This window comes from Bradyrhizobium sp. USDA 4516, assembly GCF_054055915.1.
The window spans coordinates 168633-280765 of record NZ_JBSRXT010000001.1 but is presented as its reverse complement, the minus strand read 5'-3'; the positions used below and the strand labels follow the sequence as shown (position 1 = coordinate 280765).

101 protein-coding genes, 1 other RNA gene and 3 pseudogenes (2 of these 105 cut by a window edge) are annotated in these 112133 nt (G+C 65.4%); 70 read left to right on the top strand and 35 right to left on the bottom strand.

Going from position 1 to position 112133, the window contains the following annotated elements; translation table 11 throughout:
• From ftsL to recN, 18 genes and pseudogenes are all read left to right on the top strand, one after another.
• On the top strand, positions 1-75 hold the final stretch of the coding sequence (gene ftsL, locus ACVI1L_RS01325; protein WP_057014992.1) for a cell division protein FtsL. 375 nt of this gene lie to the left of the window's left edge; the window shows 75 of its 450 coding nt (coding positions 376-450); the start codon falls outside the window, past its left edge; it ends in the stop codon at positions 73-75.
• An 11-nt stretch (positions 76-86) separates the two neighbouring features.
• Positions 87-1844, top strand: a complete 1758-nt coding sequence (locus ACVI1L_RS01320) for a peptidoglycan D,D-transpeptidase FtsI family protein (protein WP_050385389.1) — start codon at positions 87-89, stop codon at positions 1842-1844.
• A gap of 49 nt (positions 1845-1893) precedes the next feature.
• Complete coding sequence (locus tag ACVI1L_RS01315; RefSeq protein WP_456782087.1) at positions 1894-3351, top strand: UDP-N-acetylmuramoyl-L-alanyl-D-glutamate--2,6-diaminopimelate ligase; 1458 nt, start codon at positions 1894-1896, stop codon at positions 3349-3351.
• Positions 3348-4781 (top strand): UDP-N-acetylmuramoylalanyl-D-glutamyl-2,6-diaminopimelate--D-alanyl-D-alanine ligase, encoded by a 1434-nt coding sequence (locus ACVI1L_RS01310; protein WP_456782086.1) that lies wholly within the window; start codon positions 3348-3350, stop codon positions 4779-4781. Before ACVI1L_RS01315 ends, ACVI1L_RS01310 begins: the two co-directional genes overlap by 4 nt.
• Positions 4782-4791: 10 nt before the next feature.
• Positions 4792-5898: a phospho-N-acetylmuramoyl-pentapeptide-transferase gene (gene mraY, locus ACVI1L_RS01305; protein WP_016846578.1), complete on the top strand. Its 1107-nt coding sequence runs from the start codon at positions 4792-4794 to the stop codon at positions 5896-5898.
• Between the two features lie 109 nt (positions 5899-6007).
• Positions 6008-7408: a UDP-N-acetylmuramoyl-L-alanine--D-glutamate ligase gene (murD, locus tag ACVI1L_RS01300; RefSeq protein ID WP_168858446.1), complete on the top strand. Its 1401-nt coding sequence runs from the start codon at positions 6008-6010 to the stop codon at positions 7406-7408.
• 247 nt (positions 7409-7655) lie between these two features.
• Positions 7656-8807: a putative lipid II flippase FtsW gene (gene ftsW, locus ACVI1L_RS01295; RefSeq protein ID WP_028342184.1), complete on the top strand. Its 1152-nt coding sequence runs from the start codon at positions 7656-7658 to the stop codon at positions 8805-8807.
• Positions 8808-8842: 35 nt separating this feature from the next.
• On the top strand, positions 8843-9943 hold the full coding sequence (murG, locus tag ACVI1L_RS01290; protein WP_456782085.1) for an undecaprenyldiphospho-muramoylpentapeptide beta-N-acetylglucosaminyltransferase: 1101 nt from the start codon (positions 8843-8845) through the stop codon (positions 9941-9943).
• A 120-nt stretch (positions 9944-10063) separates the two neighbouring features.
• The gene (murC, locus tag ACVI1L_RS01285; RefSeq protein ID WP_456782084.1) at positions 10064-11467 is read left to right on the top strand and encodes a UDP-N-acetylmuramate--L-alanine ligase; all 1404 of its coding nucleotides are present in this window, start codon (positions 10064-10066) and stop codon (positions 11465-11467) included.
• 2 nt (positions 11468-11469) lie between these two features.
• Positions 11470-12390, top strand: coding sequence for a UDP-N-acetylmuramate dehydrogenase (gene murB, locus ACVI1L_RS01280; protein WP_057015103.1), 921 nt, complete (start codon positions 11470-11472; stop codon positions 12388-12390).
• Positions 12391-12497: 107 nt separating this feature from the next.
• The gene (locus ACVI1L_RS01275; RefSeq protein ID WP_057015000.1) at positions 12498-13484 is read left to right on the top strand and encodes a D-alanine--D-alanine ligase family protein; all 987 of its coding nucleotides are present in this window, start codon (positions 12498-12500) and stop codon (positions 13482-13484) included.
• Between the two features lie 98 nt (positions 13485-13582).
• Positions 13583-13877, top strand: a pseudogene (locus ACVI1L_RS01270) (D-alanine--D-alanine ligase); the annotation flags it as partial.
• Positions 13817-14827: a cell division protein FtsQ/DivIB gene (locus ACVI1L_RS01265; protein ID WP_456782083.1), complete on the top strand. Its 1011-nt coding sequence runs from the start codon at positions 13817-13819 to the stop codon at positions 14825-14827. The pseudogene ACVI1L_RS01270 and the gene ACVI1L_RS01265, both read left to right, overlap by 61 nt.
• A complete protein-coding gene (gene ftsA / locus ACVI1L_RS01260) occupies positions 14824-16140 on the top strand; it encodes a cell division protein FtsA (RefSeq protein WP_028332543.1) in 1317 nt (438 codons plus the stop codon). Before ACVI1L_RS01265 ends, ftsA begins: the two co-directional genes overlap by 4 nt.
• An 89-nt stretch (positions 16141-16229) precedes the next feature.
• On the top strand, positions 16230-18020 hold the full coding sequence (gene ftsZ / locus ACVI1L_RS01255) for a cell division protein FtsZ (protein WP_057015002.1): 1791 nt from the start codon (positions 16230-16232) through the stop codon (positions 18018-18020).
• A gap of 349 nt (positions 18021-18369) precedes the next feature.
• Complete coding sequence (gene lpxC, locus ACVI1L_RS01250; RefSeq protein WP_168858441.1) at positions 18370-19332, top strand: UDP-3-O-acyl-N-acetylglucosamine deacetylase; 963 nt, start codon at positions 18370-18372, stop codon at positions 19330-19332.
• Positions 19333-19590: 258 nt separating this feature from the next.
• Positions 19591-20499: an outer membrane protein assembly factor BamD gene (locus ACVI1L_RS01245; protein WP_456782082.1), complete on the top strand. Its 909-nt coding sequence runs from the start codon at positions 19591-19593 to the stop codon at positions 20497-20499.
• A gap of 13 nt (positions 20500-20512) precedes the next feature.
• Positions 20513-22186 carry a DNA repair protein RecN gene (recN, locus tag ACVI1L_RS01240; RefSeq protein ID WP_168858440.1) on the top strand — a complete coding sequence of 558 codons (1674 nt, stop codon included), beginning with the start codon at positions 20513-20515 and terminating at the stop codon, positions 22184-22186.
• Positions 22187-22281: 95 nt separating this feature from the next.
• Here recN and ACVI1L_RS01235 read toward each other — a convergent pair whose 3' ends face one another.
• Positions 22282-22569: a GIY-YIG nuclease family protein gene (locus ACVI1L_RS01235; RefSeq protein WP_057015104.1), complete on the bottom strand. Its 288-nt coding sequence runs from the start codon at positions 22567-22569 to the stop codon at positions 22282-22284.
• Positions 22570-22693: 124 nt separating this feature from the next.
• Here ACVI1L_RS01235 and ligA point away from each other — a divergent pair, with 124 nt between their 5' ends.
• A complete protein-coding gene (gene ligA / locus ACVI1L_RS01230) occupies positions 22694-24844 on the top strand; it encodes an NAD-dependent DNA ligase LigA (protein ID WP_456782081.1) in 2151 nt (716 codons plus the stop codon).
• Positions 24845-24938: 94 nt separating this feature from the next.
• On the opposite strand, the gene ACVI1L_RS01225 is transcribed toward ligA, so the two are convergent.
• Together ACVI1L_RS01225 and ACVI1L_RS01220 are read right to left on the bottom strand one after the other, a co-directional pair.
• Positions 24939-26216, bottom strand: a complete 1278-nt coding sequence (locus ACVI1L_RS01225; RefSeq protein WP_456782080.1) for a multidrug effflux MFS transporter — start codon at positions 26214-26216, stop codon at positions 24939-24941.
• A gap of 303 nt (positions 26217-26519) precedes the next feature.
• On the bottom strand, positions 26520-28349 hold the full coding sequence (locus tag ACVI1L_RS01220) for an aminopeptidase P family protein (RefSeq protein ID WP_253625840.1): 1830 nt from the start codon (positions 28347-28349) through the stop codon (positions 26520-26522).
• 190 nt (positions 28350-28539) lie between these two features.
• On the opposite strand from ACVI1L_RS01220, the gene ACVI1L_RS01215 reads away from it, so the two are divergent.
• Positions 28540-28725: a hypothetical protein gene (locus tag ACVI1L_RS01215; protein ID WP_057015008.1), complete on the top strand. Its 186-nt coding sequence runs from the start codon at positions 28540-28542 to the stop codon at positions 28723-28725.
• A gap of 18 nt (positions 28726-28743) precedes the next feature.
• Here the strand turns inward: ACVI1L_RS01215 and ACVI1L_RS01210 are convergent, their stop codons facing one another.
• Complete coding sequence (locus ACVI1L_RS01210; RefSeq protein WP_456782079.1) at positions 28744-29280, bottom strand: hypothetical protein; 537 nt, start codon at positions 29278-29280, stop codon at positions 28744-28746.
• Positions 29247-30131: a 50S ribosomal protein L11 methyltransferase gene (locus tag ACVI1L_RS01205; protein ID WP_456782078.1), complete on the bottom strand. Its 885-nt coding sequence runs from the start codon at positions 30129-30131 to the stop codon at positions 29247-29249. Before ACVI1L_RS01205 ends, ACVI1L_RS01210 begins: the two co-directional genes overlap by 34 nt.
• Before the next feature lie 170 nt (positions 30132-30301).
• On the opposite strand from ACVI1L_RS01205, the gene ACVI1L_RS01200 reads away from it, so the two are divergent.
• Positions 30302-30466: a Flp family type IVb pilin gene (locus ACVI1L_RS01200; protein ID WP_016841571.1), complete on the top strand. Its 165-nt coding sequence runs from the start codon at positions 30302-30304 to the stop codon at positions 30464-30466.
• A gap of 263 nt (positions 30467-30729) precedes the next feature.
• Here ACVI1L_RS01200 and ACVI1L_RS01195 read toward each other — a convergent pair whose 3' ends face one another.
• Positions 30730-32331, bottom strand: a complete 1602-nt coding sequence (locus ACVI1L_RS01195) for a phytoene desaturase family protein (RefSeq protein ID WP_456782077.1) — start codon at positions 32329-32331, stop codon at positions 30730-30732.
• A gap of 179 nt (positions 32332-32510) precedes the next feature.
• Here ACVI1L_RS01195 and ACVI1L_RS01190 point away from each other — a divergent pair, with 179 nt between their 5' ends.
• Complete coding sequence (locus tag ACVI1L_RS01190; protein ID WP_456782076.1) at positions 32511-34775, top strand: spermidine synthase; 2265 nt, start codon at positions 32511-32513, stop codon at positions 34773-34775.
• Between the two features lie 46 nt (positions 34776-34821).
• Here ACVI1L_RS01190 and ACVI1L_RS01185 read toward each other — a convergent pair whose 3' ends face one another.
• Positions 34822-35409, bottom strand: coding sequence for a TetR/AcrR family transcriptional regulator (locus tag ACVI1L_RS01185; RefSeq protein ID WP_141341106.1), 588 nt, complete (start codon positions 35407-35409; stop codon positions 34822-34824).
• Between the two features lie 135 nt (positions 35410-35544).
• On the opposite strand from ACVI1L_RS01185, the gene ACVI1L_RS01180 reads away from it, so the two are divergent.
• The gene (locus tag ACVI1L_RS01180; protein ID WP_456782075.1) at positions 35545-36102 is read left to right on the top strand and encodes a DUF308 domain-containing protein; all 558 of its coding nucleotides are present in this window, start codon (positions 35545-35547) and stop codon (positions 36100-36102) included.
• Positions 36103-36199: 97 nt separating this feature from the next.
• Here the strand turns inward: ACVI1L_RS01180 and ACVI1L_RS01175 are convergent, their stop codons facing one another.
• Together ACVI1L_RS01175 and ACVI1L_RS01170 are read right to left on the bottom strand one after the other, a co-directional pair.
• Positions 36200-37048, bottom strand: coding sequence for an alpha/beta fold hydrolase (locus tag ACVI1L_RS01175; protein ID WP_456782074.1), 849 nt, complete (start codon positions 37046-37048; stop codon positions 36200-36202).
• 317 nt (positions 37049-37365) lie between these two features.
• A complete protein-coding gene (locus tag ACVI1L_RS01170) occupies positions 37366-38160 on the bottom strand; it encodes a L,D-transpeptidase (protein WP_076824155.1) in 795 nt (264 codons plus the stop codon).
• A gap of 300 nt (positions 38161-38460) precedes the next feature.
• Here ACVI1L_RS01170 and ACVI1L_RS01165 point away from each other — a divergent pair, with 300 nt between their 5' ends.
• Positions 38461-38790 (top strand): hypothetical protein, encoded by a 330-nt coding sequence (locus ACVI1L_RS01165; protein WP_018273009.1) that lies wholly within the window; start codon positions 38461-38463, stop codon positions 38788-38790.
• Positions 38791-39058: 268 nt separating this feature from the next.
• Here the strand turns inward: ACVI1L_RS01165 and ACVI1L_RS01160 are convergent, their stop codons facing one another.
• The 5 genes from ACVI1L_RS01160 to ACVI1L_RS01140 form a co-directional block, all read right to left on the bottom strand.
• The gene (locus tag ACVI1L_RS01160) at positions 39059-39820 is read right to left on the bottom strand and encodes an ABC transporter permease (protein ID WP_028342160.1); all 762 of its coding nucleotides are present in this window, start codon (positions 39818-39820) and stop codon (positions 39059-39061) included.
• Positions 39817-40740, bottom strand: coding sequence for an ABC transporter ATP-binding protein (locus ACVI1L_RS01155; RefSeq protein ID WP_018273008.1), 924 nt, complete (start codon positions 40738-40740; stop codon positions 39817-39819). The genes ACVI1L_RS01160 and ACVI1L_RS01155 overlap by 4 nt, the downstream gene beginning before the upstream one ends.
• A 442-nt stretch (positions 40741-41182) precedes the next feature.
• Positions 41183-41875, bottom strand: a complete 693-nt coding sequence (locus ACVI1L_RS01150; protein ID WP_076824165.1) for an OmpA family protein — start codon at positions 41873-41875, stop codon at positions 41183-41185.
• Complete coding sequence (locus tag ACVI1L_RS01145; RefSeq protein ID WP_057015016.1) at positions 41872-42285, bottom strand: hypothetical protein; 414 nt, start codon at positions 42283-42285, stop codon at positions 41872-41874. Before ACVI1L_RS01145 ends, ACVI1L_RS01150 begins: the two co-directional genes overlap by 4 nt.
• A gap of 90 nt (positions 42286-42375) precedes the next feature.
• On the bottom strand, positions 42376-44967 hold the full coding sequence (locus tag ACVI1L_RS01140; protein ID WP_456782073.1) for an ATP-dependent helicase: 2592 nt from the start codon (positions 44965-44967) through the stop codon (positions 42376-42378).
• A gap of 293 nt (positions 44968-45260) precedes the next feature.
• On the opposite strand from ACVI1L_RS01140, the gene ACVI1L_RS01135 reads away from it, so the two are divergent.
• Positions 45261-45434, top strand: a complete 174-nt coding sequence (locus ACVI1L_RS01135) for a DUF1328 domain-containing protein (protein ID WP_016846258.1) — start codon at positions 45261-45263, stop codon at positions 45432-45434.
• Positions 45435-45476: 42 nt separating this feature from the next.
• On the opposite strand, the gene ACVI1L_RS01130 is transcribed toward ACVI1L_RS01135, so the two are convergent.
• Complete coding sequence (locus ACVI1L_RS01130) at positions 45477-45965, bottom strand: thioesterase family protein (protein ID WP_456785496.1); 489 nt, start codon at positions 45963-45965, stop codon at positions 45477-45479.
• A gap of 160 nt (positions 45966-46125) precedes the next feature.
• On the opposite strand from ACVI1L_RS01130, the pseudogene ACVI1L_RS01125 reads away from it, so the two are divergent.
• The 3 genes and pseudogenes from ACVI1L_RS01125 to ACVI1L_RS01115 all read left to right on the top strand — a co-directional run bounded on the left by ACVI1L_RS01125 (position 46126) and on the right by ACVI1L_RS01115 (position 49684).
• Positions 46126-47551: pseudogene (locus ACVI1L_RS01125) on the top strand (FAD-binding oxidoreductase).
• A 124-nt stretch (positions 47552-47675) separates the two neighbouring features.
• Complete coding sequence (locus ACVI1L_RS01120) at positions 47676-49055, top strand: Spy/CpxP family protein refolding chaperone (protein ID WP_456782072.1); 1380 nt, start codon at positions 47676-47678, stop codon at positions 49053-49055.
• Between the two features lie 236 nt (positions 49056-49291).
• Positions 49292-49684, top strand: coding sequence for a hypothetical protein (locus ACVI1L_RS01115; RefSeq protein ID WP_456782071.1), 393 nt, complete (start codon positions 49292-49294; stop codon positions 49682-49684).
• 310 nt (positions 49685-49994) lie between these two features.
• Here ACVI1L_RS01115 and ACVI1L_RS01110 read toward each other — a convergent pair whose 3' ends face one another.
• The 3 genes from ACVI1L_RS01110 to ACVI1L_RS01100 form a co-directional block, all read right to left on the bottom strand.
• Positions 49995-51683 (bottom strand): SulP family inorganic anion transporter, encoded by a 1689-nt coding sequence (locus ACVI1L_RS01110; protein ID WP_456782070.1) that lies wholly within the window; start codon positions 51681-51683, stop codon positions 49995-49997.
• A 91-nt stretch (positions 51684-51774) separates the two neighbouring features.
• Positions 51775-52506 (bottom strand): cytochrome c biogenesis CcdA family protein, encoded by a 732-nt coding sequence (locus tag ACVI1L_RS01105; protein WP_456782069.1) that lies wholly within the window; start codon positions 52504-52506, stop codon positions 51775-51777.
• Between the two features lie 438 nt (positions 52507-52944).
• Positions 52945-53685, bottom strand: a complete 741-nt coding sequence (locus ACVI1L_RS01100) for a FadR/GntR family transcriptional regulator (protein WP_233475729.1) — start codon at positions 53683-53685, stop codon at positions 52945-52947.
• A gap of 159 nt (positions 53686-53844) precedes the next feature.
• Here ACVI1L_RS01100 and ACVI1L_RS01095 point away from each other — a divergent pair, with 159 nt between their 5' ends.
• From ACVI1L_RS01095 to ACVI1L_RS01040, 12 genes and pseudogenes are all read left to right on the top strand, one after another.
• The gene (locus ACVI1L_RS01095; RefSeq protein WP_168858425.1) at positions 53845-54876 is read left to right on the top strand and encodes a TRAP transporter substrate-binding protein; all 1032 of its coding nucleotides are present in this window, start codon (positions 53845-53847) and stop codon (positions 54874-54876) included.
• A gap of 9 nt (positions 54877-54885) precedes the next feature.
• Positions 54886-56742 (top strand): TRAP transporter large permease, encoded by a 1857-nt coding sequence (locus ACVI1L_RS01090; RefSeq protein WP_456782068.1) that lies wholly within the window; start codon positions 54886-54888, stop codon positions 56740-56742.
• A gap of 12 nt (positions 56743-56754) precedes the next feature.
• On the top strand, positions 56755-57738 hold the full coding sequence (locus ACVI1L_RS01085) for an NAD(P)-dependent oxidoreductase (RefSeq protein WP_456782067.1): 984 nt from the start codon (positions 56755-56757) through the stop codon (positions 57736-57738).
• Positions 57739-57899: 161 nt separating this feature from the next.
• A complete protein-coding gene (locus ACVI1L_RS01080) occupies positions 57900-59096 on the top strand; it encodes an ABC transporter substrate-binding protein (RefSeq protein ID WP_253625852.1) in 1197 nt (398 codons plus the stop codon).
• Between the two features lie 19 nt (positions 59097-59115).
• On the top strand, positions 59116-59973 hold the full coding sequence (locus tag ACVI1L_RS01075; RefSeq protein ID WP_038383339.1) for a branched-chain amino acid ABC transporter permease: 858 nt from the start codon (positions 59116-59118) through the stop codon (positions 59971-59973).
• On the top strand, positions 59973-61772 hold the full coding sequence (locus ACVI1L_RS01070) for a branched-chain amino acid ABC transporter ATP-binding protein/permease (protein WP_456782066.1): 1800 nt from the start codon (positions 59973-59975) through the stop codon (positions 61770-61772). The genes ACVI1L_RS01075 and ACVI1L_RS01070 overlap by 1 nt, the downstream gene beginning before the upstream one ends.
• Positions 61753-62499 (top strand): ABC transporter ATP-binding protein, encoded by a 747-nt coding sequence (locus ACVI1L_RS01065; protein WP_456782065.1) that lies wholly within the window; start codon positions 61753-61755, stop codon positions 62497-62499. Before ACVI1L_RS01070 ends, ACVI1L_RS01065 begins: the two co-directional genes overlap by 20 nt.
• A gap of 223 nt (positions 62500-62722) precedes the next feature.
• Positions 62723-64006 (top strand): annotated as a pseudogene (locus tag ACVI1L_RS01060) (adenylate/guanylate cyclase domain-containing protein); the annotation flags it as partial.
• Positions 64007-64289: 283 nt separating this feature from the next.
• Positions 64290-65963 carry an ATP-binding protein gene (locus ACVI1L_RS01055; RefSeq protein ID WP_456785681.1) on the top strand — a complete coding sequence of 558 codons (1674 nt, stop codon included), beginning with the start codon at positions 64290-64292 and terminating at the stop codon, positions 65961-65963.
• Positions 65964-66004: 41 nt separating this feature from the next.
• Complete coding sequence (locus tag ACVI1L_RS01050) at positions 66005-66646, top strand: hypothetical protein (RefSeq protein WP_456782064.1); 642 nt, start codon at positions 66005-66007, stop codon at positions 66644-66646.
• Positions 66606-67244: a hypothetical protein gene (locus ACVI1L_RS01045; RefSeq protein ID WP_057015031.1), complete on the top strand. Its 639-nt coding sequence runs from the start codon at positions 66606-66608 to the stop codon at positions 67242-67244. Before ACVI1L_RS01050 ends, ACVI1L_RS01045 begins: the two co-directional genes overlap by 41 nt.
• 170 nt (positions 67245-67414) lie before the next feature.
• Positions 67415-68707 carry an MFS transporter gene (locus tag ACVI1L_RS01040; RefSeq protein WP_253625857.1) on the top strand — a complete coding sequence of 431 codons (1293 nt, stop codon included), beginning with the start codon at positions 67415-67417 and terminating at the stop codon, positions 68705-68707.
• A gap of 4 nt (positions 68708-68711) precedes the next feature.
• Here ACVI1L_RS01040 and ACVI1L_RS01035 read toward each other — a convergent pair whose 3' ends face one another.
• Positions 68712-69323 (bottom strand): TetR/AcrR family transcriptional regulator, encoded by a 612-nt coding sequence (locus ACVI1L_RS01035; protein WP_057015033.1) that lies wholly within the window; start codon positions 69321-69323, stop codon positions 68712-68714.
• A gap of 157 nt (positions 69324-69480) precedes the next feature.
• Here ACVI1L_RS01035 and ACVI1L_RS01030 point away from each other — a divergent pair, with 157 nt between their 5' ends.
• Together ACVI1L_RS01030 and ACVI1L_RS01025 are read left to right on the top strand one after the other, a co-directional pair.
• A complete protein-coding gene (locus ACVI1L_RS01030; RefSeq protein WP_225643645.1) occupies positions 69481-70713 on the top strand; it encodes a cytochrome P450 in 1233 nt (410 codons plus the stop codon).
• A gap of 200 nt (positions 70714-70913) precedes the next feature.
• Positions 70914-74633 carry an AsmA family protein gene (locus ACVI1L_RS01025; RefSeq protein ID WP_456782063.1) on the top strand — a complete coding sequence of 1240 codons (3720 nt, stop codon included), beginning with the start codon at positions 70914-70916 and terminating at the stop codon, positions 74631-74633.
• Positions 74634-74697: 64 nt separating this feature from the next.
• On the opposite strand, the gene ACVI1L_RS01020 is transcribed toward ACVI1L_RS01025, so the two are convergent.
• The 6 genes from ACVI1L_RS01020 to ssrA form a co-directional block, all read right to left on the bottom strand.
• The gene (locus ACVI1L_RS01020; RefSeq protein ID WP_456782062.1) at positions 74698-75051 is read right to left on the bottom strand and encodes a VOC family protein; all 354 of its coding nucleotides are present in this window, start codon (positions 75049-75051) and stop codon (positions 74698-74700) included.
• A gap of 55 nt (positions 75052-75106) precedes the next feature.
• Positions 75107-75382: a ribbon-helix-helix domain-containing protein gene (locus tag ACVI1L_RS01015; protein WP_024580116.1), complete on the bottom strand. Its 276-nt coding sequence runs from the start codon at positions 75380-75382 to the stop codon at positions 75107-75109.
• Complete coding sequence (locus ACVI1L_RS01010; RefSeq protein WP_016841076.1) at positions 75379-75567, bottom strand: DUF4169 family protein; 189 nt, start codon at positions 75565-75567, stop codon at positions 75379-75381. The genes ACVI1L_RS01015 and ACVI1L_RS01010 overlap by 4 nt, the downstream gene beginning before the upstream one ends.
• 274 nt (positions 75568-75841) lie before the next feature.
• Complete coding sequence (gene fumC, locus ACVI1L_RS01005) at positions 75842-77260, bottom strand: class II fumarate hydratase (protein ID WP_456782061.1); 1419 nt, start codon at positions 77258-77260, stop codon at positions 75842-75844.
• 166 nt (positions 77261-77426) lie between these two features.
• Complete coding sequence (locus ACVI1L_RS01000; protein ID WP_057015035.1) at positions 77427-77948, bottom strand: SspB family protein; 522 nt, start codon at positions 77946-77948, stop codon at positions 77427-77429.
• A gap of 148 nt (positions 77949-78096) precedes the next feature.
• Positions 78097-78452, bottom strand: a transfer-messenger RNA (tmRNA) gene (ssrA, locus tag ACVI1L_RS00995).
• A 101-nt stretch (positions 78453-78553) separates the two neighbouring features.
• Here ssrA and ACVI1L_RS00990 point away from each other — a divergent pair.
• The 12 genes from ACVI1L_RS00990 to ACVI1L_RS00935 all read left to right on the top strand — a co-directional run bounded on the left by ACVI1L_RS00990 (position 78554) and on the right by ACVI1L_RS00935 (position 89149).
• Complete coding sequence (locus tag ACVI1L_RS00990) at positions 78554-79165, top strand: chromate transporter (protein WP_310880652.1); 612 nt, start codon at positions 78554-78556, stop codon at positions 79163-79165.
• Positions 79162-79695, top strand: coding sequence for a chromate transporter (locus tag ACVI1L_RS00985; protein WP_076824254.1), 534 nt, complete (start codon positions 79162-79164; stop codon positions 79693-79695). Before ACVI1L_RS00990 ends, ACVI1L_RS00985 begins: the two co-directional genes overlap by 4 nt.
• A 93-nt stretch (positions 79696-79788) precedes the next feature.
• On the top strand, positions 79789-80289 hold the full coding sequence (locus ACVI1L_RS00980) for a tripartite tricarboxylate transporter TctB family protein (RefSeq protein ID WP_456782060.1): 501 nt from the start codon (positions 79789-79791) through the stop codon (positions 80287-80289).
• A gap of 7 nt (positions 80290-80296) precedes the next feature.
• Positions 80297-81811: a tripartite tricarboxylate transporter permease gene (locus ACVI1L_RS00975; RefSeq protein ID WP_018272999.1), complete on the top strand. Its 1515-nt coding sequence runs from the start codon at positions 80297-80299 to the stop codon at positions 81809-81811.
• 132 nt (positions 81812-81943) lie between these two features.
• Complete coding sequence (locus tag ACVI1L_RS00970; RefSeq protein ID WP_057015039.1) at positions 81944-82924, top strand: tripartite tricarboxylate transporter substrate binding protein BugD; 981 nt, start codon at positions 81944-81946, stop codon at positions 82922-82924.
• 174 nt (positions 82925-83098) lie between these two features.
• Positions 83099-83893: a thymidylate synthase gene (locus tag ACVI1L_RS00965; protein ID WP_028332488.1), complete on the top strand. Its 795-nt coding sequence runs from the start codon at positions 83099-83101 to the stop codon at positions 83891-83893.
• 20 nt (positions 83894-83913) lie between these two features.
• Complete coding sequence (locus tag ACVI1L_RS00960; RefSeq protein ID WP_076824256.1) at positions 83914-84399, top strand: GNAT family N-acetyltransferase; 486 nt, start codon at positions 83914-83916, stop codon at positions 84397-84399.
• Positions 84399-84911: a dihydrofolate reductase gene (locus ACVI1L_RS00955; protein ID WP_076824257.1), complete on the top strand. Its 513-nt coding sequence runs from the start codon at positions 84399-84401 to the stop codon at positions 84909-84911. The genes ACVI1L_RS00960 and ACVI1L_RS00955 overlap by 1 nt, the downstream gene beginning before the upstream one ends.
• Positions 84912-85055: 144 nt before the next feature.
• Positions 85056-86195 (top strand): FtsH protease activity modulator HflK, encoded by a 1140-nt coding sequence (hflK, locus tag ACVI1L_RS00950; RefSeq protein WP_028342342.1) that lies wholly within the window; start codon positions 85056-85058, stop codon positions 86193-86195.
• A complete protein-coding gene (hflC, locus tag ACVI1L_RS00945) occupies positions 86192-87091 on the top strand; it encodes a protease modulator HflC (protein WP_168857169.1) in 900 nt (299 codons plus the stop codon). Before hflK ends, hflC begins: the two co-directional genes overlap by 4 nt.
• 94 nt (positions 87092-87185) lie before the next feature.
• Entirely contained in the window at positions 87186-87386 is a 201-nt protein-coding gene (locus tag ACVI1L_RS00940; RefSeq protein ID WP_028332483.1) for a DUF2065 domain-containing protein, read from the top strand.
• A gap of 266 nt (positions 87387-87652) precedes the next feature.
• A complete protein-coding gene (locus ACVI1L_RS00935) occupies positions 87653-89149 on the top strand; it encodes a Do family serine endopeptidase (protein ID WP_253589639.1) in 1497 nt (498 codons plus the stop codon).
• 97 nt (positions 89150-89246) lie between these two features.
• Here the strand turns inward: ACVI1L_RS00935 and serB are convergent, their stop codons facing one another.
• Positions 89247-90152 carry a phosphoserine phosphatase SerB gene (gene serB, locus ACVI1L_RS00930; RefSeq protein ID WP_168857167.1) on the bottom strand — a complete coding sequence of 302 codons (906 nt, stop codon included), beginning with the start codon at positions 90150-90152 and terminating at the stop codon, positions 89247-89249.
• Between serB and miaA the strand changes: the two genes are divergently transcribed.
• The 8 genes from miaA (at position 90151) to ilvC (ending at position 98369) form a co-directional block, all read left to right on the top strand.
• Positions 90151-91080 carry a tRNA (adenosine(37)-N6)-dimethylallyltransferase MiaA gene (gene miaA, locus ACVI1L_RS00925; protein WP_316393871.1) on the top strand — a complete coding sequence of 310 codons (930 nt, stop codon included), beginning with the start codon at positions 90151-90153 and terminating at the stop codon, positions 91078-91080. The genes serB and miaA overlap by 2 nt on opposite strands.
• Before the next feature lie 359 nt (positions 91081-91439).
• The gene (locus tag ACVI1L_RS00920) at positions 91440-93215 is read left to right on the top strand and encodes an acetolactate synthase 3 large subunit (protein WP_168857166.1); all 1776 of its coding nucleotides are present in this window, start codon (positions 91440-91442) and stop codon (positions 93213-93215) included.
• 207 nt (positions 93216-93422) lie between these two features.
• Positions 93423-94409 (top strand): threonine dehydratase, encoded by a 987-nt coding sequence (locus ACVI1L_RS00915; protein WP_456782059.1) that lies wholly within the window; start codon positions 93423-93425, stop codon positions 94407-94409.
• Positions 94410-94430: 21 nt separating this feature from the next.
• Positions 94431-94973, top strand: a complete 543-nt coding sequence (gene ilvN / locus ACVI1L_RS00910; protein WP_016841057.1) for an acetolactate synthase small subunit — start codon at positions 94431-94433, stop codon at positions 94971-94973.
• Between the two features lie 3 nt (positions 94974-94976).
• Positions 94977-95672 (top strand): class I SAM-dependent methyltransferase, encoded by a 696-nt coding sequence (locus ACVI1L_RS00905; protein WP_028332477.1) that lies wholly within the window; start codon positions 94977-94979, stop codon positions 95670-95672.
• Positions 95673-95707: 35 nt separating this feature from the next.
• Positions 95708-96583 carry an EamA family transporter gene (locus ACVI1L_RS00900; protein WP_057015046.1) on the top strand — a complete coding sequence of 292 codons (876 nt, stop codon included), beginning with the start codon at positions 95708-95710 and terminating at the stop codon, positions 96581-96583.
• 7 nt (positions 96584-96590) lie between these two features.
• Positions 96591-97199, top strand: coding sequence for a LysE family translocator (locus ACVI1L_RS00895; RefSeq protein ID WP_057015047.1), 609 nt, complete (start codon positions 96591-96593; stop codon positions 97197-97199).
• Positions 97200-97349: 150 nt separating this feature from the next.
• Positions 97350-98369 carry a ketol-acid reductoisomerase gene (ilvC, locus tag ACVI1L_RS00890; protein ID WP_018272993.1) on the top strand — a complete coding sequence of 340 codons (1020 nt, stop codon included), beginning with the start codon at positions 97350-97352 and terminating at the stop codon, positions 98367-98369.
• A 157-nt stretch (positions 98370-98526) separates the two neighbouring features.
• Here ilvC and ACVI1L_RS00885 read toward each other — a convergent pair whose 3' ends face one another.
• Positions 98527-99633, bottom strand: coding sequence for a DUF2336 domain-containing protein (locus tag ACVI1L_RS00885; protein ID WP_253625866.1), 1107 nt, complete (start codon positions 99631-99633; stop codon positions 98527-98529).
• A gap of 193 nt (positions 99634-99826) precedes the next feature.
• Positions 99827-100846 (bottom strand): adenylate/guanylate cyclase domain-containing protein, encoded by a 1020-nt coding sequence (locus tag ACVI1L_RS00880; protein ID WP_168857164.1) that lies wholly within the window; start codon positions 100844-100846, stop codon positions 99827-99829.
• 171 nt (positions 100847-101017) lie between these two features.
• Between ACVI1L_RS00880 and ACVI1L_RS00875 the strand changes: the two genes are divergently transcribed.
• Both ACVI1L_RS00875 and ACVI1L_RS00870 read left to right on the top strand, forming a co-directional pair.
• Positions 101018-101383, top strand: a complete 366-nt coding sequence (locus tag ACVI1L_RS00875) for a lysozyme inhibitor LprI family protein (protein WP_456782058.1) — start codon at positions 101018-101020, stop codon at positions 101381-101383.
• A gap of 28 nt (positions 101384-101411) precedes the next feature.
• Positions 101412-101645: a hypothetical protein gene (locus ACVI1L_RS00870; protein ID WP_456782057.1), complete on the top strand. Its 234-nt coding sequence runs from the start codon at positions 101412-101414 to the stop codon at positions 101643-101645.
• A gap of 12 nt (positions 101646-101657) precedes the next feature.
• Here the strand turns inward: ACVI1L_RS00870 and ACVI1L_RS00865 are convergent, their stop codons facing one another.
• Complete coding sequence (locus tag ACVI1L_RS00865) at positions 101658-102284, bottom strand: hypothetical protein (RefSeq protein WP_456782056.1); 627 nt, start codon at positions 102282-102284, stop codon at positions 101658-101660.
• 107 nt (positions 102285-102391) lie between these two features.
• Between ACVI1L_RS00865 and ACVI1L_RS00860 the strand changes: the two genes are divergently transcribed.
• Both ACVI1L_RS00860 and ACVI1L_RS00855 read left to right on the top strand, forming a co-directional pair.
• Positions 102392-103099, top strand: a complete 708-nt coding sequence (locus ACVI1L_RS00860) for a TetR/AcrR family transcriptional regulator (RefSeq protein ID WP_456782055.1) — start codon at positions 102392-102394, stop codon at positions 103097-103099.
• 171 nt (positions 103100-103270) lie between these two features.
• On the top strand, positions 103271-104983 hold the full coding sequence (locus tag ACVI1L_RS00855; protein ID WP_456782054.1) for a sulfatase-like hydrolase/transferase: 1713 nt from the start codon (positions 103271-103273) through the stop codon (positions 104981-104983).
• Positions 104984-105082: 99 nt separating this feature from the next.
• Here ACVI1L_RS00855 and ACVI1L_RS00850 read toward each other — a convergent pair whose 3' ends face one another.
• The 3 genes from ACVI1L_RS00850 to ACVI1L_RS00840 form a co-directional block, all read right to left on the bottom strand.
• Positions 105083-106642, bottom strand: a complete 1560-nt coding sequence (locus ACVI1L_RS00850; protein ID WP_456782053.1) for a glycine betaine ABC transporter substrate-binding protein — start codon at positions 106640-106642, stop codon at positions 105083-105085.
• Positions 106639-107427 carry an ATP-binding cassette domain-containing protein gene (locus ACVI1L_RS00845; RefSeq protein WP_168857158.1) on the bottom strand — a complete coding sequence of 263 codons (789 nt, stop codon included), beginning with the start codon at positions 107425-107427 and terminating at the stop codon, positions 106639-106641. The genes ACVI1L_RS00850 and ACVI1L_RS00845 overlap by 4 nt, the downstream gene beginning before the upstream one ends.
• Before the next feature lie 147 nt (positions 107428-107574).
• The gene (locus ACVI1L_RS00840; protein WP_016844293.1) at positions 107575-107790 is read right to left on the bottom strand and encodes a hypothetical protein; all 216 of its coding nucleotides are present in this window, start codon (positions 107788-107790) and stop codon (positions 107575-107577) included.
• 230 nt (positions 107791-108020) lie between these two features.
• Between ACVI1L_RS00840 and ACVI1L_RS00835 the strand changes: the two genes are divergently transcribed.
• From ACVI1L_RS00835 to ACVI1L_RS00820, 4 genes are all read left to right on the top strand, one after another.
• A complete protein-coding gene (locus ACVI1L_RS00835) occupies positions 108021-108857 on the top strand; it encodes a metal-dependent phosphohydrolase (protein ID WP_456782052.1) in 837 nt (278 codons plus the stop codon).
• Between the two features lie 151 nt (positions 108858-109008).
• Positions 109009-109680: a hypothetical protein gene (locus ACVI1L_RS00830; RefSeq protein WP_456782051.1), complete on the top strand. Its 672-nt coding sequence runs from the start codon at positions 109009-109011 to the stop codon at positions 109678-109680.
• Positions 109681-109719: 39 nt separating this feature from the next.
• The gene (locus ACVI1L_RS00825) at positions 109720-109992 is read left to right on the top strand and encodes a DUF3551 domain-containing protein (protein WP_057015057.1); all 273 of its coding nucleotides are present in this window, start codon (positions 109720-109722) and stop codon (positions 109990-109992) included.
• Positions 109993-110107: 115 nt separating this feature from the next.
• Positions 110108-110380 (top strand): DUF3551 domain-containing protein, encoded by a 273-nt coding sequence (locus ACVI1L_RS00820; RefSeq protein WP_016844297.1) that lies wholly within the window; start codon positions 110108-110110, stop codon positions 110378-110380.
• A gap of 24 nt (positions 110381-110404) precedes the next feature.
• Here the strand turns inward: ACVI1L_RS00820 and ACVI1L_RS00815 are convergent, their stop codons facing one another.
• The 3 genes in view from ACVI1L_RS00815 to ACVI1L_RS00805 are tightly spaced (at most 23 nt apart) and all read right to left on the bottom strand, a layout consistent with a single transcriptional unit that may run on beyond the window.
• On the bottom strand, positions 110405-111604 hold the full coding sequence (locus ACVI1L_RS00815; RefSeq protein WP_456782050.1) for an FAD-dependent monooxygenase: 1200 nt from the start codon (positions 111602-111604) through the stop codon (positions 110405-110407).
• Positions 111605-111614: 10 nt separating this feature from the next.
• Entirely contained in the window at positions 111615-112010 is a 396-nt protein-coding gene (locus ACVI1L_RS00810; protein ID WP_456782049.1) for a hypothetical protein, read from the bottom strand.
• A 23-nt stretch (positions 112011-112033) separates the two neighbouring features.
• Positions 112034-112133, bottom strand: the 3' portion of a protein-coding gene (locus tag ACVI1L_RS00805; RefSeq protein WP_456782048.1) for a hypothetical protein. It continues 95 nt past the right edge of the window; 100 of the gene's 195 nt are visible here — the last part of the coding sequence; the start codon falls outside the window, past its right edge; its stop codon occupies positions 112034-112036.

Below are 112133 nucleotides of genomic sequence, written 5' to 3'. Positions count from 1 at the left end.
GCGGCGACCGACCAGCCGGCCGCCGACCAGCCCGCGCTCGACGACTCCGGGCAGGGCGGGGGAGACCAGCAATGACGGGACCAGCCATGACCGATCCGGCACCCGCCAACACGCCGGCCGTGAAACCCGCCGAGCCCTGGAACCAGCGACTGATCCGCACGCTGCTGTATGGCAGCAATGTCGACCGCGCCGCCAAGGCGCGCGCGCGTGTCGGTCTTGCGATCCTCGCTTTCGCCGCGGTCTATTGCGTGCTGGCGGGGAGGCTGGTGCTGTTCGCCGTCGGCGCCGACAGCCACGGCGCGCGCCGCACCGCCTCGCAAGACGCCATCGCGACCGCGCGGCCCGACATCACCGACCGCAACGGCGAAATCCTCGCCACCGACGTCAAGGCGCCGAGCCTGTTCGCCGAACCGCGCCGCCTGATCGACAAGGACGAGGCGATCGAGCTTTTGACCGGAGCCCTGCCCGATCTCGACACCAGCGAGGTGCGCGACCGCCTGTCGTCGCGCAAGGGCTTCGTCTGGCTGAAGCGCGAGATCACGCCGAAGCAGCAGAGCGACATCCATCGCCTCGGCCTTCCCGGCGTCGGCTTCCTGCGCGAGAACAAGCGCGTCTATCCGACCGGCAACGAGGTCGCCCACCTGATCGGCCTGGTCAACATCGACAACCAGGGCATCGCCGGCATGGAGAAGTGGCTGGACAGCAACGGTCTGGCCGATCTGCATCGCGCGGGCTTCGCCACCGACCGGCTGCAGAAGCCGGTGGAGCTGTCGGTCGACCTGCGCGTCGAGCACGCGCTGCGCGACGAGCTGCTCAAGGCGAAAGAGAAGTTCAAGGCCAAGGCCGCTTCCGGCCTCGTCTCCAACGTCCGCACCGGCGAGATCGTGGCGATGGTGTCGCTGCCGGATTTCGATCCGAACAATCCGAAGGAGGCGCACGATCCCGATCGCATCAACCGCCTGACCACCGGCGTCTACGAGATGGGCTCGACCTTCAAGGCGTTCACGCTGGCGATGGCGCTGGATAGCGGCCGGTTCGACCTCAACTCGATGTGGGATGCGCGTGGCCCGCTGCACTACGGCAAGTTTGCGATCCATGACGATCACAACATGGGCCGCATGATCAACATGAAGGAGGTGTTCTACTATTCCTCCAACATCGGCGCCGGGCGCATTGCGCTGGCGATGGGTGTCGACGCGCACAAGGCGTTCCTGCGCAAGATGGGCCAGCTCGAGCGGCTGCGCACCGAATTGCCGGAGAGCGCCTCGCCGATCGTGCCGAAGAAGTGGGGCGAATTGAACACCGTCACCATCTCGTTCGGTCACGGCATCGCGGTGGCGCCGCTGCAGGCGGTGATGGGCATCGACGCGCTGGTCAATGGCGGCTACCTGATCCCGCCGACCTTCCTGAAGCGCACCGAGCAGGAGGCGATGGCGCTCGCCAAGCGCGTCATCAAGCCTGAGACCTCGGACAAGATGCGCTATCTGATGCGGCTCAATGCCGAGATCGGCACCGCGAAGAAGGCCGACGTCAAGGGCTACTATATCGGCGGCAAGACCGGCACCGCGGAAAAGGTGATCAACGGCCGCTACGCCAAGAAGCGCGTGCTCAACGCCTTCACCGCGATCCTGCCCGCCGACAATCCGAAATACCAGCTCCTGATCATGCTCGACGAGCCGCAGCCCCTGAAGGAAACCTACGGGTTCATCACCTCGGGCTGGAATGCGGTGCCGACCGGCGGCAATGTGATCGCCCGAATTGCGCCGCTTTTGGGCGTTGAACCGCGATTCGACCTGCCGCCGTCCGACCGCCTTATTCTTGCGGCATCCAGAACAACCCAGTAAGGCGTATACTCACGCGGCGCCAGAACGGCGCCGGCCAGACTGGAAGATCATGAGACTTCGCGACCTCTTCAGCGATGATGCGACGATCGATCCGAGTGCCTCCTCGCTCATTGTCGGAGGGCTTGCGGTCGACAGCCGCGCGGTGAAGCCGGGCGACCTGTTCTTCGCGCTGGCCGGCAGCAGGACCGACGGTGCGCGCTTCGTCGATGCGGCGATTGCCGCCGGCGCGGTCGCGGTCGCCAGCGACCATCCGCCGCAAGGTCACGCGCGCGCCCCCTTCGTCATCACGCCGAATCCGCGCCGCGCGCTGGCGCTCGCCGCGGCCAAATTCTTTTCCCGCCAGCCGGCGACGATCGCGGCGGTGACCGGCACCAGCGGCAAGACCTCGGTCGCAGCGTTCACGCGCCAGATCTGGCAGCGGCTCGGTCATTCCTCCGCCAGCATCGGCACCATCGGCCTCGTCTCGGACAAGCGCACGGTCTACGGCTCGCTGACCACGCCGGATCCGATCGCGCTGCATCGCCAGCTCGACGAGATCGCGAGCGACGGCGTCACGCATCTGGCGTTCGAGGCGTCCTCGCACGGCCTGGATCAGTATCGTCTCGACGGCGTGCGCATCGCAGCCGGCGGCTTCACCAATCTGTCGCGCGACCACATGGATTATCATCCCGACGTCGCGCATTATCTCAATGCAAAACTCCGGCTGTTCCGCGATCTGGTCGCGCCAGGCGGCGCCGCGGTGGTCTCGGCCGATCATGATTGCTCAGGGCAGGTGATCGATGCGGCGCGCGCGCGCGGCCTGCGCATCATCGCGATCGGGCGCAACGCCGATGCAGGCGATGGCATCAGGCTCACCGATGCTGTCATCGAAGGCTTTGCACAGAAGCTCCTGATCGAGCACCGCGGACGCAAGCACGCGATCCGGCTGCCGCTGGTCGGCGAATTCCAGATCGAGAATGCGCTGGTCGCGGCCGGGCTTGCGATCGGCACCGGCAGCGCCGCCGACGACGTGTTCGGCTGCCTCGAACATCTCGAAGGCGCCAAGGGCCGGCTGGAATTCGTCGGCGAGCACAATGGCGCGCCGATCTTCGTCGATTACGCCCACAAGCCCGACGCACTCGCCAAGGCGCTGCAGGCGCTGCGGCCCTATGCCAGGCGCAAGCTGGTCGTGATCTTCGGCGCCGGCGGCGACCGCGACGCCGGCAAGCGTCCGATCATGGGCGCGATCGCGGCCGAGAATGCCGATCAGGTCATCGTCACCGACGACAATCCGCGCAGCGAGAAGCCGGAGGCGATCCGCGCCGAGATCATGGCGACGGCGAAGGGCGCGCGCGAGATCGGCGACCGCGCCGCGGCGATCCGCGCCGGCATTGCCGGCCTCGCGCCGGGCGATGCGCTGGTGGTGGCCGGCAAGGGCCACGAGGTCGGGCAGATCGTCGGCAACACGACGCTGCCGTTCAGCGATCATGAAGCGGTCGCCAGTGCATTGGCTGCGGAGGGCGCATGAGCACGATGTTGTGGACCTCGGATGCGATGGCGACGGCGATGCGCGCCGCCACGCAAGGCGCGCTGCCGGACGGCGTCAGCGGTCTCTCGATCGACAGCCGCACCATCGCGCCCGGCGAGGCGTATTTCGCGATCAAGGGCGACGTCCATGACGGCCATGCCTTTGTCGAGGCGGCGCTGAAGGCCGGCGCCGGGCTCGCGGTGGTCGAGACCGCGCAACGGGCAAAGTTTCCCGCTGATGCGCCGCTGCTGGTGGTCGACGACGTGCTCGCCGGTCTTGTCGAGCTCGCGCATGCCTCGCGCGCGCGGCTCAACGCGCAGATCGTCGCGGTAACCGGCTCGGTCGGCAAGACCTCGACCAAAGAGGCGCTGCGCCGCGTGCTGTCGGCGCAGGGCGAGACCCATGCGTCGGTGGCGTCGTTCAACAATCACTGGGGCGTGCCGCTGTCGCTGGCGCGCTGCCCGGCCAGCACGCGCTTTGCGGTGTTCGAGATCGGCATGAACCATACCGGCGAGATCACGCCGCTGGTGAAGATGGTGCGCCCGCACGTCGCAATCATCACCACGATCGAGCCGGTGCATCTGGAATTCTTCGCCGGCATCGAGGCGATCGCCGACGCCAAGGCGGAGATCTTCGCAGGGCTCGAGCCCGATGGCGCGGTCGTGCTCAACCGCGACAACGGGCAATTCGCGCGGCTGCAAAAGCAGGCCAAGCAGGCCGGCATCTCGCGCATCGTCTCGTTCGGCGTCGACAAGCGTGCCGAGGCGCGGCTGCTCGACCTGTCGCTGCACGCGACCTGCTCGGCGGTGCATGCGGATATTCTGGATCACGACATCACCTACAAGATCGGCATGCCCGGCCGGCACATGGCGATGAACTCGCTCGCGGTGCTTGCCGGCGCCTCGCTACTCGGCGCCGATATCACGCGCGCGGCGCTGTCGCTGTCGCAGCTCGAGGCGCCGACCGGCCGCGGCCTCCGCCGCACCCTCGAGGTCGGCCATGGCGAGGCGATGCTGATCGACGAGAGCTACAACGCCAACCCGGCTTCGATGGGCGCCGCGCTCAACGTGCTCGGTCAGGCCCAGACCGGGCCGCATGGCCGGCGCATCGCCGTGCTCGGCGACATGCTCGAGCTCGGGCCGACCGGGCCCGAACTGCACCGCGGCCTCAACGAGGCCGTGACCGCCAACCGCATCGACCTCGTATATTGTTGTGGTCCGTTGATGCGGAATCTGTGGGATGCCCTTTCCACCGGCAAGCGGGGAGGCTATGCCGAGAGCTCGGCGGCGCTCGAAGCGCAGGCGGTCGCCGCGGTCCGTGCCGGTGACGTGATCATGGTGAAGGGCTCGCTGGGATCGAAGATGAAGCTGATTGTCAGCGCGCTGGAAAAACGCTTCCCCGACAAGGCCGCGCACGAAGAAGCGGTATAGGACTCCTCGAATGTTCTACTGGTTGATCGAACTGTCCAACACCGTTCCGGGGTTTGGGGCGTTCCGCAGCGCTTTGAACGTGTTCCGCTACATCACCTTCCGCACCGGCGGCGCGATGGTGACCGGCGCATTGTTCGTGTTCCTGTTCGGGCCCTGGATCATCGATCATCTGCGGCTGCGGCAGGGCAAGGGCCAGCCGATCCGCACCGATGGTCCGCAGTCGCATCTGATCTCCAAGAAGGGCACGCCCACCATGGGCGGGTTGATGATCCTGTCCGGGCTCGTGGTGTCGACGCTGCTCTGGGCCAACCCGCTCAATCCCTATGTCTGGATCGTGCTGGCGGTGACGCTCGGCTTCGGCTTCGTCGGCTTCTATGACGATTATTTGAAGGTCACAAAGCAGTCGCACAGCGGCTTCGCCGGCAAGCTGCGGCTGCTGATCGAGGCCGCGATCGGGCTTGCCGCCACCTACGCGCTGGTCCGGCTCGGGCGCGACGTGTCGTCGACCTCGCTCGTGATTCCGTTCTTCAAGGACCTCGTGATCAATTTCGGCTGGTTCTTCGTGATCTTCGGCGCCTTCGTGATGGTCGGCGCCGGCAATGCGGTGAATCTCACCGACGGTCTCGACGGTCTTGCCATCGTGCCCGTGATGATTGCCGCCGCAAGCTTCGGCATGATCTCGTACCTGACCGGCAACGCGGTGTTCTCGGATTACCTGCAGATCAATTACGTCGCCGGCACCGGCGAACTGGCAGTGCTGTGCGGCGCGGTGCTCGGCGCAGGCCTCGGCTTCCTCTGGTTCAACGCGCCGCCGGCCTCGATCTTCATGGGCGACACCGGTTCGCTGGCGCTCGGCGGCATGCTTGGCGCGACGGCGGTTGCGGTGAAGCACGAGATCGTGCTCGCCGTGATCGGCGGCCTGTTCGTGCTGGAGGCGGTCTCGGTCATCGTCCAGGTCACCTCGTTCAAGCTCACCGGCAAGCGCGTGTTCCGGATGGCGCCGCTGCACCATCATTTCGAGCAGAAGGGCTGGACCGAGCCACAGATCGTGATCCGGTTCTGGATCATCTCGGTGATGCTGGCGCTCGCCGGCCTGTCGACGCTGAAGCTGCGCTGATGGCTTCGCATCCCATTGACTGTCATTCCGGGGCTCGCGCAGCGAGAACCCGGAATCTCGAGATTCCGGATAACCGCTGCGCGGTTTCCGGAATGACAGGGAGATAGACATGATCCCGGTCACCTCCTTCTCCGGCAAGACGGTCGCGGTGTTCGGGCTCGGCGGCTCCGGGCTCGCGAGCTGCCAGGCGCTGAAGGCCGGTGGCGCCGAGGTGATCGCCGCCGACGACAATGCCGACAACGTCGCCAGGGCGGCGCAGGCCGGCTTCACCACCGCCGATCTGCGCACCGTGTCGTGGGCGAATTTCGCCGCGCTGATCCTGACCCCCGGCGCGCCGCTGACCCATCCGGCGCCGCACTGGAGCGTGCTGAAGGCGCGCGAGGCGGGGTGCGAGGTGATCGGCGATGTCGAACTGTTCTGCCGCGAGCGGCGCCGTCATGCGCCGAACGCGCCGTTCGTCGCCATCACAGGCACCAACGGCAAATCGACCACCACGGCGCTGATCGCGCATCTGATTGATGTCGCCGGCTACGACACCCAGATGGGCGGCAATATCGGCACCGCGATCCTGTCGCTCGAGCCGCCGCGCATGGGCCGCGTCCATGTGATCGAGATGTCGTCCTACCAGATCGACCTCGCACCGTCGCTCGATCCGTCGGTCGGCATCCTGATCAACATCAGCGAGGATCACATCGACCGCCACGGCACGCTCGAGCATTACGCCGCGGTCAAGGAGCGGCTGGTCGCCGGCGTGCAGGCCGGCGGCACCGCGATAACAGGCGTCGACGACATCTGGTGCCGCAACATCGCCGACCGGCTCGATCGCGCCGGCAAGCGCGTGGTGCGCATCTCGGTGAAGAACCCGCTGCCCGACGGCCTCTATGTCGAGCACGAGACCATCGTGCGTGCCTCGGGCGCGGCGCGCAGCGAGATCGCGCGGTTAGGCGGCATAGGCTCGCTGCGCGGCCTGCACAATGCGCAGAACGCCGCCTGCGCCTCGGCCTGCGCGCTGGCGATGGGTATCGCGACCGACGTGTTGCAGAACGGCCTGCGCAGCTTCCCGGGTCTCGCGCATCGCATGGAGCAGGTCGGCCGCCGCGGCAACGTGCTGTTCGTCAACGACTCCAAGGGCACCAATGCGGATGCGGCCGCGCATGCGCTGTCGTCGTTTGCCGACATCTACTGGATCGCCGGCGGCAAGCCGAAGGCCGGCGGCATCACCACCCTGACCGAATATTTCCCGCGCATCCGCAAGGCCTATCTGATCGGCGAGGCGGCGGCCGAATTCTCCGGCACGCTCGGCGAGCGCGTCCCGCACGACATGTCCGGCACGCTCGACGTCGCGATCGCCAGCGCCGCGCGCGATGCCGAGGCGTCGGGGCTCGCGGAAGCCGTCGTGCTGCTGTCGCCGGCCTGCGCCTCGTTCGACCAGTACCGCAATTTCGAAATCCGCGGCGCCGCCTTCCGCGACATCGTGCAGGCGCTGCCCGGCGTCAAGCCGGTGGTGTGACGATCACGTAGGGCGGATTGGCACAGCGTAATCCGCCGTTCGGTGCCGGGCGATGACACTGAGATGAAGTACGCAGTGACGGTGCGTCGTATCGCGCGAGAACCATCCTCATTGTCGTTCTGGCTTTCGCCAGGACGACGTCGGATGGGGGCTCATTCACCTCCCTCAAAAGTTACCCATCCCGTTAACCCCTTGGAAACCATCCTGCGCCACGAATGGACGTTATCTCTGCCATCTGGGGACGCCCATGCTCGCCCGTGACCAACGCACCCCGTTCTCGGACTGGTGGTGGACCGTCGACAAGCTGCTGCTTGTGGCGATCGCCGCGTTGATGCTGGCCGGCGTCATCCTGTCGCTGGCGGCGAGCCCGCCGGTGGCGACCCGGATCGGGCTCGATCCGTTCCACTTCTTCAACCGCCACGTCATGTTCCTGGTGCCGTCGCTGATGGTGCTGATCGGCGTCTCGTTCATGACGCCGCGGCAGATCCGGCGCACCGCGCTGATCGTGTTCGCGGTCTCGATCGCGCTGATCGTGCTGACGCTGCTGATCGGACCCGAGGTCAAGGGCTCGCGGCGCTGGATCACGCTGCTCGGCGTCAACATCCAGGCCTCCGAAGCCGCAAAACCCTCTTTCGTCATCGTCGCGGCCTGGCTGTTTGCGGAATCGACCAAGCGGCCGGAGATGCCGGCGACCTCGATGGCGCTGGTGCTGTTGCTGACGCTGGTCACGCTGCTGGTGATGGAGCCCGACTTCGGTCAGACCATGCTGATCCTCACCGTGTGGGGCGCGCTGTTCTTCATCGCGGGCATGCGGATGATCTGGGTGTTCGGGCTCGCCGGCGCGGCGGGCGCGGGCCTGTTCGGCGCCTATCTCCTGGTGCCGCACGTCGCCGGCCGCATCAAGCGCTTCATGAATCCCGCCTCCGGCGACACCTTCCAGGTCGACACCGCGATGGAGGCGTTCTGGAATGGCGGCTGGTTCGGCCTGGGGCCGGGCGAGGGCATCGCCAAGCGCAGCCTGCCGGACAGCCACACCGACTTCGTGTTCGCGGTCGCGGCGGAGGAGTTCGGCATCATCCTCTGCCTGATGCTGGTCGCGCTGTTCGGTTTCATCGTGATCCGTACGCTGACCCGCGCCTATGCCACCGAGGACATGTTCTCGCGCTTCGCAGCCTCGGGGCTTGCGATCCTGTTCGGCGTGCAGGCGACCATCAACATGGCGGTCAATCTGCAACTGATCCCGGCCAAGGGCATGACGCTGCCGTTCATCTCCTATGGCGGCTCCTCGTTCGTGTCGCTTGCCTATGGCGTCGGCATGATGCTGGCGCTGACGCGGCAGCGGCCGCGCACCGAGATCGAATCGATGGAAGGCGCCAGCGCTCAGCGCGCCTACGCGTAGGTGACTGTGACGGTCGTGTCGGTTATCTGGAAACCATGGACAATGCGCCCCTGATTCTGCTGGCGGCCGGTGGCACCGGCGGCCATTTGTTCCCGGCCGAAGCGCTCGCCGTGGAATTGATCAGGCGCGGCCTGCGGGTCCGGCTCGCCACCGACGGCCGCGCGTTGCGCTATTCCGGCCTGTTCGGCAGGGAGAGCATCGACCTCGTGCCGAGCGCAACCGTGCGCAGCCGCAACCCGATCTCGCTGGCGCGGACCGCGCTGATGCTCGGCTATGGCACGCTGGTCGCTGCCAATCTGGTGCGGCGGCTGAAGCCCGCGGCCGTGGTCGGCTTCGGCGGCTACCCGACCTTGCCACCGCTGATGGCGGCGCGGCTGCTCGGCGTTCCCGGCATCATCCATGACGCCAATGCGGTGCTCGGCCGCGCCAACCGTTTCCTGTCCGGCCGCGTCAACGCGATCGCGACCTCGCTGCCCGGCGTGCTCGATCGCGATCCCGCGCTGGCCGGCAAGGCCACCACGGTCGGCACACCGATGCGGCCGGCGATCCTTGCGGCCGCTGCGGTGAAATACACGCCGCCCGAGGCGAACGGGCCGCTGCGCCTGCTCGTCGTCGGCGGCAGCCAGGGCGCGCGGGTGATGAGCGATATCGTGCCGCCGGCGATCGAGCAGCTCGCGCCCGCGCTGTGGAGCCGCCTGATCATCACCCAGCAGGTGCGCGAAGAAGACATGGATCGGGTGCGCGCCGTCTACGACCGGCTCAAGATCAACGCCGAGCTCGCGCCGTTCTTCGCCGACCTGCCGGCGCGCCTCGCCTCGAGCCAGCTCGTGATCTCGCGCTCCGGCGCCGGCACGGTGGCCGAACTCGCCGCGATCGGCCGGCCCTCGATCCTGGTGCCGCTGCCCGGCGCGATCGATCAGGACCAGTTTGCCAATGCCGGCGTGCTGTCGCAGGCGAGCGGCGCGCTGCGCATGGCGCAGAGCGACTTCACGTCCGAGCGGCTGGCCGCTGACATTTCGGCCTTCGCCGCCGAGCCCGCGAAACTGACCACGATGGCGGAAGCCGCGCGTGGCGTCGGCCGGCTCGATGCCGCCGAGCGGCTGGCCGATCTGGTTGCGAAAGTGGCCGGAATTTAGGCCGCTTTCGAGGAATTTCGGCCGTGGGACGCCATGGCCGGGCTTGTCCCGGCCATATCAGTCTTTCATAAGTCGGAGAATTGCCGGGGTGAGTCCGGAGACGATGAAGGTGTTAGCATCATGAGACTGCCGCGCGAGATCGGACCCATTCACTTCGTCGGGATCGGCGGCATCGGCATGAGCGGCATCGCCGAAGTGCTGATCAATCTCGGCTACACCGTGCAGGGTTCCGATGCTTCGGACAATTACAACCTCGACCGCTTGCGCAAGAAGGGCGCCAAGGTCTCAGTCGGCCACGCCGCCGAGAATGTCGATGGCGCCGATGTCGTCGTGGTCTCGACCGCGATCAAGCGCGACAATCCCGAGCTGATGGCGGCGCGCGCGCGGCGCATTCCGGTGGTGCGGCGCGCCGAGATGCTGGCGGAGCTGATGCGGCTGAAGAGCTGCGTCGCGATCGCCGGCACCCATGGCAAGACCACCACGACCACGATGGTGGCGACCCTGCTCGACGCCGGCGGGCTCGATCCGACCGTGATCAATGGCGGCATCATCAACGCCTATGGCTCCAACGCGCGGCTCGGTGCCGGCGACTGGATGGTGGTCGAAGCCGACGAGAGCGACGGCACCTTCCTGAAGCTGCCGTCCGATGTCGTCATCGTCACCAATATCGACCCCGAGCATCTCGATCACTTCAAGACCTTCGAGGTGATCCAGGACGCGTTCCGCAATTTCGTCGAGAACGTCCCGTTCTACGGCTTTGCCGTGATGTGCACCGATCACCCCGTGGTGCAAACTCTTGTCGGCAAGATCGAAGACCGCCGCATCATCACCTACGGCCAGAACCCGCAGGCCGATGCGCAGCTCAAGGATCTGACGCCGATGGGGGGCGGCTCGAAATTCTCGGTCGCGATCCGCGATCGCAAGTCTGGCGCGGTCCACGAGATCGCCGATATCATGCTGCCGATGCCGGGGCGCCACAACGCATCGAATGCGACGGCCGCGATCGCGGTCGCGCACGAGCTTGGCGTGTCCGACGACGTCATCCGCCAGGCCATGGCCGGCTTCGGCGGCGTCAAGCGGCGCTTCACCAAGACCGGCGAGACCAACGGCATCACCGTGATCGACGATTACGGTCATCATCCGGTCGAGATCGCCGCGGTGCTGAAGGCGGCGCGGGAATCCGTCAACGGCAAGATCGTCGCCGTGGTGCAGCCGCATCGCTACACCCGCCTGCAATCGCTGTTCGAGGAATTCTGCACCTGCTTCAACGACGCCGATGCGGTCGTGGTCGCCGAGGTCTATCCGGCCGGCGAGGCGCCGATCGCCGGCGTCGACCGTGATCATTTCGCCGCCGGCCTGCGCGCCCACGGCCATCGCAATGTGGTGCCGCTGCCGAACGCGGGCGAGCTCGCGAAGATCGTGCACGGCCTTGCCAAGCCCGGCGACCTCGTCGTCTGCCTCGGCGCCGGCAACATCACGCAATGGGCCTACGCGCTGCCCGGCGAATTGAAGGCGTTGGGGTGATCGTGACCTTCCCCGACATCACGCCCGACCTGAAAGCCGCGATGCCGGAGCTGCGCGGGCGGCTGCTGGCGAACCAGTCGCTGGCCGAGTTGACCTGGTTTCGCGTCGGCGGCCCGGCACAGGTGTTGTTCACGCCGGCAGATGAAGATGACCTCGCATATTTCCTGAAGCGCCTGCCGCAGGAATTGCCGGTCTATGTCGTCGGCGTCGGCTCCAATCTGATCGTGCGCGATGGCGGCATGCCCGGCGTCGTGATCCGGCTCGCGCCGCGCGCGTTCGGAGAGACCAGCGCGGCCGGCGATGTCGTCACCGCCGGCGCTGCGGCGCTCGACAAGCGCGTCGCCGAGACGGCTGCGTCAGCTGACATCGGCGGCATGGAATTCTTCTTCGGCATTCCCGGCACGGTCGGCGGCGCGCTGCGCATGAATGCCGGCGCCAACGGCGGCGAGACCAAGGACGTGCTGATCGAGGCCACCGGCATCGGCCGCGACGGAACGAAGCATACGTTCGACAATGCCGACATGAAGTTCGTCTACCGCAACAGCGGCGCCGATCCGTCGATCGTGTTCACCTCGGCGCGCTTCCGCGGCACGATCACCGATGCTGAGGCGATCCGCGCCCGCATGAACGAGGTGCAGAGCCATCGCGAGACCGCGCAGCCGATCCGCGAGAAGACCGGCGGCTCGACCTTCAAGAATCCGCCCGGCAACAGCGCCTGGAAGCTGATCGATGCCGCCGGCTGTCGCGGCCTCAAAATAGGCGGCGCGCAGGTGTCAGAGATGCACTGCAATTTCCTGATCAACACCGGCAACGCTACCGGGCACGACATCGAGACGCTCGGCGAGACGGTGCGTGAACGGGTCAAGCAAAGCAGCGGAATTGAGCTACACTGGGAAATCAAGCGGATCGGGAATTCATCGTAGTCGTCATTCCGGGGCGATGCGCAGCATCGAACCCGGAATCTCGAGAGTCCGGTCTGGTGCTTCGGACCATCCCGGAATGACGGAAGCAGCGAAGACAGGCAAAGAAGATGCAGGTGACCATTCTGTTCGGCGGCACCAACAAGGAGCGTCTGGTCTCGGTGGCGAGCACGCAGGCGCTGCACCGCGCGCTGCCCGACGCGGATCTCTGGTTCTGGGACGTCGACGACACCGTGCACGCGGTGACGTCGGAAAAACTGCTCGGCCACACGCGTCCGTTCGAGGTCGACTTCAAACCCGACGGTCGCGGCATCGCACTCGACCAGGCGCTCGACAAGGCGAGCGCCGAGCAGCGTGTGCTGGTGTTCGGTTTGCACGGCGGCCGCGCCGAGAATGGCGAGTTGCAGGCGATGTGCGAGATGCGCGGCGTCGCGTTCACCGGCTCCGGCTCGGCATCGTCGCATCTGGCGTTCGACAAGCCGTCGGCCAAGCGCTTCGCCGCGATCGCGGGCCTCAACGCGCCGCAGGGCATCAATGTCGAACAGATCGATGACGCCTTTGCGAAACACGGCAAGCTGATCGCAAAACCGGCCAAGGACGGATCGAGCTACGGGCTGATCTTCGTCAACGCGAAGCAGGATCTCGTCGCGGTCCGCAATGCCGCGAAGCATGAAGAGTATCTGATCGAGCCGTTCGTATCGGGCGTGGAGGCGACCTGCGGCGTGCTCGAGCAGTCCGACGGCTCCGTGTTCGCGCTGCCGCCGATCGAGATCGTGCCGGGGGAGGGAACCTTCGACTACACAGCCAAATACCTTTTGAAGTCGACCCAGGAGATTTGTCCTGGCCGCTTCGCGCCCGAGGTCAGCGCCGCGATCATGGACCATGCGCTGCGGGCGCACCGCGCGCTGTCCTGCACCGGCTACTCGCGCAGCGATTTCATCGTCTCGGCCAATGGCCCGGTCTATCTCGAGACCAACACTCTGCCGGGGCTCACCGCGGCATCACTGTACCCTAAGGCCTTGAAAGCACAGGGTATCGCCTTTTCCGACTTCCTCACCGACCAGATCGAGCTGGCCCGCCGCCGCGTCCGAAGTTAATGCCCGGCCGGGGGGAACCCGCCCTGGTCGGCCGGATGGAACCCGGGCGCTGTTGCTAAAATGCTAACGAGTTCGCGGCAAAGTACTCACAGCGTTGATCAAAACACGCTCCAGGCCGAAGTCATTTACCCTTTGTTTACCAGGAAGCCCGAAGGTTAACGCTGGCGGCGCATGTAGCGCTTGGCTGCCGGGGCGTGAGCTGTCGCGGATTACCGCTTCGAGGATCGCAACCAGGGAACAGGGGGCCACTCTAATCCCACCGGTCTAGCCGAGACGTGATTTGTGCCGGGACCCGCGGGGTTTGCGGGCGCAACATGTGACGAGCTCGTGCAATGGATGGTGCAGGACGCCTCACCCGATCGCTACGATCGCTGGGGCCTCAAGCTGACCTGAAAGCAGCCGCTATCGGAGCGGCGGTGCTGCTGCGCGAGTATGTCGGCGCCCATCTCGCACCCCGCAGGCGGCGTCCCGCCAAGCGGCCGCAAGTCATCATCGATCGCGAGCCGCCGAACCGCTACATCCTGATGGTCGAACGCTATCTGCCGCGCCGCATCGGGCTGGTCGCGACGCTCGCGATCCTGTTCGGCAGCCTGGGCCTTGGCATCGTCAAGGGTGGTCATGTCGAGGAATTCACCACCGCGCTCAGCGATGCCCGCAACGCGCTTGCCAATACCGCCGGCTTCCGCATCACCACCGTCGGCATCAACGGCCGCAAGCAGCTAAGCCAGGACGAGGTGCTCGCGATCGGCGGCGTCAACGGCCGCTCCTCGCTGCTGTTCCTCGACGCCGACACCGTGCGCGCCAAGCTGAAGGCCAATCCCTGGATCGCGGATGCCACGATCCTGAAGCTCTATCCGGGCCGGCTGCAGATCGACATCGTCGAGCGCACCGCCTTCGCGCTGTGGCAGCAGAACGGCCGCCTGTCGGTGATCGCTTCCGACGGCGCGGTGCTCGAGCCCTACGTCTCGCGCCGCTTCCTCAATCTGCCGCTCGTGGTCGGCAAGGGCGCCGACGTCAGGGCCCACGACTTCCTAGCGCTGCTCGACCGTTATCCGCAGGTCCGTTCGGTGACCAAGGCCGCGATCTTCGTCGGCGAGCGGCGCTGGAACCTGCGCCTCAAGGACGGTCTCGACGTCCGCCTGCCGGAGAACGACGTCGGCAACGCGCTCGCTGCGCTCTCCAGGCTCGACAAGGACGAGAAGCTGTTCTCGCGCGACATTGTCGCCGTCGACATGCGCCTGCCCGATCGGCTGATCGTGCAATTGTCGGAGGACGCCGGCAAGGCGCGCGACGAACTGTTCAAGGACAAGAAGTCCAAGAAGAAGGCCGGTGACTCCGCATGACCGGCCTTGATCGCAACCTGACCCCGAAGACCCGCCCGATGCAGAAGCGCACCGCGATGGTGGCTTCGCTCGATGTCGGCTCCAGCAAGATCGCCTGCATGATCGCGCGGCTGAGGCCATCGCCGCCGAACGAGGCGCTGCGCGGACGCACCCATGCGGTCGAATTGATCGGCTACAGCCAGATTCAGTCGCGCGGCGTCAAGGCCGGCTCCGTGGTCGATCTCGCCGAATGCGAGAAGGCGGTACGCCACGCGGTGGCGCTGGCCGAGCGCATGGCCAAGGTCCGTGTCGAATCCGTCCTGCTGTCGGTCTCCGGCGGCCGGCAGCACGGCCAGCTGGTCGAGGCCGCGGCCGATATCCGCGGCGGCTCGGTGACCTCGGACGATATCAGCCGCGTCACGTCCGCCGGCATGCGCCACGCCGCCGGCGCGGGCCGCACCGTGCTGCACGCGCTGCCGGTCGGCTACGCACTCGACGGCGTCAAGGGCATCCGCGATCCCCGCGGCATGGTGGCGCGCCAGTTCGGCGTCGACATGAACGTGGTGACGTCGGACGCGACGGTTGCCAAGAACCTGATGCTGGTGGTCGAGCGCTGCCATCTCAACGTCGAAGCCATGGCGTCGAGCCCCTATGTCGCGGGCCTCTCGGTGCTGACCGATGACGAGGCCGATCTCGGCGCTGCCGTCGTCGAGATGGGCGCGGGATCGACCACGATCGCGACATACTCCGGCGGACGTCTCGTGCACGCATCCGGATTTGCGCTGGGCGGACAACACATCACGATGGACCTTGCGCGCGGCATCGGCGCGTGCATTGCGGATGCCGAGCGAATCAAGACTTTATACGGCACGGTGCTGACCGGCGGTTCGGACTCGCGCGAGCTGATGTCCGTTCCCACTGCAGGCGATGATCGGGAGACACCGCAAATCGTGTCCCGCGCCACGATTGCGAACATTGTCCGGCATCGCGCCGAGGAGATTTTCGAAATGGTCCGTGACCGGCTCGCGGATTCCCCCTTTGCGGCAGAGCCGAGGGCGCGCGTCGTGCTGAGCGGCGGCGCCTCGCAGCTCACCGGCACCGTCGAGCTTGCCACCCGCATCCTGAACCGTCAGGTCCGCATCGGCCGTCCGCTCGGCTTCGGCCGGCTGCCGAACGAGGCGAAGGGCGCCTCATTCTCGGTGCCGACGGGCCTCCTGGTCTATCCGCAATACGCACATCTTGAACATGTCGAACCGCGGCGCACGCGGCAGCTCAGGACAGGGACAGACGGTTACTTCGGAAAGGTCGGACGATGGCTTCGCGAGGGCTTCTGATGACCGCACCCCGGCTCACTGCATTTTCACCAGCTCCGGCGGCCAGCGGCCGGGACGAACCAACGCGCGCATAATCGAGAGAGGCAACCATGGCACTCAATCTGACACCCCCTGACATCAGCGAGCTGAAACCGCGGATCACCGTCTTCGGCGTCGGCGGCGCGGGTGGTAATGCCGTCAACAACATGATCACCGCCGGGTTGCAGGGCGTCGACTTCGTCGTCGCCAACACCGACGCGCAGGCGCTGACCATGTCGAAGGCGCAGCGCATCGTGCAGATGGGCACCCAGGTCACCCAGGGCCTCGGCGCCGGTTCGCAGCCCGACGTCGGCGCTGCGGCCGCGCAGGAGGTGATGGACGAGCTGCGCGATCACCTCACCGGCGCCAACATGGTGTTCGTCACCGCCGGCATGGGCGGCGGCACAGGCACCGGTGCTGCACCCGTGATCGCCAAGGCCGCGCGCGAGATGGGAATCCTCACCGTCGGCGTGGTGACCAAGCCGTTCCACTTCGAAGGTCAGCGCCGGATGCGCACCGCCGAGCACGGCATCGCCGAGCTGCACAAGGTGGTCGACACGCTGCTGATCATTCCGAACCAGAACCTGTTCCGGGTCGCCAACGAGAAGACCACCTTCGCCGACGCCTTCGCGATGGCCGACCAGGTGCTGTACTCGGGCGTCGCCTGCATCACCGACCTGATGGTCAAGGAAGGTCTGATCAACCTAGACTTCGCCGACGTGCGCGCCGTGATGCGCGAAATGGGCAAGGCGATGATGGGCACCGGCGAAGCCACCGGCGAGAAGCGCGCGCTGACCGCCGCGGAAGCCGCGATCGCCAACCCGCTGATCGACGACAGCTCGATGAAGGGCGCCCGCGGCCTCTTGATCTCGATCACGGGCGGCAAGGACCTGACCCTGTTCGAGGTCGACGAAGCTGCCACCCGCATCCGCGAAGAAGTCGACGCCGACGCCAACATCATCGTCGGCGCCACCTTCGACGAATCGCTCGACGGCGTCATTCGCGTCTCGGTGGTCGCAACTGGTATCGAGCAGGCCGCGATCGCCTCCCGAGCCCAGGCTCCCGCCGCGCAGCAGTCGGGCGGTTCGCCGGAAAGCCGGCTGGCCGATCTGACCGCCCGCTTGCGTGCCGACAATCAGCGCATGGCCGAGCGTGCCCAGAAGCTGGAACCGCCGACCGGCGTGACGGTCGCCCCGATTGCGGCTCCGGCCGGCCAGCAGCAGCGTCCGGCCGTCGAGCGCGCCGCGCTCGCGGCGATCGCCGCCGCGGTTGCTCCCGACAGCGCGCCGGCCGCCCAGGCGCCGATGCAGCCGGCCTCCTACGGTGACGTCACCGTGCGGCCGATTGCCCAGAAGCCCTCGCTGTTCCCGGACCACGAGGCCGCCCGGGCCGAGCAGCATGAGCCGATGCCGCCCGAGACCTTCATCCCGCAGGCGGCGGAACGGTCGCCGGTCCGTGCTCCGCGGATGCCGAAGTTCGAGGATCTGCCGATGCCGGCGCAGGCCGAAATCCGCCAGGCCAGCGGTGACGGCGAACCGGAACACCCGCAGAAGACCCGCCTGTCGCTGCTGCAGCGGTTGGCCAATGTCGGCCTCGGCCGCCGCGACGAGGAGACCGAGCCGCCGATCGCGGCCCGTTCCTCCGGTCCGGCCATGCCGACGATGCCGCCACTGCCCGAGCGCAAGCCGGCCCGCAGCGTCGCCCAGCAGATTTCGGCGAACGAATCGCCGGTATCCGAATATGCAAAGCGCCCTGCGCCGCAGGGTCTGGACGCTCATGGCCGCCAGGCACCTGTTGCCCCAGCGCCACAGGGCGACGACCATCTTGATATCCCGGCCTTCCTGCGCCGGCAGGCAAACTGAAGTTTGTTACAATCTTGGCCACGAAGAAGGCCTCGGCGGGGAACCGCCGGGGCCTTTTCCTTGTCGCGGGCAGGCGATCGCGCCGGATGAACAAGCAACTGATTTTAAATGATTAATTATTCTTTCGGTGGTCAGATGGCGCATCGCCGAGGACCGCTTTCGCTGCCGTAGTTTGGTTTACCTTGGGCGTGAATGCGGCGGAGATGGGGTAACAATCGGTAAAGAAGCGTGAGTTGGCGCGGTTTAGGGCCGTGACTATGGTCTGCCGTGACTTGGGGAGCTCAAGCGAGTCGGCCTTGGGGAAATTGGCCACTTGAATTGAGTGAAGTCGGGTAGTGGGCATTATCGAATGAAGTTCAGCCGTCAAACAACGCTTCGGTCGCAAGCCACCGTGACTGGCGTAGGCGTTCATTCCGGTCTTCCTGTCAGTCTCACCATGGGACCTGCACCTGTTGATGCGGGTTTTATTTTTGTCCGCACCGGTCTCGACGGTTCCGACCGTGAAGTCGTGGCCACCGCCGATGCGGTGATCGCGACCGAGTTCGCGACGGTGCTGGGTGACCGCGAAGGGCCGCTGGTTTCCACCGCCGAGCACGTGCTCGCGGCGCTGCGCGGCATGGGCGTCGACAACGCCACCATCGAAGTCGACGGCGCCGAAGTTCCGATCATGGACGGCAGCGCTGCGGCGTTCGTCGCGGCCATCGATCAGGCCGGCATTGTGACCCAGCCCGGCGTCCGCCGCTTCATCCAGGTTTTGAAGCCGGTGCAGGTCAAGATCGGCGAATCGGTTGGCGAGCTGCGTCCGTTCGCCGGCGGGTTCCGCACCGAAGTCGAGATCGATTTCACCAACCAGGTGATTGGTCGCCAGACCTTCACCTTCGATCTGTCGCCGGAAGGTTTCCGCCGCGAGGTCGCACGGGCCCGCACGTTCGGCTGCATGAGCGACGTGGCGCGGCTGTGGGGCGCAGGCTTCGCGCTCGGCGCGTCTTTCGACAACACCGTGGTGTTCGACGAGGCCCGTCTGCTCAACGCCGAGGGCCTGCGCTACGCCGACGAATGCGCCCGCCACAAGGTGCTCGACGTGATCGGCGATCTGGCGCTGGCCGGCCTGCCGCTGCTCGGCAGCTACCGTTCGGTACGGGGCGGCCACAAGCTCAACAACGCGGTGCTGAAGGCGCTGCTCGCCGACCGCAGCGCTTGGCGGGTGGTCGAATCGGAGACGGCTCGGCGGCCGGCCCGTGGCCATGTCGAAGCCGGCGCAGGTACCGTGGGCGGCCTCGTTGCGCCGGCCTATGGCCCGGACGTGTCCTGATCGCCCAAGTCCTGATCGCCTGGCCGGTCGGGCCCAATTTCCGTAATAGCCACAGCAGGCTGTGAGCTTCGCCGGGTCGCCTTATTCCCGGCGGAATGGCTCCGTATTCGGTTGGTCCACGGTCATTTTTCGGCTAAGCAGGCCTGCGGTTGCGGGTAACGGCAGTCAAGGCACTGGAAATATTGCATCCATGACCGCGGTTCATGGGTGGAGTGGGGTCGCCGTTAACCGCATCAAAGGCGTCAGGTTCTAAAATCCATGTCGGCAATGCGTATGGCGCTCGAATCACGCAATTCTTCTGACATCTCCGGCCTGACCAAGGCCGCGCGCACGCTGCGTTTTGCGGCGGGGCTGATCGTGCTGGCCATGCCGCTCAGCGGCTGCGGCACCGGCGCGCTGTGGGACAAGTTCATGGCCAAGGACGACACGTTCGTCGATGAGCCCGCGGACAAGCTCTACAATGAGGGCTTGTACATGATGAACGAGAAGAAGGACCTGAAGGCCGCCTCGAAGAAGTTCGAGGAAGTCGACCGTCAGCATCCCTATTCCGACTGGGCGCGCAAGTCGCTCTTGATGTCGGCCTATTCGTTCTACCAGGCGGGCGACTACGACAGCTGCATTGGCTCTGCCACCCGCTACGTCACGCTGCATCCCGGCAGCCCGGACGCGTCCTACGCCCAGTACCTGATCGCGGCATCGCATTTCGACCAGATCCCGGACATCTCGCGCGACCAGAGCCGCACCGAGAAGGCGATCGCGGCGCTCGAAGAGGTGGTCCGCAAATATCCGACCTCGGAATACGCCACCCAGGCCAAGTCCAAGATCCAGGCTGCGCGAGACCAGCTCGCCGGCAAGGAAATGGCGGTCGGGCGCTATTACATGGGCAAGCGCGACTTCACCGCCGCGATCAACCGCTTCAAGACCGTGGTCACGCAGTACCAGACCACGCGCCACGTCGAGGAGGCGCTGTACCGCCTCACCGAGGCCTACATGGCGATCGGCATCGCCGGCGAGGCGCAGACCGCGGCCGCGGTGCTGGGCCACAATTTTCCAGACAGCCGCTGGTACAAGGACGCATATAATCTAGTAAAGTCCGGCGGTCTCGAGCCGAGCGAGAATCAGGGATCCTGGATCAGCAGGACCTTCAAGAAGATAGGTCTCGGCTAGGAATTGTCCTCGCATGCTGGCGCGTCTGTCGATCCGTGACATCGTCCTGATCGAACGGCTCGATATCGAATTTTCCCGTGGCCTCGCGGTGCTGACCGGCGAAACCGGCGCAGGCAAATCCATCCTGCTCGATGCTTTTGCGCTGGCGCTCGGCGGCCGCGGCGATGCCGGACTGGTGCGCCACGGCGCCGAACAGGGGCAGGTCACCGCCATGTTCGACGTCCCGAAGGGGCATCCGGCGGCCGGGATCCTGGCCGAGAACGGCCTCGACGACACCGGTGAGATGATCCTGCGCCGCGTGCAGCTCGCCGATGGCCGCACCCGCGCCTTCATCAACGATCAGGCGATCAGTGTGCAGACCCTGAAGGCGGTCGGTGCCGCGCTGGTCGAGATCCACGGTCAGCATGACGAGCGCGCGCTGGTCGACGCCTCCACCCATCGCCAGCTGCTCGACGCCTTCGCCGGACACGAGAAGGACGTCGCGGCGCTGGAAGCGCTGTGGGATATCAGGCGGACCGCCAATGCCGATCTCGACGAGCATCGCGCCGGCATGGAGCGCGCCGCGCGCGAGGCGGACTATCTGCGCCATGCCTCGCAGGAATTGAAGACGCTGGCGCCGAAGGAAGGCGAGGAGACCGAGCTCGCGGGTCGCCGCACCACCATGATGCAGGGCGAGAAGATCGCAACCGATCTGCGCGAGGCGCAGGAGGCGATCGGCGGCTCGCATTCGCCGGTGGTGTCGCTGTCGGCCGCGGTACGGCGGCTGGAGCGGCGCGCCGCCAATGCGCCCGCGCTGATCGAGCCCGCGGTCAAGGCGATCGATATTGCGATCAACGCGCTGGAAGAGGCCGACCAGCATCTCAACGCCGCGCTGGCGGCGACCGATTTCGATCCGGCCGAGCTGGAGCGCATCGAGGAGCGGCTGTTCGCGCTGCGCGCGGCCTCGCGTAAATATTCGACGCCGGTCGATCTGCTGGCCGCGCTGGCGGCGCAATATGCCGGCGACGTCGCGCTGATCGATGCCGGCGCCGACCAGCTGAAGAAGCTGGAAGCGGCCGCCGGTGAAGCCGACAAGCGCTATGCGGCAGCTGCCGCCAAACTGTCGGCGGCGCGCACCAAGGCCGCCGAGAAGCTCAACAAGGCCGTCAACGCCGAGCTTGCGCCGCTCAAGCTCGAGCGCGCGAAGTTCATGACCCAGGTCGACAGCAACGCGGCCGCGCCGGGGCCGCAGGGCATCGACCGTGTCGAGTTCTGGGTGCAGACCAATCCGGGCACCAAGCCGGGGCCGATGATGAAGGTCGCCTCCGGCGGCGAACTGTCGCGCTTCCTGCTGGCGCTGAAGGTCGTGCTGGCCGATCGCGGCTCGGCGCCGACCTTGGTGTTCGACGAAATCGACACCGGCGTCGGCGGCGCGGTGGCCGATGCGATCGGCTCGCGGCTGGCGCGCCTTGCCGGCAAGGTGCAGGTGATGGCGGTGACGCACGCGCCGCAGGTCGCGGCCCGCGCCAGCCAGCATCTCCTGATCTCCAAGGATGCGCTCGACAAGGGCAAGCGGGTCGCCACCCGCGTCAACGCGCTCGCCGCCGACCACCGCCGCGAGGAGATCGCGCGCATGCTGGCCGGCGCCGAGATCACCGCGGAGGCGAGGGCGGCCGCGGAACGGCTGCTCCGGGCGGCGACAGCGTAATCTCTCCCCTCGTCATTCCGGGGCGATGCGAAGCATCGAACCCGCAATCTCGAGATTCCGGGTTCATCGCTGCGCGATGCCCCGGAATGACCACCTCAGGTACAGATCGACTCGTACAAGTCATTCCACTGCGGATTGCTCGCTTCGATCAATTGCGTCTTCCACGCTCGCTTCCACTTCTTGAGCTCCTTCTCGCGTGATATCGCGGAGATCGGGTCGTCGTAGATTTCGAACCAAACCAGCTGCGTGATGTTGTATTTGGACGTGAAGCCTGGGACGGCCTTCATTCGATGTTCGTAGACCCGCCGCACGAGATCGTTGGTGATCCCAACATAGATTGCTCCGTCTCGTCGACTTGCTAGAATGTACACGTAGTACGACATGAGCCCCATTTCCCACACAGTCATTCCGGGGCGATGCGAAGCATCGAACCCGGAATCTCGAGATTCCGGGTTCGGTCCTGACGGACCGCCCCGGAATGACGAAAAACTATAGCGCGCCCGTCGCATGGCTAAAGCAGCAAAAAAGAAAGAACTCTCCGACGTCGACAAGCTCACCAAGGCCCAGGCCAAGGTCGAGTTGATGCGCCTTGCGCTCGAGCTCGAAGGTCACGACAAGCGCTACTATCAGGACGATGCGCCGAGCGTCACCGACGCCGAATACGACGCGCTGCGGCAGCGCTACAATGCGATCGAGAAGCGCTTCCCTGAATTCGTCACCGCGGAATCGCCGTCGCAGAAGGTCGGCGCCGCGCCGTCGGGGCGCTTCCGGAAGGTTCGTCATTCGCTGCCGATGCTGTCGCTCGACAACGCGTTCGCGGAAGCCGACGTGGTCGATTTCGTCGGGCGCATCACGCGCTTCCTCAAGCTGCCGGATGACAAGATCGATTTCTCGGCCGAGCCGAAGATCGACGGGCTCTCGATGTCGCTGCGCTACGAGGGCGGCGAACTCGTCACCGCGGCAACCCGCGGCGACGGCGCCGAGGGCGAGGACGTCACCGCCAACATCCGCACGCTCGAGGACGTGCCGCAGAAGCTGAAGGGCCGCAACGTGCCCGACATTTGCGAGGTGCGCGGCGAGGTCTATATGACCAAGAAGGCGTTCCTCGCGCTCAACGAGCGGCAGAAGGCGGCCGGCGACACCATCTTCGCCAATCCGCGCAATTCGGCGGCCGGCTCGCTGCGGCAGAAGGATCCCACAATCACTGCCTCGCGGCCGCTCGGCTTCTTCGCCTATGCCTGGGGCGAGATGAGCGCGCTGCCGGAGGATACCCAGACCGGCATGATCCACTGGTTCGAGCGGTGCGGCTTCAAGACCAATCCGCTGACCAAGCTGTGCCACTCGGTCGAGGAGCTGATCGCCTTCCATCGCAAGATCGAGGAGCAGCGCGCCGAGCTCGACTACGACATCGACGGCGTCGTCTACAAGGTCGATCGCATCGACTGGCAGGAGCGGCTCGGCTTCGTGTCGCGCACGCCGCGCTGGGCGATCGCGCACAAATTCCCGGCCGAGCGCGCCATGACGGTTTTGCGCGACATCGAGATCCAGGTCGGGCGCACCGGCTCATTCACGCCGGTCGGCAAGCTCGAGCCGGTCGGTGTCGGCGGCGTGATCGTGCAGAACGTCACGCTGCACAATGAGGACTACATCAAGGGCATCGGCAACAAGGGCGAGGTGCTGCGCGAGGGGCGCGACATCAGGATCGGCGACACCGTGGTGATCCAGCGCGCCGGCGACGTGATCCCGCAGGTCGTCGACGTCGTGATCGACAAGCGGCCGAAGAGCGCGAAGGAATTCCACTTCCCAAAGAAGTGCCCGTGCCCGCTGCACACCGACGTGGTGCGCGAGGAGACTGCGGCCGGCGAGGAGGGCTCGCGCGCCCGCTGCACCGGCGAGTTCGCCTGTCCGTTCCAGAAGGTCGAACACCTCATTCTGTTCGTGTCGCGCCGCGCCTTCGACATCGACGGTCTCGGCGTGAAGCAGTTGCAATATTTCTTCGACGAGGGATGGGTCAAGGAGCCGGCTGATATCTTCACGCTGCAAAAGCGCAACGCGAAGCTGAAGCTCGAGGACATCGAAGGCTACGGCGAGACCTCGGTGCGCAATCTGTTCGCCGCGATCGACAGCCGGCGCAGGATTGGCCTGGAACGCTTCATCTACGCGCTCGGCATGCGCCATGTCGGCGAGACCACCGCGCTGGCACTGGCGCGCGGCTATGGCTCCTGGGACGCGTTCCACGATGCCTGCCTCAAGGTCGCCAAGGGCGACGAGGAAGCGATGGCGGAGATGGATGCGCTCGACCAGATCGGCGACACCGTGATCAAGAGCATCGCCGACTATTTCGGCGAGAGCCACAATCGCGGCATCGTCGAGCGGCTGACCGGAGAGCTCGACGAGATCATCGACGCCGAGAAGCCGAAGAGCAATTCGGCGGTCGCCGGCAAGACCGTGGTGTTCACCGGATCGCTCGAAAAGATGACGCGCGACGAGGCCAAGGCGACCGCCGAACGGCTGGGCGCCAAGGCGGCCGGTTCGGTGTCGAAGAAGACCGACTACGTCGTCGCGGGGCCGGGCGCCGGCTCGAAGCTTGCCGAAGCGCAGAAGCACGGCGTCCAGGTGCTGACCGAGGACGAGTGGCTGAAGCTGATCGGGGAGTAGGATGTCCGTAATTCCGGGGCGCCTCGAAGAGGCGAACCCGGAATCTGGGGATTCCGGGTTCGATGCTGCGCATCGCCCCGGAATGACGAACTGCTCACATCATCCCCTGCTCATCCTCCTCGGCCTGCGCGATCAGCTCCTCGCTCACCACCACCTTCCGCCGCGGCACGACGAAGATCATGGTGCAGGCGCAGGCGATCGAGATCGCGAAGATCGCCGCGGTCAGCGGCAGCGTCGTGGTGGAGTGGCCGCCGAGATAGGCGCCGAATTGCGAGATCAGCGAGCCGATGCCCTGCTGCAGGAACCCCATGGCGCCCGAGGCGGTGCCGGCGGCTTCGGGCCGGATGCTGATGGCGCCGGCGGCGGAATTGGCCATCACGAAGGCGTTGGCGATCATCACGATCATCTGGGTGCCGAACAGCCAGAGCGGGGCCTGGTTTACTCCGGTAAAACTCCAGACCAGGTTCAACAGGCTGCCGCCGACCTGCAGCGCGAGGCCGAACCAGATCAATTTCTCCAGCGAGTGCCGCGGCGCGAAGCGCACGCACAAGAGATTGCCGACGAAGTAGCCGAACCCCGTCATCGCGAACCACGCGCCATACTCGGCACTGGTCCGGCCCATCTGGGTCACCACGATGTAAGGGCCGCCGCCGGCGAAGGCGAAGATGATCTGCGACGCCAATACCTGGCACAATAGATAGCCGACGAAGGCGCGGCTCGTCATCAGCTTGCCGAGGTCGCCGCGAAAGCTGGAGCTGTCGGCGCGGTCGCGGCGGGTTTCCGGCAGCGCCAGCGCGATGAAGATCGTGGTGATCAGCGACGCCGCGGTGATGAGATAGAGGATCGCGCGCCAGCCGAAGGCGGTCTCCAGCAGGCCGCCGGTCAGCGGGCTCACCATCTGCGCGATCATCAATGCGGCGACGACGAGGCTGATCATGGCGCCGACCCGCTCGCGCGGATAGAGATCGCGGATGATGGCACGGCTGATCACCATGCCGCTGGCGCCGCCGAGCGCCTGGAAGAAGCGCGCCGCAATCAGTTGCGGCAGGGTTTCGGCGAACACCGAGCCGACGCCGGCCACGACCATCAGTCCGAGGCCCGCGAGCAGCACCGGCCGGCGGCCGAACCTGTCGGACAGCGGCCCCATGATCAGCTGTGAAAGCGCGATGCCGACCATGTAGAGCGACACCGTCATCTGCGCGATAGAGATGTCGCGGCCGAATGTGGTCGCCAGCACCGGCAGCGCCGGCACCAGCATGTAGAGCGAGATCGGCGCCACGCCCGTCATCACGACGAGCATCAGCAGCATGACCTTCGATGTCGCGATGTTGTCTTTGGCCGCGCCGGGCGGCTTGCCCATCACGCCGTGCATTCAGGTCCGATCCAGCATTGTGGAAAGACTGTAGCGTGCCCGTCCGCGCGGAATACGGGCGTTTCGACATACGCCCATGCGATTTCAGGAGACGCGGTGACGATGTTTCGTCTCGCGCAATAAACCCAATGTCGTCAGCTGCGAATTCCGCGGTCGTCCTCCGCGAAAGCAGGGGACCCAGTATTCCAGAGGCAGGCGTATTTGAATTGATAGGCCGCGGCGTACTGGATCCTCCGCTTTCGCGGGGGATGACACAGAGCATTGGGGGGACGACGTCGAGCGTGCGGATGCCTGGGCGCGCCGCTACTTCAGCGCCGCCGTTGCCTCGTCCAGCCACAGCTTGGTGGCGTTGTCGTCGAGATGCGGCCGCACCACATGCGCGACGCGGGCGTGGTAGTCGTTGAGCCAGCTTAACTCGTCCGGGCTCAGCATGCTGACCTCGATCAGGCGGCGATCGATCGGCGCCAGCGTCAGCGTCTCGAATGCATTGATCGGCTTCTCGGCGCCGGCAATGTCGGTGCCGATCACGAGCTCGAGGTTCTCGATCCTTATGCCGTAGGCGTCGGTCTTGTAGTAGCCGGGCTCGTTGGACAGGATCATGCCGCGCCTCAGCGGCGTGGTGCCGAGCTTGGAAATCCGCGCCGGCCCTTCATGGACGCTGAGATAGCTGCCGACGCCGTGACCGGTGCCGTGCTCGAAATCGATCCCGGCCTGCCAGAGATATTGCCGCGCCAGCGTGTCGAGCTGCGCGCCGGTGGTGCCGTCGGGGAAGATCGCGCGGGCGATCGCGATATGGCCGCGCAGCACGCGGGTGAAGCGGTCGCGCATCTCGTCGGTCGGCTTGCCGATCGCGATGGTGCGGGTGACGTCGGTGGTGCCGTCCTCATATTGTGCGCCGGAATCGATCAGCAGGAGATCGCCGGGCTCGATGCGGCGGTTGCTTTTGCGCGTCACGCGGTAGTGCACGATGGCGCCGTTCGGCCCGGTGCCGGCGATGGTCGGGAAGGAGACGTCCTTCAGCGCGCCGGTCTGGCGGCGGAACGTCTCCAGCGCCTCGACGGTGTCGATCTCGGTGAGGCTGCCGGAGGGCGCCTCGCGATCGATCCAGGCGAGGAAACGCACCAGCGCCACCGCGTCGCGCTGATGCGCCGTGCGCGTGCCCTCGATCTCGGTGATGTTCTTGACCGCCTTCAAGAGGCTGACCGGATCGCTGCCGCGCACCGGCTTGCCGCCGGCACCCGCGATCAGGCGGCTCAGGGCGTCGGCTGCGGTCGCGCTGTCGAGCGCGATCGAGGCGCCGCGCTTGGCGAGCTCGGTGAGTTTTGCCGCCAGCGCCGCGGGCTGCTCGACATCGGCCGATTGCTCGAGATGGTCGCGTGTCGAGTTGGACAGCTTGCGCTGATCGATGAACACCAGCGGCCGGCCTTCCTTCGGTACCAGCGCATAGGACAGCGGCAGCGGCGTATGCGAGACGTCGGCGCCGCGGATGTTGAAGGTCCAGGCGACCGCGTGGCTGTCGGACAGCACCAGCGCGTCGACGCCGAGCTTGTTGATCTCGAGGCGGATGCGCTTGAGCTTCTCGGCTTCGATCTCCCCGGAAAACTGCGCGCCGTGGATCGTGACCGGACCGAGCGGCGGTGCCGGCCGCTCGTGCCAGATCGCATCGAGCGGATTGCTGTCGACGGCGACCAGTTCCGCGCCGGCCTTGGCGCAGGCCGCTGCCAGTCGTTCGGCTGCCGCAGAAGTGTGCAGCCAGGGGTCAAATCCTAGGCGGTCGCCGGCCGCCAGATGCCGGGTCAGCCAGTGCTCCGGCGGTGGATCGACCAGCGGCTCGACCTGCCAGGCCTTGCGGTCGACCTGCTTGCCGGCCTGCAGCGTGTAGCGGCCGTCGACAAACAGGGCGGCCTCCTTGCTCAGCACGATCGCGAGCCCGGCCGATCCAGTGAAGCCGGTCAGCCAGGCGAGCCGCTCCTCGGAGGCTGCGACATATTCATTCTGCTGCTGGTCTGCGCGCGGAACCACGAATCCGGTCAGCTTGCGCCGCGCCAGCTCCTCGCGCAGCGCGCTCAAGCGGGCAGTCAGCGCCACGCCGCCTTCGGGCTCTTCGAACGTCTGGAAATGGGCTTCGAACATCGCCGTCGCACTCTCTTCGGATGAAGCATGACCTTCGCGCGAGCGCGGTCAAGCATGACCATATTTTTGGCATAACTTATGCTTGAATATGGCATAGTGGAATTGGCCGGACGATGTCCACTGCACGTCAACGGTCAAGCGTACGGGGAGTGTCCAGGAGTGTCTCAACTCAACGGTGAGGAGATGCACGATGCCTGCATTCACGTTTGAGAAGATCTCGCCGCCGGTCCGCCGCGGCCCGATCGCGCCGGTCGAACAGAAGCAGCGCGGCGTCATCGTCCAGATGCTGGACCGCCTTGTCGAGGCGCGCGCCAAGCGTGCGGCCGGTCAGGGCAAGGTCGAGACCAACCGTAGCGATTCGCCAGCGCCCGAATAAACAACCCGCGGATCGCGGCTACCGTTCCAGGTCGGACGCCTTCGCCAAGGTCACATTGACGACCTTGCCGTCCTCGAGCTCGCGCACGATCCGCTCATCGGGGCCGACGATGCCGAGATCGAATTCGCGCTCGGGCGTCACCAGCGTCATGCGCTGGCCGGCGATCACGACGACGGTCATGTCGAGCGTCTCGCCGGAGATCGCCCATTCCCTGAGCTCGTTGCAAAACGGCTCTTTGCGCCAGGCGTCGGGGAAGCCCGGATCGCATCTGACCTCAAGACCATCTTCCGACGTGGTCAGGACGAGCTTCGACCTGGAAGGCTTCCAGTGCTCCTCCAGCAGCTCGTTCGCCAGCCAGACGCAGCTGAACGAGCGGCATTCCGCCGGCCGGCCCGGATAGGTCCGGCAGCCGCGCCCCGGCTTGCAATGCGGGCACCACGTGTTGGCGGGCTTGGCCAGTTCCTCGATCGCCATCACCTTGCAGCAGAGCGTGCAGTCGCCGCACTGTCTGCCGGTCGCGGTCACTTCACGGAGCGCAGCAGCAGGCTGCTCCAACCCTCGATCTTCAGATGCCGCAGCGGCACCAGCCCGCGGGCGCGGTAGGCGGCGATGACCGCCGGCGCCTGATGCGTCAGCAGGCCGGAGAGAATGACCTGCGCCGACGAGGCGAGGTGGCGCGCCATCGGGCCGGCCAGCTGCCGCAGCGGATTGGCGAGGATGTTCGCGAGCACCAGGTCGAACGGACCGTCCTCGGCGAAGCGCGGAGCGGCAAAGCCGGTGGCGGGAATCACGTCCACCAGATCGCCTGTGCCGTTCAGCCGGGCATTCTCCTCGGCGACCCTGACCGACGGCGGGTCGATGTCGCTTGCCAGCACCTTGCCGTGCAGCGCCTTGGCGGCGGCGATCGCCAGCACGCCGGTCCCGGTACCGAGATCCAGCACGCGGCGGGGCTGATACGCCTTCAGCACGTGGTCGAGCAGCAGCAGGCAGCCGCGGGTGGTGCCGTGATGGCCGGTGCCGAAGGCCAGCGCCGCCTCGATCTCGATCCCGAGCTTGTTGGGGGGTATCCGGTGCCGGTCATGCTGGCCGTGGACGATAAAGCGGCCGGCGGCGACCGGGACAAGATCCTCCAGGCTGGCCTTGACCCAGTCCTTGGCCTTCACGGTATCAAAGACTAAAGTAGATGCGACATCCTGCCGCACCACTTGGCCGACCAGCTCGCGCAGTAAATTTTGGTCCGGCGGCTCGGCAAAATGGACGGTGACGTCCCAGCGGCCATCCGGCCGCTCGAAGGCCGCAAACGCCGCCTGATCCTCGAAAAACAGCTCGGAAAGCGCGTCTACCACGCGCTTTGCGGTCGATTCATCTGGAAGGGTGACGCTGGCGCGGTGTGTGGACGGGGTCATCGGAGGCCGGTAGCGCGGTTTTTGTTAAAATTTCAAGCCGGATTCAATCGAATATCGCGAGAATTGAGAGGTTCCCGGTTCAGACAACCTTAGATGTTGCCGTACTACTACGGTGGCGGAACTGGGAACACCCTTCGTTCCAAGGCATCACAACCAAGGGCAGGGCTGCAATGAAGGCTTTTATCGTTAAGTTTTTGCGGAATGAATCCGGCGCGACCGCCATCGAATACGGACTGATCGCAACCGGTATCGCCATCGCCATCATCGCTGCGGTGAATGGCGTCGGCACGGCACTGAGCGGGACCTTCAACTCGATCAGCGGCTCGCTGAAGTAATTTCTCGAACGGCGTTCTCAGGGAAGCACCGGGCGACATGTCGCCCGGTGTTTTCTTTTTGACCGATTGTCCACAGAGCCACACGCAGCTTGTCGACAAGACATCAACTGCGTTCTCCCGGGATTGTCAGCGTCGATCGCACAGCCGGTCCACAGCGACGTCCACCGGTTATCCCGTCTTGAGACAAGGCCGCTATCCACCGCAGGCCCACAGCTTCTCAACACGCCTGTCCACAGCTTGTCCCGCGGCCCGCGGTGTGTCGTCTACGAGAACAGCGCGCGATGGTCGGCCAGGATAGCCCGCGCGGCATTGTGGCCGGGGGCGCCGGTGACGCCGCCGCCGGGATGGGCGCCGGAACCGCAATGGTAGAGACCCTTCAGAGGTCCGCGATAGTCGGCATGGCCGAGCATCGGCCGTGCCGAGAACAATTGGTTCAATGTCAGCGCGCCGTGAAAGATGTCGCCGCCGAGCAGGCCGAATTGCCGCTCGAGGTCGAGAGGCGACAGGATCTGGCGGCCGATCACGCTGCCTGCGAACCGGGGCGCGTAGTGGTCGACGGTTGCGATCATCAGATCGGCGACCTCCTCGCGATGATCGTCCCACGATCTGCCGTCGGGCAGTTGCGGCGCGACGTGCTGGCAGAACAGGCTCGCGACATGCTGGCCCGGCGGGCTCAGGCTGTCGTCGAGCGTCGAGGGGATCAGCACCTCGACGACCGGAGCGCGGCTCCAGCCGAATTCGCGCGCGTCGTGCCAGGCGCGATCCATGTAGCCGAGGCTCGGAGCGATGATGATCCCCGCCGTGAGGTGATCCCCTAGGCCGGGCAGCGCGGTGAACGAGGGCAGGGCACTTAGCGCCACATTCATCCTGAACGTGCCGGACCCGTTCCGCCATCGTGAGATGCGCGCGCGAAACTCGGGCGCCAATGCGCCTTCCGGCACCAGGCGTGTGTACAGCAGCTTCGGATTGACGTTCGAGACGACGTATTTGGCGCGCACGGTCCTGTCATTGTCGAGGACGACGCCGACGGCGCGCTGCTTCTCGACGATCACCTCGCTGACGGCAGCATCGGTTTCGATCTCGACGCCATGGCTGCGCGCGGCACGCGCCATCGCCTGGGTGATCGCACCCATGCCGCCGATCGCGTGGCCCCAGACGCCTTTCTTGCCGTTCACCTCGCCGAACGCATGATGCAGCATCACATAGGCCGAGCCCGCCGCGTAGGGGCTGGCATAATTGCCGACGATGGCATCGAAGCCGAATAGCGCCTTGACGAGGTCGTTTTCGAAACGCTCATCGAGCATCTCGCCGGCCGATCGCGTGAACAGGTCGAGCAGATTGCGCTGCTGTTCCAGCGACAGCCGGCGCAGGATGTTGGCGGTGCCGAGCGCGTTGAAGGCCTCGCTGATCGCGCTGATGCCAAAGCCCTCGACGAGGTTCGGCGGTGCGCGCAGCACGAATTGCCGCAGCACGTCGGCGATGGCTTCGAGTTCCCCTGAGAACACGCCGATTGCGGCGGCGTCCTTGCGGCTGAGCTTTGCGACCGACTCCCGGGTTCGGCCTTCGCCGGTCAAAAGATAGCTGCCGTCGGGCGCGGGGAGGAAGTTCTGCGCGCGCCGCTCGACGATCCTGAGGCCGTGATCGGCAAGTTTCAGGTCAGACACGATCTGCGGATTGAGCAGGCTCACCGTGTAGGCGGCGACCGAATTGCGGAAGCCCGGGTAAAATTCTTCGGTGACCGCAGCGCCGCCGACCACCTTGCGGCGTTCCACGACCTTCACGCGCAGCCCGGCCATCGCGAGATAGGCCGCGCAGGTGAGGCCGTTGTGCCCCGCACCGATGATAACGACGTCTGTTTCGTTCATGTCCGCTTCAAGAAGCAGTGATTAGAGCATGTGCTGTGGCGCCGCAGCGCCGCGTCGTCAAGTCCGCGTGACCGCCGTTTCTTGTCCGTGATAGTGCCGTATGCTCAACTGAAATCCTCCGGTGGGGTGCCACCGGACTGTCCGCCTCCGGCGCCCGCCGGGTCCATGCCGGAGCTTTCATGACGTCTGAGCCGACCGCCTCGCGCAACCGGCTGGTGCTGGTTGTCTACACCGCCGCGATCTTCGTCAGTGCCCTGTTGCTGTTCTCGGTGCAGCCGCTGTTCACCAAGATGGTGCTGCCGCGGCTCGGCGGCTCGCCGGCGGTGTGGTCGGTGGCGATGGTGTTCTTCCAGTCGCTGCTGCTCGGCGGCTACGCCTATGCGCATCTCTTGATGAAGCTGAACGGCCGTATTGCGCCGGTCGTGGTGCATCTGGTGCTGCTCGTCGTCGCGTTGCTGACCTTGCCGCTGGCGGTCAGGAGCGGCTGGGGCGAGCCGCCGACGTCCGGCTATGCGGTCTGGCTGCTCGGCCTGTTCGCGGTTTCGATCGGCCTGCCGTTCTTCGCGCTCGCCGCCAACAATCCGCTGCTGCAGGCCTGGTTCGTGCGCACCGGACATCCCAATGGTCCCGATCCGTATTTCCTCTACGCATCCTCGAACATCGGCAGCTTCCTCGCGCTATTGTCCTATCCGGTGCTGCTCGAGCCGATGTTCACGTTGCGCATCCAAAATCTGATCTGGACCGGTGGTTATGGTCTGCTGATTATTCTGATCGCAAGTTGCGGCGTGCTGCTGTTGCGGTCGCCGGCCAATGCCGCCGCGCTCGACATGCAGGTCGATGACGCCAATGCGCCGGCGCCGTCCTGGCCGCTGCGGGCGCGCTGGATCTTCCTCGCCGCGGTGCCGTCCGGCCTCTTGATCGCGGTGACGGCGCATATCTCGACCGACGTCGCCGCCGCGCCCCTGCTGTGGGTGCTGCCGCTGTCGCTGTATCTCTTGACCTGGGTGCTGGTGTTCCAGTCGCGGCCGCTATTGCCGCACAAATGGATGCTGCGGGCGCAGCCGCTGGCGATTGCCGGCGTCGTGATCCTGCTTGCGGTCGGCGGCGAGCAGAACCTGCTGCTCACGCTCGGCGGCCATCAGCTCTGCTTCTTCATCATCGCGATGGCCTGTCATGGCGAGCTCGCGCGCACCCGCCCAGCGGCGAAATATCTCACCGGCTTCTACGTCGCGCTGTCGTTCGGCGGCATGGTCGGCGGCCTGTTCGCGGGGCTTGTAGCGCCTTTTACTTTCTCGTGGGTCGCCGAATATCCGATCCTGCTGGCGCTCGCGGCGCTATGCCGTCCGCCCGGCGGCGCGGAGCGGCTGCCGCGCTGGAGCGCCTGGTACTGGCCGTTCCTTGCGGTGCTGGCGGTGGCGCTGATCGCGCCGAGCTATTCGGCCGGCGACATCTTCAACTGGTTCGATGTGCACCGGGTCTGGGTGATCGGCGCGGTCGGCGTGCTCTCGGCGCTGCTTGCGCTCGCGCTGAACGCCAATCGCTGGAAGATCTTCGCCACCGTCGTGGTCGCGTTGGTGGTGCTGCGCGCCTATCCATCCGACGACGGCCGCGTCGAAACCGTGCGCAGCTTCTTCGGCGTGCACAAGATCGTGGTGACGCCGAACGGGCAGTATCACGTGCTGATGCACGGCACCACGATCCATGGCGCCGAGAAGTTCAAGAACGATGACGGCACGCCGGTCGCCGGAAAGCCCGAACCGATCAGCTACTATTACAAGGATGGCGGCATCGGGCGGGCGATCACTGCAATCCGCGAGCGCAAGGGCGCGCCGCTGAAAGTGGCGGTGATCGGGCTCGGTTCGGGGACGCTGACCTGCGCGTCGGCCCCCGGCGAGGACTGGCGCTTCTTCGAGATCGACCAATCGATGGTCGATACCGCGCGCGATCCGAAATACTTCACCTACATCCAGAACTGCGAGCCGAACCTCAAGCCCGTCATCGGCGACGCGCGGCTGACCTTCGCCAAGGAGCCGGACGGCCTCTACGATCTGATCATCGTCGACGCCTATTCGTCGGACGCGATCCCGATCCATCTCGCGACCGAGGAGGCGATGGCGATCTACAAGGAGAAGCTGGCGCCGCAGGGCGCGGTCGTGATGCACGTCTCCAACCGTCACCTCGAGCTTGCCAGCGTCGTGGTCGGCATTGCGGACGCCAACGACATGAAGAGCTGGGTCTACAGTGAGGATTCCGGCCGCGACAACGAGTACATCTTCTCGACCTCGGTCGTGGTCTCCGCGCGCGAGGAGGAAGACGTCGGCAAGCTCGCATCGTCGGACGTCTGGACCGAGACCGAAGCCGACGAGAAGCAGCGGGTCTGGACCGACGACTATTCGAACGTGCTGGGTGCAGTGTACCGGCGCCTGCGCGACGGCGAGCAGTAGGACCTGCTAGCCGAGCCAATCGCGGCGGCTTCCGCGCGATAATTCTCTAGCGATCGGCTACCAGCAGTCTGGCGAACTGGGGCTTGACGATCGCGGCAAACATTCCGGGATCGTCGAAAGCCCTCGCCGAGAGCATTGCCCCATGAACCGATGCCATCAGCATCTGGGCCTCCTCGTGCGGCCGCTGGTCCAGCCGGAACAGATGCTGTTCCGCGCCGGCCTGCAGCACCGAGGTGAGCCATCCCGCAAGATGATGGAAATGGGCGCGGACGCGCGATGCGACCTCGTCCGGCAGCATCGGCATCTCGCCGGCAAGCATCGCGCAGACGCAGAACGGCAGCGAGGCATCGCCGATGCACGCCTGCCAGAAGTTCACGTAAGCCTGCAGTTGGTCGGCCGGGCTTGCGAATTGCTCCCGAAGCGACTTCAGGCCCAGCTCGGTCTGCTGCCGGTAGCGATCCACCAGCGCCGAGACCAGCTCGGCCTTGGTCGGGAAGTGATGGTGGATGCTCGCCTTCCGGATGCCGATGGCATCCGAGATGTCGGCATAGCTAAAGCCGTTATAGCCCCCCGCGACGATGAGGGGCTGCGCGACGTCGAGAATTTTTTCAGAAGTCGAAGTCATCACGTTCACGTCATGCCTACCTTCCAGTAGGTAAATTACAAAGATAGATCAAGGCCTTCCTCATCCACACAGGGCGTCCAAGCGCCAGATTGACTGGAATCCATCAACTACCTACTAGTAGGAAGACAACAAGGAGCCCTGTCAATGCAAAGCCACCTTTCGACCCAATCCACCTGGCTGCGATCCTATTATCTCGGGCGCGCCATCTTCTCGGTCGCCTGGGTCGCCGCCGCCGTTCTGTTTAGCGGCCAAGCCGGCCCTGCCGCGGTTCTGCTCGTGATCTACCCGGCGTGGGACGGCATCGCCAATCTGGCTGATGCCCGGGTCAATGGCGGCCTGAAGGCCAACCCATCCCAGGCCCTGAATGTCGCGGTCAGCGCGATCACGATGCTCGCCGTTATCGTGGCGCTCAGCCACAGCAGCTATGCCGTCCTGGCCGTGTTCGGGGTTTGGGCGATCCTCGCGGGCGTGCTGCAATTGTACACCGGCGTCAAGCGCTGGCGTCATTTTGGCGCGCAATGGGCGATGATCCTGAGTGGCGCACAGTCGGCACTCGCCGGCGGCTACATGATCAGCCAGTCCATCGGCACCGTTGCGCCGACCATTCTCGACGTCGCTCCCTATGCGGGCTTCGGCGCGTTCTATTTCCTGCTTTCCGCAATCTGGCTCGTTGCCGCCGGCTATCGCCACGCGCGCGCATAGAGTCAAAGCAAAAAGCTGGAGCTCCGTTCGATTCAATCGGAACGGAGAACTGTCCGGCAGCACCGGAGAGCGCGAACTCGCCTTTAGCGCGACGCGACTATTTGTTCTCTGGCGGCGCCGCACTCGCGGAGGCGGGCGTCGAGGCGGCGAGCAGCGGCATCGTCGGCGTGCTCTCGCCGGCATCCTCGTCGAGGAATCGCTCCACGCCGGCCTGGATCGACGACTTCGCGCTGTCCGGGCCGCGGTCGCTGAGATCGTTGTGCTGGAATTCGGTTCTGACCACCTTGATGCCGAGTCTCGCACAGGTCTCGTCGTCGGGCACGACGCCCGGATCGGCCTTGAACACCGGATCCCTGGAGCGGAACGAGAGGATCTTTATCCTGCCGTCGGTGATGAAGGGGACGCGCAGATTGTCCAGCGTGACGACCTTCTTGACCAGGTCGGGGTGCTGCTTGGCGAAGAACATCGAGATGTCGCCGCCGTTGGAATGGCCGATCAACGTCAGCTGGCGATAGTTTGCGTTCGGGTAGAGCTTCTTCAGCTCGTCGATCGCATACATGATGTTGAAGACGCCGCGATTGTACTGCATGCGGCGGCCGACATATTCCTCGCCGACCTTGGTAACCATCGGCGCGTCGGTGTCGAGATCATGCTGAATGCTGATCACGAGGTATCCGCGCGACGCGAACAAATTGGTGAGGAACGAGTACTCGGTGTTCTTGACGGTGTTGCCGTGGCTCAGGATCGCGACCGGCAGCTCGATCATCTCGGCCATTGCCTGCATTTGCCGGTCGCGGCGCACCGCGACCTCGACCGTGACGTCGCGGTCGTCGCGCAGAACGTCGTGGAACGTCAGCGTCGTGTGACGGATGGCCCATCTGTCCGTCGTGAAATAAGCGGCCATCGCCACGATGCACAGGCAAAGGACAATGATGCCCCGTTTCATGTCGACCTCTGATCTAGCCTACGTGACCCGCGCTTCTCGCCCTGATTTCATCGGGCATGCCGCATGAATCGGCCTCCAGGGGCCAGGCGGGCGCTTGTGCCGCCGAATATCGGGCTAGTTTTACAATCAGATGACGACGCGACGACGGGCCACGGCGCACGATGACGGGCGCCCTTTGCGAAGGTCACAAGCGGGTGAGGGGAGCGTGAACTGACGGCGCCCTGCCTGCGGCGCCGTCACGGATCAAGAGCGTGCGGCAGATTTCTTTTGACGCGTTTTCTTCACGCGAACCGGCGCCTACTTCGCTCGAAAACGCTCTAATCCTGATAGGTGTTGCCGTAGAAGCCGCGCGGCTGATAGGCGGGGCGCGGCTGGTAGTAGCCCTGCGGCGCCGGTGCGTAGCCCTGATTGCCGTAGTACTGCTGCTGCTGGCCATAGGCCTGCGCATCGTAGACGCGGCGGCTTGACGGCGGTGCAGGATAGCGGCGATCGGTCGAGCTGCCGTCGGCCGGATAGATGTAGCCATCATCGGTGCGGGCCTGCGCCGGATAGTCTCGCGGCTGCGGCGTCAGCACGACCGGATCGCCGGCGGCGGCGGTGCCGTACTGCTCGTCATATTGCTGCGGCGCGCGGCGGGCGACGGCGGTGCCATTGCGCCCACGCGGATTGCGCGCCAGCGCGACCTGCGACGAGCCGGTCAGCGTCACGGTGGTGTTGAGCACGCCTTCCTTCTGGACCAGCGAGTAAAGCGTGGTTGCGTTGTCGCGCGACAGCCGCACGCAGCCATGCGAGGCCGGCGAGCCGAGGCGGCTCACCGAGTCGGTGCCGTGAATCGCGTGCCCGATCTTGGTGAAGAAAATCGAGTGCGGCATCGGCGCGTCGTCGAATTCCTTGGAGTAGTGATCCTCTTCCATGCGGAAGGCGCGGAAGCTGCCGTTCGGCGTTTCGCGCGACGGGATGCCGGTCGAGACCGGCCAGTGATAGCGCGCGACGCCGTCGACCGCGACGGTCATCTGCTGGTTGTCCTTGTCGATGGTGATATCGACTTTGGCCTGTGCGGCACCGGCGGTGAAGAGCATCACGGACGTGAACGCAATGAGGAACGAACGCATTTTACCTTTGGCCTCCAGGCCTGCTCGCGAAGCCGCGGCTCTCCGTCCCCGGCAATCAATATGCACGGAATCCGAACTTGGTTCCAGTGGCGGGCCAAGGCCGTGATCAATCGCCATGGTTAATCCCGTGCGCGGCGCAAACAAGGCCGAAGCCGGGCCTGCCTGTCACGGCGGGCTGACTTTTTCGCGAGCAGGCCGCGACCACGGCCCGATTGGTCTCCGACACGCAACCATTTGGCCGCATGGGCGTTTAACAATCCCGCCCGGCGGCGCGTTCGCGCCGCGCATCAAGGAATCCAGATGAACAACACCAAGGTGAAGACCGCGGCCGTCGTCCCAGCCGGCCTCTCCGCGCGGCTCCTGCTTGCGGCCGCAGCCCTCGCTTTGACGCTGGTCGCAGTCCCCCATGCAGGCCATGCCCAGGGCATCGTCCGCGGCGCTCATGAGGGCGCCTATGAGGGCAACCGGGTTGCCGGCCCGGTGGGCGGCGTGGTTGGCGGCGCCGTCGGCGCCGGTGTCGGTGGCGCCATGGGCGCGGTCAAGGGCGTGTTCGGCATCCCGGATCGCGGTTACCGCCGTGGCCACCGCTGCCGCGGCTATTACCGCCACGGTCATTTCCACTGCTATTGATCGTTGAAGAACCTGTAGCCCGGATGGAGCCAACGGGTCGCGCGAACGCGCGCCCGATGACAGGCTCCGCGAAATCCGGGTTCTGCAGGCTTGGCGATAAGGTCCCGGATTGCGCTTCGCTCCATCCTTGCTACGGGCGAGCGTCATTCCGGGGCATGCGAAGCATGAACCCGGAATCTTCGAAGTGACGGCGCGAGATTCCCCGATGCGCAATTGCGCATCTGAGGTTCGCGCTAAGGCGCGCCCCGGAATGACTTGCTTTCGCAAATCAGTTCTTCAGCCGGTAGCCGGTTCTGAAGATCCACGCCACGATGGCCATGCAGGCGACCAGGAAGCCCACGGTCATGCCGAGACTCAGCGGCACGCTGACATCGGCGATCTCGTAGAAGCTCCAGCGGAAGCCGGAGATCAGATAGACCACGGGATTGAGCAGCGTAATGGTGCGCCAGCCCGACGGCAGCATGTTCACCGAATAGAAGCTGCCGCCGAGGAAGGTCAGCGGTGTCACCACCAGCATCGGGATCATCTGCAGCTTCTCGAAGCCGTCGGCCCAGATGCCGATGATGAAGCCGAACAGGCTGAAGGTGACCGCCGTCAGCACCAGGAAGGTCAGCATCCACACCGGATGCTGGATATGCAAGGGGACGAAAAGCCCGGCCGTCGCCAGGATGATCAGGCCGAGGATGATCGACTTGGTGGCGGCGGCGCCGACATAGCCGATGACGATCTCGAAATAGGAGATCGGCGCCGACAGGATCTCGTAGATCGTGCCGACGAATTTCGGGAAGTAGATGCCGAACGAGGCGTTGGAGATGCTCTGGGTCAGCACCGACAGCATCACGAGCCCCGGCACGATGAAGGTGCCGTAGCTGACGCCCTCGACCTCGGTGATGCGCGAGCCGATCGCGGCGCCGAACACCACAAAGTACAGCGAGGTCGACACCACCGGCGAGACGATGCTCTGCAGCAGCGTGCGCCAGGTGCGCGCCATTTCGAACAGGTAGATGGCCCGGATTGCGCGGTAGTTCATGGCGCCCTCACGAGGCTGACGAAGATGTCTTCGAGGGAGCTTTGTTTGGTATCGAGGTCCGAGATGCGGATGCCGGCATTGCGGAGATCGTTGAGCAGGCTGGTGATGCCGGTGCGGTCGCCTTTGGTATCGTAGTCGTAGGTCACGGTGCGGCCGTCGTCGGACAATTCGAGATTGTAGGCAGACAGAACATCGGGAATGGCCTCGAGCTTGTTCTGCAACTGCAGGGTCAGCTCCTTCTTGCCGAGCTTCTGCATCAAGGTCGCCTTGTCCTCGATCAGGATGATCTCGCCCTTGTTGATGACGCCGATGCGGTCGGCCATCTCCTCGGCTTCCTCGATGTAGTGCGTGGTCAGGATAATGGTGACGCCGGAAGCCTGCAGCGTGCGGACCACCTCCCACATGCCCTTGCGCAATTCGACGTCGACGCCGGCGGTCGGCTCGTCGAGGAACAGGATCTGCGGCTCGTGCGACAGCGCCTTGGCGATCATCACGCGGCGCTTCATGCCCCCGGACAGCGTGATGATCTTGTCGTCCTTCTTGTCCCACAGCGACAGGTCGCGCAGCACCTTCTCGATATGGGCGGGGTTCTTCGGCTTGCCGAACAGGCCGCGGCTGAAGCTGACGGTCGCCCACACCGACTCGAACGCGTCGGTGTGCAGTTCCTGCGGAACCAGCCCGATCATCGACCGCGCCGCGCGATAGTCGGCGATGATGTCGTGCCCGCCGATCGTGATGCGGCCCTCGCTCGGATTGGCGATGCCGCAGATGATGCTGATCAGCGTGGTCTTGCCGGCGCCGTTCGGCCCGAGCAGCGCGAAGATCTCGCCTTTGACGATATCGAGATTGATGCCCTTCAGCGCCTTGAAGCCGGAGCCATAGGTTTTCGAAAGATTGGATACGGAGATGATCGGCGACATGGAGAGTCGGTGAGCGTGAGGGAGGGGGCGCGCGCGGATTGGGGCCCGGGCAGGCGCGTGATGCGGGTTCAGCCCAGATAGGAACGCACGGTCCGTTCTGCAATCGGTCGGCGAGGGAGAAATTTATTCTGCAGCGTGCACCGCTCCCGCTTGCGGGCAGGGCCATTGCATACGGCGCTTGCGGCCTCTGCAACTCACGTGTCCACGTATCGAGGCCGGGCTCGAACGAGGCTGATAGCCTGCCGCCTCAGGGGCGCACTACCAAAATATCGAAAACAACCCCATGCAAAGGAGCCGGCGGCCGGCGGCGCATATTGCAACTTGACCCGTCGGGCAAATCAGCGGTTCTATTATTCCGAAATCGTGGAGGCGCCGCTCGCCCCGGGGACATCGTATACGGGCGGGAGGGGACGCAGTTCCGACGCCCCGATATTCAATCCAATCAGTGCTTCTTGGCTGATTTCGCCGGCTTCTTGGCGGCGGCCGTCGGGGCAGGGTGCGCGGGCGGCGCGCTGTCGGCGACCTTCGCGACCAGCATGATCTGCACCTGGTTGTTGACCGGCGCGTTGGGTTTGGTCGGGTCGAGCAACTGCTCCTCGCCGAGCCCGACCGACTGCAAGCGCTTCGCGGTGATCTTGAAGGTGTTGACCAGGATGTCGCGGATCGCGTCGGCGCGCCGCTGGCTCAGCAGCACATTGTTCTCGCGTCGTCCGGTCGATTCGATGTGGCCGACGATCAGGAAGGTGTAGGGCAGCAGCGAGGAGTGCGTCAGCGCATCGGCGATCCGCCCGACCGTCTGATACGACTCCGGCAGCACGATCGGCGTGTCGACGTCGAACGCGATGTCGACGTTGAACGTCGGCAGCTTGGTCAGGTCGGGAGCGATCGGCGGCCGCTTCGAGGGCGGTGGCTCGTTCTTCGATCGCGACTTCGATCGTTCGGCCACCTGCTGGCGCAGCGCAGGGACATCGACCTCGGCATCTGTCTCAAAATGATTGAGCTTGGCGATGACGTCGTCGCGTGTGATGGCGGTCTGCGCCGGCGCTGGCGCAATCGACATCGCCAGCAAAGCCAGCGTGCCCAGCAGGGCCAAAAGGCCAGGATCGCGCAAGCCTCGCCTCGACAGCCGCATCATTGATACCCCGCGTCATTGATCGCCTGGGTGCAATTGCGGCTGAGGCCCTTGGCGCTGACGAGGCAGGGCACCGACTTGCTGGTCTCCTTGGTCGAGCCGCCGCAGACCTTGACGATCTCGCGGGTGCAGGCATTCGCAACGGTGACGCGCGCCGCGATCCGCTTCTGGATCGCATCGAGGGTGGAGAAGTAGCTCTCCTTGCACTGCGGCGAGATCACGTCGCGGTTGCGCGACAGGCATTCCTTGAGGCGGTTGGAGTCGAGATTGACGCCGCGGCAGTTCGCGGTGATGTCTGCGCCGCAGGCCTTGGCGAGCTGGGCTGCCGAATCGCCAAAGCTCATCGTCTCCGCGACCGCCAGCGACGGCGCGGTGAGCGCGATGACAAAAAGGAAAAACCTCCCCCGGACCATGGATCCATCTCAACCCATGAAATCAACTGGGGTCAAGGGCTACCAACAGAGAAGACCGCCAAAGAAGGTCGCCAAAGAAAGGTCGCTATGTCACACCCGTTGCACAAAGCTGTCGACCACCTTCTTCTCGCCGGCCTTTTCGAAGGCGATGGTCAGCTTGTTGCCGTCGATCTTGACCACATGGCCGTAGCCGAATTTCTGGTGAAATACCCGGTCGTCCAGCGAAAAATCCGACGTTGTGCCGGTGGACTTCGCCACCAGCTCGCCCTCGATCACGACAGGGCCGCGCTTGGTGCGACTGAAGCTTTCGGAGGAAAAGGAGGATTGCCGCTCCTCGAAGCCGCTGCCGCTACGGCCCCCGCCGCCGCGGTTGCGGTTGGCCTGGGCGCGCTGCCAGCCCGGGGTCGAATAGCTCGAGCCGAATGATTCGAGGTTGTCGAAGCGCGAGGCGCCATAGCCGCCGCTGCCGCCCCAGCCCGATCCGCCCTTGGATTCGGTGATTTCGACATTGTGCGCCGGCAGCTCGTCGAGGAAGCGCGAGGGGATCGTGGTCGACCAGGTGCCATGGATGCGGCGGTTGGTGGCGAAATAGATCTTGGCGCGGCGGCGCGCCCGGGTCAGCCCGACATGGGCGAGGCGGCGCTCCTCCTCGAGCCCGGCGCGGCCCTGTTCGTCCAGCGTGCGCTGGCTCGGAAACAGGCCTTCCTCCCAGCCCGGCAGGAACACGTTGTCGAATTCCAAGCCCTTGGCCGAATGCAGCGTCATCAGCGACACCGCCTCGTCGCCGGCCTCGCCGTCGCGGTCCATCACCAGCGAGATATGTTCGAGAAATCCTTGCAGGTTCTCGAATTCCTCCATCGAACGCACCAGCTCCTTGAGGTTCTCCAGCCGGCCCGCGGCATCAGCCGAGCGGTCCTTCTGCCACATCTCGGTGTAGCCGCTCTCGTCGAGCACGATCTCGGCGAGCTCGGTGTGCGAGGTGACCTCGCGCTGGGCGCGCCAGCGGTCGAACTGCATGACGAGATCGCGCAAGGAGCTGCGCGCCTTCGGCTTCAGCTCGTCGGTCTCAACCACGGCGCGCGCCGCCTCGAACAGCGGAATGCGGCGCTTGCGGGCATGGTCGTGCAGCAGCTGCACGGTGGCGTCGCCGAGCCCCCGCTTGGGCACGTTGACGATGCGCTCGAAGGCGAGATCGTCGGCGGGTGAATTGATGGTGCGCAAGTAGGCCAGCGCATCGCGGATTTCGGCGCGCTCATAGAAGCGCGGCCCGCCGATCACGCGGTAGGGCAGGCCGAGCGTGACGAAGCGGTCCTCGAACTCGCGCATCTGGAACGAGGCGCGCACCAGGATGGCGACGTCGTTGAGGTTTTCGCCCGCGCGCTGCAGTTCCTCGAGCTCCTCGCCGATCGCGCGCGCTTCCTCTTCCGAATCCCAGGAGCCGGTGACGGTGACTTTCTCGCCGTCGACATCCTCGGTGCGCAGCGTCTTGCCGAGCCGGCCTTCATTATGCGCGATCAGATGCGAGGCCGCGGCCAGGATGTGGCCGGTGGAGCGGTAATTGCGCTCGAGGCGGATGACCTTGGCGCCGGGGAAATCGTGCTCGAAGCGCAGGATGTTGTCGACTTCGGCGCCGCGCCAGCCATAGATCGACTGGTCGTCGTCGCCGACGCAGCAGATGTTCTTGAGAACGGTCTGCTCCCTCTCCCCGTCCTTCACGGGGAGAGGGTTGGGGTGAGGGGCTCTATCCTCGAGCTCAGTCCGCGGAGAGTCCCCCTCACCCGGCGCGCCTTGCGCGCCGACCTCTCCCCGCAAGCGGGGCGAGGTAAGCTCGCCCGGGATCACCGCCGAGAGCGGCTGGCCCGGCCGCGACGGTGCCTGCGACAGCAGGCGCAGCCACAGATACTGCGCGACGTTGGTGTCCTGATATTCGTCGACCAGGATGAACTTGAAGCGGCTCTGGTACTGCCGCAGCACGTCTGGATTTTCGCGGAACAGCCTGATGTTCTCGAGCAGCAGGTCGCCGAAATCGGCCGCGTTGAGGATCTTTAACCGCTCCTGATAGGTCGCGTAGATCTTGCCGCCCTTGCCGTTGCCGAACGAGGCGGCTTCGCCCGCCGGCACCTGCGATGGCGACAGGCCGCGATTCTTCCAGCCATCGATCAGGCCGGCCAGCATCCGCGCCGGCCAGCGCTTGTCGTCGATGTTCTCGGCCTGCAGCAATTGCTTCAACAGCCGCACCTGGTCGTCGACGTCGAGCACCGTGAAGTTGGATTTCAGCTGCACCAGCTCGGCATGGATGCGCAGGATGCGGCCGCCGATCGAGTGGAAGGTGCCGAGCCACGGCATGCCCTCGACCGCCTGGCCGAGCATCTGCCCGAGCCGCAGCTTCATCTCGCGCGCCGCCTTGTTGGTGAAGGTCACCGACAGGATCTCGTGCGGCCGCGCGCGGCCCTGGCTCAGGATATGCGCGATGCGCGTGGTCAGCACGCGCGTCTTGCCGGTGCCGGCGCCGGCAAGCACCAGCACGGGGCCGTCGAGCGTCTCGACCGCCTCGCGCTGCTCCGGATTGAGGCCGCTCAGATATTGCGGGCCGGCCGCCGCCCGCGCACGCGCGGCGATCCCGCCAGCCGCCGGCTGGTGCTCGGGAACGCCGTGATGGGGCAATTTGCTCGGCTCGGTCATTGGCGAATCGTCTCGGCCCCACGATGGCACCGCAGGATGGTGAAGGGGAGCCTTCTTAACAGGGATTGAAGGCCATATAGGGCCTGATCGGCCGTTTTGACAGGTTTTATCGCGGCTGGCGGGAACGCTTTTGGCAGCAGCCCGCAGTCAATTGCGGTTCCGGAAATCGGCGAAAATTTCGCGGTTTCATGCTCAGGAACCAGCATTTCCCCGCCGGATTGTTTCAACAGGTGCGGCGCCGGGCAGAGGTTCGCGCCGAGCTACAACAGGGAAAACGAAGCGGAGTTTTGATCATGCTGAGCTGGGTCGTCACGTTCCTGGTCATCGCCCTGATCGCGGGCATTTTGGGCTTTGGCGGCATCGCCGGCGCCTCCGTCGAAATCGCCAAGGCGATCTTCTTCATCGCCGTCATCCTGTTTCTGGTGTCGGCGGTGGTCGGATTGGTACGCGGCCGCACAAGGGTCTAGCGAGGCCGCGAACCGGCGGCCGCTTCGCTTGAAAACGGCAAGTTATTTCGCCGAGGGCATCGCCACGTTGCGGCCGATGCCCTCGGGACGCGATACGCCCACATAGCTGTCCACGATCGCTTGCGCGCGGGCGCGGATATCGGGCGGAAACGGCGCTACCTTGCGCGCCTCCATGTCGATGTGCAGCGTGAGATTTTCCGAGGTCGCGGAGAGCCAGCCTTCGGTGGCATGGCGCAGCTCCTCGAACGTGTGCAGCCGCTTCTCGTCGGCGCCGAGCAGGTAGACCTGGACCTGCACGGGATCGCCGAGATGAATCTCCCGGAGATAGCGGACGTGGCACTCGGCGGTGAAGGTCGAGCAGTGCCGCGCCTTCATGTAGTCGGGCCCGATGCCGAGCTGCAGCCACATCTCGTCGATGGCGCGGTCGAACATCACGGTGTAGTAGGCCATGTTGAGATGGCCGTTGTAGTCGATCCATTGCGGCTCGATCTGCATCACCGAGGATCTGAACGGGGCCGATGGAAGCGGCATCTCGCTGGTGGCAGTCGCTGAAGTCATGATCCGTCCCCGGTTCGTTGGCGTTCGAGCATGAGCTTTTCTGTGACTCCGGCGTCCACTTTTTCAAGTCAGGCTCTCTTGACCCCTTATACAAGCTTTGCCACGGTCGGCTAAAGGTGGGAGGAAATTTGACGTGGCGACAACGATTTCGGGCAATGTGACGCGACCTGATCCGCAGGCCCTGAAGCGCGCGATCGACGCGCTGGCGGCGCGGTTCGGCAACCGGCTCGTCACGTCGCAGGCGGTGCGCGAGCAGCACGCCCATACCACACACATGGCTGCCGACCCAGCCGCCGGACGCCGTCGTGATGGCGCAGGAAACCGCTGACATCCAGGACGTGGTGCGGATTTGCGCCGCCAATCGCGTGCCGGTCATCGCCTTCGGCACCGGAACCTCGCTCGAGGGGCAGGTCAATGCGCCCGCGGGCGGCATCTGCATCGATCTGCGCGACATGAACAAGGTGCTCGAGGTGCATGCCGAGGACCTCGACTGCGTAATCCAGCCCGGCGTGACGCGGAAGGCGCTCAACGAGCATCTGCGCGACCAGGGCCTGTTCTTTCCAATCGATCCCGGCGCCGATGCCTCGCTCGGCGGCATGACCTCGACCCGTGCCTCTGGCACCAACGCGGTGCGCTACGGCACCATGCGCGAGAACGTGCTGGCGCTGAAGGTGGTGCGCGGCGACGGCGAGATCATCACGACAGGCACGCGCGCCAAGAAGTCGTCGGCCGGTTACGACCTGACGCATCTGTTCGTCGGCGCCGAGGGCACGCTCGGGATCATCTCCGAACTGACCATCCGCCTGCGCGGCATTCCCGACACCATCGCGGCGGCGGCCTGTTCGTTCGACACGGTGCGTGGCGCCTGCCAGGCCACGATCCTTGCGATCCAGACCGGCATTCCGGTCGCCCGGATCGAGCTGCTCAATGCCGCGCAGGTGAAAGCCTGCAACAGCTACTCAAAGCTGTCGCTGCCGGAGACGCCGCTGCTGCTGCTGGAATTCCACGGCAGCGAGGTCGAGGTTGCCGAGCAGTCGAAGAATTTCCGCGACATCGCCGCCGAATGCGGCGGCGGCGACTTCACCTGGACCACCAAGCCGGAAGACCGCACCAAGCTGTGGCAGGCCCGGCACGATGCCTACTGGTCCGTCAAGGCGCTGCGCCCCGGCGACAGCATCGGCGTTGTCGCCACCGACGTCTGCGTGCCGATCTCGCGGCTTGCCGACTGCGTCACCGAGACCGAGGAGGATCTGCAGCGGCTCAACCTGCTGTCGCCGATCGTCGGCCATGTCGGCGACGGCAACTTCCACTGCTCGCTGCTCTGCGACGTCAACGACAACGGCGAGATGGCGCGCGGCGAGGAGTTCATGCACCGCCTGGTCGAGCGCGCCCAGGCCATGGGCGGCACCTGCACCGGCGAGCACGGCATCGGGCAGGGCAAGCAGAAGTACTTGCAGGCCGAACTCGGGCCGGAGGCGCTCGACGCGATGCGGGCGCTGAAGCAGGCCCTCGACCCGCAAAACATCTTCAATCCCGGAAAGATCGTCCCGGCCGCTTGAGGCGTCGTCACGCCGCGCAGCGTTCGCGAGCCCGCGCGCGGCGCGTGTCACGCGCGGAACTTTTCTGCCCGCCCGGCGTCTCTCTTGTGTTGCCGCGATATGTGCGGTGCGCGGAGGGAACGCCGTGATCGGACGGGCAATCGGAATTGCGGTCGTGGTGCTTGCGATGGCGCTGTCGGGCGATGCGATCGCCCGAGGCGGCGGCGGGCACGGTGGCGGCCATGGCGGAGGACATGGTGGCGGCCACGGGCATGGTGGTGGCCATGGCCACGGTGGTGGCCATGGACGCGGCGGGCATGGCTTCGGCCACATGCATTTCGGCGGCGGCCATCATGGCGGGTTCGGCCGCTCGCACGCGATCTCGCGATCAGGCTTCGCCGGCCATGGCGCCTTCGCATCGCGCGGGGGTGGCAATTTCGGCCGGATGCGCAATGCCGCAATCGCACCAGGCCATATGCGCAATGCGTTCAGCTCGCTGTCGCGCAACGGCGCATTGCGCAACGGCCGGCTGTTGAGCAACCCGGCGGCGCGTGCGCAGATCGCCGCGGCCGCGGCGCTCGCCGGCTGGCACGGCGGGACTGTCGCCAACGGCTGGTGGCAGCATCCCGGCGGCGGCTATGGCTGGGTCGGCCCGCTGTTCTGGCCGTTCGCGTACAACGACATCTACGACTACGCGATCTGGGGCGACGACATCGGATTCTGGGGCTACGGCTATCCGGACATCTATGCCGGCATCTTCGGGCCCTATGGGTATGACGATCTCCGGGCCTATCTGCCGGAGCGCCGCACGGGCCGCCGTTACCGCGGCGGCGGGCGCATCGAGCAGATGTGCGGCAATGATAGCCGTTCGGTCGCCGGCCTGCCGGTAGATCAGATCGCGGATACGGTGCAGCCGACCGAAGCGCAATCGGTGGCGCTCGGCGAACTCGGCAACTCGTCGCTCGCGGCTGCCCAGGTCATTCGCGCGGCATGTCCCGCGCAGGTGGTGTTGACGGCGCCGAATCGGCTCGCCGCCATGCAGCAACGGATCGAAGCGATGGTCACCGCGGTCGGAATCGTGAAGCCTCCGCTGGAGAAATTCTACGGCCTGCTCGATGACGAGCAGAAAGCGCGGCTCAACGCGCTTGCCGAGAACCAGCGCAAGGAAGCCGCGGCCCGTGATCCGAGCGCGACGGTCGCCCAGAGCTGCGGCGCCGCACAGCCGGCGATGCAGGAATGGCCGACCGGCGAGATCGAGGCGCGGCTGCAGCTCAGCGACGCCCAGCGCGGTGCGCTCCAGGCGCTGCAGGATGCCAGCGCCGACGCCGCGCGGAAGCTGAAGGCCGCGTGCCAGACCAATGAGGCGATGACCCCGCCCGCACGTCTTGCCTTCGTCGCCAAGCGGCTCGACGTCATGCTGCAGGCGGTCAAGGATGTCCGCGCCGCGCTCGAAAATTTCTACGCCACGCTCAGCGATGAGCAAAAGGCGCAGTTCGAGGCGATCGGGCCGAAACGATCGGCTTAGAGCCTCGGCGGTTCGCGTGAAAACGCGGCGAGCGAAATCCCCGCAGCCTCGGCCCTGACGCAATCAGAACCGAAACGGGCTTTATTCCATGAGTTCGACATCAATTCGCGCGCGGATCGGCCGCGGGTGTGGCCGCCGCGCCATAGTGTGCACCTCTTGCTCGGCACCGAGTCGACTCTGCGGTTCACAGGTTGCGCCAAGGCCAGCTATGTTTGCCGTGCTTTCAAGGTGCGGCGATGTGGTGGTTCAGCAAGGACGAGCACAAGGATATCTGGGACGATCCCGTCGCGCACCCGCTCGGCGACATCGAAGCTGCGCAGCGGATCCGTGCGATCTGCCGCGATGCCGCCGGCTGTGCCGAGGCGGTCGGCTCGCCCGACAAGCGTTCAGCGAAGAAGCAGCAGATCGAGCGTGATCGCTACGAGCGTGCCGCCAAGGTCGCGATGGAGACCGCGATGAGGATCTCCGACGAGCTGGTGCGAGATTCCGCGGTGCGCGAGATCGTCAGTCTCTGCATGAGGGCCAACAACATCAAGACGGGGCGGGCGCTGCTGCGCGCCATCCACGCGGGCTCGATCAAGGCGGAGGTCCTGAGGGAGCATCCGACGCTCGAGGGCGAGCAGGCCTGAAGTCGTCCGGTAGCCCGGATGGAGCGTAAGCGAAATCCGGGACGGTTCATCAATGCGCGAGAAATCCCGGATCGCGCTTCGCTTCATCCAGGCTACGCAGCTGAGTCGCCCTAAATTTGTAGCTCCGTCATTGCGAGGAGCGATAGCGACGGAGCAATCCATGCTTCCGCATATGCCACACGATGGATTGCTTCGCTTTGCTCGCAATGACGGAGGATCGTGCGTAGCCCGCATGAGCGAAGCGATATGCGGGAACGGTTTCCCGGGTATCGCTTCGCTCATGCGGGCTACGGACTGATCTCACCAACCTCTACGCCTGTCCGCCGAGCGTGCGGACCGCTTCGTCGACGCTGCGGAAGACGTGGTCCCGCGGCAACACCTCGTAGAGACCGAAGCGCCCGAAGGCGTCCTGCGCGCGCTCGGATTCGAGCCGCGCCACCGCCACCGTCACGCCCTCATCGCGGCATTCGCGAAATAGGTCGCGCAGCGCTTGCGCCGCCGTGAAATCGATCTCGATCATGCCGCTGGCCTCGATCACCAGCAGCCGCGGCTTGGGCGTCGCCCCGCCGATGGCCTGGAGCACGCCGCTGTGGAAGCTTTCCGCGTTGAGGAACGACAGCGGCGCCTGCAGGCCGACGACGGCAATGCCGGGCGTGCGCTCGCCTGTGACGTGCGGGCCCGTCGGCCACCAGATCGTGGTGCCGGGCACATGGACGAATTCCACCAGCTGGCCGCGCGTCGTGGTCCAGATGCCATGCAGCAGCGACAAAGCGATGCCGACGGCGACGCCTTGCTCGATCGGCAGCACGATGATCGCGGCCGCCGTCGCCACCACCAGCAGGAATTCATAGAACGACTGGCGGAAGATCGCGACGATCTGCTTCACGCGGATGATGCGCAGCGCCACGAACAGCAGCACGCCGCCGAGTGCCGCGTCGGGCACGTGCCGCAGCAGCGTTGCGCCGAAGGCGAGCAGCGCGAGCACGATGGCCGCGGCAAACAGCCCCGAGAGCTGCGTGCGTCCGCCGGTCTCCGACACGATGCCGGTCCGCGGCGGGCTGGCGTTGACCGGAAAGGCGCCGAACAGCCCGGACAGCAGGCTGCCGGCACCGGCGCCGAGGAAGTCGCGATCGACGTCGGCCGGCTTGTCCGGATCGGACAGGAACGAGCGCGTCGTCGCCGCGGTCTGCACCATGACGACAACCGCGATCAGGATCGCCAGCGACAACAGTTTGATCCATCGCTCCGGCGCGATGTCCGGAAACGATGGCGTCGGCAGCGTCCCGGGCACGGTGCCGACCGCCTTGACGCCCTTGCTTTCGAGATGGCCAGCGATCACGGCGACGGTGGCCACGACAAGGCCGATCAGCGCGCCCGGAATGCGTGCGCTGATCTTCTCCGATCCGGCGACCAGCGCCAGCACGCCGAGGCCGATCGCCAGCGTGTAGAAATTGGTTTGACCGATCTCCTCGGTGAGCACCCCGAGCTTGTAGAGCGTCGGCCCGTCCGGCGTGGTCAGGCCGAGCACGCCGGGTAATTGCGAGACCAGGATGTGGACCGAGATGCCGGCGAGGAAGCCGACCGTCACCGGGGTCGACAGTAAATTGGCGATCCAGCCGAGCTTGAACAGGCTGCCGGCGATCATGATCGCGCCGACCATCAGCGCCAGCGCCATCGCGAATGCCTGATAGTCCGGCGAGCCGGCGGTCGCCATCAACGCGAGTCCGCCTGCGAAGATCGGCGTGATCGTGGAGTCGGCGCCGCATGACAGGAAGCGATTGGCGCCGAACATCGCAAAGCCGAGCGAGCCGGCCATGAAGGCGAAGAAGCCGATCTGCGGCGAGAAGCCGCCGAGCCGGGCGGTCGCCATCTGCTCGGGAATAGCGATCGCAGCGAGCGTCAGCCCGGCGATCAAGTCACCCGGCAGGTCGCTCGGCCGGAACGCCCTGAGCGAACGGAAGACCGGCCAGTTGGCGCGCGTCTGACGATCCTGGCCCATCGGTGCCCCGTGAGGATTGCGGCGATTCCCCGATAGTCCGACATCGCGCGGCCAAAAGCCAGCCGACGGCAGCCTGCGCTGGCGTGAAGGCCTAGCCGATATTTTGCAGCGCCGGGAAGGTTTCCAGCAGCCAGACGCTGACGCTCGAGACTGCGCCGGTCAGGAAGCCGATGCCGGTGACCACCATCAGCACGCCCATCACCCGCTCGACGGTGTCGAGATGGCGCTTCATCCGCGCGAACAGCGAGGAGAACTGCTTGACCATGAAGGCCGCAAGCAGGAACGGGATGCCGAGCCCGGCGGAATAGACCGCGAGCAGGCCGGCGCCCTTCGTCACCGTGGCCTCCGCGGCCGCGATCGAGAGGATCGCGGCGAGGATCGGCCCGATGCATGGCGTCCAGCCGAAGGCGAAGGCAAGGCCCATGACGTAGGCGCCCCACAGCCCGACCGGCTTCGGCGCGGTCAGCCGCCCCTCGCGCATCAGCAGGCGGATCCGGGTCACGCCGAGGAAGTGCAGGCCCATGATGATGATGACGATGCCCGCCAGGATCGAGAGCTCGGCCGACCAGGCGCGCACCAGCCCGCCGACAAAGGAGGCGCTGGCGCCGAGCGCGACGAACACGGTGGAGAAGCCGAGCACGAACATCAGCGCCGCCGTCATCACCGCGCGCTTGGAAGCCGCGGTGGCGCCGTCCTGGTTGACCTGCTCGATGGTCGCGCCGGTCAAATAGATCAGATAGGGCGGCACCAGCGGCAGCACGCAGGGCGAGAGGAAGCTGACCAGACCGGCGATCAGGGCCGCCGGGATCGAGACGTCGTGCATCAATGAAACCTTCGCAGAATAGCGCTCCTGTCTTGGCGTCTATGCGGCCAACAATCCAGAAGTTTCGTCGTCGCAGCCTTCAACTATGGTCACAGGCCCGTGTGCGGGTCGACTCTCGTGGCAGGCGCGGAATGACGGTGAGGCGAGCACGCCGCGCGGCTCCCGCTCTCGCAAGGGGGAGGGAACCCTTCCGGCGGTGCCTCGCTCCCGCGCCAATCACTGATGCGGATTTTTGACCTGCAAGCGGCACCACACATTCGCTGTCGTCCCGGCCTAATGCGCAATTGCACACGGGGGTCGGGACCCATAACCACCGCTGAGCTAGGTTGCGCGACGCTGGAACGACGAGTCCCACCGACAACATCGGCCGCGGCGTATGGGTCCCTGCTTTCGCCAGGACGACCATGTGGAAGCGCATCACGACCGCAGTCACCAACATCATCGGCGCTTGGCTGGACGTGGCGTCTCGAACTCCCTGCCGCGAATGCGTACCAGGTCGTCGGCGGAATTCGTCAGCAGCACAACCGTGGCTGCGCGTGCCGTCTCCGCATCTCCGGCGGCGATCGCGTCCAGCACCGCGCGGTGCTCGCGCAGCGCCCGCGGACGGTGCGAGCCCGGCGCTGCGATCGTAAAACTCCGGCGCAGCGTGATCTCGAACATCTGCGCGATCGGCCAGAAGAATTCGTTGCGGGTGGCGAAATAGATCGCCTGGTGGAACGCGATGTCGGCGGCGACGAACTCCTCGTTGGTCTTCGCCGCGTCCATGCCGTCGCATCCGGCGCGGATGCGGGCGACGTCGACCTCCTCGGCATGGGTCGCCGCGAGCGCTGCCGCGGCCGGCTCGACCGCGGCGCGCAGCTGGAACAGCTTGGCGAGGTAACGGTCGATCTCCGCGGTCTCGAGGTGCCAGCGCAGCACGTCGGGATCGAGCTGATTCCACTGCTCGGGCGGCCGAACCCGCGTGCCGCTCTTGGGCCGCGACTCGATCAGGCCCTTGCCGGTCAAGGTGCGGATCGCCTCGCGCACCACGGTGCGGCTGACGTCCATCATCTCGCAGATCCGGATTTCCGGCGGCAGCGTTTCGCCGACGCCGATCTCGCCGCGCACGATGCTGCTGCCGACGCGGTCGGTGACCTGACTGTGCACGCTCCGACGCAACGCGTTGGATGTCTGGAACATCGAGGGCCTCGCTGCGGTTGCAGCCTGCGCCGCCGCCGAGCCGCGCCCTTGCACAACCGTATCCGTTTTGTCATACATTATGACAAATCGGCTGCCAAGCTCACGCCGTCAGGCGGGTGGCCAACACAATAAAGATCCGTCCCCGGGAGGAGCACCATCATGACGTCGAACCGCGTGAGCCGTCGCATTGTGCTGCAGTCGTCGGTCGCAGCGACCGCGTGGCTTGCCGCCGCGCCCGCCATCATCGGCCGCGCCGAGGCTGCGGTGATGAAAATGCGATGCTCGTCGTCGCTTCCGAACGATCCCAAATACGCCAATGGCCGCGTCTACTACGACAATCTGGTCAAGAGTCTGAAGGCGAACGGACTCGGCGAGCAGATCGAGGTCACCTTCTTCCCCGACAACCAGCTCGGCCAGGAGATCGACGTCATCAACTCGGTGAAGCTAGGGGTGATCGACCTGATGGTGTCCGGCTCGTCGATCTCGGCGAATCTCGTGCCGCTGGTCGGCACCTTCGACCTCGGTTACCTCTTCACCAGCTTCCAGCAGCAGACCAAGGCGTTCGACGCCGGCGCGGCGAAGCCGATCGAGGCTGCGCTGCTCAAGGGCGCCAGCATTCACATCATCGGCTGGGCCTATAATTTCGGTGCGCGCAGCGTGCTGGCGAAGAAGCCGGTGAAGACGCCGGAGGATCTTGCCGGCCTGAAAATCCGCACCTTGCCCAATCCGATCATCACCGAATGCCTGCGGCTGATGGGTGCCGCCGCGACGCCGCTGGCGTTCGGCGAGATCTATACGGCGCTGCAGGCCGGCGTGCTCGACGGCCTCGAACACGATCCGCCGACCATCCTGGCGAGCAAGTTCTACGAGACCGCGAAGCACTATGCGCTGACCCAGCACATCTTCTCGCCGCTCGCGGTCTATTTCAGCGACACCAGCTTCAACCGCATGGCTCCCAAGCTGCGCGAAGGCTTCCTCGACGCGGCGAACAAGGCCGCGATCGACACCCGCGCGCACGGCCTTGCGGTGGAGAAGGAGGCGCTGGCGGCGCTGGTGGAGAAGGGCGTCACCGTCGTCGAATGCGACAAGGAGGCGTTCCGCAAGCGCGTGCTGCCGCAGACCGACAATTTCATCAAGGCGCGGCCCGAGGCAAAGGCCGTCGTCGACCTGATCCGCGCCACCCAGGCCTGAGGTCGGCGCATGTCAGTCGCCGCAGTCGAGGCGAGAAGCACCGCTGATCGGATCACGGCGCCGCTGCTCGCCATCAGTGACGCGATCGCCGCGCTCCTGCTTGCCGCCGATCTCGTGGTGGTCTGCGTCGCGGTGCTGGCCCGCTTCCTGTTCAACGCGCCGGTCGAATGGTCCGACGACGTCGCCCGCGGCCTGATGGTCGGGTCGAGCTTTTTCGGCGCGGCAAGCGCGCTCGCCCGCGCCGAAAATCTCGGCGTCGCCTTCTTCGTCAACATGCTGCCGCCGGGCATGCGGCGGGTGGTCGACGCGGTCGGTGCGCTGCTTGTCACCATCATTGCCGGCTATGTCGCGTTCAACGCCGTCAAGATGGGCTGGCTGACCACCGGTCAGACCTCCGGCTCCGGCCTGCCGCTGGAATGGACGTTCTATCCAATGGGCGTCGGCGCGGCGTTTATGACGATCTTCGCGTTCGAGACGTTCTGTGGCCGGCCGCTGCGCGACATGACGGTGGCCATCGTCGCGACTGCCGTCATCGTGGGTCTCTATCTCGCCTGGGATGCATTCGCACCATCGTCCGTACCGTCATCGCAAACGTTGATGCTGATCGGCTTCTTCCTCACGCTGTTCGGCGGACTGCCGATCGGCTTTGCGCTGGCGCTGGCGGCGCTGATCTTCATCTGGGTCGAGGGCACGCTGCCCGGCGTGATCTTCGCCCAGCAGATGGCGCGCGGCATCGACAATTTCGTGCTGCTCGCGATCCCGTTCTTCATCCTGGTCGGCTACCTGATGGAAGCCAACGGCATGTCGGTCCGGCTGATCGAGCTGCTGCAGCGCGCGGTCGGACGGATGCGCGGCGGGCTCAACGTCGTCATGGTGATGTCGATGGTGCTGTTCTCCGGCATCTCGGGCTCCAAGATGGCCGACGTTGCCGCGGTCGGCTCGGTGTTGATCCCGGCGGCGCGCCGCTCGCGGCAGAACCCGGGCGGGGCGGTGGCGCTGCTCGCCGCCTCCGCGGTCATGGCGGAGACCATTCCGCCTTGTATCAACCTCATCATCCTCGGCTTCGTCGCCAATCTGTCGATCGGCGGACTGTTCGTCGCCGGCATGTTGCCGGCCGCGCTGATGGCGCTGGCGCTGATCGCGGTGTCGATCATCTTCGGCAAGCGTCCTGCCACGAACGTGGAAGCCGAGCCGCGCGCCGCGGTATCGGGACTCTGGACCGGTGCGATCGCCTCGTTCGGGCTGATCTTCATGATCTTCTTCGGCTTCAAGAGCGGCTTTGCGACCGCGACCGAGATTTCCGCCTTCGCCGCGGTCTACGCCATCGCCGTCGGCAGCCTGCTGTTCCGCGAGCTCGGTGCGAGGAGTCTGGCGCATTGCTTCGTGCATGCGGCTGTTCGTTCGGGGCTGGTGCTGTTCATCGTCGCCGCGGCGCAGTCGCTGGCCTTCATCCTGACGCTGCAGCAGGTGCCGCATGCCGTCGGCGACCTCATGCTGGCGATCTCGGGCAGCCACGGCGTCTGGCTGTTCATGCTGCTGTCGATCCTGGTGCTGGTGGTGATGGGCTCGGTGCTCGAAGGCGCCGCGGCGCTGATCATTTTCGGCCCGCTGCTGCTGCCGGTTGCCGTCAAGCTCGGCATCGATCCGCTGCATTTCGGCGTCGTGCTTGTGATCGCGATGGGGCTCGGGCTCTTTGCTCCGCCACTCGGCCTTGGGCTCTACGGCGCCTGCCTGATCGGCAACGTGCCGATCGAGCAGACCATCAAGCCGATCGCGGGTTATCTCGGCCTGCTGTTGCTGTGCCTGCTGGTGATCGCCTTCGTGCCCGCCATCAGCACGGCCTTGCCGCATGCGCTCGGCTACTAGGGGGGTGGGATCGTGAAGGTGCTGCTTGCCCATACCCCGCAGATGCGCCGCGACTATTATGGCGAGCGCAGCCTGAACGGCCTGCGCGCGGTCGCCGACGTCATGCTGCACGAGGGCGAGGACGCGCTCGATGCGGCGGCGTTGGTCAAGGCTGCGGCCGATGTCGACATCATCGTCGCCGACCGCATGACGCAGGGGCCGGGAGCGATTTTTCCCCAGCTGCCGAAGCTGCGCGCGTTCGTACGCTGCGCGGTTGACATCCGCAATATCGATGTGGCTGCGGCCTCCGCCGCCGGCGTGCTGGTGACGCAGGCGAGCGCCGGCTTCGTCCGGTCGGTCGCCGAGCTCGCGCTCGGCTTCATGGTCGATCTGTCGCGCGGCGTCTCGCGCGCCACCGCGGATTATCACGCGGGCAGGGCGCCCGAGGTCGTGATGGGCCGCCAGCTGGCGGGAAGCGCGATCGGCATCATCGGCTATGGCAGCATCGGGCGCTATCTTGCCGGGATCGCAAAAGTGCTCGGCATGAATGTGCTGGTCGCCGATCCCTACGTAACGATCGATGATGCGGCGATCGGGCATCTGCCGCTCGACGATCTGCTGGCACGCGCCGACTACGTTGTCTGTCTCGCGATCGCCAACGCGCAGACCGAGAACCTGATCGGGCAAGCCGCACTGGCGCGGATGCCGAAGCACGCATTCTTCATCAACCTGTCGCGCGGAAACCTCGTCGACGAGGCGGCGCTGTCGGCCGCGCTGCGCGATGGCCGCATTGCGGGTGCCGCGATGGATGTCGGCCGCGCGCCGGACCAGATGCCGACGCCCGAGCTTGCGAAGCTGCACAATGTGATCGCAACGCCGCATGTCGGCGGCCTGACGCCGCAGGCGATCGAGCATCAATCGTCGGAGACGGTACGCCAGGTCGCGAAGATCGTCGCCGGCGAGATACCCGTCGGTGCGGTCAATGCCGGCTACTGGACGCGGCAGCCTCGGCCATGAAAGTTTGGCGAAGCCCAATGTCGACCGCGGGGCTGGACAAGAGCTTCGCATCCGGCCCAGACTTGGCCCGCATAACCGCGGCCCCTGAGCGCGCGGACAATCAATGAACGGACGTCCCGCAACAAACGACGGGCGCCGAGAGGGAAACAGGGAGGCATCACATGGCTATTTCACGCCGTGACGTTTTGTTGGGCAGCGCCGGTGCTTTGGGCGCCGCATCATTTTCCTTCCCAGCGCCTGCCATTGCACAGTCGGAACCGATCAAGATCGGCTGTCTCGCGGCGATCACCGGCCCGAGCTCGGCTCCGACGGTCGGCTTCAATCGCGGCGTCAACTTCGCGGTCGACGCCATCAACGGCACCGGCGGGGTGAAGGGCCGCAAGATCGAGCTCGTGATGCGCGACACCCAGGGCGATCCGACCAAGGCGGTGAACGCGACGCAGGAGCTGATTAGCCAAGCCAAGGTGCACGCGATCTGGGGTCCGCTGAACTCGGGCGAGGCGCTGGCGACAACGCCGATCATGGCGCGCGCTAAGATGCCGGACCTGCATCCCTGCGTCGTCGAGACCCTGATCGACCCGGTCAAGTTCCCCAACGCGTTCCGTATCGCGCCGTCGAACAACCAATGGGACGATGCCGTGCGCAATTACTGTCTCAAGATCCTCAAGGTGAAGAAGGTCGCCGTGATCGGTGACACCACCGGCTATGGCGTCACCGCGGTCGGCGCTTCCGTCGCGGCGTTCAAGAAGGACGGCGCCGAGGTGGCCTATCAGGCCAATATCGACGCCACGCAGCCCGACATGACGCCGGACATGCTGCGCGCCAAGAATGCCGGCGCGGAAGCGATCGTGGTGTGGAGCGTCTCGACCGGCATGGAGGCGCGCATGTTCAACACCCGCGCCGCGATGAACTGGGACGTGCCCTTTGTCGGGCATCCCTCGATGGCGTCGGGCGAGCTTGCGAGCCTGGTCGCCAAGCCGGAGAACTGGAAGAAGGTCTACGCGATCGGCTACAAGAGCTGCAGCTATGACGGCGCCGGCAAGCTGCCGCCGAAGAGCGCGGACCTGGTCGCGCGCCTGACCAAGGCCAACATCGCGCTGAACGACACGCTGTTGTGGTGGGTCGCGGGCGGCATCGATTGCATCGAGCTGATCGCCAAGGCGGTCGCCGAAAGCGGCTCGACCGACAGCGCCGGCATCATCAAGTACTGGAACACGCTGTCGACCTATCCCGGCTATTTCGGCAATTACCGCTTCTCGCCGACCGAGCACAACGGCTACCTGACCGAAGAGATCGTGATGTCGGAAGCCTCTACTGCCAAGGACGGCACCTTCGCGCTGGCGCCGGGGTATACATAGAAGGGCGAGGGCGCAGCCGATGCTGGCCTCGATCCTCGCATCCGGTCTCGCGGCGGGCGCGATCTACGCGCTCGTCGGCGTCACCTACAACACGATGTTCTCGACCTCGCGGGTGATGAGCTTCACGGCCGGCCAGCTGGCGATGCTGGGCGGCGTGTTCGGCTCGATGTTCACGCTGAAGCTCGGCCTGCCCATTGCCGTCGGCTTCGTGCTGACGCTCCTCTGCTGCGCGGTGATCGGAATCATCACGGAATTCGTCGCGGTGCGGCCGGTGCTCAAGAGCCTCGACCAGCATCTCTACGTGCTCTCGACCCTCGCGGTCGCGCTGATGATCCAGCAAATCACCGCGATCAAATGGGGCACCGAGCCGCAGCCGTTCCCGCGCATCGCGGGATTCGGCGAGGGCGTTTGGGACGAGAAATTCTGGCTGCCGGTCCTCGCCTGCGCCGTCACCATCATCGGCCTTGAATATCTCTACCGCCGCACCCTGGTCGGCCGCGCGTTCCTTGCCATTGCCGAGGATAATTTTGCGGCGCGGGCGCTCGGCCTGCCGGAGCGCAATCTGCGGGTCGCGAGCTACGCGCTTGCCGGCGTGGTCGGCGGCATCGCCGGGTTTTCCGGCGGGCAGTTGCTGCTCGCCTTCTTCGCCAACGGCGCGCTGCTCAACTTCTACGGCTTCGTGCCGGTGGCGCTGGGCGGGCTCGGCAATAACAGAGGCGCGATCATCGGCGGGCTGGCGCTCGGCCTGTTCCAGCAGGCGGCGAACTTCCTGGTCGGCGGCATCTTCTCCTCGGTCGCGGTGTTCACGCTGTTCATCGTGGTGCTGCTTGCCGCGCCGCAAGGGCTGTTCGGCGCCTCGACCGCGCGGAGGGTGTGATGACGTCGGTCGTGGCCACTCCGCCCCGAGCCGACAGCGGCGTGTGGCGCGCCGCGCTGCCGCACGTCCTGCCGTTCCTCGGCATTCTGGTGGCGGCGGTGCTGCTGCCGTTTGTCAGCAACGATTACTGGGTGCTGATCGGCACCCGCATGGCGATCTACTGGGTGCTGGTGTCGGGCCTCAATCTGGTGGTCGGCTTCGCCGGTCACCTTGCGATCGGCTATGTCGCGCTGCTGACGCTCGGCGCCTACACGACGAGCGTGCTGGTTGCCGGCAACGTGATGCCGGCGCTTCCGGTATTCGTCGCCTTGCCGATCGCCGGCCTGATTGGCGCGATCTTCGGCGTGGTCGTCGGCCTGCCGGCGCTGCGCCTGCGCACCTTCTACTTCGCCATGTCGACGCTCGGCTTTGCGACCATCGTGACCCAGATCGCGCTGGCCTGGCAGAGCGTGACCGGCGGCGGCATCGGCATTGCCGGTCCCGAATTCCCGCCGCCGTTCAACACGCCGTGGGGGTTCTACGCCCTCTGCATCGCCTTCGCAGCGCTGACCACCTGGATGAGCGCCAATGTCGCGCGCAGCCGGTTCGGCCGCGCGCTGATCGCGGTGCGCGACGCCGAGGTCGCCGCTGAGGCCAGCGGCATCTCCAAGCCAAAAATGCTGATCGCGATCTTCCTGTTCGCCGGCGCGCTGGCAGCGATCGCCGGCGGATTGTTCGCGACCTTGCAGACCTACATCACGCCCGATGCGTTCACTTTCGATCTCTCGGTGCTGTTCTTCATCGCGATCCTGATCGGCGGCCGCGGCTCGATCCTCGGGCCCATGCTCGGCACCATCATCCTGACCATCCTGCCCGAGATCGCGGCGCCGCTCGCGGCTTGGTCGACCTTCCTCTACGCGGTGCTGCTGCTCGTGATCGTGCTGGTGATGCCCGGTGGCATCGCGGCGCTGCTCGATTTCCGCAACCGTCGGCCGCTCGCCAGCAACCGCGCCATCGTTCCGCGTCCCGCTGCATTCGCCGACATCGTGCGCCGCAGGGACGGCGGCAAGACGCTGCAGCTGCGCGGCATCGCGCTGAGCTTCGGCAATGTGAAGGCGATCGACGGTCTCGATCTCGATATCGCGCCCGGCGCGATCCACGGGCTGATCGGACCGAACGGCAGCGGCAAGACCACGACGCTCAACGTGATCTCGGGCTATTACGCCGCCAAAGCCGGCACCATGACGCTTGGCGGCGAAGTCCTGGCCGCGGGCCAGCCGGTCAAGCGCGCCGCGTGCGGCATCGCACGCACCTTCCAGACGCCGCGCGTGATCGGCGAAGCCTCGGTGCTGGAGAACGTCATGATCGGCGGCTCGATCGAGGGCCGGGCCAATTTCGTCGAGGCGATGCTCGCACTGCCGCGCAACGGCGCCGACGAGCGTCTGCTCGCGGCAAAGGCGCACGCGCTGCTCGGCGTCGTCGGCCTCGAGGCGCTCGCCGACATACGCGCCGATCGCCTGCAGCACAGCGAATTGCGCTTCATCGAGATCGCGCGGGCGCTGATGCTCGATCCGGACTTCCTGCTGCTCGATGAGCCCGCCGCGGGTCTCTCCAATGACGAGATCGAGCGGCTCGCCAGCCTGATCAAGGCGGTCTGCGGCCGCGGTACCGGTGTGCTGCTGGTCGAGCACCATGCCGATCTGATCTTCGATATCTGCCACCAGGTTACCGTGCTCAATCTGGGCCGGACGCTGGCGGCGGGAACCCCGGCGGAGATCCGCATCCACAAGGAGGTCGTCAGTGCCTATCTCGGCGGCTGAACCGTTGCTCGCGGTCAATGGGCTGCAGTCCGGCTATGGCAAGATCCGTGTGCTGCACGGCATCGACATCACGATTGGCGCCGGCGAGGTCGTGGCGCTGCTCGGGCCCAACGGGGCCGGCAAGACCACGCTGCTGCGCGCGATGTCCGGACTGTTGCCCGTCACTGCCGGACAGGTCCGGTTCGGCGACCGCGACATGACCAACGCCACGCCGCGCGATGCCGCGCGTGCCGGGCTGGTGCATGTGATCGAGGGACATCGCGTGTTCACGCAGATCTCGGTGACCGACAATTTGCTGCTCGCCGGCTATGACCTGCCGCGCGCCGAGCGCGCCGTGCGCATCGAGGAGGCATTGGCGTTCTTTCCCGAAATCGCCGAGAAGCGGCATGAACGCGGCGGCGCGCTGTCGGGCGGGCAGCAGCAGATGCTGACGGTGGCGCAGGGCCTGGTCCACCGGCCGCGGCTGTTGATGCTCGACGAGCCGTCCGCCGGACTGTCGCCGGTGCTGGTCGATCGTGTCCTCAACGTCATCGGCCGGCTGCGCGAGCAGGGCACCTCCGTGCTGCTGGTCGAGCAGCTCTTGGAGAAGGCGCTCGCCTGCGCCGATCGCGTCTACGCGCTGGTGCAGGGTGCGATCGCGCTGGAGGCGCCGACCGGAGAGAGCGACCTCGCGCATCGGCTCGAGCGCGCCTATTTCGGCCATGAGAGCCACGCGTTGCAGACCTAGCCAATACAACCTGTATGCTAGACGCCAACGGCGACGCAACTTGTGATCGGATGCGGCGTCGACTGCCGTTTTGGCGCAATCTGCACGTGCGCCATAAAATGGCACGACAGGTGCAGGCGGCTTTGCTAAGCTTCACAGCGATACCCGATTGTGATCATTGTCGCGTTGTTTTTAAGACTTGTTGCGGTTGCCTGCGTCTGCAGCTCTCTTCAAGAGGCCTACGATGCAATGTTTGCGTTGCGGTTGTCAGAACAGGGCGACCAATGAGTATTGCGAAGGGTGCGGGGCCTCTCTCGGAATTACGTGTGAAGCTTGCGGCCACCTGAACGGATCAAGCAGCCGCTTTTGCGGAAAGTGCGGCGCTGCGTTGGCGACGGCGATTGACGCGACCCGGGTTCAGCCGTCGCACGAGCATGCGCTGAGGAGCCTGCATGCCAAGGGCGGGGAGCGGAAGCGCCTCACGATCCTTTTCGCTGATATCAGCAACTCGACGGGCATCATCGATAGCCTCGGAGATCCCGAACTGGGCATGCGGCGCTTGCAGCCGGTGCTCGACCTGATGAACGAGGCGGTTCACCGCTACGGCGGCGTCGTCAACAAGGCCCAGGGCGACGGCGTCATGGCGATGTTCGGCGCCCCGCAGCCTCATGAGGATCACGCCGTTCGGGGCTGTCTCGCGGCGTTGGCGATGCAGGATGACGTCAAGCGCCTGCATGACGTCGATATGCAAATCCGCGTCGGCGTCCACACCGGTGAGGTCGTCTTCCAGGCCATCGAGCACGGCATCTATCAAACCTATGATGCCGCGGGCGCGAACGTGCACCTCGCCAGTCGACTGGAGCACCTTGCCGAGCCCGGCACCATTCTGGTCTCGAGGGAAACCTACGCTGTCGCGAAGCAGTTCGTGGAGGTGGAGTCGCTTGGAGAGCAGGCCATTCGGGGGCTCGCGGCTCCCGTCGAGGTGCTCAGGCTGAGGGGCCTTCAGCATGCGCCGTCGAGCGGTGTGTTCCGGACCGGACGACGGTTGAGTCCCTTGACCGGCCGCGCCGACGAGTTTGCGGCGCTGACAGCTGAACTCGAGAACACCCGCAAGGGAGATGGCCGGGTGATCGGTGTCGTTGGCGAAGCCGGCATTGGAAAGAGTCGCCTTTGCTTCGAATTTGCCGAGAGTTGTCGCAGCAAGGGCATCCGCGTCTTCGAGGCGCGTGTGCTCGCGCACGGCCGCGCAACGCCGTTTCAGCCGGTGCTGGCGCTGCTTCGGGATATTTTCGGGCTTCGCATCAAGGAGGAAGCGCCGGACGTTTCGCGCCGCCGTATCTTCGACCGGCTGGCGGCAATGCCGGTCTCCGATCATCTGGCACCCGTGCTGCTGGAATTCCTCGGTCTGGCGGACCCGCGCCAGCCCGCGCCGAAACTGGATCCCAAGGCCCGCAAGGCCCAATTGCTCGATTTCGTCGGCGAACTGGTACGCGCCGCACCTCGTGACAATGTGACGGTCGTCCTGATCGACGATCTGCACTGGATCGATCCGGCGAGCGAGGAGTTCGTCGAGGCCCTTGCCGACGCCGTGGTCGGAACCACGACGATGCTGCTGGTCAATTTCAGGGCCGGATTGAGCGCGCCGCTGATGCAGCGGTCGCATTACCGGCAGATCAACATGGCTCCGCTTGGGCCCGCGGAGGCGCAATCGATCTTGCGCGATCATTTTGGTACCGACCCGTCGCTGGCGCTGTTGAGCCGGAACATCGTCGAGCGCGCGCACGGGCAATCCGTTCTTCCTGGAAGAGCTCATGAGCGCCCTCGTCGAGCGCGGCGACTTCGAGGGCGAGAAGGGCGCGTACCGGCTGAAGGGCGGCATCGACACAATCCCGCTTCCGACGACCGTGCAGGCCGTGGTCGCGGCGCGCATCGATCGCCTCGACGAACACGCAAAAAGGGCCCTCGAGGTCGCCTCGGTTGCCGGGCGCGAGATTTCGTTGTCGGTTCTCGATGCCGTTGCCGGACTGGCGAAGGCCGAGCTGCTGGAAGCCGTGGGACATTTGCGACGCGCCGAATTGCTCTACGACGTGCCCCCCTTCGAGCAGCGGCTGATCGCGTTTCGTCATCCGCTGATCCAGGAAGTCGCCTATCTGTCGCTGTTGCACGAACGGCGCCGCGAGCTTCACGCGGCCGTCGCGCAGGCGATCGAGAAGCTGTTCAAGGATCGCGCCGAGGAACGGGCATCGCTTCTCGCCTACCACTGGGAGCATGCCGGCGAACATTTGAAGGCGGCGCAGCAGCACATGCGTGCGGCGGTCTGGGTCGGTGCGAACGATCCCAGTCAAGCCTTGCGAAGCTGGAAGAAGGTGCGTGAACTGCTGACGCACCAGCCCCCGTCGCAAATGACCGACTATCTGAAGATGATGGCCTGTGGCCAGATCGTGAATTTCGGCTGGCGCGAGGGAATTTCCGCCGCCGATGCGCAGGTCTATTTCGAGGAAGCCCGCGGCCTCGCGCTCGCGATGGGGGACCTGCGCGCCAACACGCTGATTCACGCTGCCTACGGCCGGATTTTGGCGAATGGCGGCTCGGCCGACGAATATGTCGAGCGGGTGCTGGAAGCCAAGGCGCTTGCCGACACCGGCACCGACACCAGTGTCCAGGTCACGCTGAAGGCCATTCTCTGCCACGCTCTCCGGCTCTCGGGACGGATGTCGGAGGCGCTGCAGATGAACATGGAGGCGGCCGCGCGCGCCTCGGAGATCGTGAAGTCGGACCGGGAGACGCTTGGATTCGACGTCGAGGTCTGGTTGACCGCCATGCGCGGGCAGACGCTCGTGATGCTGGGGCGCGGGTCCGAGGCCCGGCCGCTGCTCGATCGCGTGCTGCAACTGGATGGCAGCCAGGTCGATGCCATTCACTATGTCATTCCGAGCCTCGCCTATGTCGACCTCGCCTGGTCCGAAGGCGACGTCGGACTGGCCCAGCACCACGCCGATCGCGCCTTCTCGCTCGCGGTCAAGAGCGGCAATCCGTATTTGCGCGTCTACGCTCAGGCCAGCCGCGGCCTGTCCCATATGGTGGCAGGTCGGATCACATCATCGATCGAGGACCTGACGGCCGCGCTCGACTTCGCGCGAACCCGCAAGGCCGGCCTCGAAAACGAAGCACGGATTCTCGCCGATCTGGCGAACGCGTATCGGCAGAAGGGAGATGCGGCGGCGGCGTTGTCCGCCGTCGACGAGGCGATTGCGGTTGCGGTTAAGCGGCACGCGCGCATTCCGGAATGCCTTGCCCGATCGGTTCGCGCCGATCTGCTGTTGCGCTCCGGGCGCGGCGATGAGGCCGAGGAGGGCACGAAGGAACTGGATCGCGCGACCGCGCTGCTTCACGAGACCGGCGCAATGATCTTCGCGCCCTTTGTCGGTGGCGCGGGAAAGACGGTCAAAGCTAGTCGAAGTTCGAACGAAGCCAATAATATTTGAGTTGCGAGCGAAAATTGTTCTGATCCCATTCGGATGATCTCATGTTGTTCGCGAATATGACGGGTGAACCGGTCGGCAAAGGAAGCGCCCGCACGCGCAGGGACGCGCTCCTTTGCGACATCCTGGCCGATTTCAGGCGTGCGTTTTCCGATCTGCTTTTCGAGCTCGACGAAGGCAGCGCAACCGTCAATGCTCAGGCCTTCATTCGTGGCAACGACCGGGTCGTGCGGATCTATGGCGGACTGGCTTACCACGCGGCGATGAACGCCGACGGCCTTGTCTTCGCCCTGCTTCACGAAGTCGGACACCATCTGTCGAAAGGCGGCCGGCTCGCCGCCAACTCCGAGCTCGGTTGCGAGTGCGCGGCGGACCGCTGGATTCTCGCCAAGGGCGCAGCCCGGCTACGCAAGCAGACCGGGCGCACGCTGTCGATTCAGCGCGCGGTATCGAGCATCGAGCAATTGACTGCGCTTGCCGCCTGCGGCCTGGGAGCTCGCAAGCGCGGTCCAAGCGTGTGCTGGGCCGATCATTGGCCGAGGCGCAAACATGTACTGGTTCGACCGGAAGCCGCGCCGGCAATTCCGCGGTGCTATCTGTCCGAGTTCTTACGACTGAATCAAATTGCACAAAGGGAGACGACAAATGGGTGCGCTACTTCCCGTCGGCAGCGGTCCCGATGCTGAAATCGTGGACCGGCTGAATGAGCTCTTCAGCGGCAAGGATCTGGCTACTCTTCGCAAGCACAACAGGAAAGAAAAGCTGTTTGATCCGAGCCACAGGTTGCGGCGCGTCGCGTTCCGCATCGGTGCCTATCCGAGCAAGGATTACGGGAAGGATGATGCCAAGCGGAAATGGTTCTTCTTTCTCCACCATGTGCTGCCTCAGGAGACGCAGGAGGCGATCAAGAAGATCCTGGGCGACGCGATGACCCGAACCGCGATCAAGGCGGTGAAGTTCTCGGTCGAGGAAAACAGCGTGGTGACTCATCCGCATCTGTTTCCGAGCAACAACGAGCCACTCGCGAACTACCTGAATGGGGCCGGTACCGCCTATCTTGTCCATCTGGTCGTGCAAGGGCCGATGGATGACAGCGCCGAAGATCCGCCAGGCGACAACGACCCGGACAGCGGTGAACAGCCGATCGCCTGGCCCGAGCTTTCGCTCCGCAGGCCAACGTTCAGGCGCGCCAAATCAGGCGGCGGGAAGGGCGCCGGCAAGAAGAAAGCCGTCAGCAAGAAGAAGGCAGCCAAAAAGGCGGCCAAGCGTCCGCGCAAGCGTTGACGACGCGATCATAGCGGTTGATTGTGGCGGCAAGGGTCGACGGATGCGTCGGCCCTTCTGTCTCCAGGTCGTCCTGAAATCTGGCTGGTGGCAGCGCCTGCTGCCGGCTGCCCAAAGTCCGCTACGGCGCCGGTCCAGCCTGTTCCGTTGCGGATGGAATGCTGCGTCCGATGCGACTTCCCTTTTTCTACGGCTGGATCATCGTCGCGGTGACCTTCGTCACCATGGCGATCGGCGTCAACGCGCGTACGGCGTTCTCGCTGTTCTATCCGCCGATCATCTCGGAATTCGGCTGGGAGCGCGGCATCACGGCGGGCGCCTTCTCGTTCGGCTTTGTCGCCTCGGCGATCGCAAGTCCGCTGATCGGCCGGTTGATGGACCGCGGCGGTCCGCGCGCGGTGATGGAGCTTGGCGTGCTCTTGATGGGCTCGGGCCTGCTGCTGGCGCCGCTGACGACGCAGCCCTGGCACCTCTATCTCACGATCGGCGTGCTGGTCGGCGCTGGCAGCGTCTGCCTCGGCTATTCCGGACAATCGTTGTTCGTGCCGAACTGGTTCCTCCGCCGCCGTGGACTTGCGATCGGGCTCGCCTTCGCCGGCGTCGGCATCGGCTCGGTGACGCTGCTGCCGTGGGTGCAGCACATGATCGAGCACACCGGCTGGCGCACCGCCTGCACCGCAATGGGGATCGTGGTGCTGGTCGTGCTGGCGCCGATCAATCTCTTGCTGCACAAGCGGCCGGAGGACATCGGCCTGCAGCCCGACGGCGATGCCGCGCCGACGGCGACGTCAGCCAGGCCGGCATCGAATATCGTCGACCCCGTGTGGGCCGGCACCGACTGGACGCTGTCGCGTGCGCTGCGCACCGCGCGGTTCTGGTGGATCGCGATCGGTTATTTCTGCGGCCTGTACATCTGGTACGCGGTGCAGGTGCATCAGACCAAATTCCTGCTCGACATCGGCTTCAGCTCCAATGTCGGGGTCTGGGCGCTTGGGGTCGTCAGCCTGCTCGGCATTCCCGGCCAGATCTGGCTCGGGCATCTCTCCGATCGGATCGGCCGCGAATGGGTGTGGGCGATCTCCTGCTTCGGCTTCGTGATCTGCTTCGCCGCGCTCGCCGCCTTGAAATACTGGCCCAACATGGCGCTGATCTATCTCATGGTCTTCACCCAGGGCGCGCTCGGCTACGGCCTGACATCCGTGATGGGCCCGGTCGTGCTGGAGATCTTCCAGGGCAAGCATTACGGCAGCATCTTCGGCACCGTGATGCTGGCTGCGCTCGCCGGCGGTGCTGCGGGCCCCTGGATCACCGGCCAGCTCTATGATCTCTCGGGCAGCTATACCAGCGCCTTCCTGCTTGGGATCGCCTTCAGCCTGCTGTCGGCGTTTGCGATCTGGCAGGCCTCGCCCCGCAAGGTCCGCGCCGTCGCCGGACAGGTGCACAAGGTCGCAAGCGCGTCCTGACGCGTCAGGCCGACGAAACGCCGATGGCGCGCTGCAGGTCGGTGATCGCGCGCAGGCAGCTGTCGGCGGGGGTGGTTTCCGGATCGATCAGGCGGTGCAGGCGGAAACCATCTTCCAGCGCCAGCACGATCGCTCCGGTCCAATCCGGATCGAGTCTGCCGTTCCGGCCGCTGTTCTTCTGCGCAGTCGTGACAATGTCGGCGATCAGCTTGCGCCGCGCGCGCAGACGTTTGGCGAGCTCGGGCCGGCGCTTCTCGGCGCGCGCCACGAACAGGATCATCTCCATGTGCAGGAGAGGGGAGCGGCCGAGCGGATCCTGCCGGCTGCGATCCATGGTGCGCAGCGCCTCGAGGAAGTCGGCCAGGTTGCTGTGCCGGGCGAGCAAGTCGAGATTGCGCCGGATCGATTGCTCGACGTGATCCTCGAGCATCGCGAAGATCAGCTCGTCCTTGCTCTTGAAGTTCGAATAGAAGGCGCCGCGGGAGAAGCCCGCCGCGGCCGCGATCGCCTCGATGCTGGCGCCGCCGATGCCCTGTTCCTCGAACACCCGCGCCGCCGCCTCGAACAGCTTCTCGCAGGTGTCGTCCCGTGTCGGTCTGGTTCGAACCCTTGACATCGGCGCATTTTAGGGCACAATGCAACTCGATACAAGAGTGTATCGAGTTGCATTCGACAGAACCAGAACAGCCGCATCCGTGATGATGCGGTCTTGAGGATGACACCAGGGCACGCCAGGCTTTAAGGCCCAGGCGTAGCGTGCGAACGAGGTCACCATGAACGAGCAAGTTCAGCCGGCGAGCGGCGAGCCGCTTTTCAATCCACTGGCGCCTGAATTCATTCGCAATCCCTATCCGTATTACGAGCGGCTGCGCCGCCTCGATCCGATGCATGTCAATGTGCACGGCGCTTTCGTCGCCAGCCGGCACGCCGAGGCGAGCCTCGTGCTGCGCGACAAGCGGTTCGGCAAGGATTTTGCCGAGCGCTCGATCCGCCGCTACGGTCCGAAGATCATGGACGAGCCGGTCTTCCGCAGCATGAGCCACTGGATGCTGCAGCAGGATCCGCCCGACCACACCCGCCTGCGTGGCCTTGTCGTCAAGGCTTTCACCGCGCGGCGGGTCGAGGACATGCGGCCGCGCATCCAGCACGTCGTCGACGAGACGCTCGACCGCATCATTCCGCAAGGCAAGATGGACCTGATCGAGGATTTCGCGTTCCGCCTGCCGGTCACCATCATCTGCGACATGCTCGGCATCCCCGAGGAACATCGCGAGGCCTTCTACAACGGTTCGCGCGATGGCGGCCGCATCCTCGAGCCGGTGCCGCTGACGCCTGAGGAAATCAAGCAGGGCAACGCCGCCAATGCGATGGCGGCGATGTATTTCCATCAGCTGTTCGAGCTGCGCCGCAAGCAGCCCGGCGACGACCTCACCACCCAGCTGGTGCAGGCCGAAGAGGACGGCCAGAAGCTCACCAACGAGGAACTGACCGGCAACATCATCCTGCTGTTCGGCGCCGGCCACGAGACAACCGTGAACCTGATCGGCAACGGCCTGCTGGCGTTGTTCCGCAACCCGGACCAACTTGCGCTGCTGAAGGCCAATCCCGGCCTGATCACCAATGCGATCGAGGAGTTCCTGCGTTACGATTCCTCGGTGCAGCTGACCGGCCGTGTCGCGCTGGAGGATATCGACGATCTCGGCGGCAAGCGCATCCCGAAGGGCGAGAGCGTGCTGTGCCTCCTGGGCTCGGCCAATCACGACGAGGCTGTCTACCCCGATCACCCCGAAAGGCTCGACATCCGGCGGCCGAACGTCAAGCCGCTGTCGTTCGGCGGCGGCATCCACTTCTGCCTCGGCGCCCAGCTGGCGCGGATCGAGGCCGAGATCGCGATCTCGACACTGCTGCGCCGGATTCCCGACCTGCGGCTCGATGACGCGGAAAATCCGGAGTGGCGGCCAACCTTCGTGCTGCGCGGGCTGAAGCGGCTGCCGGCGAGCTGGTGACGTTCCCGCGGGGCAGCGATCCGCGGCGGGGCCGGCACACGCACGCTTGAACGGGAAATCAACCATCTGTCCAGAATCCCAGCAGTAAACCGGCTGTGACTTCGCCGTACTTGTCTCTATATTTGGGTTGCTCCGGCCAGAGGTTGGCAAAGGGTTCAGCATGAGGAGGCTGCCCCGGAGCTGGCTCAAAGGGAGACACCGTGCAGACGACGCTGCTCGGCCTGGCAATTGCCTTCATTCTTGCACTGGTCGCGGCGCTGGTCGGTCCATATTTCGTTGACTGGAACCAGTTCCGGCCGCAGTTCGAGGCGGAGGCGTCCAAGATCATCGGCGTGCCGATTCGCGTCGCCGGCAATCTCGACGCGCGTCTGCTGCCGGCACCCTCGCTGCGGTTGAAGACGGTCACCGTCGGCGGCGCCAACGACCTCGGCAAGATTCGGGCTGCCAATCTCGACGTCGAACTCAGCCTGAGCTCGCTGATGCGCGGCGAGTGGCGTGCGAACGAGCTCACCATCAACGGCGTGTCGCTCGATCTCGGGCTGGACCCGAAAGGGCGGATCGACTGGTCGCCGTCGAGCGGGAGCTTCAACCTCGCTTCGCTGGCGATCGACCGGCTCAACCTGACCGGCCGCATCGCGCTGCATGATGCAGCGAGCCGCAGCACGCTCGAGCTCAACGACATTGCCTTCAGTGGCGACGTCCGCTCGCTTGCCGGCGCGATCCGGGGTGACGGCAATTTCATGTTCGACGGCAACCGCTACCCGTTTCGGGTCTCCTCGGGGCAGAGCGCCGATGGCAGCGGCACTCGCCTGCACTTCAGCATCGATCCCGGGCAGCGGCCGGTGTCGGCCGATCTCGACGGCATCCTGACATTCGAGGCCCGCGCGCCGCGGTTCGAGGGCACGCTGACGCTGGCGGGTGCGCCCGGTCAGCGCGGCGGCGATGCGCCGCCATGGCGGATCGCGGCCAAGGTGAAATCGGATTATTCGGCGGCGCGGCTCGACCAGATCGACGTGAGCTATGGCGCCGAGGACCGTGCGCTGAAGCTCGCCGGCAATGGCGATCTGCGTTTCGGTGCGTCGCCGCTGCTGCGCGCCTCGCTTACGGCGCGGCAGCTCGACGGCGACAAGTTCGCCGCCAAGGATAGCACCAAGGACAGCAGCAACGGCAATGTCGAGCCGGTCCGCGTGCTGCCGGCGATGCGCGCGGTGTTGTCGGGTCTTCCGCAAAGCCCGATACCGGCGCAGGTGGAGCTGGCATCCGAGCAGATCATGCTCGGCGGCCGTCCATTGCAGGACATCTCGGCGGAGCTGCGATCGGATGCGAAATCATGGACGGTGCGCCGGCTGGAATTTCGCGCGCCGGGATCCACGCGGGTCTCGATGAGCGGTGCCAGCGCGCAAGCTGGAGCGGCGAACAGCTTCAAGACCGCGCTCAACATCGAATCGTCCGATCCCGACGCGCTGATGACCTGGCTGCAGGGGCGCGGCGACGCCACCTATCGCAGCCAGAGGCCGCTGCGTTTGCGCGGCGACGTCATGGTGTCACCATCGGGCTTTTCGATCGATGAGATGAAGGCGGAGATCGAAAGCGGCACGCTCGAGGGCCGCGTCGCGGTTACGTACCGCGAGGCAACCAGCGGCTCGAAGGTCGAGGCGCAGTTGAAGGCGGATCGGCTCGATCTCGACGCGACCGCGGCATTGATCCGCTCGCTGGCCGGTCCGCAAGGCGAATGGCCCGACGAGGCGCAGCTGTCGCTCAACGTCGGGCGCGCGGTCTCTTCCGGGCAGGAATTGCGGCCGCTGCTGGCGAAAATCGCCTATAGCCCGAAGAATGTCGTGCTCGAGCGCGTCAAGATCGGCCAGCCCGACAACGTCACGCTCGACGGCAGCGGCAATTTCGACCGCGCCAATTCGACCGGCAAGCTCGCGGTCGACGCGACCGCCGCGTCGCTTGGCCGGCTGACCGCTGTGGTTCAGCCATTCGCGCCGGCGCTGGCGGCGCGGCTTGGCGTGCTCCGCGCGGATGCCGGCCCGGTTCGCGCCAGGCTCGCGCTCGACCTCGGCAAGGGCAAGGCTGCCGACCGCGTCAGCGCGCGCGCGACGCTCGATCTCGACACGCCGCAGCTCAAGGGCAATACGGTGATTTCGGTGACGCCACAGGTGGCCGCGATCCGTGCGCTGGATTTCGATGCACTTCGCCGCAACGATGTTGCAGCGGAGACGAAATTCTCGGCCGGCGATGGCAACGCTTTGCTGGCGCTGCTTGGGCTTGACCATGCGGTCGCAGCCGGTGCCGGTTCGACGCAATTCGAGGGCATGGCGATCGGCGCGTGGGGCGCGCCGTTGCGGCTGAAGGCAAGGCTCTGGGGCGCAGGGCTCGACGCGGATGCCGAAGGGACCGCGGAGCCTTGGACCAAGGACGGGGCCAACGCGGGCAAATCGAGCATCAGCCTCCGCGTCCGCAGCGCCGACATCAGTCCGCTGCTCAATCTGAAGCCAGCCGATCCGGTCGCAAACATCCGCCTGTCGTCGAAGCTGACGCTCGCGGGCGACAGGCTGACCTTCGACGATCTCGACAGCATCGTCGCCGGTTCACGGCTGCGCGGTCATCTGGCGCTGACGCTCGCCGATCAGAAAAGCGTCGACGGCGAAGTCGGTCTCGATCAGATCACGCTGGCGCCGATTTTCGCGGCCGCGATCGGCGCGGCCGGTCACGATGCGACGGAGCCGCTCGGCCAGGGCCTCACAAGCGCCTGGCGCGGCAAGGTCACGTTCGAAGCGCTGCATGGCCTGCTGCCGGGTGGCGCCGAACTGCAGCCGGTCAGCGGCACCATCAGGTCGGACGGGCAGTCGCTGACCTTTGACGGCATCAAGGGCAAGATCGGCGGCGGCGAGGCGACCGCCACCATCGATGTGCGACAGGGCGCCAACGGACTTGCGCTCAGCGCCAATGTGCAGCTGTCCGGCATCGACAGTTCAGCCTTGCGCTACCGCAGTCTCGCGATGCCCAAGGGACGCGCCTCGATGCAGATGACGCTGTTGACGCAGGGCCGAAGCGCCTCGGCGTTGACCGGCGCGCTGTCCGGCAGCGGCACCGTGACGCTGGAGGGGCTGAGCCTTCCGGGCCTCGATCCGCGCGCCTTCGAGGTTGCGATCCGCGCCAGCGATTCCGGGCAGGCGACCGACGACACGCGGCTGCGGCAGATCGTCGAACCGGTGCTCGCGAGCGGCGCGCTGTCGATCGCTTCGGCGCAAATCCCCTTCAACATCCGCGACGGCCGCCTTCGGGTCGGCGCCACCACGCTCGCGGCGAACGGTGCCAATGCGACCGTATCCGGCGGCTACGACATTCCGGCCGACCAGGCCGACATTCGCGCCGCCCTGGCATCGACGCAGGTCGGCACGGCCAACAGCCGACCGGAAATCCAGTTGCTTGCCGTGGGCACGCCCGACGGATTGTCGCGTAGCATCGACATTGCGGCGCTGTCGTCGTGGCTTGCGGTGCGCGCGATCGACCGGGAGACCAAGCGGCTCGACGCCATCGAGCGCGGCGAACCGGCGCCGCCGCCGACCCAAACGGCGCTTCCGCATCCGGCCGAGCCGGCGCCGGATGCATCCAACCCGAATTCGGCAGGCATGCCTTCCGCCAACTTGCCGGGGCCTGGTCCTGATCCGCGCCGCGTGCCGGCGAAGCCGAAGATCGTTGCGCCGCGGCCGCCGACTGTCCCGCCGGCCGCCACCGCGCCCGCCATTGCGCCGCCCGCATCGCTTGCGAGCCAGCCGCAGCTGGCGCCGCTGCCGCCGCCGATCGAGGTCAAGCCGGCGCCCGGCGCGGCCAGGCCAAAGCCGCTGCGGCCCCCGCTGTCGCTGACGCCGCAGGTCGCCAATCCACCGCAGCGGCCGGCGATGCAGAACTAAACGCGCTTTCAAGCGAAGTGGGCACCGGTTCGCGTCAAGACAGCGCGTCAAACGAAGCGCTGGCTCATGATCGGTGCTGGAGAATATTGATCAGCTTGCCGAAGGGATCGCGGACGAAGAAGCGCCGCACGCCCCACGGCTCGTCCGCCGGTCCGTATTCGATCGCGATGCAGGCTGCCTTCATTCGGCGCAGGGCCTCGTCGAGATCGTCAACCTCAATGGAGAGATCAGGCACCGGCGTGCCGGAGCCACCTTCGGAGGCGAAGCTGATTTGAGCCTGCATTGTTTCGGATGAGCCATAAGTCGCAACCCAACCGAAATCCATCAGTGGCTCGAGGCCAAGCACGTCGCGATAAAACGACTTCGCTGCCGCTGTGTCCGGTGCGGCAACGTTCGCGACGATCCGATCGACCTTCATGCTGAGCCCGCGCAGCGGAACGACCGTCAACTGGTGGCGACGGTCGGAGAGACCGTCAGGCCTGCTGACGCGTGTCGACCTGTTGCGGCCTGACATCCGTGGGCACCGCCGGCGTGGCGCGCGAGCGGAAGTAGTCGAGCACGAACAGCCGGATCGCGGAGGACAAATTGCCCTGCTGACGGTTGTTGTCGATCTCGCCGACCAACTCCGACAGCGTCATGTTCCGCAGACCGGAAATCTCCTTCATGCCATTCCAGAAGGCTTCTTCGAGGCTGACGCTGGTCTTGTGTCCGGCGACGACGATCGAGCGCTTGACGACGGGAGACTTCATGATGCGTCTCCATTTTCGATGCGGTGCTGATCGAGCACACGCGCGTTGCGCTCGCCGAGGAATTCGTCACGCGCTCGTTCGGATTTGGTGCGACCGAATAGCGCACGATTGGCTTCGGCCTGCTTCGCTGCTTGTTCGCGCTCACCGCGCTTCTTGAATCGTTTCAAGTTGACCACGTCGCCCATGCTCGTCGTCCTCATCGTCCCCAGAGCGGAATTGGTGATGCATCGTGACGAAAGCAAGAGCAACTGCGCTACGCGCCCGGCTCGATATCCATCCCGAATCCCCGTTTGATGCTCTGATAGCATCAAAGAATCCGTTTCGCTCTGCGAAAACTAGACGTCTGTACCATGCGCCAGCGCAGAGCTCATAGGTAACGCGCCTTAGTCTTTAGGCGTTATGATCCATAATTATATCACGCGCGCTGACCGTAATTATCCGGACAATGCGAGCTTCGCTTTAGCCCGGGTGTGTCATTTTGTCCGGCTGCACGAGGCGATCAAATTCATCCGCGGAAACAAATCCGAGCCGCAAAGCCTCTTCCTTCAGCGTCGTTCCGCGCGCATGCGCCGACTTGGCGACCTTGGCTGCGTTGTCGTAACCGATCTTCGGCGCGAGTGCGGTGACCAGCATCAGCGAGCGCTGCATCAGTTCGTTGATGCGCTTTTCGTCGGCGCGTATTCCGACAACGCAATGCTCGGTAAATGAGCGGACAACGTCAGACAGCAACTGAATGGAATTTATCATACAGTATGCCAACACAGGCTTGTACACGTTCAACTCGAAATGGCCCTGGCTGCCGGCGACGGTGATCGTGGTCTGATTGCCGAACACCTGGCAGCAGACCATGGTCATGGCTTCGCACTGTGTCGGATTGACCTTGCCCGGCATGATCGACGAGCCCGGCTCGTTCTCGGGCAGGATCAACTCGCCGAGGCCCGAGCGCGGGCCCGAGCCGAGCAAGCGGATATCGTTGGCGATCTTGAACAGGCCGGTCGCCACCGAGTTGATCGCGCCGTGCACCAGCACATAGGCGTCGTTGGAAGCCAGCGCCTCGAACTTGTTGGCCGCGCTGGTGAACGGCAGCTTGGTGATCTTGGCGACGTGGCGCGCGAAGGTTTTCGCAAATCGCGGCTTCGAGTTGAGGCCGGTGCCGACGGCGGTGCCGCCCTGCGCGAGCGGAAACAGATCCTTCACCGCGACGCGCAGCCGCGCGATGCCGCTCTCGACCTGCGCGGCGTAGCCGGAGAATTCCTGGCCGAGCGTCAGCGGCGTCGCATCCTGGGTATGGGTGCGCCCGATCTTGACGATCCTGGCAAACGTCTTCTCCTTCTTGCGCAACGCGCGATGCAGTTCGGTGAGTGCCGGAATCAGATCGGCGACGATGCGGCTCGCTGCGGCGATATGCATCGCGGTCGGAAACGAGTCGTTCGACGACTGACTCATGTTGACGTGATCGTTCGGATGGATCGGCTTCTTGGCGCCAAGCTCGCCGCCGAGCATCTGGTTGGCGCGGTTGGCGATCACCTCGTTCACGTTCATGTTGCTCTGCGTGCCCGAACCGGTCTGCCAGACCACCAGCGGGAAATTGTCGTCGAGCTTGCCTTCGATTACTTCCTTGGCTGCGCGGATGATGGCGCCGGTGCGGCGCGCATCGAGCTGGCCGAGCTCGCGATTGGTCTCCGCGGCCGCAAGCTTCACGATGCCGAGTGCATGGACGATCGCGATCGGCATGCGGTCGTGGCCGATCTTGAAATTCTGCCGCGAGCGTTCGGTCTGCGCGCCCCAGTAGCGGTCGGCGGGAACGTCGATCGGACCGAAGCTGTCGGTCTCGCTGCGGGTCTTTGCCTTGGAGGGGATCGTCGATCGAGCCATCATGCTTTCCATGGATGCTTGCCGTTGCGTCATCAAAACGTGGCCGGCGCGGCAACGCGACAGCGTCCGCGTGAAGGGCACGTTCATGCAGAAGGTAGGCCGCGATGACGATTTGTCATCCCGATCCCGGCAAGCATCCTACAAGGTCGAGGCGTGATCTGCGCTTAGATTATTTCTTGCGGAAGCGGTCCAGCCGCACGACCTCGGCGCCTTCGCTGGGCTTCGCGGGCTCCTGCTCGGTCTCGGCGCTCTCGGTCTCGGCCGCTGCGTGGGCCGCAGGGGCGGGCAGGGGAGAGGCCGGTGCGGTGGCGGGAGGGGCTTCTTCGGACAGTGCGTCCGAGACATCGAAGCGCAAATCGAACGGCGCGGACGGATCGAGGAAGCGCGTCACCGCGGCGAACGGCACGGTCAGCCGCTCGGGAATCCCGCCGAACGACAGGCCGACCTCGAAGCGATCCTCGGTCACCACCAGATCCCAGAACTGGTGCTGCAGGATGATGGTCATCTCCTCCGGATACTGCGCGAGCAGCCGGGGCGACAGCTTCACGCCGTCGCCGTGCGACAGGAAGGTGATGTAGAAATGGTGCTCACCTGGCAGGCCATGTTCGGCGGCGTCGGACAACACCCGGCGCAGCACCCCGCGCAGCGCATCGCGCGCCAGCACGTCATATCGGATGTGATCGGTCGCCATGGTGATCCTGTCGCTTCGAAAATGCCCGCCGGGGCGGCGCCGGACCGTCCGACTCGCCCTTTTGCCATGCTACCCCGCCGGGAGCCGGAAATCAGCAGGGCTGGCCGCTGAAATGCGCGCGGACGCCCGATTGGGAAACAAGGGATAAAGTGGAGGCTTCTGTTGCCAGGTGCCTCCGAACCCCGCCTAGCGGAGCTTAACCCGCTAGGACTTTAAGATGGTCTTTCAAACTGCGTTACGCAGCCTGAGCAACCGGAGCAAAGTTGTCGTTGGCAACTATTGCATTGGCCCGATGTCGGCGGAACCATACCGAGAAAAAACACGCCCTTTACGCCCTCGTCGATCCTATTTCGCCCCCGCCGAAAGCCACCGCGACGGATGGATTTTGGTGGAGGCGCCGGGTACCGCCCCCGGGTCCGAATGGTTTATTGCGACGGTCATTTATTTCCATAGCCGGCGAACCGGCACCCCCAATATAGCGGCAAAGTCTTAGAAAAACAGAGCCGATTCAGGCCCTTTCGGCTGTGAAAACCGGCCGATTTGGGGCTGGCCAAGGTCTTAGCCAGGGTCTTGGCGCTGTCCCGGCGCCGTTCTAGGTTTCGTCCATGCCCCCGGAATCTCCGCCGGTTGCCGCCCCGGCGCCGGATGCCCCCGTACCATCGCCGCCCCACCAGCCCGGCCTGCTCGAGCTGTTCCTGGCCTTTGCCAAGATGTCGCTGGCCGGCTTTGGCGGGGTTCTGGTCTGGGCCCGCCGCGCGATCGTCGAGCAGCACCGCTGGATGACCGCGGAGGAGTTCAACGAGACCTTCGCGCTGTGCCATTTCCTGCCAGGTCCGAACATCGTCAACCTGTCGGTCGTATTCGGCTCGCGCTTTCGCGGCATAGCCGGCGGGCTCGCGGCCTTCGCCGGGCTGGTCGGGCCGCCGATGGTGATCGCGACCATCCTTGCCGCGCTCTATGCCCGTTACGGCGACATCGACGTGCTGCGCCGGACGCTCGCCGGCGTCGCCTGCGCCGCGGTCGGGCTGCTGTTCGCCGTCGTCTTCAAGATGATGATGCCGCTCCTGAAGCGGCGCGATGTCACGGGCCTCGTCATTCTGGCTGCTGTTTTCGTCGCGATCGGACTGATCCGCTGGCCGCTCCAGATCGTGCTGCTGGTGGCGATCCCGCTCAGCATTGCGACGACGGTCCTGGCGCGCCGCATGGTGCGGGCATGAGCTCGGAGTCCAACCCGATCGCGGCGCTGGTCTGGACCTTCGGCCTGATGTCGCTGTTTGCGGTCGGCGGCGCCAATTCGGCGATTCCCGAAATGCACCGTGCCGCCGTCGACGTGCATCACTGGCTGACCGACAAGCAGTTCGCCGACGTATTCGCGATCTCGCAGCTCTCGCCGGGGCCGAACGTGCTGATCGTGACCTTGATAGGCTATTCTGTCGCAGGCGTCGCCGGGGCGTTGGCCGCGACGGTGGCGATGTGCGGACCGACCGCGCTGCTTGCCTATTATGTGAGCCGTTTCCTCGATCGCTCGCGCGAGGCGCGCTGGCCGGCGATGATCCAGGCGGCACTGGTTCCGCTGTCGATCGGTCTGATGGCGGCCTCCGGCCTGATCGTGGCGCAGACCTCAGACCAAAGTTGGATCGCGGTCCTGATCACCATTGTCGCGGCCGCGCTTGCTTTTGCGACGCGGATCAACCCTTTGTGGATGTTGCTGGCCGGAGGCCTCTTGGGTTTCGCTGGCGTTATCTGACGAAAATCGCTAGCAAGGCTCTCGGTCAACGCACCACAAACCAAGCCATTCAATCAAAACGGGCGGGACAGCCCTGACGGGGGAAGCGAAGTCATGAGCGATACGCCGAGCGAGGCGCCGGTCAAATCGATCTTGCCGAAATGGGTGCGCGGTCCGCAGGATTTTGTCGGCGGGCTCGCCATGATGGCGGCTGCGCTGTTTGCCTTGTGGGCCTCGAGCGATTTGCAGGGCATGCACGGATTTTCGTTCGGCGCCGGAACCGCGCCGCGCATGTTCGCAGTGCTGCTGCTGTTGCTCGGCGGTGGTGTCGCGCTGATGGGAGTTCTGCAGAATGGCCCGCATATCGCGGCCTATTCCTGGCGCGGCCCGTTGTTCGTATCCGCCGCAATCGTGTTCTTCGCATTGGCGATCCGGCCACTCGGGCTTGTGGTCTCCGCCTTTGCCGCCTTCATGATCGCGGCGATGGGCTCGCAGGAGACGAAATTGGTCGAGGCCATCATTGTCGGCGCCTGTCTGACCCTCGGCTGCGCGCTGCTTTTCCCCTATGTGCTGGGACTTCCGATGCCGATGTTCCCGCGTTTCCTGATCCAGTGAGGGCGTGATGGAACTGTTTGCCAATCTCGCCCACGGTTTCGCGGTCGCATTCTCGCCGATCAACCTTCTGATGTGCCTGATCGGCGCACTGGTCGGCACGCTGGTCGGCGTGCTGCCGGGCATCGGCACCATCGCCACCGTCGCCATGCTGCTGCCGATCACCTTCGGCCTGCCGCCGGTCGGTGCGCTGATCATGCTCGCCGGCATCTATTACGGCGCGCAATATGGCGGCTCGACCACCTCGATCCTGGTCAATATTCCGGGCGAGGCGACCTCCGTCGTCACCGCGCTCGACGGCCACCAGATGGCCAAGCAGGGCCGCGCCGGTCCGGCTCTGGCGATCGCCGCGATCGGCTCGTTCTTCGCCGGCTGCGTCGCGACCGTGCTGATCGCCGTGCTCGGCGCGCCGCTGACCAAGCTCGCGCTGGCGTTCGGTCCGGCTGAATATTTCTCGCTGATGGTGCTCGGCCTGATCTTCGCGGTGGTGCTCGCCAAGGGCTCGGTGCTGAAGGCGATCGCGATGATCGTGTTCGGCCTGTTGCTGTCGATGGTCGGCTCCGACATCGAGACCGGCGCCTCGCGCATGGCCTTCAACATCCCCGAACTCGCCGACGGTCTCGGCTTTGCCACCGTGGCGATGGGTGTGTTCGGCTTCGCGGAGATCATCCGCAACCTCGACCACGGCGCCGAGATGAACCGCAACCTGGTGCAGCAGAAGATCACCGGCCTGATGCCGACCAGGAAGGACATCGCGGATTCAACGCCGGCGATCCTGCGCGGCACCGTGCTTGGCTCGATCCTCGGCATCCTGCCGGGCGGCGGCGCCGTGATCGCCTCGTTCGCGGCCTATACGCTGGAGAAGAAGCTGGCGAAGGATCCGAAGCGGTTCGGCCGCGGCGCGATCGAGGGCGTGGCGGCGCCGGAAAGCGCCAACAACGCCGCGGCGCAGACCTCGTTCATCCCGCTGCTCACGCTCGGCATCCCGCCGAACGCGGTGATGGCGCTGATGGTCGGCGCGATGACCATTCACGGCATCGTGCCGGGTCCGCAGGTGATGCAGAAGCAGCCCGATCTGGTCTGGGGCATGATCGCCTCGATGTGGATCGGCAATCTGATGCTGATCATCATCAACCTGCCGTTGGTGGGCATCTGGGTCCGTCTGCTGCGCGTGCCGTACCGCCTGATGTTCCCCTCGATCGTGGTGTTCTGCGCGATCGGCATCTACTCGGTGAACAACGCGCCGGTCGACGTCGTGCTCGCCGGCGTGTTCGGCCTGGTCGGCTATTGGCTGATCAAGCACGATTTCGAGCCGGCACCGCTGCTGCTCGGCATGGTGCTGGGCCCGCTGATGGAGGAGAACCTGCGTCGCGCGCTGTTGATCTCGCGCGGCGACTGGAGCGTGTTCGTCTCGCGGCCGCTGTCGGCGGTGCTGCTGGCGATCGCGGCCGGTCTCCTGGTGCTCGCCGTGCTGCCGACGTTGCGTGCCAAGCGCGACGAAGTGTTCGTGGAATCCGAGGGCTGAGCGAGCCGTCGACCCTGCGTCGGCGCGCCGCAGGCGGAAGTCGAATCGACACTCGATGTCGTCCCGTGAAATGAAAATGCCGGCCGATTTGGCCGGCATTTTTATTGGTCAAACGTTCCGGGAGGAATTGAGATGATGTCCATTCGCTCGCTTGCGGGCGCATGCCTTTCGGCATTTGTAGCGCTCGGCGCTTTCGCCGTGCCGGCGTCCGCGCAAAACTATCCGACCCGCACCATCACCATGATCGTGCCGTTCGCAGCCGGCGGCCCGACCGATGTCATCTCGCGCATCGTGACCGCGCACATGGCGCAGACGCTGGGACAGAGCATCGTGATCGAGAACGTGGTCGGCGCCGGCGGCACCACCGCGACGACGCGTGCCGCACGCGCCGCCAATGACGGCTATACGTTGATTACAGGGCATATGGGCACGCACGCCGCCTCGGTGCCGCTCTATCCGAAGCTTGCCTATCACCCGGAAAAGGATTTCGAGCCCGTCGCGCTGCTCGCCGGCACGCCGATCCTGATCCTTGCCCGCAAGGACTTCCCGCCGAAGGATCTCAAGGAATTCGTCGCCTACGTGAAGGCCAATGCCGAGAAGGTCAACGCCGCGCATGCCGGCATCGGCTCGGTCTCGCACGCCTCCTGCGAGCTCCTGAACTCGATCCTCGGCGTCAAACCGGTCGGCGTGCCCTTCAACGGCACCGGCCCGGCCATGAATGCGCTGGTCGCCGGCCAGGTCGATTACATGTGCGACCAGATCGTCAACGCGGTGCCGCAGATCAACGCCGGCACCATCAAGGCCTATGCGGTCGCCACCCCCGAGCGCAACCCGTCGCTGCCCAATGTGCCGACCACGACGGAAGCCGGCTTGCCGGCGTTCCAGGCCCAGGCCTGGAATGCGATTTTCGCGCCGAAGGGAACTTCGCCCGCCATCATCGCCACGTTGAATGCCGCGGCCATCAAGGCGCTTGACGATGAGAACGTCCGCAAGCGCCTGCTCGACCTCGGCAGCGTGATCCCGGCGCCCGCCAACCGTACGCCGGAGGCGCTCGCGACGCTCGTCAAGAACGAGATCGCGAAGTGGACGCCGGTGCTCAAGCCGGCAACTTAATCCAGTACAATCAGGCAAATAGGGCAGGGGCGGGACGCGAGTTCCGCCCCTTGTCGTTTGGCGCGGAGTGCTCACTTTTCAGGGTATAATCGGTACGTTCAGCCGAATCAGCGTGCCGACCGGCGGCCTTGGCCGCTACATTGGTCGTTCTCTCGAAAGCCCGAAACAGACGCCATGAACCAGTATCACGACCTGCTCGAACGCATCCTCGCCGACGGTGCCGAGAAGCACGACCGCACCGGCACCGGGACGCTGTCGATCTTCGGTCATCAGATGCGCTTCAACCTCGCGGCCGGCTTCCCGATGCTGACCACCAAGCGGCTGCCGCTGAAGGCGATCGTGCACGAGCTGCTCTGGTTCCTCGCCGGCGACACCAACATCAAATATCTCAACGACAACGGCGTCACGATCTGGGACGAATGGGCCGACGCCAACGGCGACCTCGGTCCGGTGTACGGCTCGCAATGGCGGTCGTGGCCCGCGCCGGATGGCCGTAGCATCGACCAGATCGCTGGCGTGGTCGAGATGATCAAGCGCAATCCGGATTCGCGACGGCTGATCGTCAGCGCCTGGAATCCGGCCGAGGTCGACAAGATGGCGCTGCCGCCGTGCCATTGCCTGTTCCAGTTCTATGTCGCGAACGGCAAATTGTCCTGTCAGCTCTATCAGCGCTCGGGCGACGTCTTCCTCGGCGTACCCTTCAATATCGCCTCCTATGCGCTGCTCACCATGATGGTCGCGCAGGTGACCGGGCTGAAGCCCGGCGATTTCGTGCACTCGCTCGGCGACGCGCACCTCTACTCCAACCATCTCGAGCAGGCGCGCCTGCAGTTGACGCGGCCGACGCGGCCGTTGCCGACGATGGCGATCAATCCGGACGTGAAGGATATCTTCGCGTTCCGCTACGAGGACTTCAAACTCGAAGGTTACGACCCGCATCCGCACATCAAGGCCGAGGTGGCGGTATGAGTTGCGGTCCGAGGGATTGAATGTCGCTGACGATCCGCCGCGCGCGGCCCGATGAGGCCGGACTGGTGTTCTCGCTGGTCCGCGAACTCGCCGAATACGAAAAGCTTCTGCATGAGGTTCACGCCAGCGAGGCCGATATCGCCGAGGCGCTGTTCGGCGCCAACCCACGGCTCTATTGCGACATCGCGGAATGGAACGGCGAGCCTGCCGGCTTCGCGGTCTGGTTCGTCAACTTCTCGACCTTCGCCGGCCGTCACGGCATCTATCTCGAAGACCTCTTCGTGCGTCCGGCGCTGCGCGGCAAGGGCATCGGCAAGGCGCTGCTCGTGCATCTGGCGAAGCAATGCCTCGCCAATGGCTGGTCGCGCCTGCAATGGGCGGTGCTCGACTGGAACGCGCCGTCGATTGCATTCTACAAGTCGCTCGGCGCCGAGATGATGGACGAATGGACGATTTGCCGCGTCTCCGGCGAGGCGCTGTCGACGCTCGCGGAAGGGACGCTCTGATGGAGATCGTGCTCGTCGTAGCGGTCGCCGAGAACGGCGTGATCGGGAGCGACAACGCCATTCCATGGCGGCTGAAATCCGACCAGCAGCGTTTCAAGGCGATTACGTTGAACAAGCCCGTCGTGATGGGGCGCAAGACCTTCGAATCCCTGCGCAGGCCGCTGCCGGGCCGCACCAACATCGTGGTGACGCGCGATCCCAACTACCGCGCGCGCGGCGCCATCGTCACGACGTCGTTTGACAACGCCCGCGCCATTGCGCTTGGCGACGCGCTGCGGCGTTTCGCCACTGAGATTGCAATCATCGGTGGCGCGGAAATCTACGCGCAATGGATGGGCACCGCCGATCGCCTTGAGATCACCGAGGTCCATGCCCGGCCGGACGGCGACACGCGGTTCGACAAAATCGATGCGCAGCTGTGGGACGAGGTGGCGCGCGTGCGAAATCCGGCAGGCCCGGACGACAGTGCCGACTTCTCCTATGTGACATATCGTCGGCGCGGCCCGGGTTAACCAATGTTTGCATTGACAATTATGCCCCGGCGCATAGCTCGTCCGGCCAGGAAGCTTGCGTTGTAAGGGCCCTAGCGGTCCCCTATAACCGGGCCGGACATTCGAGGCCGGGCGTCCCGTCCGGACTTGCCGAGGAGATGTTTGATGCCGTGGAAAAATCAAGGCGGGGGGCCCTGGGGCTCGGGTCCGAAAGGGCCATGGGGCACCGGTCCGCAGTCAGCCGGGCCAAGGCCGCCGGATCTTGAGGATCTGCTGCGGCGCGGCCAGGACCGCCTGCAGCAGTGGCTGCCCGGCGGACATTTCAGCGGCATGGGCGTCGCGCTGGTGCTGGTCGCCGCGCTGGCGATCTGGTTCGCGACCGGCATCTTCCGCGTGCAGTCCGAAGAGCTCGGCGTCGTGCTGCGCTTCGGCAAGTATGTCCGCGATGCGCAGCCGGGCCTGCGCTACCACCTGCCATATCCGATTGAGACAGTGCTGCTGCCGAAAGCGCTGCGCGTCAACACGATCTCGATCGGCATGACGCTGATCGACGATCCCGCTCGCCGCGGCCGCACCATGCGCGACGTGCCGGAAGAGAGCCTGATGCTGACCGGCGACGAGAACATCGTCGACGTCGACTTCACGGTGCTGTGGCGCATCAAGCCGGGTGGAGCCGGCGCCTATCTGTTCAACATCCAGAATCCCGAAGGCACCGTGAAGGCGGTTGCCGAAAGCGCGATGCGTGAGGTGATCGGCCGCTCGCAGATCCAGCCGATCCTGACCGGGGCGCGCAACGTCACCGAGCAGAGCGTCCAGGAGCTGATGCAGAGGACGCTCGATACCTACAACGCGGGCATCCAGATCACGCAGGTGCAGATGCAGAAGGTCGATCCGCCGGCGCAGGTGATCGACGCATTCCGCGACGTGCAGGCGGCGCGCGCCGACCTCGAGCGCAAGCAGAACGAGGCACAGACCTACGCCAACCGGATCGTACCGGAAGCGCGCGGTCGTTCCGCGCAGATCCTGCAGGCCGCCGAAGGCTACAAGGAGCAGGCGGTCGCCGACGCCAAGGGCCAGAGCGCACGCTTCCTGAAAGTCTATGAAGAGTACAAGAAGGCACCCGACGTGACGCGCGAGCGCATCTATCTGGAGACCATGGAAAAAGTGCTCGGCGGCTCCGAGAAGCTGGTTTACGACGGCGGCCCGGGCCAGAACATCGTGCCCTACCTTCCGCTCGGCGAACTGACGCCGCGGCGTCCGGCGGCACCGGCCACGACCGGCCAGCAGCAGGGAGCCACCCGATGAGGTCTCCCGTCACCGGCATTGTGTCCCTGATCATCCTCTTCATTGTGCTCGCCGTCGGCTACAGCTCGGTGTTCGCCGTGCAGCAGACCGAGCAGACCATCGTCCTGCGGTTCGGCGAGCCGGTCGACATCGTCACCGAGCCCGGCCTGCACTTCAAGGCGCCGTGGAATTCGGTGATCAACGTCGACAAGCGCATCCTCGATCTGGAAAACCCGTCGCAGGAGGTGATCGCGTCCGACCAGAAGCGGCTCGTGGTGGACGCCTTCGCGCGCTATCGCATCAAGAATGCATTGCGCTACTACACCAGCGTCGGCTCGATCCAGGCCGCCAATCTGCAGCTGACCACGCTGCTGAACGCAGCGCTGCGCCGCGTGCTCGGCGAGGTCAACTTCATCACCGTGGTGCGTGACGATCGCGAGAAGCTGATGCAGCGGATCCGCGAGCAGCTCGATAGGGAAGCGGACGGATACGGCATCGAGGTTGTCGACGTCCGCATCCGCCGTGCCGACCTGCCGGAGCAGAATAGCCAGGCCGTCTACAACCGCATGAAGACCGAACGTGAGCGCGAGGCGGCCGAGTTCCGTGCCCAGGGCGACCAGAAGGCGCAGGAAATCCGCTCGAAGGCCGACCGCGAAGCGACCGTGATCGTGGCCGAGGCGAACTCGGCCGCGGATCAGACCCGCGGTGCCGGCGACGCCGAGCGCAACCGCCTGTTCGCCGAAGCCTATGGCAAGGACAAGGACTTCTTCGCATTCTATCGCTCGATGACAGCGTATGAGAACGGCCTGCGTTCCAGCGACACGCGTTTCCTGTTGCGGCCGGACTCGGAATTCTTCAGATACTTCGGCGGTGCAAGCGGCAAGTTGCCTGAGGCGGCCGCCGCGCCGAAACAGTAACGTCACGACTTGAACTTCAGGACTTGGCGGCGATGCGGATGACGCTTCGCCGCCGACCAAAAACAACAAGCATCGAGCGGGAGGCTGCCATCCGATGAAGTCCATAGCGTTCGGCGACTTCCTCATCGGGTTGGGAATCCTGTTCGTGCTCGAAGGCATTCTGTTCGCGGCAAGCCCCGCCTGGATGCGCCGGGCGATGAAGAGCGCGCTGGCGACACCCGACAACATCCTGCGCATCGTCGGTATCGGCTCGGCGGTCGCCGGGCTTGTCCTGATCTGGGTGGTGCGAAGATAGTCGCCGCTCCGGAGCATGCGAAGCATGACCGCCAATGCGCGATTGCGCATCGGGGAACCTCGAGATTCCCCAAGGTGCGCAATTGCGTCCCCGGGGTTCAGCCTTGTCGGGCTGCCCCGGAATGACAGGCAAGACTGAACATATCGTGAGCCTCTCGCCGCCGGTATTTCGCCGAAATGCCCGGGTGAGATGCTTGCGCCGTATGCCTGTTCGGGCGCACTCTATAACTAGCTCATTTGAACCCGTTTGCCTGGAGAAACTCTGACATGACCGCTGCCAGACCAGCCCTGAGCCGTCGCCTCCGCATGATGGGAGCCGCGATCTCGATCGGTGCTGCGAGCATGCTGAGCTCCGTGCCGGCGTTCGCACGCGGTCCTGAAGGCATCGCCGACATCGCCGAGAAGGTGATCGACGCCGTCGTCAACATCTCGACGTCGCAGACCGTCGAGGCCAAGGACCGGACGATGCCGCAGCTGCCGCCGGGCTCGCCGTTCGAGGAATTCTTCGACGACTTCTTCAAGAACCGCCGCGGACCGCCCGGCAAGGGCGGCGACAAGAGCGGTGAGTTCCAGCCGCGCAAGACCAACTCGCTCGGCTCAGGCTTCATCGTCGACACCGCGGGCATCGTCGTCACCAACAACCACGTCATCGCCGACGCCGACGAGATCAACGTCATCCTCAACGACGGCACCAAGATCAAGGCCGAGCTGGTCGGCGTCGACAAGAAGACCGACCTCGCGGTCCTGAAATTCAAGCCGCCGAAGCCGCTCACCGCGGTCAAGTTCGGCGACAGCGACAAGATCCGGCTCGGCGACTGGGTGGTCGCGATCGGCAACCCGTTCAGCCTCGGCGGCACGGTGACCGCGGGCATCGTCTCGGCCAAGAACCGTGACATCAGCCAGGGCCCGTATGACAGCTACATCCAGACCGACGCCGCCATCAACCGCGGCAATTCCGGCGGTCCGCTGTTCAACCTCGATGGCGAGGTGATCGGCGTCAACACGCTGATCATCTCGCCGACCGGCGGTTCGATCGGCCTCGGCTTCGCCGTGCCGTCGAAGACCGTGGCCGGCGTGGTCGACCAGCTGCAGAAATTCGGCGAGCTGCGCCGCGGCTGGCTCGGCGTGCGCATCCAGCAGGTCACCGACGAGATCGCCGACAGCCTCAACATCAAGCCGGCGCGCGGCGCCCTGGTTGCCGGCGTCGACGACAAGGGGCCGGCCAAGCCGGCGGGCATCGAGCCCGGCGACGTCGTCGTCAAGTTCGACGGCAAGGACGTCAAGGACCCCAAGGATCTGTCGCGCATCGTTGCCGACACGGCGGTCGGCAAGGAAGTCGACGTCGTCGTCATCCGCAAGGGCAATGAGGAGACCCGCAAGGTCACGCTCGGCCGGCTCGAGGACAATGAGAAGGTTCAGCAGGTCAACGCCAAGTCGAAGGACGACACCGCCGAGAAGCCGGTGACCCAGAAGGCGCTCGGTCTCGACCTCGCGGCGCTGAGCAAGGACCTGCGCACCAAGTACAAGATCAAGGACAGCGTGAAGGGCGTCGTCGTCACCGGCGTCGACGGCAATTCCGATGCCGCCGAGAAGCGGCTGTCGGCGGGCGATGTCATCGTCGAGGTGGCGCAGGAGGCGGTGTCGAGCGCCGCTGACATCAAGAAGCGCGTCGATCAACTCAAGAAGGACGGCAAGAAGTCGGTGCTGCTGCTGGTCTCGAACGGCGATGGCGAACTGCGCTTCGTCGCGCTCGGCGTGCAGTAACATTCACATACGTCATTCCGGGGCGGTCCGCAGGACCGAACCCGGAATCTCGAGATTCCGGGTTCGATGCTTCGCATCGCCCCGGAATGATGGTTTGCTACCCCGCCACGAACTCATCCCGCCGGTAGCCCTGCGCGTACAGCAGCGCGGTGAGATCGCCGTGGTCGATCCGGACCGCGGCCGCGGCCGCGACCGCCGGCTTGGCGTGATAGGCTACGCCGAGGCCCGCAGCCTGGATCATGCCGAGATCGTTGGCGCCGTCGCCCACCACAAGGGTGTCGATCTCGTCGAGATCGAAGGACTCGGTGAGCTCGATCAAGGTGGCGAGCTTGGTGGCGCGGCCGAGGATCGGCTCGACCACCTCACCGGTCAGCTTGCCGTCCACGACCTGCAACTGGTTGGCGCGGTTTTCCTGAAAGCCGACCTTCGCCGCGACCACCTTGGTGAACAAGGTGAAGCCGCCCGAGATCAGGCAGGTATAGGCGCCGTGCGCGCGCATGGTCATGACCAGTTCGCGGCCGCCCGGCGTCAGCGTGATGCGCTTGTCGAGCACCTCGTCGACCACGCTGACCGGCAGTCCCTTGAGCAGCGCCACCCGCTCGCGCAGCGCGGACTCGAACTCGATCTCGCCGCGCATGGCACGCTCGGTGATCGCAGCGACATGGGCCTTGAGCCCGGCGAAGTCGGCGAGCTCGTCGATGCACTCCTGGCCGATCATGGTGGAATCCATGTCGGCCAGAAAAAGCTTCTTGCGCCGGGCGATCCGAGGCTGCACGACGATGTCGATCGGCAGGTCGCCGCGGGCCTGGCGAAGGCGTTCCTCGATTGTCTTGATACCGTCCCTGCTGCTGTCCTCGCTTTCGAACGGAATGTCGGCGGCGACTTCGTTGAACAGCCACTGCGCCGGGCCGGGTGAGGGCAGCACGGCCCGCGCACCGTCGACGATGGTGGAGTCGAGCGCGGGGGTTGCAGGATTGCAGATCAGCGTGGCAACGAGGGACATGCAGGCGCATTCGGGATTGTTGAACAAGGCAGTGCTTATCGCAGGGCCGACCGCCAGCGGCAAGTCGGCGCTGGCGCTCGAACTCGCGCAGCGGACCGGCGGGGTCGTGATCAACACCGACTCCATGCAGGTCTATCGTGACCTCCGGATCATCACCGCGCGGCCGACTGCAGGCGAAGAGGCGCTGGTTCCGCACCGGCTCTATGGCCATGTCGACGCCGGCGTGAATTTCTCCGCTGGCGCCTGGGTGGCCGATGCGGCGAAGGTGCTCGGCGAGGCGCGTGAGCAGGGACGGCTGCCGATCTTCATCGGTGGCTCGGGCCTCTATTTCAAGGCGCTGACGCGCGGCTTGTCGGCGGTGCCGCCGATCCCGGCTGATGTGCGCGACGGCGTGCGCGCACGGCTCGAGCAGCACGGCGTCGAGGCGCTGCATGCCGAGCTTGCAGCGCGCGATCCGGTGTCGGCCGAGCGGCTGAAGCCGCGCGACCGCACCCGCATCGCGCGCGCGCTCGAGGTGGTCGAGGCCACCGGCCGCCCGCTGCCGGACTGGCATCGCGAGGGCCTGCCGCCACTGCTGCCGCCGGGCGATTTTCATGCGCTGTTTCTCGCGCCGGAGCGCGAGAGGCTCTATGCACGGATCGACGCCCGGTTCGGTGTCATGCTCGATGCCGGCGCGCTCGACGAGGTCGCGGCGCTGGCGGCGCGTGGGCTCGATCCGTTGCTGCCGGCGATGAAGGCCCATGGGGTGCCGGCGCTGATCCGGCACCTGAGGGGAGAGATCAGCCGCGAGGAGGCCGCCGAGATCGGCCGGGCCGACACCCGCCATTATGCGAAGCGCCAGTTCACCTGGTTTCGCCATCAGCTCCCGGAATTCGAATGGGTGGTGCCGGAAGCTGGCGGGGAATGGCTGGAGAGTCGGGTCCCGTAGCCCGGGCCGGGGGGCCCGCACGCCCGTCAGCCATGCGCGTTCGCCTGCGCAAAAACACTCGCCGAACGAGCGGAACCCCGGTAGAGTACGGAAATCGCGAAAGTGCTTGCCTTGCCTTGACATTCAGGCTTTGGCCGCTATGTTCGCGCAACCTTTGGGAAGACTGGGTCGTATCGTGCGCAACATTATTACCAAGCTGCTTATCGCCGTCGTACCCAGGCACACCGCCGGGGATGGCTAGCGGCCATCCAAATTCGGGCGGTGTGCATGGGGCCTCTAGGGCCCCTTTTTATTGCCCGAAGCCGAACTGACGAGAACTGACAAAAGCCGCGCAAAAACAAGCGCATCCGGAGCGAACCATGACCGACAAGAGCCACGATCCCAATCAGATGACCGGCGCCGCGATGATCGTGCGCGCGCTCATCGATCACGGCGTGCAGCATGTCTTCGGCTATCCCGGCGGTGCGGTGCTTCCGATCTACGACGAGATCTTCCAGCAGAGCGAGGTCGAGCACATCCTGGTCCGTCACGAGCAGGGCGCCGGCCATGCCGCCGAAGGCTATGCCCGCTCGACCGGCAAGCCCGGCGTGGTGCTGGTGACGTCGGGCCCCGGCGCCACCAACATGGTGACGCCGCTGACCGACGCGCTGATGGATTCGATCCCGCTGGTCTGCATCACCGGCCAGGTGCCGACCCATCTGATCGGCAACGACGCCTTCCAGGAGTGCGATACGGTCGGCATCACGCGGCCCGCCACCAAGCACAATTGGCTGGTCCGCGATGTCAATGACCTCGCCAGGGTGCTGCACGAGGCCTTCTATGTCGCCACCACCGGCCGGCCCGGCCCGGTCGTGGTCGACGTGCCGAAGGACGTGCAGTTCGCGACCGGCACCTATCATCCGCCGCGCAAGTCGGACGTGCACATCTCCTACACGCCGCGCGTCAAGGGCGACGCGACCCAGATCCGCAAGGCGGTGGCGATGCTCGCCAATGCCAAACGTCCCGTGATCTATTCCGGCGGCGGCGTGATCAATTCGGGTCCTGAGGCCTCGAAACTGCTGCGCCAGCTGGTGGAGGCGACCGGCTTCCCAATCACCTCGACCCTGATGGGGCTGGGCGCCTATCCCGCTTCGGGCCCGAACTGGCTCGGCATGCTGGGCATGCACGGCACCTACGAAGCAAACATGACGATGCATGATTGCGACGTCATGCTGTGCGTCGGCGCGCGCTTCGACGACCGCATCACCGGCCGTACCGACGCCTTCTCGCCGGGCTCGAAGAAGATCCACATCGACATCGACCCGTCCTCGATCAACAAGAACATCCGCGTCGACGTGCCGATCATCGGCGACGCCGGCAACGTGCTCGGCGATTTGCTGCAGGTGTTCAAGGCAGAAGCCAAGAAGCCGGACATCAAGTCGTGGTGGCAGCAGATCGCGCAATGGCGCGCGCGCAACTCGCTGTCCTACCGCAAGAACAACGATATCATCCTGCCGCAATACGCGATCCAGCGCCTGTTCGAGCTGACCCGCGGCAAGGACACCTACATCACGACCGAGGTCGGTCAGCACCAGATGTGGGCCGCGCAGTTCTTCGGCTTCGAGGAGCCGCACCGCTGGATGACCTCGGGCGGTCTCGGCACCATGGGCTACGGCCTGCCGGCCGCGGTCGGCGTGCAGGTGGCGCATCCGGACAGCCTGGTGATCGACATCGCCGGCGACGCCTCGGTGCAGATGACGATCCAGGAGATGTCGACGGCGGTCCAGTTCGAGCTGCCGATCAAGATATTCATCCTGAACAACCAGTACATGGGCATGGTGCGGCAATGGCAGCAGCTGCTGCACGGCAACCGCCTGTCGCATTCCTACTCCGAGGCGCTGCCGGACTTCGTCAAGCTCGCCGACGCCTATGGCTGCGTCGGGCTGCAGGCGACCAAGCCGTCCGATCTCGACGGCGCGATCAAGGAGATGATCTCGATCAAGCGCCCGGTGCTGTTCGATTGCCGCGTCGCCGCGCTGGAGAATTGCTTCCCGATGATCCCGTCCGGCAAGGCGCATAACGAGATGCTGCTGCCGGAAGAGGCGACCGATGAGGCCACCGCGAAGGCCTTCTCCGGTGGCAAGGCGCTGGTGTGATGATGGATCGACGTGGAGCACTCTCTTTTCACCTCGCCCCGCTTGCGGGGAGAGGTCAGATTGCGCGCAAGCGCAATCCGGCTGAGGGGGAGTCTCCGCGAATCCGTCTCTCACCATTGCTCTGGAAGCAGCCCCTCACCCCAACCCTCTCCCCGCAAAGAGCGGGGAGACGGAACTTATCGCGCGCTCGGATGGAGGGCGGCTCCCATGTTTGACCTCAACGAGCTCGAGCGCGCGCACCGGATCGTCGGCACCGCGGTGCCGGCGACGCCGGCGTACGCCTGGCCGCTGCTGGCGGAGCGGCTCGGCACCGAGGTCGTGGTCAAGCATGAGAACCACACGCCGACCGGCGCCTTCAAGGTGCGCGGCGGCCTGGTCTATCTCGAACGGCTGAAGCGCGAGCGGCCCGACGTTCCCGGCATCATCTCGGCGACGCGCGGCAATCACGGCCAGAGCCTGGCGTTCGCGGCAGGACGTCAGGGCGTGTCGGCGACGATCTACGTGCCGCGCGGCAACTCGGTCGAGAAGAACCGCGCCATGCACGCGTTCGGGGCCGAGCTTGTCGAGCACGGCGACGACTTCCAGGCCGCGCGGGAAGAGGCCGAGCGCCGCGCCCAATTCGCCGGCCTGCACATGGTGCCGTCGTTCCACCCGGACCTCGTGCTGGGTGTCGCGACCTACGCGCTCGAACTGTTCCGTACCGCGCCCGATCTCGACATTCTCTATGTGCCGATCGGGCAGGGCTCCGGCATCTGCGGCTGCATCATGGCGCGCGACCTGCTTGGGCTGAAGACCGAGATCGTCGGCGTGCAGTCGACCGAGGCGCCGTCCTATGCGCTGTCGTTTGCGGCCGGAAAGATCGTCACCACCGAGTCCAGCAACACCCTTGCCGACGGCATGGCGACGCGGATTCCGGACGCGGATGCGTTCGCGCTGATCCGCAAGGGTGCCTCCCGCATCGTGCAGGTCAGCGACGACGAGGTCGGGCAGGCGATCCGCGCCTACTGGACCGACACCCACAATCTCGCCGAGGGCGCGGGCGCTGCGGCGCTCGCGGCCGCGCTGCAGGAAAAGAACAGGCTCGCCGGCAAGCGGGTCGGCCTGATCCTGAGCGGCGGCAATATCGATTTCGATCTGTTCCGGACCTGGATCGGAACGGATGCTGCGCCGGCCGCCGAGCGGGCGGTGGCGTGAACAGAATGTAAGGGGACGACCATGAACCAGCCCGCATCCGCCTATTTCCTCGAAGAGCGTCACGATCCCAACGAGACGCATACTTTGTCCGTGCTCGTGCAGAACGAGCCCGGCGTGCTCGCGCGCGTGATCGGCCTGTTCTCCGGCCGCGGCTACAACATCGAGAGTCTCACCGTCTCGGAGACGGAGAGCCAGAAACATCTCTCGCGGATCACGATCGTCACCACCGGCACGCCGATGGTGATCCAGCAGATCAAGCATCAGCTCGACCGCATGATCCCGGTCTACCGCGTCGTCGACATGACGCTGACCGGCAGCTCGATCGAGCGCGAGCTTGCGATGGTCAAGGTGCGGGGCGGTGGCGATCACCGCGTCGAGGCGCTGCGGCTGGCGGACGCGTTCCGCGCCCGGGTGATCGACGCCACGACCGAGAGCTTCGTGTTCGAGATCACGGGCAATTCGTCCAAGATCAGTCAGTTCATCGACCTGATGCGTCCGCTGGGCCTGGTCGAAGTGTCACGAACCGGGGTGGCCGCGATCACGCGTGGGCCGGAAGGGATGTGAGTCATGTTGGCGCGCGACTGGTACTATACGCAACGGCGGCAGGTCGGTCTCGATACCGCGGTGGCCTCGATCTATGACGTCAGCGAGGACAGCGATGTCCGTGCCCGCCAGGCGCTGACCATGCTCGGCGTCAAGCCGGGCTGGCGGATCGCCGATATCGGCTGCGGCAACGGCGTGCTGGCCACCGAGGCGGCGTTGATGGGCGCCGAGGTCGACGCCATCGACATCTCGCCGGCGATGATCGGGCTTGCCGAAATCTATGCGCGCGACCGCAAGGCGAAGATCCGGACCCAGCCGGCCGGCCTGCTGTCGTTCGCCTACCAACCGAATTCCTACGACCTCATCGTCAGCGAGTTCACGCTGCACCATCTGCCGGACTTCTGGAAGGCGGTGGCGCTGTCGCGAATCTTCAACGCGTTGAAGCCCGGCGCGAACTTCTACCTGCGCGACATGGTGTTCGTCGGCATGCCCGACGGTGTCGATCGCGATGTCGAAGGATGGGCCGACTTCTCGATCAAGAATCACGGCTTCGAGCGCGAAAGCGTGATCACCCATATGCGCGACGAATACTCGACCTTCGGCTGGGTGATGGAGCGCATGCTGACCGAGACCGGTTTCACGCTGGTCTCCGTTGATTACCACGCGCCGCTGCACGGCACCTATCTGCTGCGTAAACCGAAGCCCGACGAACAGATCTAGATCCCGACCGAAACGGAAGCACAAGAAGAACAACAATGAAGCCGGCCGATGTTGGCATCGCCGTCATGGTCGCGGTGATCTGGGGGCTTGCGTTCGTCGCAAGCCGGATCGCGCTCGATGAGTTCTCGCCGGAGCTGATGACGACGCTGCGCTTCGCCATCGCCGCGCTGCCGTGCCTGTTCCTGCGCAAGCCCGGCGTTTCCTGGCCGCTTCTGATCGCGATCAGCTCAACGCTGTTCCTCGGCCAGTTCCTCGCACAGGCCTTTGCGATCGCGCATGGCGTTCCCGTCGGGCTTTCCAGCGTGATCGTGCAGAGCCAGGCGCTTTTCACCATCGCCTTCGCCGCCCTGGCCTTCGGGGAAATCCCGACACGGAGCCAGGCAATCGGCATCGCGATCGCCGCGCTCGGCCTGCTGATGATCTGCGGGACGGTCGGCTACGACTTCAGCGTCGCCGCGTTTGCGATCATCATGATCTGCCCGATCAGCTTCGCGATCGGCAATCTTCTCCTGCGGCAGGCGAACGGCGCGCCGATGTTCGATCTGTTCGCCTGGCTGTGCCTGTCAGCCGCGGTGCCGCTTGCGGTGCTGACCTTGATCACGAACGGCCCGCAGCCGACCTGGCATGCGCTGACCCACATGTCGCTGACCGGGCTCGTCTGCATGCTCTGCCTCGGCGGCATCTCGACCAGCATCGCCTACTGGCTGTGGGGCCGGCTGCTGCGGGATTATCCGGCGGCGCAGGTGGTGCCGTTCGCGCTGCTGGTGCCGTTCGTCGGCTCCGCCGCGTCGAGCATCGTGTTCGGCGAGACATTCGGGCCGCTGCGGCTGGCCGGCATGGTCACCGTGATCGCCGGCATCGCCGTGATGCTGCTGTCGAAGCGGCCAAAAGCTCTGCCGAAAGTCGCGTGAGGGCACCATGTCGAATTCGCTGCTGTTCGCCTTTGTCGTGTTCGCGGTCGTGATGTTCTTCACGCCGGGCCCCAACAACATCATGCTGCTGTCGTCGGGGCTGACCTACGGCTTCCGCCGTACAGTGCCCCACATCGCCGGCATCACGGTCGGCTTCGCCTTCATGGTCGGCGCGGTCGGCGTCGGGCTGGGGACCGTCTTCATCGCCTATCCGGTGCTGCAGACGATCCTGAAATATGGCGGCGTCGCCTACCTGATCTATCTCGCCGCCGTCATCGCCATGGCCGAGCCGCCCTCGGCGGACAAGGACGACAGGGGCGGCCGCGGCCCGATGACGTTCTGGGGCGCCGCCATGTTCCAGTGGATCAATGCCAAGGGCTGGGTGATGGTGATCGGCACCATCACGGCCTATGCGGCAATTGCCGCCTTTCCCTGGAACATCGCGATCCAGGTCGGCCTGAGCCTGATCCTGGGCACGGTGTCCTGCGTCGTCTGGGCGCTGTTCGGGACCGCCCTGCGGCCGATCCTGACCTCGCCCCGGGCGATCCGCGCCTTCAATGTGGTGATGGCCATCCTGCTGCTGGCCTCGCTCTACCCGGTCTTCATGGACGCATGATGCCGCACCGCGCCATGCGAGATGAGGGTTTCCCCTGAGGGGGAAAATGCTCTAGACAACGCCGGAAATTCGCGGGCGCCCGGCGGTTCTGACCTTCCGAAAGCCTGATTCATCGGCCGATTTTGGCCCCCTTCAAACGAGGAAACCACGATGCGAGTTTACTACGATCGCGATGCCGACCTGAACCTGATCAAGGGCAAGAAGGTCGCCATCGTCGGCTACGGCAGCCAGGGCCACGCCCACGCGCTGAACCTGAAGGATTCGGGCGTCAAGGAAGTGGCGATTGCGCTGCGCAAGGGTTCGGCCTCGGCCAAGAAGGCCGAGAACGCCGGCTTCAAGGTGATGGAAGTCGCCGAAGCCGCCAAGTGGGCCGACCTCGTCATGATGCTGACCCCGGACGAGCTGCAGGGCGACATCTATCGCGAGCACCTGCACGACAACATGAAGAAGGGCGCGGCGCTCGTGTTCGCCCACGGCCTCAACGTGCACTTCAACCTGCTCGATCCGCGCGCCGACCTCGACGTGCTGATGATCGCGCCGAAGGGCCCCGGCCACACCGTGCGCTCGGAATACCAGCGTGGCGGCGGCGTGCCCTGCCTGATTGCGATCGCCAAGGATTCGTCGGGCAACGCCCATGACCTCGGCCTCAGCTACGCCTCGGCGATCGGCGGCGGCCGCGCCGGCATCATCGAGACCACCTTCAAGGAAGAGTGCGAGACCGACCTGTTCGGCGAGCAGGTGGTGCTCTGCGGCGGCCTGGTCGAGCTGATCAAGGGCGGCTACGAAACCCTGGTCGAGGCCGGCTACGCGCCCGAGATGGCCTATTTCGAGTGCCTGCACGAAGTGAAGCTGATCGTCGACCTGATCTATGAAGGCGGCATCGCCAACATGAACTACTCGATCTCCAACACCGCCGAATACGGCGAGTACGTCACCGGTCCGCGCATCGTCACGGCCGAGACCAAGGCGGAGATGAAGCGCGTGCTGGCCGACATCCAGGGCGGCAAGTTCGCCCGCGACTGGATGCTGGAGAACAAGGTCAACCAGACCTCGTTCAAGGCGACCCGCGCCAAGCTCGCCGCACACCCGATCGAGGAAGTCGGCGCCAAGCTGCGCGACATGATGCCCTGGATCAAGAAGGGCGCGCTCGTCGACAAGAGCAAGAACTGACAGGCGAGGCCTGTCATTCCGGGGCGGTCCGCAGGACCGAGCCCGGAATCTCGAGATTCCGGGTCCGCCTCTTCGAGGCGCCCCGGAATGACGCTGTGATGAAAAAGGGTGGGCGCGTTGCCCACCCTTTTTCTTTGTCGCAGAGGCGCAGCGGCCGCTAGCCGGCCGCCATCGGCTGCTTCTCGATCCTGTTGTGCAGCTGCCAGAACCGCACCGTGCGCTGCGCGGTTTCCAGCGAGAGCCGGCGGTAATCGCGCTGCGCGATCTCGAGCGTCGCATTGTCGAGCGGCAGCGGCAGCGGCCGGTTGCGCAGGATGCTTTCGACCGTCGGCCAGTTGAGCCGCGCCGAGCGGCACGGGATCAGGATCAGGTCGGAGCGGAGGCCGAGCATCAGGCGTTCGATCATCGCGATCGGCATGTCGTTGAGCACGGCAAGCGCGACCGTGACCTCGTCGAGCTTGCCCCCTTCGGCGAATTTGTAGACGGCCGCATCGTCGAGCTCGTTCAGCTGCTTCATCAGCTTGACCAGCTCTTCGGCGATGCCGTAGTTGCGGCGCGGCGCCGCGGCCTCTTCCTGGGCGATGTCGTTCAGCACCTGGCTGATCTCCTCGCGCGCCCTGGGCGACGCGATCGAGAGCAGGCGGGCGCGCACCGTATCCTTGGCGCGCTGCAGCAGGTCGCGCAGCAGCTTGGCCGGAATGTCGATGCGCAGCCCGAGGATCTCGACCAGCTCGTCGTCGCCTTCGGCGCGGGCGACGATGCTGGAATAGCCGTTGTCGGAGAACTGCGCGCCGGCGTTCTTGGCGAGACGCCGGATCACCTTGTCCTCGCCGCGGTCGATGATCACGTCGGTGACGGAAGGCGGCAGGTTTTCCCGCGCGGAGATCGCGAACAGGTGGTCCTGGCCCTTGCTGCTCGCGATCTCGCGCAGGGCGTCGTTCGAAAGGCGGCTGGAGTGGGTCAGCACGTCGCCGGCGACGCTGATGTCGTCGTCCCAGGCGAGGTGCTGAATCACCTCGAACGGCGCATAGTCGAGCGGGGCGAGCCGCTTGCTGAGCTCGGCCCGCGCACGGGTCTCGACGCGCGCGACCAAGAGGCAGAGCACGTCGTCGAACACCTTGACCTGTTCATCGTTGAGGCGGTCGCCGTCGTTCAGGAACAGATCGGTGACCTGCCGCAGCGTCTGCACACGCTTGGCCGATGTCCCGTCCCGGACCGCATCCTCGAGTTCGGCAATAATCGATTGTGACGCCTGTTGCGCCATCGATGGGCAACCTTGTTTTTGTTGAATGACACCTGTCTGCACACCATGCGGGGCGCGGTCTTACACCTGCGTTAAGGTGGAACCCGGTGCAAATACGGTGTGCGTCGCATCCTTAACAGGCTGCGACCGGACTCGATTCAATGCGCGCTTTCGGCTCGGCGGAAGCTGATGCCGGTGCATTTTAAGAGATCGTTTAGGACGATACGCGCCGCGCGACGGAAAAGATGTCGATCGAGGCGGCACGTCCGCGCAATTGCGTCGAGCCGAGCGGCTCGACGACCAAATCCCGGTCCGGCGGCAGCAGGCGCAGCAAGTCGCCCGATACCAGCAGCGGACGGCCGGCCTCCTTGCAATGCGCCTGCAGCCGCGCCGTGACGTTCACGGTGTCGCCGAAATAGGCGATCTGCCGCCGCGAGTCCCCGCATTCCGCGATGACGACCGGACCGGCATGCATCCCGGCCCTAAACGCGGGCACCACGCCGAACTCCTTGCGATATTGATCGGCCCGCTTGGCGAGGCGATCCTCGATCGCGAACACGCAATCGAGATACCGCCGCCATCGCCCGTCGGCATTGGCCGGCCAGGTCACGATCACTTCGTCGCCGACATAGGCGTGGACTTCGCCGCCGTGCGACACGATCGGCTCGTCGATGTCGAAGAAGAAGCGCGTCAGCAATTCCTGCACGCGCAGCTCGCCCATCGATTCCGCTAGCGTCGTCGAGCCGACCAGGTCGAGGAACAGCAGCACGCGCTCCTCGCGCACCGGCTGCCGATAGCGTCCGAGCACGATGCTGAGCAGCGTGTGCCCGCCGATCATCCGGACCAGCTCGTAGATCGTCGTGATCGGGATCGACAGCAGCAGGCCGACGCCAATGATCTTCAGGAAGGTTTCGCGCATCCACTTGGCTTCGAGCCCATGCCCGTAAAGCACGATTTCCAGCACGATCGCGGCGGCCGCAACGGTGACGGCGAGGATCACAGAGCGGCCGATCAGCTCGACGATGAGTGATTGCCGTCGCAGCCAGCCACCACGTGCGGCCAGATAGAGATGCGTCGCCCAGACGATCACCGTGAGGGCTGCGCCGTCGAGGGCGCTGCGCACATAATTCGAGACGGAGGCCTCGTCGGACTCATCGAACGCATAGCGAAACAGCCCACCGACGAGCAGGCCGAACACCGCCAAGACGATCACAGGCGTCACGGCGCGCCGCATGGTCCCTCCATGCATATGAAATATCCTGCGCGGACCGGGAAGGCCAGCTGCGGCGCGACCGGCGGTGGACGGGATGCATCGCGGCGGCACTCATGTATGCTGCGACGACAGGATCGATCGAACAGGGAAAGTGGCATGACATCGGCTGTCACCACAGGCGCGTGCAGGCTCATGGCCGTTCTGACGGCCGTCTTCATCGCCTTCACCCCGCCGGTTGCCCGCGCCGGCGATCAGAGCGTTGGCGAGCCATCCTGCGACGGCGGCACCTACCAGATGGTCGAATGCCTCAAGGCCAAGACCGCGCAGTGGGACAAGCGGATGAACGTCGCCTACCAGAAGGCGTTGAAGGATGCCGCCGACGACAAGCAGCGCGAACAGCTGCGCACCGCGCAGCGGCTATGGATCCAGTATCGTGACGCCAACTGCCTGTATTACGACCTCGGCGAGGGCACTATCGCCCGGCTCGATGCCGGTGAATGCATGCGCAGCATGACCGAAGCCCGCGCTAAGGAACTGGAGAATCTTGGCCATCAGTGAGCCATCTTCCGGAGTCAGGACCGAGGTCATGACTGATGGAAAGAGCCATGACGAATTGACCCGGCTTGCGGATGAGGCGTTGCGCGCCCAGCCCGGCTGTGAGACCGCGCGCGTGCCGGCGATCGCCGGGCTGCCCGATGCGCAGATCGGACGCAACTGGGAGATTCCGAACGTCGTGCTCGGCGACAGCCTGATCAGCGACGTCGACCGCGCGGTGCTATCGGTTCATCGCCAGCTCGGCCGCAAGTTTCACCTGGTGTAAGGTGGCCCGATCTTAGCTCGCCTGCGCCTGCGCCTGACGTGGCGCGGGCCGGCCGGCCATGCTGATCATCCTGAGCGCGAACACCGCAGCGAGCGGCACGAGGAATAGCGCGTAGAGCGGCATCTCGGGAATCCGCTTGCCGAACGAGACCATGAACTGCAGCAGCAGATAATAGCCGCCGATCAGATGCAGCCTGCGCCAGGCGCGCGGGCCGAGCAGTGCAGCCGTGCGATCGAACGAAGTCGCGGTCAGCGCGATGATGGCGAGATAGCCGATACCGCCGAAGACGTAGGAGACGATCGAGGTCGCGGCCGCAAAGCCGGGCGGATTCAGCATCGCGAAGGCGGCGATCGCGACCGCATGGATGGCGTGCGAGGCCGCGAAGGTGACGCCCAAATAACGGCGGTTGCGGCGCTGCCAGTGCGTCCAGGCGTTCGGCCACAGCCGCGCCAGCGCCGCCGCCGAGAAGGCGAGGCAGAAGAACAAGAGCGAGGTCCGCGCCGTGAAGCGGATCACCATCCGCACGCCCTCGACCTCGAACTGCCGCATGGCGGCGATCCAGATCGAAAGCCCGATCAGGGTGAGCGTGAGCAGGCCAAACAGCCGCCAGCCCTCGAACCAGTTGCGATGCGTCGCCATATCTCGCCTCCCGTTTATGTAATCACCAGTTACATTTCGTGCCCGCGCGCGGTCAATCCGTGTAATCATCGCTTACATTCACAAGCGGGTGATGCTAGAGGATCGCCATGCGCCGCCCCGCCAAAAGCCCGCCCACCGGCCGCCGGCCCGCCAAGCCGCGTCCGGTCGCGACGCGGGCGCAGGCGGCCAGGCCGTATCACCACGGCGATCTCCGCCGGGTCCTGATCGATGCCGCCATGCAACTGGTCGGCGAGGGCGGGCCGGAGGCGGTCAGCGTCCGCGAGGCCGCGCGCCGCGCCGGGGTCTCGCCGGGCGCGCCGTTCCGGCATTTCTTGAGCCGGGACGCGCTGATGAATGCGGTGGCGGAGGAGGCGCAACGCCGCTTTCGCGCCGAGATCGAGGCGGCGTTGGCCGAGGCGCCGTCAGGTGATCCGCTCGGCCGCTTCCGCCATCTCGGGATCGCCTATCTGCGCTGGGCGATGAAGAACCCGACCCATTTCGAGATCATCTCCAGCCGCCGCTTCTTCGACCACGACCGCTCGGCCGCCGTCTCCGGCGACAATGCCGAGTTGATCGGCCTGACCGAGCGCACGCTGGCGGAGGCATTTTCAGCTGGCCAACTCGGGACGCGCGACCTCAGGCAGGTCCAGATCGCCGGCCGCGCGCTGGTCTATGGCTTCGCGCGGATGCACATCGACGGTCATTTGCCGCGCTGGGGTGTCGGCGATGCGGAGGTCGAGCAGATGGCTGCCGACATCGTCGATCTCTTCATCGCGGGTATCGCGAGCCACGCCGCGCCGGCCGCCAAAGTTTAAGGCACGCGCACTGCCTGCCGCGGCCAGGCTTGGGCAGGCAAATTCATTGCGCGTTCATGACGATTCAATTACGGTTTTGTGACGCGGCCCAGACACCGGCTGTGCCGCATGCCTCCTGGCCGTTGCCAGTCAAGGCGGTGGCATTGCGCCGGGTTGTATTGCGTCCCGCCCATGGCGCCCGCGCCTCAGCAGAACTCCTCCGTTGCCGCACTGGCCGGCGGTCTTGCCGCGCTTGGCATCTGGCGGTTGATGGCGGTCGCGGCACCGCATTTCGGCGCGCTGATTCTGATGCTGCGCACCGAGACCGATTTCGGCTCGCGGCTTTGCTTCCTGCTCACCTGGGGAATCCTGAACTTCCTGTTCATCGCGCTGCTGCGCCGGCCGGCGCTGTCGGGCGCGCTGTCGCTGACACTGGTCGTGGTCTTGGTGCTGCTGTCGCGCTTCAAGCACGACGTGGTGCAGATGACCGCGAACTTCGTCGACCTGATGGTGATCGACCGCGACACCGCGGCGTTCCTGCTGACGATCTTCCCGAGCCTGCGCTGGTCGATCATCGGCGCCGGCCTCGTCACGCTGCCCCTGATGTACGCGCTGTGGTGGCTCGATTCGTTCCGCATTCGCCGGCTGCCGGCTGCGGCGGCCTGCCTCGCCTGCACCGCGGCGCTCTCGGGTTATGCCTTCGCCTGGCCGGATGAAGCCTGGCGCGGCTATTACGACGACGGCTACCTCTCGAAGTTCGCGCGCTCCGGCGTCACGGCCGTGTCCGATTTCGTCGCCTACGGCTTTATGGAGTCGGATCCGACCGCGAGCGATCAGCTCAAGATGCCCCTGGTCGATGCCTGTCATCCCGCCGGGCGGCGGCCGAACATCATCATGATCCATGATGAATCGAGTTTCGACATCCGCGCCGCCTCCGGCGTCAAGGTGCCGCCGGGCTATGGCAGCCAGTTCAAGTCCTACGACGGCGTCGCGCGCAAATTCCTTGCCGAGAGCAATGGCGGGCCGAGCTGGTTCACCGAGTACAACGTGCTTGCGGGATTATCCTCGCGCTCGTTCGGCCGGTTCTCCTATTTCGTCACCCGCATCGCATCGGGGCGCGTGGAGCGCGGCCTGCCGTTGGCGCTGCGCCGCTGCGGCTACGACACGCTCTCGCTCTATCCCGCATTCGGCGCCTTCATGAGCGCGCGCAACTTCCAGACCACGACCGGCATCCAGCGCTTCTACGACGCGCATGACCTGCATGCGAAGGATGTCGAGCCCGACAGCTTCTTCTACGACAAGGCGCTGAAGCTGATGGCCGAGCAAAAGACGTCAGGCACGCCGCTGTTCGCCTTCGTCTATCTCGCCGCCAATCATTTCCCCTGGGAAACCAAATTCCGTCCCGAGTTGCTGCCGTCGTGGAAGCGGCCGGGCAATACGCCCGCGGTCGACGAATATCTGCGCCGGCAGGCGATGAGCGCTGGCGACTATGCCGGCTTCGTCGCGGCGCTGAAGAAGAAGTTTCCGGCGCAGCCTTTCCTGATCGTGCGTTACGGCGATCATCAGCCGGAATTCTCGCCGCAGCTGCTCGATCCCGATCTCGACGAGGCCGGCATCGGCAAGAAGCTGATGGATTACGATCCGCGCTATTACGCGACCTACTATGCGATCGACGCCGTCAACTTCGAACCCGTGAAGAGCCCGGCGGTGATGGACACGATCGACGCCGCCTATCTGCCGCTGGTGATTCAGGAAGCCGCGGGCATTCCGCTCGACCCGTCGTTCGAGGAGCAGAAGGCGATCATGCTTCGCTGCAACGGCGCATTCTATTCCTGCAAGGACGGCGCAGAAGCACGCCGCTTCAATCGCCTGTTGATCGACGCGGGGATCATCAAGGGATTGTGAGACGTCGTCATTGCGAGGAGCGTAGCGACGAAGCAATCAATCTTTCCTCGCAAGCGGAGAGGTGGATTGCTGCGCTTCGCTCGCAATGAAGGCGAGAGGCTATTTTCCGCCGACCTTCCCCCACAGCCAGCGCGCCACGGCGTCGGGCGACGATGATGCGTCGTTGCCCGACGCGCGCAAATTCGCCTCGCGCATCCCGGCGATATCGATCTTGCCGAGCAGCGGCCGCAGCGCCGCCTTGAGCGCCTCGTCGTCGCGCCGCTTTGGCGACAGCAGGACGATGGCGTCATAGGGCGGGATGGCGTGCCTGTTGTCCTCGAGCGTGACAAGATCGTATTTCGCGATCAATCCGTCGCTGGTGTAGCCCGCGATCACGTCGACCTCGCCGGAGGCAACAGCCGCATACATGAAATCCGGCTGCATCTGACGCTGGGCGCGGAACGTCAGCCCATAAGCCTTCTGGATGCCGGTCCATTCCGGCCGCGAGAAGAATTCATAGTCTCCGGCGATCGACATCGTCGCCGCGCGTGACGCGAGGTCGGCGATCGAATGGATGCCGAGCTCTTCGGCGCGCTTCCTCGGCATCACCAGCGTATAGGCATTCTCGAAGCCGAGCTCGCCGAACAGCGTGATGTCTTGCTTCGCCAGCGTTGTCTGCAATTCGCCCAACAGCTCGGCGCGGGGCTTGATGTCGGTGTGGTGGAACTGGTTGGCCCACAGCGTTCCGGAATAGTCGACATAGACATCGATATCGCCGGCCGCGAGCGCGTCGAAGATCACGTTGGAGCCGAGGCCGGCGCGGGTCGTGGCCGGAAGGCCCGCCGCCTGTAGCCGCTGCGCGATCAACGCCGACAGCACATATTGCTCGGTAAAAGTCTTGGCGCCGACCACGATGCCCGCATGCGGGCGCGCGATCGCGGGCACCACCGTCGCCGCGATCAGGGCGGCAATACCGAGCCCGCCGAGTGCCGTCCGGATGCGGCTGCGATTCCGCAGGCCGTTCTCGATCAGCGCCAGCAATTGGTCAACCACAAGCGCGAGCACGGCCGCAGCGAAACAGCCGAACAGCACGAACACCCAGTTCTGGGTCTGCAATCCCGCGAAGATGTAGTTGCCGAGGCTGGTCTGGCCGATCGGCGTCGACAAGGTGGCGGTGCCGATTACCCATACCGCCGCGGTGCGGATCCCGGCCATCATCACCGGCAGCGCCAGCGGCAGCTCGACCATGGTGAGCGATTGCCGCGGCGTCATGCCGACGCCCTGGGCGGCTTCCAGCACCGCCGGATCGACCCCGGACAGGCCGGTGATGGTGTTGCGCAACACCGGCAGCATCGAATAGAGCGCGAGCGCCAGCACGGCGGGCAGGAAGCCGAAGGCGGAGAAGCTGAAGCCGAGCCACGCTGCGGTCAACGCGGCGAACGCCAGCAGCAGCGGATAGAACAATGCGAGCAGCGCGAGACCGGGCACGGTCTGCACGATGCTGGCAAGCCCGAGCAACGTCGTGCGCAGCACCGGCCGGTTACGAGCGATGATCGCAAGCGGCAGGCTGATCAGGAGCCCGAGCGCCAGCGCGGCGACGCTGACCCGCACATGATTGCCGAGATAGTCGGGCAGATGGGAAAGCGCCTCGCTCCAGCGCGGATCGGCTGATAGAGTCATGCCGTGTCGCCCCGCGGCAGCAAAGCGCCCAGGCGTTCCGCCTGCCGCCGCGGCGTGCGCATCAGTTCGCCGACATAGCCGTCGGTGCTGGCCGAGAGCTCCACCGGCGTGCCCTGGGCCAGCAGCCTGCCGCCGCGCATCACCGCGACACGATCGGCCAGCAGTAACGCCTCGGTCATGTCGTGGGTGATCATGACCGTGGTCAGGCCGAGCTCGCGGTGCAGCGTTCGATAATCGTCGCCGAGCGCGTCGCGGGTGAGGGGATCAAGCGCGCCGAACGGCTCGTCCATCAGCACGATGCGCGGCTTCGCAGCCAGCGCACGCGCGACGCCTATGCGTTGACGCTGGCCGCCGGAGAGTTCGTGCGGCAAACGCTCGCGATATTGTGAGTTGTCGAGCCGCACAAGGTCGAGCAGTTCATCGACCCGCGCCGAGATCTCCGCCTGCGTCCAGCCGAGCAGATGTGGCGTGATGCCGATGTTGTCGGCGACGGACAGATGCGGAAACAGCCCACCGCTCTGGAAGACATAGCCGATGCGGCGCCGCAGCAGGATCGGGTCGATGCGGCTGACATCCTCACCCTCGACCGCGATCCGGCCGTGATCGGCTTCGATCAGGCGATTGGCGAGCCTCAGCAGCGTCGTCTTGCCGGAGCCCGAGCCGCCGACGATCGCCAGGAATTCACCCTCGGCCACGTCAAGCGAGACGTCGTCGACCGCCACCACGCGACCACTGTCAAAACTCTTGCCGACATGCGCATAGGCAATCAGCGGCGTTGCGGGCATTCCAGGGCGACCTCATGTCTCACCGTCGTTAACGACAGTGATAGCCCATAAATTGGACTTTGACTCGAGGCGCTGGCGCCTGCGCGGTGGTTTCGCAGGCTGTTCCGGTCGAAGCGGATCAGCCCCGTCCGGGGCTGTGAGCACACATCACACTTCGTTCTTGGGTACGTACTTGCCCATGATGCATTTATAGCTCTGCAGGTGCCATTCGTGATACGGCCCCTTGGCGAGCCAATCAGCGATGCCGATCTGCGCATTCACTGCGCAGGCGCCCATGGTGATGCCGGATTGGTCACTGGTGGTGACGACCTTTTCCATGCAGAGTTGAGCATTGCAGAGGATGGCGACGAGCGTAACGAGCATGACGGCCTTTATCAGTGGGGTTAACCCGGTCTGACCCGAATCATGCAGGGTTCATGCCACTATCGGCAGCTCTGGCGTCGCAGCCGACAAGACCGGGAAAGTACGGCCGGAGCGAATCGTCACGGCCGTCAGCGCGTAGCCGCACGCCCGTAGATACGCTATAGTCGCTGCCCAACTACGGCGTGAGATCGGGGCAAGCGAGGAACGTTGCGCGGTCGGGGGCTGCATCGATGATGACGTTACCTGAGTTGGCGGCAGGTGCTTTGGAGAAGTTTCTCGCCACGCATGTCAGCCGCACCTTCGGCGCTTCGCAGGCGCGCTTCGGCGAGCTCCTGCCAGCCGCCGCGCGCATCGCGCTGGAATGCATCGGCAACAGCGACGCGCTCTACCACAATGTCGAGCACACGATGCTGGTCACGCTCGCCGGGCATGACATCATCCGCGGCCGCGCGCTGCACACCCACGTCACCGCCGAAGATTACACCCACACCATCATCGCCTGCCTGACTCACGACATCGGCTATGTGCGCGGTCTTTTGAAAGGCGATGGACCCGATGGCTACGTCATCGATGCCTCCGGCAACAAGGTGGTGCTGCCGCGTGGCTCGTCGGATGCCGGCCTGATGCCGTATCATGTCGACCGCTCGAAGCTTTATGTGCTCGACAGGCTCGAGGCCGTCCTTCCACTCGATCGCGAGCGCGTCGCGCGCAACATCGAGGGTACGCGGTTTCCGGCGCCCAAAGGCCAGCAATATGACGATGAGGCGTCGATCGTCCGGGCGGCCGATTTCATCGGTCAGCTCGGCGATCCCAACTACATCAGGAAGGCCAACGCGCTCTATCACGAGTTCGAGGAGGTCGGCATCAACCGCCAGCTCGGCTATGAGTCGCCGGCCGATATCGTCGACCGCTATCCGCAATTCTACTGGAACATGGTTGCGCCGCACATTCAGGGCGCCATCAACTGCCTGAACATGACGGCAAGCGGCCGCCAGTGGATCGCGAACCTCTATAGCAACGTGTTCCGCGCCGAGCGCGAGGTGACGCTGTCCGGCCCGCAAATCTGACGCCGCGGCCTTTCAGCACGGATTGTGCTGCGTTCCCCAGCCGTTCGCGTGGTGTCCACATTTAGGCCTGCTTCGTCGTTGCACAGTCCATGGAAATCAGCGACCTTGCGCCATGGACCCCTCCAGCGACCGTGTTTTCGACCCTTTCAGCATGATCTCCCGTTTCGCTCAATTGATTGCGGCTGCCGTTCTCTGCTGGCCGGCGCTAGCCGTTGCCGCCGGTCCGGTCTACGACGTCGATCTGTACGCGTTGATGTCCGGCACTTGCCGCAATGTCACCGTCGCCGGCCGCAGCTACACCTGCAAGGCAGTCGCCTATTTCCACACCCTGCGCGGCCGTTCCGAATTCACCGTGGTACTCGACGATCCCGCCGACAAGAACCACATCATCTCGTTCTCCGGCGAGAGCACCGAGCGCACTCAGGACAATCTGTTCGAGCTCGCGGTCGACCGCATGTTGCTGAAGTCGAGCGACCGCCCGCGGGTGGATGGTCTGCCGGTGCCGCTGGTCGAGATGTCGACGGGCTCATGCCGTCAGGTCGGAAGCTTCATCACGCGGCAGGTGTCCACCATCACCTGCGCCGCCGCCGACCAGAACGGCAAGAAATACGAGCTGAGCTTCGAGTCGGACGGCTCGCCGATGACGTTGCGGCGGTTGCGGCAATCGACGCTGCCGTCCGAACGGCAGCGGGCGCGCCAGATCGCGCAGCTCGAATGCCGTCTCAAGGCGCGCGCCGCGCAAGTGCTGCCGCGGGACACGACGGCCTTCATGATCCGCTGCCTCGGTGAGGGCGACGGCAAGCCGGCCGACGAGCAACGATAGCCGGGCCCTGCGTTCCGGACGAGGCTTGAGGAGAATTCGATGCGTTTGAAACTCATCATCATCGCCGCCGTCGGCGTTTGCATCGCCGGGCCCGCCCCCGCACAGATGTACGATCCGAACTATCCAGTGTGCCTGGAAGTCTATGGCGGCAGGCTGACGCCCGAGTATATCGATTGCAGCTACACGTCGCTTCCGCAGTGCCAGGCGACGGCCTCGGGACGCTCCGCGACGTGTTCGGTCAATCCGTTCTACAAAGGTCCGAAAAAGCCGCCAAAGCAACGGGGGCAGCGACAACGCCAGTCCGCCAACTAGCGCGCTCAGGCTTGCCGCCTGCCGTCGCTCAAGACTGTATGGCCGTCGTGTCCCCAGTGCGGTTGACTAACTCCGGCAGTTGTGAGGAAACGGTCCGAGCAATAAGGAGAATCCGATGCGCCTGAAACTTTTCGCGATCGCTGCGTTCGCGGTCGCGCTGGCCCGACCTGCCGCCGGACAGGCCTATGATCCGAACTATCCGGTCTGTTTGCATCTCTATAACGGGCCGATGGCCGGAGACCACATCGATTGCAGCTACACCTCGATCCCGCAGTGTCAGGCGACCGCATCGGGTCTCTCTGCGATGTGCATCGTCAATCCCTTCTTCGCTCCTCCGCCACCACCGCCGGAACGTCCGGTGCGCCGCGGACGCCATCCCGTTCAGTGAGGCGGGCCCGCGAAACTCGTCCCGTCAAAATGGCACACGCAAGGCATTGTAGGTGAACAGCCAATCATAGCGCTCGCGCACCCGGTCCGGCTGCCATTCGCGCGAGACATAGGCGTCGGCGCCTTCGGCGTCGGCAAGCGCGGGATTATGGAAGCGCCTGGCATTCTCGGCCGACTTCACCACGATCGCGTTCGTCCGCGTCAGCCGTGCGGTCTGGTAGCGCTGCAGTGCTTCGTCGGGCGGGAAGCCTTCAAGACAGCGCGCCAGCACCATGCCGTCCTCGATCGCCATGTTGGCGCCCTGGGCCAGGAACGGCAGCGTCGGGTGCGCGGCGTCGCCGAGCAGGCAGGCGCGCCCGACGACGAAGCGATCGAGCGGGTCGCGGCCGAGCAGCGCCCATTTGTAGGGAATATCGAGGCTCGCGATAATGGTGTGGATCTCTGGATTCCATCCGGCAAAGGCTCCGCTGCAGGCCTCGCGCGTGCCGCGTTCGGTCCACGATTCGACCGACCAGCTCTCACCCTCGAAAATACCGACGAAGTTCAACAGCTCGCCGCGGCGAACCGGATAGGTGATGACGTGGCCGCCCGGGCCGATCCAGTTGGTGCCGACGTCCCGTTGCAGGCTCGCCGGTAGCCGTTCCATCGGCACCAGGCCGCGCCAGGCGGCCACGCCCGAGAAGAACGGTTTGGTGTGGCCGCCGATCTGCCGGCGAATTTCGGAGTGCACGCCGTCGGCGCCGACCACGGCGTCGCCGCGCCGACGCTCGCCATTGGCAAGGTGCAGCCAGATGCCGTCGTCGTCCTGGTCAAATCCGGTGCAGCGGCTGCCGAGATGCAGGCGCCCCGGCGCCCGAGCCGTGAATGCGTCGACCAGCACGCGGTGAAAGTCGCCGCGATGCACCATCCAGTAGGGCGCGCCATAGATCACGCGCGAGGAGGCGCCGAGGTCGAATAGTTTCCAGGTCCTCCCGGTGCTGAACAGCCTGATCTCCTTGCCCGAGGGCTCGCAGGCGATCGCCTGCATCTCTTGCTCAAGCCCGAGCGCGATCAGGACGCGTGTACCGTTGGCGCTGAGCTGGACACCGGCGCCGAGCTCGCGCAGCTCGGACGCCTGCTCGAAGATCTCGACCTCGATGCCACGCTGCAGCAGCGACAATCCGGCGACAAGGCCGCCGATCCCGGCGCCGGCAATCAGGACCTTTGGCCTGCGGTGTGTACTCACGCGAACTCTGCTATCTGCGCGTGATCAGGAAGTCGTCGGTGAATTCGCCGCGCGACAGCTTGACCGGGATCTCGCCGACGCTGCCGATCTCGACGATCTCCGAGCCGGACTTGTTATCCTCAGGGGTTAACAGCTCGATGCGCTCGGCGATCCGCTCCGCCTGCCAATCGGTCAGTTTCCAGGCAAAGCGGCCGCCGAGATCGCGCATGCCGAATTCGTCGTCGGCGGGCGCCAGCACCAGCGCGTCGCGCGAAACGGCGCCGGGAATCCGCTCCGCGACGGCAATGGTCTTCGGGTTCTCGGCAAAGTGGCGCAGCAGCATTGCCAGGGCGGCGAGATCGGCAGATTCGCCGAGGAACAGGAACAGCGGATGAAAATCGCTCGGCATGTATTCAAATCGCAGCATGATCGTCGGTCCGTTGACTGGGATTACTCGCTGAGCACCTTGATGACGTCCTGGGCGTGGCACAGCTCCACCATGCCAACGTCGGCGGGCCGGGCAGGGCACTCCAGATAGCGCACCTGCAGC

What these genes read in the sequence shown, in the direction of transcription:
- ACVI1L_RS01320 (WP_050385389.1), top strand. Translation starts at nt 87, where the DNA reads ATGACCGATCCGGCACCCGCCAACACGCCGGCCGTGAAACCCGCCGAG.
- ACVI1L_RS01315 (WP_456782087.1), top strand. Translation starts at nt 1,894, where the DNA reads ATGAGACTTCGCGACCTCTTCAGCGATGATGCGACGATCGATCCGAGT.
- ACVI1L_RS01310 (WP_456782086.1), top strand. Translation starts at nt 3,348, where the DNA reads ATGAGCACGATGTTGTGGACCTCGGATGCGATGGCGACGGCGATGCGC.
- mraY (WP_016846578.1), top strand. Translation starts at nt 4,792, where the DNA reads ATGTTCTACTGGTTGATCGAACTGTCCAACACCGTTCCGGGGTTTGGG.
- murD (WP_168858446.1), top strand. Translation starts at nt 6,008, where the DNA reads ATGATCCCGGTCACCTCCTTCTCCGGCAAGACGGTCGCGGTGTTCGGG.
- ftsW (WP_028342184.1), top strand. Translation starts at nt 7,656, where the DNA reads ATGCTCGCCCGTGACCAACGCACCCCGTTCTCGGACTGGTGGTGGACC.
- murG (WP_456782085.1), top strand. Translation starts at nt 8,843, where the DNA reads ATGGACAATGCGCCCCTGATTCTGCTGGCGGCCGGTGGCACCGGCGGC.
- murC (WP_456782084.1), top strand. Translation starts at nt 10,064, where the DNA reads ATGAGACTGCCGCGCGAGATCGGACCCATTCACTTCGTCGGGATCGGC.
- ACVI1L_RS01275 (WP_057015000.1), top strand. Translation starts at nt 12,498, where the DNA reads ATGCAGGTGACCATTCTGTTCGGCGGCACCAACAAGGAGCGTCTGGTC.
- ACVI1L_RS01265 (WP_456782083.1), top strand. Translation starts at nt 13,817, where the DNA reads ATGGATGGTGCAGGACGCCTCACCCGATCGCTACGATCGCTGGGGCCT.
- ftsA (WP_028332543.1), top strand. Translation starts at nt 14,824, where the DNA reads ATGACCGGCCTTGATCGCAACCTGACCCCGAAGACCCGCCCGATGCAG.
- ftsZ (WP_057015002.1), top strand. Translation starts at nt 16,230, where the DNA reads ATGGCACTCAATCTGACACCCCCTGACATCAGCGAGCTGAAACCGCGG.
- lpxC (WP_168858441.1), top strand. Translation starts at nt 18,370, where the DNA reads ATGAAGTTCAGCCGTCAAACAACGCTTCGGTCGCAAGCCACCGTGACT.
- ACVI1L_RS01245 (WP_456782082.1), top strand. Translation starts at nt 19,591, where the DNA reads ATGTCGGCAATGCGTATGGCGCTCGAATCACGCAATTCTTCTGACATC.
- recN (WP_168858440.1), top strand. Translation starts at nt 20,513, where the DNA reads ATGCTGGCGCGTCTGTCGATCCGTGACATCGTCCTGATCGAACGGCTC.
- ACVI1L_RS01235 (WP_057015104.1), bottom strand. Translation starts at nt 22,569, where the DNA reads ATGTCGTACTACGTGTACATTCTAGCAAGTCGACGAGACGGAGCAATC.
- ligA (WP_456782081.1), top strand. Translation starts at nt 22,694, where the DNA reads ATGGCTAAAGCAGCAAAAAAGAAAGAACTCTCCGACGTCGACAAGCTC.
- ACVI1L_RS01225 (WP_456782080.1), bottom strand. Translation starts at nt 26,216, where the DNA reads ATGCACGGCGTGATGGGCAAGCCGCCCGGCGCGGCCAAAGACAACATC.
- ACVI1L_RS01220 (WP_253625840.1), bottom strand. Translation starts at nt 28,349, where the DNA reads ATGTTCGAAGCCCATTTCCAGACGTTCGAAGAGCCCGAAGGCGGCGTG.
- ACVI1L_RS01215 (WP_057015008.1), top strand. Translation starts at nt 28,540, where the DNA reads ATGCCTGCATTCACGTTTGAGAAGATCTCGCCGCCGGTCCGCCGCGGC.
- ACVI1L_RS01205 (WP_456782078.1), bottom strand. Translation starts at nt 30,131, where the DNA reads ATGACCCCGTCCACACACCGCGCCAGCGTCACCCTTCCAGATGAATCG.
- ACVI1L_RS01200 (WP_016841571.1), top strand. Translation starts at nt 30,302, where the DNA reads ATGAAGGCTTTTATCGTTAAGTTTTTGCGGAATGAATCCGGCGCGACC.
- ACVI1L_RS01195 (WP_456782077.1), bottom strand. Translation starts at nt 32,331, where the DNA reads ATGAACGAAACAGACGTCGTTATCATCGGTGCGGGGCACAACGGCCTC.
- ACVI1L_RS01190 (WP_456782076.1), top strand. Translation starts at nt 32,511, where the DNA reads ATGACGTCTGAGCCGACCGCCTCGCGCAACCGGCTGGTGCTGGTTGTC.
- ACVI1L_RS01180 (WP_456782075.1), top strand. Translation starts at nt 35,545, where the DNA reads ATGCAAAGCCACCTTTCGACCCAATCCACCTGGCTGCGATCCTATTAT.
- ACVI1L_RS01175 (WP_456782074.1), bottom strand. Translation starts at nt 37,048, where the DNA reads ATGAAACGGGGCATCATTGTCCTTTGCCTGTGCATCGTGGCGATGGCC.
- ACVI1L_RS01170 (WP_076824155.1), bottom strand. Translation starts at nt 38,160, where the DNA reads ATGCGTTCGTTCCTCATTGCGTTCACGTCCGTGATGCTCTTCACCGCC.
- ACVI1L_RS01165 (WP_018273009.1), top strand. Translation starts at nt 38,461, where the DNA reads ATGAACAACACCAAGGTGAAGACCGCGGCCGTCGTCCCAGCCGGCCTC.
- ACVI1L_RS01160 (WP_028342160.1), bottom strand. Translation starts at nt 39,820, where the DNA reads ATGAACTACCGCGCAATCCGGGCCATCTACCTGTTCGAAATGGCGCGC.
- ACVI1L_RS01155 (WP_018273008.1), bottom strand. Translation starts at nt 40,740, where the DNA reads ATGTCGCCGATCATCTCCGTATCCAATCTTTCGAAAACCTATGGCTCC.
- ACVI1L_RS01150 (WP_076824165.1), bottom strand. Translation starts at nt 41,875, where the DNA reads ATGATGCGGCTGTCGAGGCGAGGCTTGCGCGATCCTGGCCTTTTGGCC.
- ACVI1L_RS01145 (WP_057015016.1), bottom strand. Translation starts at nt 42,285, where the DNA reads ATGGTCCGGGGGAGGTTTTTCCTTTTTGTCATCGCGCTCACCGCGCCG.
- ACVI1L_RS01140 (WP_456782073.1), bottom strand. Translation starts at nt 44,967, where the DNA reads ATGACCGAGCCGAGCAAATTGCCCCATCACGGCGTTCCCGAGCACCAG.
- ACVI1L_RS01135 (WP_016846258.1), top strand. Translation starts at nt 45,261, where the DNA reads ATGCTGAGCTGGGTCGTCACGTTCCTGGTCATCGCCCTGATCGCGGGC.
- ACVI1L_RS01130 (WP_456785496.1), bottom strand. Translation starts at nt 45,965, where the DNA reads ATGCCGCTTCCATCGGCCCCGTTCAGATCCTCGGTGATGCAGATCGAG.
- ACVI1L_RS01115 (WP_456782071.1), top strand. Translation starts at nt 49,292, where the DNA reads ATGTGGTGGTTCAGCAAGGACGAGCACAAGGATATCTGGGACGATCCC.
- ACVI1L_RS01110 (WP_456782070.1), bottom strand. Translation starts at nt 51,683, where the DNA reads ATGGGCCAGGATCGTCAGACGCGCGCCAACTGGCCGGTCTTCCGTTCG.
- ACVI1L_RS01105 (WP_456782069.1), bottom strand. Translation starts at nt 52,506, where the DNA reads ATGCACGACGTCTCGATCCCGGCGGCCCTGATCGCCGGTCTGGTCAGC.
- ACVI1L_RS01100 (WP_233475729.1), bottom strand. Translation starts at nt 53,685, where the DNA reads ATGTTCCAGACATCCAACGCGTTGCGTCGGAGCGTGCACAGTCAGGTC.
- ACVI1L_RS01095 (WP_168858425.1), top strand. Translation starts at nt 53,845, where the DNA reads ATGACGTCGAACCGCGTGAGCCGTCGCATTGTGCTGCAGTCGTCGGTC.
- ACVI1L_RS01090 (WP_456782068.1), top strand. Translation starts at nt 54,886, where the DNA reads ATGTCAGTCGCCGCAGTCGAGGCGAGAAGCACCGCTGATCGGATCACG.
- ACVI1L_RS01080 (WP_253625852.1), top strand. Translation starts at nt 57,900, where the DNA reads ATGGCTATTTCACGCCGTGACGTTTTGTTGGGCAGCGCCGGTGCTTTG.
- ACVI1L_RS01075 (WP_038383339.1), top strand. Translation starts at nt 59,116, where the DNA reads ATGCTGGCCTCGATCCTCGCATCCGGTCTCGCGGCGGGCGCGATCTAC.
- ACVI1L_RS01070 (WP_456782066.1), top strand. Translation starts at nt 59,973, where the DNA reads ATGACGTCGGTCGTGGCCACTCCGCCCCGAGCCGACAGCGGCGTGTGG.
- ACVI1L_RS01055 (WP_456785681.1), top strand. Translation starts at nt 64,290, where the DNA reads ATGAGCGCCCTCGTCGAGCGCGGCGACTTCGAGGGCGAGAAGGGCGCG.
- ACVI1L_RS01050 (WP_456782064.1), top strand. Translation starts at nt 66,005, where the DNA reads ATGTTGTTCGCGAATATGACGGGTGAACCGGTCGGCAAAGGAAGCGCC.
- ACVI1L_RS01045 (WP_057015031.1), top strand. Translation starts at nt 66,606, where the DNA reads ATGGGTGCGCTACTTCCCGTCGGCAGCGGTCCCGATGCTGAAATCGTG.
- ACVI1L_RS01040 (WP_253625857.1), top strand. Translation starts at nt 67,415, where the DNA reads ATGCGACTTCCCTTTTTCTACGGCTGGATCATCGTCGCGGTGACCTTC.
- ACVI1L_RS01035 (WP_057015033.1), bottom strand. Translation starts at nt 69,323, where the DNA reads ATGTCAAGGGTTCGAACCAGACCGACACGGGACGACACCTGCGAGAAG.
- ACVI1L_RS01030 (WP_225643645.1), top strand. Translation starts at nt 69,481, where the DNA reads ATGAACGAGCAAGTTCAGCCGGCGAGCGGCGAGCCGCTTTTCAATCCA.
- ACVI1L_RS01020 (WP_456782062.1), bottom strand. Translation starts at nt 75,051, where the DNA reads ATGAAGGTCGATCGGATCGTCGCGAACGTTGCCGCACCGGACACAGCG.
- ACVI1L_RS01015 (WP_024580116.1), bottom strand. Translation starts at nt 75,382, where the DNA reads ATGAAGTCTCCCGTCGTCAAGCGCTCGATCGTCGTCGCCGGACACAAG.
- ACVI1L_RS01010 (WP_016841076.1), bottom strand. Translation starts at nt 75,567, where the DNA reads ATGGGCGACGTGGTCAACTTGAAACGATTCAAGAAGCGCGGTGAGCGC.
- fumC (WP_456782061.1), bottom strand. Translation starts at nt 77,260, where the DNA reads ATGATGGCTCGATCGACGATCCCCTCCAAGGCAAAGACCCGCAGCGAG.
- ACVI1L_RS01000 (WP_057015035.1), bottom strand. Translation starts at nt 77,948, where the DNA reads ATGGCGACCGATCACATCCGATATGACGTGCTGGCGCGCGATGCGCTG.
- ACVI1L_RS00990 (WP_310880652.1), top strand. Translation starts at nt 78,554, where the DNA reads ATGCCCCCGGAATCTCCGCCGGTTGCCGCCCCGGCGCCGGATGCCCCC.
- ACVI1L_RS00985 (WP_076824254.1), top strand. Translation starts at nt 79,162, where the DNA reads ATGAGCTCGGAGTCCAACCCGATCGCGGCGCTGGTCTGGACCTTCGGC.
- ACVI1L_RS00980 (WP_456782060.1), top strand. Translation starts at nt 79,789, where the DNA reads ATGAGCGATACGCCGAGCGAGGCGCCGGTCAAATCGATCTTGCCGAAA.
- ACVI1L_RS00975 (WP_018272999.1), top strand. Translation starts at nt 80,297, where the DNA reads ATGGAACTGTTTGCCAATCTCGCCCACGGTTTCGCGGTCGCATTCTCG.
- ACVI1L_RS00970 (WP_057015039.1), top strand. Translation starts at nt 81,944, where the DNA reads ATGATGTCCATTCGCTCGCTTGCGGGCGCATGCCTTTCGGCATTTGTA.
- ACVI1L_RS00965 (WP_028332488.1), top strand. Translation starts at nt 83,099, where the DNA reads ATGAACCAGTATCACGACCTGCTCGAACGCATCCTCGCCGACGGTGCC.
- ACVI1L_RS00960 (WP_076824256.1), top strand. Translation starts at nt 83,914, where the DNA reads ATGTCGCTGACGATCCGCCGCGCGCGGCCCGATGAGGCCGGACTGGTG.
- ACVI1L_RS00955 (WP_076824257.1), top strand. Translation starts at nt 84,399, where the DNA reads ATGGAGATCGTGCTCGTCGTAGCGGTCGCCGAGAACGGCGTGATCGGG.
- hflK (WP_028342342.1), top strand. Translation starts at nt 85,056, where the DNA reads ATGCCGTGGAAAAATCAAGGCGGGGGGCCCTGGGGCTCGGGTCCGAAA.
- hflC (WP_168857169.1), top strand. Translation starts at nt 86,192, where the DNA reads ATGAGGTCTCCCGTCACCGGCATTGTGTCCCTGATCATCCTCTTCATT.
- ACVI1L_RS00940 (WP_028332483.1), top strand. Translation starts at nt 87,186, where the DNA reads ATGAAGTCCATAGCGTTCGGCGACTTCCTCATCGGGTTGGGAATCCTG.
- ACVI1L_RS00935 (WP_253589639.1), top strand. Translation starts at nt 87,653, where the DNA reads ATGACCGCTGCCAGACCAGCCCTGAGCCGTCGCCTCCGCATGATGGGA.
- miaA (WP_316393871.1), top strand. Translation starts at nt 90,151, where the DNA reads ATGCAGGCGCATTCGGGATTGTTGAACAAGGCAGTGCTTATCGCAGGG.
- serB (WP_168857167.1), bottom strand. Translation starts at nt 90,152, where the DNA reads ATGTCCCTCGTTGCCACGCTGATCTGCAATCCTGCAACCCCCGCGCTC.
- ACVI1L_RS00920 (WP_168857166.1), top strand. Translation starts at nt 91,440, where the DNA reads ATGACCGACAAGAGCCACGATCCCAATCAGATGACCGGCGCCGCGATG.
- ACVI1L_RS00915 (WP_456782059.1), top strand. Translation starts at nt 93,423, where the DNA reads ATGTTTGACCTCAACGAGCTCGAGCGCGCGCACCGGATCGTCGGCACC.
- ilvN (WP_016841057.1), top strand. Translation starts at nt 94,431, where the DNA reads ATGAACCAGCCCGCATCCGCCTATTTCCTCGAAGAGCGTCACGATCCC.
- ACVI1L_RS00905 (WP_028332477.1), top strand. Translation starts at nt 94,977, where the DNA reads ATGTTGGCGCGCGACTGGTACTATACGCAACGGCGGCAGGTCGGTCTC.
- ACVI1L_RS00900 (WP_057015046.1), top strand. Translation starts at nt 95,708, where the DNA reads ATGAAGCCGGCCGATGTTGGCATCGCCGTCATGGTCGCGGTGATCTGG.
- ACVI1L_RS00895 (WP_057015047.1), top strand. Translation starts at nt 96,591, where the DNA reads ATGTCGAATTCGCTGCTGTTCGCCTTTGTCGTGTTCGCGGTCGTGATG.
- ilvC (WP_018272993.1), top strand. Translation starts at nt 97,350, where the DNA reads ATGCGAGTTTACTACGATCGCGATGCCGACCTGAACCTGATCAAGGGC.
- ACVI1L_RS00885 (WP_253625866.1), bottom strand. Translation starts at nt 99,633, where the DNA reads ATGGCGCAACAGGCGTCACAATCGATTATTGCCGAACTCGAGGATGCG.
- ACVI1L_RS00880 (WP_168857164.1), bottom strand. Translation starts at nt 100,846, where the DNA reads ATGCGGCGCGCCGTGACGCCTGTGATCGTCTTGGCGGTGTTCGGCCTG.
- ACVI1L_RS00875 (WP_456782058.1), top strand. Translation starts at nt 101,018, where the DNA reads ATGGCCGTTCTGACGGCCGTCTTCATCGCCTTCACCCCGCCGGTTGCC.
- ACVI1L_RS00870 (WP_456782057.1), top strand. Translation starts at nt 101,412, where the DNA reads ATGACTGATGGAAAGAGCCATGACGAATTGACCCGGCTTGCGGATGAG.
- ACVI1L_RS00865 (WP_456782056.1), bottom strand. Translation starts at nt 102,284, where the DNA reads ATGGCGACGCATCGCAACTGGTTCGAGGGCTGGCGGCTGTTTGGCCTG.
- ACVI1L_RS00860 (WP_456782055.1), top strand. Translation starts at nt 102,392, where the DNA reads ATGCGCCGCCCCGCCAAAAGCCCGCCCACCGGCCGCCGGCCCGCCAAG.
- ACVI1L_RS00855 (WP_456782054.1), top strand. Translation starts at nt 103,271, where the DNA reads ATGGCGCCCGCGCCTCAGCAGAACTCCTCCGTTGCCGCACTGGCCGGC.
- ACVI1L_RS00850 (WP_456782053.1), bottom strand. Translation starts at nt 106,642, where the DNA reads ATGACTCTATCAGCCGATCCGCGCTGGAGCGAGGCGCTTTCCCATCTG.
- ACVI1L_RS00845 (WP_168857158.1), bottom strand. Translation starts at nt 107,427, where the DNA reads ATGCCCGCAACGCCGCTGATTGCCTATGCGCATGTCGGCAAGAGTTTT.
- ACVI1L_RS00840 (WP_016844293.1), bottom strand. Translation starts at nt 107,790, where the DNA reads ATGCTCGTTACGCTCGTCGCCATCCTCTGCAATGCTCAACTCTGCATG.
- ACVI1L_RS00835 (WP_456782052.1), top strand. Translation starts at nt 108,021, where the DNA reads ATGATGACGTTACCTGAGTTGGCGGCAGGTGCTTTGGAGAAGTTTCTC.
- ACVI1L_RS00830 (WP_456782051.1), top strand. Translation starts at nt 109,009, where the DNA reads ATGATCTCCCGTTTCGCTCAATTGATTGCGGCTGCCGTTCTCTGCTGG.
- ACVI1L_RS00825 (WP_057015057.1), top strand. Translation starts at nt 109,720, where the DNA reads ATGCGTTTGAAACTCATCATCATCGCCGCCGTCGGCGTTTGCATCGCC.
- ACVI1L_RS00820 (WP_016844297.1), top strand. Translation starts at nt 110,108, where the DNA reads ATGCGCCTGAAACTTTTCGCGATCGCTGCGTTCGCGGTCGCGCTGGCC.
- ACVI1L_RS00810 (WP_456782049.1), bottom strand. Translation starts at nt 112,010, where the DNA reads ATGCTGCGATTTGAATACATGCCGAGCGATTTTCATCCGCTGTTCCTG.